Annotated in this window: 98 protein-coding genes and 4 tRNA genes (2 of these 102 only partly in view); 27 read left to right on the plus strand and 75 right to left on the minus strand. The window is 41.7% G+C overall.

Going from position 1 to position 115,343, the window contains the following annotated elements:
- The 4 genes from ABD772_RS07085 to ABD772_RS07100 all read right to left on the minus strand — a co-directional run.
- Positions 1-940, minus strand: the start of a protein-coding gene (locus ABD772_RS07085) for an error-prone DNA polymerase (RefSeq protein ID WP_345102220.1). 2,309 nt of this gene lie to the left of the window's left edge; 940 of the gene's 3,249 nt are visible here — the first part of the coding sequence; the start codon lies at positions 938-940; the stop codon falls past the left edge of the window.
- Between the two features lie 3 nt (positions 941-943).
- Positions 944-2,449 carry a Y-family DNA polymerase gene (locus ABD772_RS07090; protein WP_345102222.1) on the minus strand — a complete coding sequence of 502 codons (1,506 nt, stop codon included), beginning with the start codon at positions 2,447-2,449 and terminating at the stop codon, positions 944-946.
- A gap of 188 nt (positions 2,450-2,637) precedes the next feature.
- Positions 2,638-3,366 (minus strand): ImuA family protein, encoded by a 729-nt coding sequence (locus ABD772_RS07095; protein WP_345102224.1) that lies wholly within the window; start codon positions 3,364-3,366, stop codon positions 2,638-2,640.
- Positions 3,367-3,374: 8 nt separating this feature from the next.
- Positions 3,375-3,752 carry a hypothetical protein gene (locus ABD772_RS07100; protein WP_345102227.1) on the minus strand — a complete coding sequence of 126 codons (378 nt, stop codon included), beginning with the start codon at positions 3,750-3,752 and terminating at the stop codon, positions 3,375-3,377.
- Positions 3,753-4,213: 461 nt separating this feature from the next.
- On the opposite strand from ABD772_RS07100, the gene ABD772_RS07105 reads away from it, so the two are divergent.
- Positions 4,214-6,754 (plus strand): phosphocholine-specific phospholipase C, encoded by a 2,541-nt coding sequence (locus ABD772_RS07105; protein WP_345102229.1) that lies wholly within the window; start codon positions 4,214-4,216, stop codon positions 6,752-6,754.
- A gap of 198 nt (positions 6,755-6,952) precedes the next feature.
- Here ABD772_RS07105 and ABD772_RS07110 read toward each other — a convergent pair whose 3' ends face one another.
- The 25 genes from ABD772_RS07110 to ABD772_RS07230 form a co-directional block, all read right to left on the minus strand.
- A complete protein-coding gene (locus ABD772_RS07110) occupies positions 6,953-8,773 on the minus strand; it encodes a glycoside hydrolase family 2 protein (RefSeq protein WP_345102231.1) in 1,821 nt (606 codons plus the stop codon).
- A gap of 391 nt (positions 8,774-9,164) precedes the next feature.
- A complete protein-coding gene (locus tag ABD772_RS07115) occupies positions 9,165-10,070 on the minus strand; it encodes an NAD-dependent epimerase/dehydratase family protein (protein WP_345102234.1) in 906 nt (301 codons plus the stop codon).
- Between the two features lie 7 nt (positions 10,071-10,077).
- On the minus strand, positions 10,078-10,818 hold the full coding sequence (locus tag ABD772_RS07120) for a WecB/TagA/CpsF family glycosyltransferase (RefSeq protein WP_345102236.1): 741 nt from the start codon (positions 10,816-10,818) through the stop codon (positions 10,078-10,080).
- A 32-nt stretch (positions 10,819-10,850) separates the two neighbouring features.
- Positions 10,851-11,855, minus strand: a complete 1,005-nt coding sequence (locus tag ABD772_RS07125; protein WP_345102238.1) for an NAD-dependent epimerase/dehydratase family protein — start codon at positions 11,853-11,855, stop codon at positions 10,851-10,853.
- Positions 11,852-12,961, minus strand: coding sequence for a glycosyltransferase family 4 protein (locus ABD772_RS07130; RefSeq protein ID WP_345102240.1), 1,110 nt, complete (start codon positions 12,959-12,961; stop codon positions 11,852-11,854). Before ABD772_RS07130 ends, ABD772_RS07125 begins: the two co-directional genes overlap by 4 nt.
- Positions 12,958-14,061 (minus strand): hypothetical protein, encoded by a 1,104-nt coding sequence (locus ABD772_RS07135; RefSeq protein WP_345102242.1) that lies wholly within the window; start codon positions 14,059-14,061, stop codon positions 12,958-12,960. Before ABD772_RS07135 ends, ABD772_RS07130 begins: the two co-directional genes overlap by 4 nt.
- Before the next feature lie 13 nt (positions 14,062-14,074).
- On the minus strand, positions 14,075-14,656 hold the full coding sequence (locus ABD772_RS07140) for an acyltransferase (protein WP_345102244.1): 582 nt from the start codon (positions 14,654-14,656) through the stop codon (positions 14,075-14,077).
- Positions 14,657-14,681: 25 nt separating this feature from the next.
- Positions 14,682-15,896, minus strand: a complete 1,215-nt coding sequence (locus ABD772_RS07145) for a glycosyltransferase (RefSeq protein WP_345102246.1) — start codon at positions 15,894-15,896, stop codon at positions 14,682-14,684.
- A gap of 8 nt (positions 15,897-15,904) precedes the next feature.
- Entirely contained in the window at positions 15,905-17,023 is a 1,119-nt protein-coding gene (locus tag ABD772_RS07150) for an N-acetyl sugar amidotransferase (RefSeq protein ID WP_345102248.1), read from the minus strand.
- 1 nt (position 17,024) lies between these two features.
- Positions 17,025-17,786: an AglZ/HisF2 family acetamidino modification protein gene (locus tag ABD772_RS07155; RefSeq protein ID WP_345102250.1), complete on the minus strand. Its 762-nt coding sequence runs from the start codon at positions 17,784-17,786 to the stop codon at positions 17,025-17,027.
- Positions 17,787-18,410 (minus strand): imidazole glycerol phosphate synthase subunit HisH, encoded by a 624-nt coding sequence (hisH, locus tag ABD772_RS07160; RefSeq protein WP_345102252.1) that lies wholly within the window; start codon positions 18,408-18,410, stop codon positions 17,787-17,789.
- Positions 18,411-18,430: 20 nt separating this feature from the next.
- The gene (gene wecB, locus ABD772_RS07165) at positions 18,431-19,498 is read right to left on the minus strand and encodes a non-hydrolyzing UDP-N-acetylglucosamine 2-epimerase (RefSeq protein ID WP_345102254.1); all 1,068 of its coding nucleotides are present in this window, start codon (positions 19,496-19,498) and stop codon (positions 18,431-18,433) included.
- Positions 19,499-19,531: 33 nt separating this feature from the next.
- Complete coding sequence (locus tag ABD772_RS07170; protein WP_345102256.1) at positions 19,532-20,692, minus strand: glycosyltransferase family protein; 1,161 nt, start codon at positions 20,690-20,692, stop codon at positions 19,532-19,534.
- Complete coding sequence (locus ABD772_RS07175; RefSeq protein WP_345102258.1) at positions 20,689-22,110, minus strand: lipopolysaccharide biosynthesis protein; 1,422 nt, start codon at positions 22,108-22,110, stop codon at positions 20,689-20,691. Before ABD772_RS07175 ends, ABD772_RS07170 begins: the two co-directional genes overlap by 4 nt.
- A 6-nt stretch (positions 22,111-22,116) precedes the next feature.
- Positions 22,117-23,187: a nucleotidyltransferase family protein gene (locus ABD772_RS07180; protein WP_345102260.1), complete on the minus strand. Its 1,071-nt coding sequence runs from the start codon at positions 23,185-23,187 to the stop codon at positions 22,117-22,119.
- A gap of 15 nt (positions 23,188-23,202) precedes the next feature.
- Complete coding sequence (locus ABD772_RS07185) at positions 23,203-23,841, minus strand: formyltransferase family protein (RefSeq protein WP_345102262.1); 639 nt, start codon at positions 23,839-23,841, stop codon at positions 23,203-23,205.
- Positions 23,832-24,965 carry a DegT/DnrJ/EryC1/StrS family aminotransferase gene (locus tag ABD772_RS07190; RefSeq protein ID WP_345102264.1) on the minus strand — a complete coding sequence of 378 codons (1,134 nt, stop codon included), beginning with the start codon at positions 24,963-24,965 and terminating at the stop codon, positions 23,832-23,834. Before ABD772_RS07190 ends, ABD772_RS07185 begins: the two co-directional genes overlap by 10 nt.
- An 11-nt stretch (positions 24,966-24,976) precedes the next feature.
- The gene (locus ABD772_RS07195; RefSeq protein ID WP_345102266.1) at positions 24,977-25,975 is read right to left on the minus strand and encodes an NAD-dependent 4,6-dehydratase LegB; all 999 of its coding nucleotides are present in this window, start codon (positions 25,973-25,975) and stop codon (positions 24,977-24,979) included.
- Positions 25,959-26,987: a Gfo/Idh/MocA family protein gene (locus tag ABD772_RS07200; protein WP_345102268.1), complete on the minus strand. Its 1,029-nt coding sequence runs from the start codon at positions 26,985-26,987 to the stop codon at positions 25,959-25,961. Before ABD772_RS07200 ends, ABD772_RS07195 begins: the two co-directional genes overlap by 17 nt.
- 1 nt (position 26,988) lies before the next feature.
- A complete protein-coding gene (locus tag ABD772_RS07205; protein ID WP_345102270.1) occupies positions 26,989-27,567 on the minus strand; it encodes an acyltransferase in 579 nt (192 codons plus the stop codon).
- On the minus strand, positions 27,567-28,694 hold the full coding sequence (locus ABD772_RS07210; protein WP_345102272.1) for a DegT/DnrJ/EryC1/StrS family aminotransferase: 1,128 nt from the start codon (positions 28,692-28,694) through the stop codon (positions 27,567-27,569). Before ABD772_RS07210 ends, ABD772_RS07205 begins: the two co-directional genes overlap by 1 nt.
- Positions 28,694-29,977, minus strand: a complete 1,284-nt coding sequence (locus tag ABD772_RS07215; protein ID WP_345102274.1) for a nucleotide sugar dehydrogenase — start codon at positions 29,975-29,977, stop codon at positions 28,694-28,696. Before ABD772_RS07215 ends, ABD772_RS07210 begins: the two co-directional genes overlap by 1 nt.
- The gene (locus tag ABD772_RS07220) at positions 29,970-31,061 is read right to left on the minus strand and encodes a Wzz/FepE/Etk N-terminal domain-containing protein (protein ID WP_345102277.1); all 1,092 of its coding nucleotides are present in this window, start codon (positions 31,059-31,061) and stop codon (positions 29,970-29,972) included. The genes ABD772_RS07215 and ABD772_RS07220 overlap by 8 nt, the downstream gene beginning before the upstream one ends.
- A gap of 954 nt (positions 31,062-32,015) precedes the next feature.
- Positions 32,016-33,254 (minus strand): hypothetical protein, encoded by a 1,239-nt coding sequence (locus ABD772_RS07225; RefSeq protein WP_345102279.1) that lies wholly within the window; start codon positions 33,252-33,254, stop codon positions 32,016-32,018.
- A 771-nt stretch (positions 33,255-34,025) separates the two neighbouring features.
- On the minus strand, positions 34,026-39,794 hold the full coding sequence (locus ABD772_RS07230; protein WP_345102281.1) for an anti-phage protein ProA: 5,769 nt from the start codon (positions 39,792-39,794) through the stop codon (positions 34,026-34,028).
- Positions 39,795-40,098: 304 nt separating this feature from the next.
- Here ABD772_RS07230 and ABD772_RS07235 point away from each other — a divergent pair, with 304 nt between their 5' ends.
- The gene (locus ABD772_RS07235; protein WP_345102283.1) at positions 40,099-41,376 is read left to right on the plus strand and encodes a metallophosphoesterase family protein; all 1,278 of its coding nucleotides are present in this window, start codon (positions 40,099-40,101) and stop codon (positions 41,374-41,376) included.
- Between the two features lie 5 nt (positions 41,377-41,381).
- Positions 41,382-44,843, plus strand: a complete 3,462-nt coding sequence (locus tag ABD772_RS07240; RefSeq protein ID WP_345102285.1) for an ATP-binding protein — start codon at positions 41,382-41,384, stop codon at positions 44,841-44,843.
- A 162-nt stretch (positions 44,844-45,005) separates the two neighbouring features.
- Here the strand turns inward: ABD772_RS07240 and ABD772_RS07245 are convergent, their stop codons facing one another.
- The 8 genes from ABD772_RS07245 to ABD772_RS07275 form a co-directional block, all read right to left on the minus strand.
- Positions 45,006-49,865: a RecQ family ATP-dependent DNA helicase gene (locus ABD772_RS07245; protein ID WP_345102287.1), complete on the minus strand. Its 4,860-nt coding sequence runs from the start codon at positions 49,863-49,865 to the stop codon at positions 45,006-45,008.
- Between the two features lie 222 nt (positions 49,866-50,087).
- The gene (locus ABD772_RS07250) at positions 50,088-50,888 is read right to left on the minus strand and encodes a Shedu anti-phage system protein SduA domain-containing protein (protein ID WP_345102289.1); all 801 of its coding nucleotides are present in this window, start codon (positions 50,886-50,888) and stop codon (positions 50,088-50,090) included.
- A gap of 32 nt (positions 50,889-50,920) precedes the next feature.
- Positions 50,921-53,281: an AAA family ATPase gene (locus tag ABD772_RS07255; RefSeq protein WP_345102291.1), complete on the minus strand. Its 2,361-nt coding sequence runs from the start codon at positions 53,279-53,281 to the stop codon at positions 50,921-50,923.
- A gap of 93 nt (positions 53,282-53,374) precedes the next feature.
- Positions 53,375-53,566, minus strand: coding sequence for a DUF7829 domain-containing protein (locus tag ABD772_RS17555; RefSeq protein WP_425562823.1), 192 nt, complete (start codon positions 53,564-53,566; stop codon positions 53,375-53,377).
- A complete protein-coding gene (locus ABD772_RS17560) occupies positions 53,485-53,781 on the minus strand; it encodes a hypothetical protein (RefSeq protein WP_425562821.1) in 297 nt (98 codons plus the stop codon). Before ABD772_RS17560 ends, ABD772_RS17555 begins: the two co-directional genes overlap by 82 nt.
- Positions 53,782-54,291: 510 nt before the next feature.
- Positions 54,292-55,617, minus strand: a complete 1,326-nt coding sequence (locus ABD772_RS07265; RefSeq protein ID WP_345102293.1) for a site-specific integrase — start codon at positions 55,615-55,617, stop codon at positions 54,292-54,294.
- A gap of 715 nt (positions 55,618-56,332) precedes the next feature.
- Positions 56,333-56,405 (minus strand) — tRNA-Lys (locus ABD772_RS07270).
- A 109-nt stretch (positions 56,406-56,514) separates the two neighbouring features.
- Entirely contained in the window at positions 56,515-57,516 is a 1,002-nt protein-coding gene (locus ABD772_RS07275; RefSeq protein ID WP_345102295.1) for a YCF48-related protein, read from the minus strand.
- A gap of 119 nt (positions 57,517-57,635) precedes the next feature.
- Between ABD772_RS07275 and ABD772_RS07280 the strand changes: the two genes are divergently transcribed.
- From ABD772_RS07280 to ABD772_RS07290, 3 genes are all read left to right on the plus strand, one after another.
- Positions 57,636-57,719: transfer RNA gene (locus tag ABD772_RS07280), tRNA-Leu, on the plus strand.
- A 221-nt stretch (positions 57,720-57,940) separates the two neighbouring features.
- Entirely contained in the window at positions 57,941-58,705 is a 765-nt protein-coding gene (locus tag ABD772_RS07285) for an Ig-like domain-containing protein (RefSeq protein ID WP_345102297.1), read from the plus strand.
- 113 nt (positions 58,706-58,818) lie between these two features.
- Positions 58,819-58,902: transfer RNA gene (locus ABD772_RS07290), tRNA-Leu, on the plus strand.
- A gap of 6 nt (positions 58,903-58,908) precedes the next feature.
- Here the strand turns inward: ABD772_RS07290 and ABD772_RS07295 are convergent.
- The 3 genes from ABD772_RS07295 to ABD772_RS07305 form a co-directional block, all read right to left on the minus strand.
- Entirely contained in the window at positions 58,909-59,394 is a 486-nt protein-coding gene (locus tag ABD772_RS07295) for a hypothetical protein (RefSeq protein ID WP_345102299.1), read from the minus strand.
- 83 nt (positions 59,395-59,477) lie between these two features.
- A complete protein-coding gene (locus tag ABD772_RS07300; RefSeq protein WP_345102301.1) occupies positions 59,478-60,023 on the minus strand; it encodes a C40 family peptidase in 546 nt (181 codons plus the stop codon).
- A 267-nt stretch (positions 60,024-60,290) separates the two neighbouring features.
- Positions 60,291-60,671: a hypothetical protein gene (locus ABD772_RS07305; protein ID WP_345102303.1), complete on the minus strand. Its 381-nt coding sequence runs from the start codon at positions 60,669-60,671 to the stop codon at positions 60,291-60,293.
- A gap of 222 nt (positions 60,672-60,893) precedes the next feature.
- Here ABD772_RS07305 and ABD772_RS07310 point away from each other — a divergent pair, with 222 nt between their 5' ends.
- Positions 60,894-61,991 (plus strand): acyltransferase family protein, encoded by a 1,098-nt coding sequence (locus ABD772_RS07310; protein WP_345102305.1) that lies wholly within the window; start codon positions 60,894-60,896, stop codon positions 61,989-61,991.
- Here ABD772_RS07310 and ABD772_RS07315 read toward each other — a convergent pair.
- The 12 genes from ABD772_RS07315 to ABD772_RS07370 form a co-directional block, all read right to left on the minus strand.
- Positions 61,958-62,344: a hypothetical protein gene (locus tag ABD772_RS07315; protein ID WP_345102307.1), complete on the minus strand. Its 387-nt coding sequence runs from the start codon at positions 62,342-62,344 to the stop codon at positions 61,958-61,960. The two genes, ABD772_RS07310 and ABD772_RS07315, sit on opposite strands and share 34 nt — an antisense overlap.
- A complete protein-coding gene (locus ABD772_RS07320; RefSeq protein WP_345102309.1) occupies positions 62,344-63,063 on the minus strand; it encodes a hypothetical protein in 720 nt (239 codons plus the stop codon). The genes ABD772_RS07315 and ABD772_RS07320 overlap by 1 nt, the downstream gene beginning before the upstream one ends.
- Positions 63,064-63,299: 236 nt before the next feature.
- Entirely contained in the window at positions 63,300-64,115 is an 816-nt protein-coding gene (locus ABD772_RS07325; RefSeq protein ID WP_345102311.1) for a hypothetical protein, read from the minus strand.
- A 1-nt stretch (position 64,116) separates the two neighbouring features.
- Positions 64,117-65,535 carry a hypothetical protein gene (locus ABD772_RS07330; RefSeq protein WP_345102313.1) on the minus strand — a complete coding sequence of 473 codons (1,419 nt, stop codon included), beginning with the start codon at positions 65,533-65,535 and terminating at the stop codon, positions 64,117-64,119.
- A complete protein-coding gene (locus ABD772_RS07335) occupies positions 65,535-66,152 on the minus strand; it encodes a DUF6712 family protein (protein WP_345102315.1) in 618 nt (205 codons plus the stop codon). The genes ABD772_RS07330 and ABD772_RS07335 overlap by 1 nt, the downstream gene beginning before the upstream one ends.
- Positions 66,153-66,158: 6 nt before the next feature.
- Complete coding sequence (locus tag ABD772_RS07340) at positions 66,159-67,457, minus strand: hypothetical protein (RefSeq protein WP_345102318.1); 1,299 nt, start codon at positions 67,455-67,457, stop codon at positions 66,159-66,161.
- The gene (locus ABD772_RS07345) at positions 67,454-67,651 is read right to left on the minus strand and encodes a hypothetical protein (protein WP_345102320.1); all 198 of its coding nucleotides are present in this window, start codon (positions 67,649-67,651) and stop codon (positions 67,454-67,456) included. The genes ABD772_RS07340 and ABD772_RS07345 overlap by 4 nt, the downstream gene beginning before the upstream one ends.
- Before the next feature lie 93 nt (positions 67,652-67,744).
- Positions 67,745-68,329: a hypothetical protein gene (locus ABD772_RS07350; protein ID WP_345102322.1), complete on the minus strand. Its 585-nt coding sequence runs from the start codon at positions 68,327-68,329 to the stop codon at positions 67,745-67,747.
- Positions 68,330-68,367: 38 nt separating this feature from the next.
- Positions 68,368-69,576 carry a hypothetical protein gene (locus ABD772_RS07355; RefSeq protein ID WP_345102324.1) on the minus strand — a complete coding sequence of 403 codons (1,209 nt, stop codon included), beginning with the start codon at positions 69,574-69,576 and terminating at the stop codon, positions 68,368-68,370.
- Positions 69,577-69,696: 120 nt separating this feature from the next.
- Positions 69,697-70,866: a head maturation protease, ClpP-related gene (locus ABD772_RS07360; RefSeq protein ID WP_345102326.1), complete on the minus strand. Its 1,170-nt coding sequence runs from the start codon at positions 70,864-70,866 to the stop codon at positions 69,697-69,699.
- A gap of 445 nt (positions 70,867-71,311) precedes the next feature.
- A complete protein-coding gene (locus tag ABD772_RS07365) occupies positions 71,312-71,608 on the minus strand; it encodes a hypothetical protein (protein ID WP_345102328.1) in 297 nt (98 codons plus the stop codon).
- A 114-nt stretch (positions 71,609-71,722) separates the two neighbouring features.
- Positions 71,723-74,068, minus strand: coding sequence for a hypothetical protein (locus ABD772_RS07370; protein WP_345102330.1), 2,346 nt, complete (start codon positions 74,066-74,068; stop codon positions 71,723-71,725).
- 43 nt (positions 74,069-74,111) lie between these two features.
- Between ABD772_RS07370 and ABD772_RS07375 the strand changes: the two genes are divergently transcribed.
- Positions 74,112-74,303, plus strand: coding sequence for a hypothetical protein (locus ABD772_RS07375; RefSeq protein ID WP_345102332.1), 192 nt, complete (start codon positions 74,112-74,114; stop codon positions 74,301-74,303).
- 15 nt (positions 74,304-74,318) lie between these two features.
- Here ABD772_RS07375 and ABD772_RS07380 read toward each other — a convergent pair whose 3' ends face one another.
- The 11 genes from ABD772_RS07380 to ABD772_RS07430 all read right to left on the minus strand — a co-directional run bounded on the left by ABD772_RS07380 (position 74,319) and on the right by ABD772_RS07430 (position 85,403).
- The gene (locus ABD772_RS07380; RefSeq protein ID WP_345102334.1) at positions 74,319-76,322 is read right to left on the minus strand and encodes a hypothetical protein; all 2,004 of its coding nucleotides are present in this window, start codon (positions 76,320-76,322) and stop codon (positions 74,319-74,321) included.
- Between the two features lie 82 nt (positions 76,323-76,404).
- The gene (locus ABD772_RS07385) at positions 76,405-77,013 is read right to left on the minus strand and encodes a hypothetical protein (protein WP_345102336.1); all 609 of its coding nucleotides are present in this window, start codon (positions 77,011-77,013) and stop codon (positions 76,405-76,407) included.
- A gap of 87 nt (positions 77,014-77,100) precedes the next feature.
- Positions 77,101-77,991, minus strand: coding sequence for a hypothetical protein (locus tag ABD772_RS07390; RefSeq protein WP_345102339.1), 891 nt, complete (start codon positions 77,989-77,991; stop codon positions 77,101-77,103).
- Positions 77,975-78,154 (minus strand): hypothetical protein, encoded by a 180-nt coding sequence (locus tag ABD772_RS07395; protein ID WP_345102341.1) that lies wholly within the window; start codon positions 78,152-78,154, stop codon positions 77,975-77,977. Before ABD772_RS07395 ends, ABD772_RS07390 begins: the two co-directional genes overlap by 17 nt.
- Before the next feature lie 73 nt (positions 78,155-78,227).
- Positions 78,228-80,282, minus strand: a complete 2,055-nt coding sequence (locus tag ABD772_RS07400; protein ID WP_345102343.1) for a hypothetical protein — start codon at positions 80,280-80,282, stop codon at positions 78,228-78,230.
- A 5-nt stretch (positions 80,283-80,287) separates the two neighbouring features.
- Positions 80,288-82,393, minus strand: coding sequence for a hypothetical protein (locus ABD772_RS07405; protein ID WP_345102345.1), 2,106 nt, complete (start codon positions 82,391-82,393; stop codon positions 80,288-80,290).
- 37 nt (positions 82,394-82,430) lie between these two features.
- Positions 82,431-82,880, minus strand: a complete 450-nt coding sequence (locus ABD772_RS07410) for a hypothetical protein (RefSeq protein WP_345102347.1) — start codon at positions 82,878-82,880, stop codon at positions 82,431-82,433.
- 27 nt (positions 82,881-82,907) lie between these two features.
- Positions 82,908-83,108, minus strand: a complete 201-nt coding sequence (locus tag ABD772_RS07415; RefSeq protein WP_345102349.1) for a hypothetical protein — start codon at positions 83,106-83,108, stop codon at positions 82,908-82,910.
- Positions 83,051-83,752: a hypothetical protein gene (locus ABD772_RS07420; RefSeq protein ID WP_345102352.1), complete on the minus strand. Its 702-nt coding sequence runs from the start codon at positions 83,750-83,752 to the stop codon at positions 83,051-83,053. The genes ABD772_RS07415 and ABD772_RS07420 overlap by 58 nt, the downstream gene beginning before the upstream one ends.
- On the minus strand, positions 83,749-84,975 hold the full coding sequence (locus ABD772_RS07425) for a PBSX family phage terminase large subunit (RefSeq protein WP_345102353.1): 1,227 nt from the start codon (positions 84,973-84,975) through the stop codon (positions 83,749-83,751). The genes ABD772_RS07420 and ABD772_RS07425 overlap by 4 nt, the downstream gene beginning before the upstream one ends.
- 23 nt (positions 84,976-84,998) lie before the next feature.
- Entirely contained in the window at positions 84,999-85,403 is a 405-nt protein-coding gene (locus tag ABD772_RS07430) for a terminase small subunit (RefSeq protein WP_345102355.1), read from the minus strand.
- A 176-nt stretch (positions 85,404-85,579) separates the two neighbouring features.
- Between ABD772_RS07430 and ABD772_RS07435 the strand changes: the two genes are divergently transcribed.
- The gene (locus ABD772_RS07435; RefSeq protein WP_345102356.1) at positions 85,580-86,137 is read left to right on the plus strand and encodes a hypothetical protein; all 558 of its coding nucleotides are present in this window, start codon (positions 85,580-85,582) and stop codon (positions 86,135-86,137) included.
- An 84-nt stretch (positions 86,138-86,221) separates the two neighbouring features.
- Here ABD772_RS07435 and ABD772_RS07440 read toward each other — a convergent pair whose 3' ends face one another.
- Positions 86,222-86,638: a hypothetical protein gene (locus ABD772_RS07440; RefSeq protein ID WP_345102358.1), complete on the minus strand. Its 417-nt coding sequence runs from the start codon at positions 86,636-86,638 to the stop codon at positions 86,222-86,224.
- 65 nt (positions 86,639-86,703) lie between these two features.
- Positions 86,704-86,889: a hypothetical protein gene (locus tag ABD772_RS07445; protein WP_345102359.1), complete on the minus strand. Its 186-nt coding sequence runs from the start codon at positions 86,887-86,889 to the stop codon at positions 86,704-86,706.
- A gap of 235 nt (positions 86,890-87,124) precedes the next feature.
- Here ABD772_RS07445 and ABD772_RS07450 point away from each other — a divergent pair, with 235 nt between their 5' ends.
- The 3 genes from ABD772_RS07450 (at position 87,125) to ABD772_RS07460 (ending at position 88,750) form a co-directional block, all read left to right on the plus strand.
- On the plus strand, positions 87,125-87,817 hold the full coding sequence (locus ABD772_RS07450) for a S24 family peptidase (RefSeq protein ID WP_345102360.1): 693 nt from the start codon (positions 87,125-87,127) through the stop codon (positions 87,815-87,817).
- Between the two features lie 160 nt (positions 87,818-87,977).
- Entirely contained in the window at positions 87,978-88,334 is a 357-nt protein-coding gene (locus ABD772_RS07455; RefSeq protein ID WP_345102361.1) for a hypothetical protein, read from the plus strand.
- A 59-nt stretch (positions 88,335-88,393) separates the two neighbouring features.
- Positions 88,394-88,750, plus strand: coding sequence for a helix-turn-helix transcriptional regulator (locus ABD772_RS07460; protein ID WP_345102363.1), 357 nt, complete (start codon positions 88,394-88,396; stop codon positions 88,748-88,750).
- A gap of 67 nt (positions 88,751-88,817) precedes the next feature.
- Here the strand turns inward: ABD772_RS07460 and ABD772_RS07465 are convergent, their stop codons facing one another.
- Entirely contained in the window at positions 88,818-92,069 is a 3,252-nt protein-coding gene (locus tag ABD772_RS07465) for a TonB-dependent receptor (RefSeq protein WP_345102365.1), read from the minus strand.
- 213 nt (positions 92,070-92,282) lie between these two features.
- On the opposite strand from ABD772_RS07465, the gene ABD772_RS07470 reads away from it, so the two are divergent.
- A complete protein-coding gene (locus tag ABD772_RS07470) occupies positions 92,283-92,801 on the plus strand; it encodes a DinB family protein (RefSeq protein ID WP_345102367.1) in 519 nt (172 codons plus the stop codon).
- A 290-nt stretch (positions 92,802-93,091) separates the two neighbouring features.
- Here the strand turns inward: ABD772_RS07470 and ABD772_RS07475 are convergent, their stop codons facing one another.
- The 3 genes from ABD772_RS07475 to ABD772_RS07485 form a co-directional block, all read right to left on the minus strand.
- The gene (locus tag ABD772_RS07475; RefSeq protein ID WP_345102369.1) at positions 93,092-93,511 is read right to left on the minus strand and encodes an OsmC family protein; all 420 of its coding nucleotides are present in this window, start codon (positions 93,509-93,511) and stop codon (positions 93,092-93,094) included.
- 128 nt (positions 93,512-93,639) lie between these two features.
- Positions 93,640-94,710, minus strand: coding sequence for an NADPH dehydrogenase NamA (namA, locus tag ABD772_RS07480; RefSeq protein WP_345102371.1), 1,071 nt, complete (start codon positions 94,708-94,710; stop codon positions 93,640-93,642).
- Between the two features lie 91 nt (positions 94,711-94,801).
- Positions 94,802-95,167 carry a hypothetical protein gene (locus tag ABD772_RS07485; RefSeq protein ID WP_345102373.1) on the minus strand — a complete coding sequence of 122 codons (366 nt, stop codon included), beginning with the start codon at positions 95,165-95,167 and terminating at the stop codon, positions 94,802-94,804.
- Positions 95,168-95,319: 152 nt separating this feature from the next.
- On the opposite strand from ABD772_RS07485, the gene ABD772_RS07490 reads away from it, so the two are divergent.
- The 3 genes from ABD772_RS07490 to ABD772_RS07500 all read left to right on the plus strand — a co-directional run bounded on the left by ABD772_RS07490 (position 95,320) and on the right by ABD772_RS07500 (position 96,187).
- Complete coding sequence (locus tag ABD772_RS07490) at positions 95,320-95,658, plus strand: single-stranded DNA-binding protein (protein ID WP_345102375.1); 339 nt, start codon at positions 95,320-95,322, stop codon at positions 95,656-95,658.
- A gap of 81 nt (positions 95,659-95,739) precedes the next feature.
- The gene (locus ABD772_RS07495) at positions 95,740-96,015 is read left to right on the plus strand and encodes a hypothetical protein (protein ID WP_345102377.1); all 276 of its coding nucleotides are present in this window, start codon (positions 95,740-95,742) and stop codon (positions 96,013-96,015) included.
- Between the two features lie 46 nt (positions 96,016-96,061).
- Positions 96,062-96,187 (plus strand): hypothetical protein, encoded by a 126-nt coding sequence (locus ABD772_RS07500; RefSeq protein WP_345102379.1) that lies wholly within the window; start codon positions 96,062-96,064, stop codon positions 96,185-96,187.
- 127 nt (positions 96,188-96,314) lie between these two features.
- On the opposite strand, the gene ABD772_RS07505 is transcribed toward ABD772_RS07500, so the two are convergent.
- Both ABD772_RS07505 and ABD772_RS07510 read right to left on the minus strand, forming a co-directional pair.
- Positions 96,315-97,019 (minus strand): SDR family NAD(P)-dependent oxidoreductase, encoded by a 705-nt coding sequence (locus ABD772_RS07505; protein WP_345102381.1) that lies wholly within the window; start codon positions 97,017-97,019, stop codon positions 96,315-96,317.
- A 5-nt stretch (positions 97,020-97,024) separates the two neighbouring features.
- Positions 97,025-97,966, minus strand: coding sequence for a lysylphosphatidylglycerol synthase transmembrane domain-containing protein (locus ABD772_RS07510; RefSeq protein WP_345102383.1), 942 nt, complete (start codon positions 97,964-97,966; stop codon positions 97,025-97,027).
- A 212-nt stretch (positions 97,967-98,178) separates the two neighbouring features.
- Between ABD772_RS07510 and ABD772_RS07515 the strand changes: the two genes are divergently transcribed.
- The 5 genes from ABD772_RS07515 to ABD772_RS07535 all read left to right on the plus strand — a co-directional run bounded on the left by ABD772_RS07515 (position 98,179) and on the right by ABD772_RS07535 (position 103,152).
- Positions 98,179-99,048, plus strand: a complete 870-nt coding sequence (locus tag ABD772_RS07515) for a carbon-nitrogen hydrolase (RefSeq protein WP_345102385.1) — start codon at positions 98,179-98,181, stop codon at positions 99,046-99,048.
- Positions 99,049-99,174: 126 nt separating this feature from the next.
- Positions 99,175-100,212 carry an agmatine deiminase family protein gene (locus ABD772_RS07520; protein ID WP_345102387.1) on the plus strand — a complete coding sequence of 346 codons (1,038 nt, stop codon included), beginning with the start codon at positions 99,175-99,177 and terminating at the stop codon, positions 100,210-100,212.
- Between the two features lie 251 nt (positions 100,213-100,463).
- Positions 100,464-101,345 carry a LiaF transmembrane domain-containing protein gene (locus tag ABD772_RS07525; protein ID WP_345102389.1) on the plus strand — a complete coding sequence of 294 codons (882 nt, stop codon included), beginning with the start codon at positions 100,464-100,466 and terminating at the stop codon, positions 101,343-101,345.
- 31 nt (positions 101,346-101,376) lie between these two features.
- Positions 101,377-102,411, plus strand: a complete 1,035-nt coding sequence (locus ABD772_RS07530; RefSeq protein ID WP_345102391.1) for a sensor histidine kinase — start codon at positions 101,377-101,379, stop codon at positions 102,409-102,411.
- Positions 102,412-103,152 (plus strand): LytR/AlgR family response regulator transcription factor, encoded by a 741-nt coding sequence (locus ABD772_RS07535; RefSeq protein ID WP_345102393.1) that lies wholly within the window; start codon positions 102,412-102,414, stop codon positions 103,150-103,152.
- On the opposite strand, the gene ABD772_RS07540 is transcribed toward ABD772_RS07535, so the two are convergent.
- The 3 genes from ABD772_RS07540 to ABD772_RS07550 all read right to left on the minus strand — a co-directional run bounded on the left by ABD772_RS07540 (position 103,149) and on the right by ABD772_RS07550 (position 107,760).
- The gene (locus ABD772_RS07540; RefSeq protein ID WP_345102395.1) at positions 103,149-105,260 is read right to left on the minus strand and encodes a tetratricopeptide repeat-containing sensor histidine kinase; all 2,112 of its coding nucleotides are present in this window, start codon (positions 105,258-105,260) and stop codon (positions 103,149-103,151) included. The genes ABD772_RS07535 and ABD772_RS07540 overlap by 4 nt on opposite strands.
- A gap of 222 nt (positions 105,261-105,482) precedes the next feature.
- Positions 105,483-106,964, minus strand: a complete 1,482-nt coding sequence (locus ABD772_RS07545; protein ID WP_345102397.1) for a glycine--tRNA ligase — start codon at positions 106,962-106,964, stop codon at positions 105,483-105,485.
- Positions 106,965-107,079: 115 nt separating this feature from the next.
- Positions 107,080-107,760 (minus strand): DNA alkylation repair protein, encoded by a 681-nt coding sequence (locus ABD772_RS07550; RefSeq protein WP_345102399.1) that lies wholly within the window; start codon positions 107,758-107,760, stop codon positions 107,080-107,082.
- A 73-nt stretch (positions 107,761-107,833) separates the two neighbouring features.
- Between ABD772_RS07550 and ABD772_RS07555 the strand changes: the two genes are divergently transcribed.
- Positions 107,834-108,334, plus strand: coding sequence for a hypothetical protein (locus ABD772_RS07555; protein WP_345102401.1), 501 nt, complete (start codon positions 107,834-107,836; stop codon positions 108,332-108,334).
- Between the two features lie 136 nt (positions 108,335-108,470).
- The gene (locus ABD772_RS07560) at positions 108,471-109,436 is read left to right on the plus strand and encodes an acetyl-CoA carboxylase carboxyltransferase subunit alpha (protein WP_345102403.1); all 966 of its coding nucleotides are present in this window, start codon (positions 108,471-108,473) and stop codon (positions 109,434-109,436) included.
- A 74-nt stretch (positions 109,437-109,510) separates the two neighbouring features.
- Here the strand turns inward: ABD772_RS07560 and ABD772_RS07565 are convergent, their stop codons facing one another.
- Entirely contained in the window at positions 109,511-112,660 is a 3,150-nt protein-coding gene (locus ABD772_RS07565) for a glycosyltransferase family 117 protein (protein WP_345102405.1), read from the minus strand.
- A gap of 268 nt (positions 112,661-112,928) precedes the next feature.
- Between ABD772_RS07565 and ABD772_RS07570 the strand changes: the two genes are divergently transcribed.
- The 4 genes from ABD772_RS07570 to pth all read left to right on the plus strand — a co-directional run.
- A tRNA-Gln gene (locus tag ABD772_RS07570) sits at positions 112,929-112,999 on the plus strand.
- Between the two features lie 92 nt (positions 113,000-113,091).
- On the plus strand, positions 113,092-114,036 hold the full coding sequence (locus ABD772_RS07575; RefSeq protein ID WP_345102407.1) for a ribose-phosphate pyrophosphokinase: 945 nt from the start codon (positions 113,092-113,094) through the stop codon (positions 114,034-114,036).
- Positions 114,037-114,151: 115 nt separating this feature from the next.
- Positions 114,152-114,730: a 50S ribosomal protein L25/general stress protein Ctc gene (locus ABD772_RS07580; RefSeq protein WP_345102409.1), complete on the plus strand. Its 579-nt coding sequence runs from the start codon at positions 114,152-114,154 to the stop codon at positions 114,728-114,730.
- A 200-nt stretch (positions 114,731-114,930) separates the two neighbouring features.
- Positions 114,931-115,343 carry the 5' portion of an aminoacyl-tRNA hydrolase gene (pth, locus tag ABD772_RS07585; RefSeq protein WP_345102504.1) on the plus strand. It continues 148 nt past the right edge of the window, so 413 of the gene's 561 nt are visible here — the first part of the coding sequence; it begins with the start codon at positions 114,931-114,933; its stop codon lies off the right edge, out of view.

The raw sequence follows: 115,343 nt of genomic DNA on the forward strand, positions 1-115,343 counted from the left end.
GTTGAGCGCAAAGCTTAGCTGATATACCTCGCGGAAAAAAGAATTTTACACCCTGCCAGGTATGTTCTGATAAATGCTCATCGGCAGTGCGGCCATCAGGGCTTTTCCATTCGGGTTCCAGGTATTTCAGTGTATCTAAAGAGAAAGTACAGGCCTCAGCAATTTCTATAGTACGCTCAATAGCTTCAGGATACTGGCGAAACAGGCGTTCCAACTCATCCAATGGTTTTAAATACCGTTCGGCGTTTGCATGTAATTTATAGCCTGCTGTGGTAATTGTGCATTTTTCGCGTACACAGGTTTGCACATCCTGCAATTCGCGGCGTTCGGGCGAGTGGTAATGCACATCGTTGGTAGCTACCATGGGCACACCTAATTTTGACAGGCGGTAAAAACGTTTATCGTCGCTACCTAAATAGGAACGGGTGGCGCTAACATATAACTGATCACCAAATTGAGCCTGATACTCGTGCAGGCAATCTTTAAAATCATCGTCAAAATCAAAACGGTCATTGAGCGAATTTGGCGCTATTGCAATGAAGATAATGCCCGCTTTGTGCTCATAAACATCTTGCTTGTACAGTTGGCATTTGCCTTTTTCTGTCCGAAGGTTTCCTTTGGTGAGTAAGGCACACATGCGCCCCCAGGCTTCAATATTGGTGGGGTAGGCCAGCAGGCCGGTGCCGTCAATCAACTCCAACCGGCAAGCAGGTATGATGTTGAATGCCTTGTACTTTTCAATTTTTATGGGATCGATTTCCCCAGCTATTAATTTTTTCAAGCCTCTGAGGGCGCGCACTACGCCTGCTACACTGTTGCAATCTGTTATAGCGATTTTAGTATACTCTAACTCGATAGCGCGCCCGACAAGCTCTGCCGGGTGCGAGCCGCCACGCATAAAAGTATAATTGCTAGTAACCTGTAGCTCTGCGTATTCCATAACTTAAGCAAAAAAACCATGTATGTACCATTCCGGCCTGTCCTTACCCTCAAAATGTCCCGAGCGAAACAGCCAATAACGCCGCCCTTTTTCATCCTCCACCACATAATAATCGCGGTGTGGACCCTCATTAAGCCACCACTCGGATTCAATACGCTCGGCATCATCGGCTTTTTTAATGGTGTGGCGCTCTCCCTTATAAATGAACCACATGGGCGGGTTGTCGGGTGTTAAATAGGCAGCCTCAATACGTTCAGGGCGAGGTAGCAATAACGATGGCCGCGGCCTGTCCATGCGCCAGGTGGTGCCGGGTTTATCTTTAAGCGACATAGCCAGTTTGATAGAATGCTCGGGCCAGTAACGCTCCTGTGGCAGGTAGCGGCGTATATTCTTTGCGCCGATCTTATTTGCCAGCCGGTCAAGCAGATCGGCCAGGCTGCCGTCCTCCAATCCGCAGCTATCGGCGGTCCAAAGTATTTCCTGTTCGGTGTCTGTATCTTCAACTTTAGGTGCTTCAAGGGTAAACAGTTCGATACCGAGTTTAGGCTCTATAGTTGCTATTTTCAGCTCAAATAATTTGAATAAATGATCGATGTGGTTTGATGGGCGATTGGTGCCGATGCCGGTTTGGATGACCTCTCCGTCAACCCGGTAACATTTAAGTATGGCTGTACGCAGGCCCTTACCTTCGCTGTCCAGACGCTTACAGAGCTTTTCAAGTAGCGTTTTTATGGCGATCTCAATCCCGGCAGCTGTACGGATGGGTTCCAGGCAGGGTAGTCGTTCTGAATAAGGTTCGATGGATTGCAGTAGTTTCAGCGGTTCGTCTTCATTGCCCAAAGCCTGATCCAGTCGCATTAAAAACTCCTGTCCAAAACGTCGCCTCAAAACAGACCGGCCCAAACCAATAAAACTTTTTATCTGGTAAAAGCCCAGTTTTTGCAGGCGGTCTTGTATCACCGCATCTAAACGCAAAGCAGCAGGTGGCAGGGTCAATAAGGCATTGGCCTGCCCACCCGGCTCAATAATAGGTTTAGCTTTGGCAAACCGTGCCACGCCCCAGGCGGTGCCGGCGGTATCGGCCATGGCCCCGCGCACATCATAGCCTTTGCTGCGTAGTCTGGTAACTATCTCTTTCAGGTATCCGCGCTCACCGCCCCATAAATGAGTACAGCCGGTAACATCCAGCAGCAGGCCCTCAGGCATATCAACGGCAACCATCGGCGTATAGCGAATGCACCATTCGCCCAGGGCTTTCAGGAGCTTGTAATCCTGACCGGGAATGTCGTCAATAACTTCCAGATCGGGGATGATGGCTTTGGCATCGGCGGCAGCCATGCCTATGGTGATGCCCTGCTGCTCGGCTGGCTGGTTTGCGCCGGTGATGGTGTTTCGCCCGCGCGTAGGCGTCACCAAAACAAAAGGTATGTCTTTCAACTCCTTGTTTCTAAGGACAAACCAATCAGATTTCAAGTGGCGAAACCATAAAGAAACAAAGCGTTTGTTCATTTTATCCTCTTAATTGGGTTGTTATGCTGAGGCTCTCTAAGCATGACAGCCCTTTATTAATTATTGTCATTTCGAACAAAGTGAGAAATCTATACACAGGCAAGCGAGGTGTGTATGTCCATATATGGATTTTTTCGCTTCGCTCAAGAGAGAAGTTCTCGCTACGCTCGAAATAACAACTTAGTTTATTATGCTATCTGAATATATATCCGTTGTTCTTCCTCTTGCTCAACAATCGGCACAAATCTGCCCGCACACCACTCCAGTTGCCAGCTGCCGGGATTGCCATTGCGCACCCTTAAAAGGTCCACTTGCCAGCGCGGAAAGCTTACACCAGGCAGTCCCGGCTCGGCCCCACTTGGCAGCGGACTAACCTGCCAGCGCGCAACACAAACGGTGCTACTCAATTTTTTCAGATCGTTACGCAGCAAAAATCCGGTAACCTTGCTGTCCTCAACGGCCAGTTGTAAACGTCTTGACTGCGCAAAGCTGATTTCGCGCACCTCGGCAACTACCGCAGCCAGGCCCCCGCATTTTAGTGCTTCTTCCATGACCCAGAGCACATCGCGGTCGCGCTGCACATCAATAAAAATGATACTGTCGGGCGCGGCACCGAAAGCCTTGAGTGCCGGAGGGAAAAGCTTGCGCGAGGTGCTGATCCAGATGCAGGCGCCGCCATGTTTCATCAGCGTTGAAAGCAATCCGCCAATTAAGCCACCCGTAGCTGCGGTTTGCTCAGGCGTAGGGCATAGCATTTCATGGATAGATCCGGTAGGAAAGACACCATTGGGGAAAGCCCCCTCCAACGGACCAAGGCCGATACCTTTAACTTGCCCGGCTGGAGGCGGGGCAAAGCCCTGCCACAGCAAAATGTCCTTTTGCAGCTTGCTGATGATATCTTTTTTAGCGGCATCCATCTGGCACATTAATTAATCTCCGGACAAGGAAACGTCGGCACAAACAAACCCATGTAAGCCTGCAGATGCACGATCATGTGTCGCGCAATGGCGCTGCCAATACTGTTGATCTCGTCCAGATCAAGCGGACTTTGATAGTACGGGTCCCAGTTATCCGGCCGACTGTCAAAGTAGCGCAGGTAGGTGTCATCATTAAAGCGGGTATTATTGTCATGCCATTTGCCTTGTTCCAAACGCAGGGTCAGCGTGACAAACTCATGGCCGTTATGATATTCGACGATAAACTGTGGCATAAAAGGAAGGTCCCACTGCTCAGGTGGTACCTCGTCAACCTGCAGCCTAACCATGCCCCGGTTCAATTTTACATCTATATAAAACTCTTCCATAACAAATATCTCTACAAAGATAATGCTAAAAATATTAGTATTTTAAAGGATTTTGTAAAAAATTACGCTACTTATCGTTTCTTTGGAGAAGGAACCATTAACGTGTTAGGCGATGTTGCATAGAGAGATGGAGACACAATACCTTATGTCTCCACGTTTCCGTTTTAATTTGCTGATCCAAAAAAGTACGTATAAGTCAGGAAAAGTGATCCAAAGTGATCCATTAATTCGCGACTAACTTCATAACTAATTGATTTTTAAGTATTTGAAATTTTGAAGTGATCCAACTGATCCAAATTGATACACATTCACATTTGGATCACTCACCGATCTTCATTCATTTCTCCCTCGCCTTTGGATAGGGTTGGGGAGAGGTGTTAACCTAATCATAACCTAAAATTCCCCGACTATTTACCTGCAATCTTATTCTTGTTAGGCAGAAAAATATTAGCTTAGTTGCAATGGATAACAGACGAGATTTTATCAAAAAGGCCGCGCTTTTAACCGGCACAGCGGGCCTTGCTACAGGATTACCCTCCTCAATTGCCAGAGCTATGAACATTAATGCACCCGAGGGCAGTAATTACCTGGATGCTGAGCATGTGGTGATCCTGATGCAGGAGAACCGGTCGTTCGACCATGTATTTGGTACGCTGCGCGGGGTGCGGGGGTATAATGATCCGCGGGCTATACAACTGGCCGATAAGAATCCGGTATGGCTGCAAACCAATGCCGAAGGACAGACCTATGCTCCGTTTCACCTGGATATTAAAAACACCAAAGCCACGTGGATGCATTCGCTGCCGCATACGTGGTCAAACCAGGTGAATGCCCGTAATGACGGACGCCATGATAAATGGCTGGACGAGAAACATTCAAGCGACAAGGCCTACCGTAATATGCCGCTTACATTGGGCTACCACAATCGTAATGATGTGCCTTTTTATTATGCTTTGGCAGATGCCTTTACCGTTTGCGATCAAAATTTCTGCTCATCCCTTACCGGTACTAATCCTAACCGGCTTTATTTCTGGACGGGGACCATCCGCGACCATAAGGACGAGAACTCGCGCCCTTTGGTCTGGAATGAGGATATGGATTATGGCACCTTAAACTGGACCACCTTCCCTGAGCGATTGGAGGATCTGGGCATCGACTGGCGATGCTATCAGAATGAAATAAGTATTGACACTGGTTTGGAGGGCGAAGAGGATGCGTGGCTATCTAATTTTCAGGATAATGATCTGGAGTTTTTCGGCCAGTATAATATTCAGCTGCATCCGAGGCATGTGGCCCAGATGAATAAGCGATTGGCAGCTTTAAATAACGAAATAGCTTCATTACAAAAACAAGCTGAGACCGATAAGAGCCTTGCGCTGAAAAAGAAATTGGAACAACGTCAAAGCGCGCAAAAGAAAGTAAAGGCCCAACTGGATGTTATTAACAGCCGCAAATTTGATGACCTGACCGCCCGCGAGCAAAGTATTCATAAAAAAGCTTTTACCGTTAATTATGGCGACCCTGATTTTGGTAAGCTGGTTGAACTTACCTATGACGATAATGGCACAACCCGTACTATGCAAGTACCAAAAGGCGATGTGTTATACCAGTTCCGCAAGGATGTAAAGACCGGCAAGCTGCCTACGGTTTCATGGCTTACTGCACCGGAGAATTTCTCAGACCATCCCTCTGCGCCGTGGTATGGAGCCTGGTATGTGTCAGAGGTACTAGATATCCTGACGCAAAACCCGGAGGTCTGGAAAAAAACCATCTTTATTTTAACTTATGATGAAAACGATGGCTACTTTGACCACGTACCGCCATTTACCGCACCGCACTCACATAAACCGGGTACAGGCAAGGTATCGGCCGGAATAGATACCCGGCCTGATTATGTTACGCTGGAGCAGGAGCAAGCCCGGGAGGGTTTCCCAACCCAATATGACCGCGAATGTTCGATAGGTTTAGGTTTCCGTGTACCCATGGTTATTGCCTCGCCGTGGAGCAAGGGGGGCTGGGTGAATTCCGAGGTTTTTGATCATACATCAACCTTGCAGTTTTTAGAAAAGTTCCTGTCTCACAAAACAGGCAAGAAAGTTTTTGAGCCTAATATATCTGACTGGCGCCGCACCGTTTGCGGCGATCTGTCATCGGTTTTCAGGCCTTATGAAGCCAAGCAATCGGCCCTGCCAGCGTTTGTGGCACGCAATAGTTTTTTAGAGGGGATACATAAAGCTAAATTCAAGGATGTGCCGGCAAATTTTAAAGTGCTCACCGCACCGGATGTGGAGCAAATAAAATCAAATCGGCATAATTCGGCATTATTGCCGCAGCAGGAGCGGGGCATCAAGCACGCCAACGCACTGCCATACCAGTTGTATGCCGATGGTAAATTAAATGCTGATAAAACTGCTTTTGAAGTTAATCTCCATACTGCTACTGAAGTATGGGGCAATAAAACCATTGGGGCGCCCTTTATCATCTACGCACCTGATAAATATAAATCTCTAAAGGGCGATGGTTATGAACTGTTGCGCAACTGGAACTACGCCGTAAAACCCGGCGACACGTTGGCTGATACCTGGCCGGTAAACGAATTTGAAAACAGCGATTATCATCTTCGGTTATATGGACCAAACGGATTTTATCGCGAATTTAAAGGTAGCCATGCCGATCCGGAGATTGAGACGCAACTGGAGTATCAGCGCAATCGCCTTAATAAAAAAGTGCTGACGGGTAATGTTGAGCTGTATGTGAAGAATTTAAGCAAAGGCCAGCATATTGTTACTATAACTGATAACGCTTATAAAACAGGCACTCAAAAGAAAACTGTATTGCCTCAATCGCAATCATCGTTTATAGTCTACCTGACCAAGAGCATGGGTTGGTATGATTTTACGCTGAAAGTAAGCGGCGCCAATGGTTTTGAAAAACGATTTGCAGGTAGAGTAGAAACCGGTAAAGCCGGCTACACTGATCCGTTTATGGGTAGGGTGGTTTAAATTTTAGATCAACCGGGTTCCATAGGATATTTTTGTTGGGGACCTGTACAAAACGTGTGCATGGAAGGCCATCGTCTACATCAACAGAAATAAAAACTACGCTTAATAATCGGGATTTTGTTTAACCCACTGATATTTAAAACAAAAAGCCTTTAGCAGTAAGTCTAAAGGCTTTTTGTGCAGATTTAATGATGTGTTCTAATTATGCTTTTGATTATTCATCTGGTAGCTATCGTTTATCACTGCTTCATTAATTTTTTTAACGCGGTCTGTCTGCATTTTTTCGACGGCCCGGTCATAAGTTAATAAGCCATTTACTTCATGCTCAACGTCGGTAGTCTGTGTGTATATAGCCACACTTAGCCCGTGATATTTCATTAATTGATCTACCTGCTGTAATAAAAGTGTATAGCGGTCAGTTAGTTGTTCTGTGGTTGGCATCATGCCATAGGCATTGTTTTCAACCGGCCACATGTGTCCCATCACAAATAAACCCACGCCACCAAACTCGCCTAATGAGGCTGCCCGGGTACTGTCGGGCCTGGATGCGCCGTTCGGACCAATATAGATATGGGTATCCACATAGTCTCCGTTTTTGGGGTCGCCGTAAGCTTTTTGATAGCCCGGATTATTGTTGAAGCCCGAGTTGCCGTTCACCAATCTCGAAGGATCATATTTCTTCACCCAGTCTGTAATGTTCTTTACATCAAACGCGCCCCAGTTTTCATTAAACGGCACCCAGGTGATGATAGATGGCGAATTATAATGATCGTCAATTATTGCCTTTAACTCTTTACGATAAACACTGCGGTTGCGAGTGGTGTCCTCGTTTTGATACCAGATGGCCGGCATATCCTGCCAAACCATTAAGCCAAGTTTATCGCACCAGTAGTAAAACCGCTGCGGCTCGGTTTTCATGTGTTTTCTGATCAGGTTAAAACCGGCCTTTTTGGTAAACTGTATATCAAACTTTAAAGCCTCTTCCGTAGGTTCGGTTAAAACACCATCAGGCCAGTAGCCCTGATCCAGCAGGCCAAGCTGCATTACAAACTTGCCATTCAGGAATGGCCTTACAACGCCATTTAGCTTACTAAGCTTTATATCTCTCATGCCAAAGTAGCTTTTTACCTCATCGGCAATACTGCCGTTGGTATTGTAAAGGGTAAGTTTAAGGTCATATAGAAATGGGTTGTCAGGCGACCATAGTTCCGGCTTTTTAATCGGCACATAAAAAGACGAACCTGAGGCTGACTGTGCCTCAGCGACAACTGTTTTGCCGTTTAGCGCTACTGCGGTTACTTTGCCTGTACCGGAGCTGTTTATAAATACTATTAACCGCTTCCCATCTACATCCGGAAGTAAACGAATGTTTTTGATATAGTTTTCGCTAACCGGCTCTATCCATACGGTTTGCCATATGCCTGAGGAAAAAGTATAATCGCCACGGGGGCCGTTTTTACCGGATGGTGTTTTGCCATCATTGGGGTCGTTGGCTGCTACAATTAATGTATTTGGTCCTTTTGATAAAGCACGGGTAATATCGAAACTAAAAGAATCATAGCCGCCAGCATGTGTTCCTATTTTTTTGCCGTTTACAAACACGGTGGCATCATGATCTACCGCGCCAAAATTCAGGATAATGTGTTTGCCTTTCCAGGTATCCGGTATCTCGAAAGTGCGGCGGTACCACATATTAATTTCCTGCTTGCGCTGAATGCCTGACAAAAATGATTCGGGGCAGTAGGGTACCAATATTTTTTCTTTTACGCCATTAAAAGATGCTGCAGTTTGCGGATTAAGCGCGTCAGGAGCATCTTTGCCTCCGCGATAATCCCATTTACCGTTAAGGCATAACCAATTTTCGCGTGCAAGCTGCGGGCGAGGATAGTCTGACAACGGGACTGCGGCTTGTCTGGCCGCTTCGGTCCAGGGTGTTGGTAGCTGAGCAACCTGTGCGTAGCTTATAAAATAGGTAAAAAAGAAAAATGAAGTGGATAATACTTTCTTCGTAAGGTTCATAACTATGTATTGGTTTGCCAAATATAATGTGAATAAGGGCATTGCAATACAATGACTTCTGTAAAAATGTCGTGCGACTGGTTTGAAAACGCTTAAACAAATAAAGCCGCTCGTTTGAAGGCTTTGTGACGATACCGAGGGAACTGTGTCGTTAAGTCAAAAAATAACAAAAAAAGCAAGTCAGAAATACCTGCTTTTTGCTTTCGTGATCCCGCTGGACCATTTTGGCTTTTAATTAATAGACTATTAGTCGGCCAATTAAACCTTAAAATTTGTGCCCTTTGTGGACAACCTGCTTTTTCTTAGATGGACAGAACTAAATAAGATAGGGGAAAGTGGTAAATAAGGCATTTTCCAATTGGTAATTTCTATAAAGCATATTCTAACAACCCTATTTGGTAGCAAATGAGGCAGCCGTAATTTCAAGTCCTTTTCTTACAGTCAAAGGTAAATCCTTACCAATGGCATGCTTAATTTTCTGATTGCTGACTACGTAACTTTCGGTTAATTTATCTAAGCGTTCTGTAGTTAACGGGAAGTGCAGAACATCGCCCAACTTTGCTACAGCTCTGATTAAACTGGGAGATATTTTCCAGAGCTTTGGCTTTTTATTAATAGATGCTGATAAAATACTCACTACTTCATCGGTTGATAGGGGCTCGTCGTCAGCAACGTGATACACTCCCGAAACAATATCATCTCTTTCAATTAGCTCCTTAATAATGAAGCACAAGTTTTCGACACTTAAAAATGATCTTTTATTATCAAAGCCTGCTAAGGGATATGGAATACCTTTTTTTACGAATTGATAAAGCAAATTCAGATTGCCCTTATTACCCGGCCCGTGAATCATACACGGCCTTAAAATGTAATAGGACTTCCCTTCTGGCAACGGCTGACTCTGAATATAATGCTCGGCCATCAGTTTAGATTTGCCATAATCAGTTTGGGGATGGGGAGTTGCATCTTCAGTAAGAATTCCATTAACGCTGTCGGCTGCTGCTTTAACTGAACTAATGAAAATGAACTTTTTAGCGTCCGACTGTAAAAAGGCATCATACAGCTTTTTTGTTAATTCGAAATTAACCTGATAGTATTCATTAGGATCAGAAACCTTTTTGAGATCGTGAGCTTTGCCGGCAAGATGGATGATAACGTTACTTTCATTTTGCAGCGGTTGCTCGACAATACTAGAAAGGCCCTGTCTTGAAATAAATTGAAGATTATGAAAATTCTGGATATAAGTGATCAAATTTTGCCCCACAAAGCCTGAAACACCGGTAATCGAAACTTTCAATATTTGCTTAATTTTGGTTATTTAAACGCACCCATTTTTTTTCTTGGAGATATAAAGACGGAAGGATTTTAATATATGGTATAATGCGTGAGATTTGCTTAGACGGTTCGCTTAACACTCTGCTGATCCAGATAAATTTCAACGGCCCTATCCTGAACTTGGGTAATGCGATTTTTCCGATATAGAAATCAAATGCCGCCCCAATACCTATCATTACACTGCTATCTATATAAGGTAATAATTTGGACATGAAAATCTCTTGTTTGGGAGCACCTAACGATACCCAAATGATCTGAGGTTTTAGCTCATTAGTTATAGCAGCAATCCCCGCATAATCAAAGCCCTCAACATCGTTAAAAGGCAGTGGTAGAATGTGAAGATTGGTATCGTCAAACCCTTTAGACCTTAATTTTTCTTTAATTTTATTAGAGGTTTCTTCATTGCTACCCAATAATAATTGCGAGTAATTTTTTTCAATAAAGTAATTGAAAATCTGAGGGCCATTTAACGCGCTCAAATGTTTTTTATGTATAATACCGGCAAGCGTTGCAATAGAGCTTCCATCACAAGTATTTACCAGCGAATGATTTAATATTGATAAAAAATGTTCATTTTTTTGCGCAACGGTCAAAACATTAGCATCAACCACACAAACATAGCCCTTTTGCTTATTCCTTATGGCTTCCTCAATACTATTCTTCAGTAATTTATGATCGAACTCCAGTAATATTTTGAAATATTTCTGCATTGTGCGTTATTGTATCTTTTTAATATTTGTGATTACTTGTTTCTCCAATAGGTAAAGTGTTCTCTGCCATCGTTTTTTATCCAATTGATGGTTTCCTTGACATTATTATCATGATCAGGATGAGACAAGCCAAATTTGTCAACTGTTTTTTGCATCGGTGTTAAATAATCATCGATCATGTTGTTGAATCGCACACTATGAAGTGGGAATGGTATATTCATTTTCCGTATCACATCACCCGCGTAAGACGCCATTTTCATTAAACCAAAAGGAATTTTCCTAACGGTCCTGCCGGTTAATTCTACTGAAAAGCTGTTTACCCATTCTGCAGAGCTCATAGGTAAGTCTCCTACATAATAAACCTGTTTATCTACAATTTCTGCGGGCGCCTTTAATATACCAAATATCTGATGCGCCACATTTTTTACGTACCCATACGATTTTACCGGCTGCGTGTTGCCAGGGTGCATAAATAAGCCTTTATCCACAATTTTTAAAAACTCGTTAGGATACCTCATATTCCATGGCCCCCAAACATTTGTTGGTCGTATAATCGTCCATATACAGTTCATTTTTGAATTGCGCGTCAATTCTTCGGTGATCTTTTTGCTTATGCCATAAGCCGTATGTGGTATATACTGTTCGTCAGAGTGCGGTAAAGGCTGTTCTTTTGATTTATATACGTATTGAGTAGAAGTTATAACAACGCGTTTAACAGAGGGTGTATTCTCAATAGCATTTATTACATTTCTGGTACCTTCAGTATTTTCAAAGTAATCGTCCAAATTTTGGCTGGCAGTGTCCGTACGAGCAGCGAGGTGCAATACATGAGTTGGCTCAAATTGTTTAAAAACCTTTGATAAACGCTCTTCGTCCATTATATCGCATTCTATCCAGAATTTATTATGCTGCGCGTTTAATGGTTTTTCCTTATCAACGTTGAAAATACCGCTAATGTTGTTATCAAGCAGCAGTTCAACTAAATTGGTTCCTATAAAGCCGGACCCTCCGGTAATCAATAACTTCATTTCACTCATACTTCGGCAAAAACTTTATCCATATTTTTCAAAAAGGTTTCTATGGAGTATTTTTCTAAAAATTTTTTTCTTCCGTTCTCTCCTAATTGTTGACGTAGATGATGGTCATTTATCAAAAGCTCCATTTTTTCAACTGTGTCCTGTGTGTTTTGAGGTTCAGTCAACAACGCATTTTCATTCTCATCAACGACAAATGGAATACCATTCCATCGGCTTGCAATAACAGGCATCCTGAATTGCATAGCTTCTACTAACACTATCCCGAAGGTTTCTGACGGTACATAGGTGGGGAAGCAAAACACATCGGCATTACAGTATTCTTTCCACTTTGCTTCATTTATTCTTGTACCGAGGAAAGAAACCTCGTTCTCGAGTTTGTACTCTTTTACAAAATTAGTCAATTGTGCTTTATATTCCGCAGAAATAAAAATACCAACCAGATTAATTCTGAAATTGTAGCCTTTTTGCTTAAGTATTCGCGCTGCTTCTATTAATATTCCGGTGCCGCGTTCTTCATACATTGCGCCAACATAAAGAAAGGTAGTAAGGCCGTCCGCGCTAGGTGCACAGTGTTTTTCGTAAAGCGGGTATTCGTCTTTAATGCCGTTAGGAACCACAAATAATTTTTCGGGCTGCAACACAATATCATCGCCATGGCTATAATCGGTTAAGGTTATCAGCACAGAAGGTTTAAAAAATGCGGCCCTGTAAAAGAACTTTAATAGGGGAGAGAGGCCATCGTATAACCGGCTTGATCCTCCTGCATGAGTATGAATAATAGTTTTCTTAAACAAGAAGCGTGTTGGAGCCAGTAATATGACATCTCTTAGCATGGCCATCTTGTTTGGCCCTGCCGGCCCGTAGTAAAAAATATCGATGTTGTAACGAAACCTGTATGTCCAAGTAAGAAGTATGGCCTTTATTAAAGCCCACAACTTGTATAACTTGAAGCTACCCATATCATTAAAATCTTTAGAAAAGTCTAAACGGACATGGAAAAGTTCAGCATGCTCATATTGACCTTCCAGCAAAGTTTGCAACATGAGCGCCTGGCCACCGTATGGCGGCGGTGTTTGTCCTAAAACTAAGATCTTTTTTTTTTTCATGAACTAATTTGAGCGTCTGGTGTATGGCTTACCACCGACGGTTTTTTATTTAAAAAATTGCTTATTTCATCGCTGTAAGAATAAATAGCGATGAAAAATAAAAACATTAGATAATAGCTGAAAACCACATCTGCATAAAAACCGTATCCAAGAAAAATAGAGAAAAAGTAAAAGTTTTTTCTATTGATTTTTTGCTTTAAAAAGAAAAATAAAAAATAAATGCACCCAAAAATACCGAAATGTGCAATGAGCATAAAGTAGAGGTTGTCGAATGTGTCGGCTCCGCTAATCTTTTTGATATTTAAGCCTGTAAATAATGAAGAAAACGATGCCTGGTCAAGTATCTTAGTTAGTAATTCTATACGGCCATTAAATGTTCCATAGGCCAGCATTCGCGATGTTGTATCGACAGAGCCGAATAATATCGGGAATACAAAAACCAACGCAAAGAAAATCAGCAATGATATAAAAAACGACAGGAAGAGATACTTGCCATTGTATTTTTTGACAACGAACGTGAAAAAATACGCGACCAGCGTTGAAACGAATACCCCGCGAGAGCCTGCTATATATAGCATAAAAAGTGCAAACAGAAGTAAAATACGTTTTCCTTCTGTTTTATAATAATAAACAAAAATGGCTATGAATAAGGTAAATTCGGGCATGCTGGCAAATGTAGAAAAAGGCCGTAGATCATCTGTCAGAAATTCTCTTTCGTCGGCAAAACTAAGCCCGGATTGTATCCATCTTTTTTCTATTGCCGAGTAACCGAAAAGCTTTTGCGAAAGGCCATAAAGACAAACAATAATAAAAAACCAGAATGACCTGGAAAGCAACTGCTCAAAGTTTACCTTTTTAAACATGGGTACGGCTAATAGCAGCAGGAAATACATAATAAAGTTTCCGTACGAGGATATGTTGCCGGTAATGAGCAGAATAAAGGAAAAAATAATAACAAAAGTTAACGACCTTTTTGAGATAACCGGACTAAGTACAGTGAATAGCGGTATAAAAACAATAGCATTATAAAGCGTTGCATTAAAGGCGAAAAAGCGCTTTATAAAAGAAAATACATTAACTAAAATAAACCGGAAAAACATCTCTGAGCTCCTTTTAGATTGTTTTAATCAGCTTTGCAGGGTTGCCGCCATATACGGCGCGGCTTTCTGCTGGTCGTATCAAAATGCTACCTGCTGCAATTACACATCTTGAGCCTACATCTGCTGCTATTAAAGCGTTACTGCCAATCCACACGTCCGATCCGATATGGATAGTGGTTCTTCCTGTAGCTTTTTGAGTGCTGATGGGCTGGCTATGGTCTTCAAAAGAATGTTGCCTGGTGCCGCTTACAAAATTAACAAACCCACCAACTATTACATCGTCACCAATTGACACTTCTCCGATAGCATTGTAGTAGCCAAATAGCACTCTGTTGCCTATTACCGCAGTGGGGTATTGACAAAATGTTCCATACTTAAATTTAACATTGCTGCCCAGACTCTTTAGCGTAAACTTGTAATAAATATACCGTACGGTAACGCCATAGCCTAATGGGATTTTTGACGCGATAATAGATATCTCTGAGTAAGCGCGGCAAAGAATAGCAAGTTTACCGGCAATGATAAGCAATAAAGCGACAGGCATCGCTAAAATTGACATCAGCAGGTTGTATACTATCTTTACAGCTTTTAACATGATCCTTAAATATTGAGATAAGGTTTTATTGTTGCTTCTGAAGAACCGAATCAAATACTTTTGTCAATTCTCCTGTAAGGCTTGATCTTAAAAATTTATCAATGTTTGTTCTTTCAACCGGTTGTTTACTCCGCTTGTTGTAAATTTTTTCGATAGCATCTGCAATATGTAGCGGGTCCTTATTTTCTATTAATGTGGTTTCTTCAATTCCGTTAACAACGTCGGCAATTCCTCCCTTTTGTCCTGCCAGTGCTAAAATTGGCCTTTTGCAGCCCAGGTAATCAAAAATTTTGCCGGTCTGTTCGGTTTCCTGTCCGCTTCCTATCAACAAAAGTACATCAGATCCTTTCATGTTTGAAATGGTGTCATGATAACTAAGGTAACCGGTTGATTGAAACTGATCACTCACACCGGTCTGTGCTACAATATTATTCACTTCCGGATTAACCGGGCCTACATATCTGAAGATAACTTTTATTCCTCTGTCACGCAATATTTTCATTGCTTGCAAAAAAGGTGTCGGATCGCGAAATGATTTTCCGGACAAAAATTTGCCCGCGTAGGTAAACGTAAAATCGTCAAATGATGCCGGACTTATGGCGTCATAATCGTCGGGGTCATAACCATTAGGAATGACTATAAAATCGTCCGGGTTACGTTGGGGATATGCTTCGCGATAATCCTGTGCCATTTTCTCTGATACCACAATAATTTTAGATGCCTTTTTTAGCACCCTGGGTTCAAGAAAATTATTAAGAGGTTGAAATATTTTACCTTTTATACCTTTGATGGGGTTATCCATTACCGCCAGCTTCCAGGGGTCGCGCAAATCAATGACATAATTAATTCCATAGCGACGCTTGGCAAAAGGGGCAACCAGTAAAGGAAAGAAAGGGTCGCCGGTAGCAAACAGTAGAGCGGGTTTTTCCTTCTTAATAACCTCGCCAATGATAGCAAAAAGAGGCTTAAGCCAGCGCGTTGGCAATCCTTTGCGCAGGCTTTTTAAAAAAACAGGTTCTTTCGCTAATCCGGTCCTGTAGATAATCAGATTATCAGCAACATCTTTAAGTAATGTTCCATCTATTAAGAATTCGCATTCGCGGTACGACTCTTCATTGACTGTAAGCACAACCGGCTGCCAGTTAAATTGAGGCAGAAATTTAACAAATTTTGTAATTCGAAATGTACTGATACCACCTGCCGGAGGGAAGTATGTCGCCAACATTATAACTTTTTTCATGCGTTATCTTATTTTTTTAAGGTCCGATACATTTTTCTCAAGGCCTTAAATAAACCGGTTCTATAGATACGACCGTATGGCTTGTAATCCCAGTAAGATTTTTTTGGGGCATGTAGTATAGCATCCAGCTTCTCCTTTGTCAGATCAAATTTTTTCAAAACATAAGCTGTATCCTCTTTTTGCAATTCTGGCGGATAGGTGGCTTCTTTCAGCTCTTCAAGCGCCTCATCTCTGGTTATTTCTCCTGCACATACCAAGCTTGATAAGTGGGAGCGGCGTTTGTCATAACCAAATTTAGTTGGTAACCAGTAGCCCTGAAACCAACGGGTATAAATAGACTCATAATGTTTACCGCCATAGTAACGCCAGCCAATTTCTTTTTCCAGTATTGGCATTGCGTCTTTTTTTGAATACTCTATATAGTTAAGAATATTGATGAATTTTTTACCGTAAGGTGGAAATAGGAAATTGAACAGGGTGAGGTGCGGGAATGTTTTAAGTTTAACGGTGCCAAATTGTTTTTGTACGTTTTTAATATAACCCCAGTCAAAGTGGCCTTGCGACCACTCTGCCGGCAGGTGTGTTTCTGTCCTGACGTTATAGCCGGTAAGAATATGATTAACACCTATCATTTTAGCGGTCTCTAGCATAGAGACGACAATGGCATGATCGCTGGGGATTTCTGAATCGGGAGTGGAAGCTTTAAGAAAAGCAAGTTGCAGGTCGCGAAACTCATTCCAATCCAGCACGATAGTATGAAGATCGATATCCAGCTTGCGGCAAATGTTTTCTACGTTTTTAATCGCGAGTTCAGAGTCCCATCCATTATCAAGGTGTACTGCTAAAGGCCTAAGACCGAGCTGCTTTACTTTGTAGGCAACATATGTGCTGTCAACTCCGCCACTAACACCGATAACGCAATCGTATTTATTATTTTTGTTTTGCTCCTTAATTTTACTTACAATTTCGTCAAGTTTTTTTTCACCAGCGGCTCCTTGAACCACCTTTTTCCTCATCTCTTCATCATGAGTGTGGCAATGATTGCAAACCCCATTCTCGTCAAATACAATGGTCGGATCTGTTGTATCCATTACACAACGGGTGCAAATTTGGTATGAAGTTGCCATATTAATATTTTAATAGTTTTTCTAACTCTTTGTATTCGGGATAAGTAATCAGCACAGCTCTGTGGGGCCCATGAAACACAAAGAACGCGCCTGCTGCTACCGCACTGGCACCAGAATCAATCGCATCTTTAATATCCTTTAAACTACCTATTCCGCCAAGTGCAATCAATGGAGCTGATATTTCGGCACTGGCCTGGGCAATCAGGCTTAAATCGGGGCCTTGCAATGTGCCATCACGGTCAACCGCGTTTAATAAAATTTCTCCGGCACCGGCATCTACTGCCTCTTTAATATATGTTAACCAATTTGTAGACAGTGTTTGCCCGGCACTTGCCTTATAGAGCTTTGGGCGCTGCAGCCAATCTTTTTTTACATCGACAGAAGCAACCACGCTCTGACTTCCAAACCTTTCTGCAAGGTCTTTAATCAGTTTTGTATTATCTAGTATTGCCGTTTGCAGGCACACTTTTTCCACACCTAGTTTAAATATTTTGGATGCCTGCTCAACTGTTTTGATACCGCCGCCATAGCATAGTGGCATAAAACACTCACCAGCAAACTGCTCTATCAATGCGTAGTTGGGCTCTTTCTGCGACCTGCTGGCATCGATATCAATCACCATCAGTTCATCAACCTGTTTGGTGTTGAAAATCCGGATAGCATTGATCGGATCGCCTACGTACTTGGGTTTGTCGAACTTTAAAGTTTTATAAAGTCCGCCGTTCTTTAAAAGTAACGAAGGAATTACTCTGTGTTTCAGCATTTAAACAGATAAAAAGTTTTTTAATAACGCCATCCCGAAACTATGGCTCTTTTCCGGATGAAATTGTACACCGTATATATTATTGCGCTGCACTGCTGCGGTAACATCATATCCGTGATGAGCAGTAGCTACCAGATCATTGATGTCACCACATATGGCGTGATAAGAATGTACGAAATAATATCTTAATTCCTCTTCATTCATTACGGGGATGATACTATCGGGCTGGTGCACATGAATCGCATTCCAACCCATGTGAGGTATCTTTATCGGATTTTCTTCAGTACTTACAAAACGTTTTAATCTTCCCGGTATCCATCCTAAACCAGGTAGAACTCCTTCTTCGCTGTCTTCAAAAAAGAATTGCATGCCGAGACAGATACCGAGTATGGGGACGTTTTGTTCGAGTACAAGCTTATTAAGTACATCTATCCATCCAAGATCTTTAAGTTCACGCATGCCCACATCAAACGCTCCTACGCCCGGCAAGATTATCTTTTTTGCAGAAGACAATTCGTCGGGTGTTGCAGCAATAATCACTTCACCGCCCAGGCGGTTAATCATGTTAACAACTGACAGGGTGTTACCGAGCGATAAGTTAGGTATATGAACTATAGTTTCCATTTCGCGTTATTAAGCCAATATCACTTCGTTTTAATTATCTCCACTATTTTTTTTCCTGCATTGCCATCACCGTAAAGATTCAATAAGGGGTCAATTTTTAGATTGGTCATTCCGGCAACAACGTCGGGTATATTTGTTTTACCTGGGGCGGCTAATTTATTTACGCCCGACTGAACCAATTCTATCCACTCGGTTTCATCGCGCAATGTTACACATGCTTTACCGTGAAAAAAAGCTTCTTTTTGTACGCCGCCGCTATCGGTTATCACCATTGCGCTATTTTGCAGCAGCCAATGCATTTCCAAAAATCCAACAGGTTCTATTACTATCACATTATCACTTAGTTGTACATTGCTCATTTTACTGATAATGCCAGACGTTCTTGGATGAATAGGTAATACTATCTGTATGGTTTCAGCAATAATGTTTAATGCATTTATAATTTCGCGCAACCTTTGCTGATCGTTGGTATTTTCTGCACGATGTATGGTACAAAGCATAAAGCTATCCTTATTATTATCCGGAAGCACCGGACGGCGAGTCTTTTTACCATAATATAACGTAGCATCAAACATTACGTCGCCAACCTGTCTGATCTTTTCGGCTGCAATTCCTTCATTGATTAAGTTCTTGACAGCAGTATTTGTAGGCGCAAATAACAGCGTGGATACATGGTCAGTTAGTACCCGGTTTATTTCTTCAGGCATTTTACGATTAAAAGACCGCAGGCCTGCCTCAATATGAGCTATTGGTATATGTAGTTTTGCCGCTGCTAAAGCGCCGGCCAGGGTAGAATCCGTATCGCCATAAACAAGCAAATAATCCGGCTTTTCGTCCAGTAGCACTTTCTCAATGCCCTCAATCATTCGGCCAGTGTTCTGCCCATGAGTGCCCCCGCCGATTTTTAAGTTATAATGAGGCTTTGGTATATCTAGTTCCTCAAAAAAAACATCTGACATATTAGTATCAAAATGCTGTCCTGTATGAATCAATATCTCTGAAATTCCATTCGTTTCCAACATAGCTCTCGATACTACCGCCGCTTTAACAAATTGCGGCCGTGCACCTACTACAGTACATATTTTCATTTTCTATTAATCTTATTTAAACTTTTGAAAAACCTAATGACCGGGATTAAGCATTGGCTTTTCATTGAAAACATTTATCCACTGATCTATTCTTGCTTCCCAGCTTGAGAGAAGGTAAATCGCTTCACTATTATGCTCAACCTGCTTTTGATATGATTGGAAATTCTGCAAAGTTACTAAAACTTTTTCTGCTAAAGTATTCTCGTTAAATGTCCAAAATTTTACTTTATTATCAGTGAAATACTCATAAGGGAGCCACTCGCCCGCTAACAGAATATTTTCTGAAAACATATGTTCTTGTATTGAAGCCGACGAAGCGTCAGAAATTTGCGCGTTGATAGCGATATCAGTACATATTCTTATCCTGGCCACGTCGTCGTCAGACATGAAATGGTTGAATACTTTATAATCTACCTCAAGCTGCTTTAGTTCTTCCTTGATCTCATTTAGGTAAACCTGATCACCTCCATATCCAAAAGGAATTAACAAAAAGAGTTGTTCTCTGAATGTTTTAGGAATATGAAGTAATGATTGCAGAATCAATAAATGTTGCTGAGCTTTAATACCGTTATATCCAATAGTCAGGATTAATTTATCGTCGGGCAAGCCAAGATGTGTTTTTAGTTGAGCCCTGGTGAACTCGGATTTAAGACTGCGAATTTTGTCCAGTTTACCAATGCCAAAGCCGACAAGCCTGAGCTTATCCCTGATTTTATGGTGATAAAATGAAGAAAAATCATCAGCCATCGTCGTATTACCGATAATTATACTATCGCATCTTTCATAAAATGAGCGGAAAGATTCTTTTTCCTTATCACTAATCCTGTAAAAATCAGATCCCCATACGCATAGGCTTACGCTATCAGCTGTTTTCTTAAAATTATTTATAAAATAGCGATAAAAGGGGAATGCATAATGAATAGAGATGTGATCATATCGGTGCTTAAATCTTAAAAAGTAATACTTGTAATAAAAAAACTTTAAAATTATTCCTACAATTCTCAGATTAAACAGGCGCCGAAAGGTCGCACTTTTTATATGATATTTTACTGTTCGGATGCTATTAAACGACATTGTGAACATATCGAACATGTCCAATAAATCGACATGGTGGCCTTTCTTAATTAATTCCTCTGAAAGCTCATCGGCAAAAGGCAACGCTCCTTTATAATAAGTTATAATTAAAATTTTCATGCCAGGCCTTTTTTTATATAGCTACTATACACTGAGCTTAATTCTCTGAAATATAACAGCACAATGGCCACCAAAGCAGTTAGGTTGATAAAAAAGACAGTGGTTTTATTACAAATTATGTTTACGAAGGCCACCGCAAATAATAAGACAATGGAGATTGTTGTCCTTTTCAATCTGAAATTTAACGGGAAGTAGTAGTTTGATATAAATGTACGAGTATAAAAAAATACAATGTATCCGATAGCAGTAGATATTGCAGCACCCTTAGCGCCGTATTTTGGAACCAGAATAACAACGCAAATAAAATTTACCAACGTAGACAATGCTGAAATGGCCAGGTGCCACTGCGTTTTTTTAACAAAATTAATACCTGAAACAGTTATTTCTGAAAGCGAATACATTACCGGCATAAATATTAAAAAAGGCACCACATTTATGGCCTCTGAATAGTTCTTGTTAAAAAGACAAATAATTAGATCTTTTGCTAACATGATTAACAGAGAGACAATAAAAAATAAAACACTTAGCTTAGAATAAACCGACTCAAAAAGTTTCCTGCTTTCAGCTGAATTATTTTCAAACGCTTCATATGCTATAGGTATCCAAAAATTTGAGAACGTCGTTTGCAGGATCATAAGAACTGCTACAATTTTTGATGCGGCGGTGTATATTCCTATTTCAGAAAAGTTAGAATAGTATTTAAGGGCCATCTTATCAATCCCTTCAAATATCCAGGCTATGACAAATACTGGCACAAAAGGCAATCCATATTTTAATGCTTTAATAATCGTTTGTTTATCGGCTTTAAACCATTGCAACCAGATTCTTCTTTTGGCATATATGCCCACTAACGATATAAAAAGAAGTGACAGTATGTTGCCATAAATAATGGCGAAAAATGACCTTTCGACAAAATGAGCAAATAAAACAATTACCGCAAAATTGGTGATTACCTGTATTATTTTAAGATTGGAAAAGAGAACCGCGTCCTGCATCATTCGGATTAGTAAGGTTGAAAACCTTTCAACCACCCCGATTAATAAGGTAAACGCCAATAATAAAGCAAAAGTAAAGTTGGGAGTATCAACAAGAGCGATACTAATAGGTCTCCAAAATAACAATAACCCTACCATTGCTAACAAAGCAAATACTACGGGAGCCGTAATTGTGCTTGCCAGTAAAGCGCCACTGTTGCTTTTGAATTTATCCTGGTAAAAGTACCTGACGAAACTTTGATCTACACCAAGTAGTATTATCTGAAGCAGAAGGTTAAATGCCAGTATAAACATCGACGCTTTTCCGAATTCTGCCGGCATGATAAGTGCTGTGATGACTGGGGTACTGAAAAAAGATATGACGGCTGAAACCAGACCACCGAAAGAGAATTTCAGGAAAAGATTCACAAACTTACTAGCCATTAATAATCATATTATAAAGCCGTTGTTCATCAAAACTTTTTTATATTCGGGCCAGTCACCAATATCATTCCAGGCCCCGTCACTAATAGGGAATACACCAACTTTGCCGTTACGAGCTGTAACATTTTGAATTAGTTCTGTAATATGAAAAAAGCTCTCTTCCGGAATTTCATTTAATAGATTGGCTTCGAGAATATACATGCCACTATTTATTTTGAAAGTGAGTTCAGGCTTTTCTTTCATATTTAACAATTGTCCGTTCTCTCCGGTTTCAATAATACCGTAGGCAATTGGAAAATGTTTAAGCACAGCCACTACAGTTATCTCGTTATTATTTTCCCGATGATATTCTAATATCTCAGAATAGTCCTGATCTATTAAAATGTCGCAATTACTTACTATAAATGTTGTTTTTATTGTATCCTTTAAAAGAGTTAAACTGCCAGCTGTCCCGAGCGGTATATCTTCCTCAAAAAAATCAACCTGGTAAGGCAATCCTAAATTATGTATGTATGATTTTATAAACTCTGCCTTATAATTAACCGAGATATAGAATTCATTACAGCCATGTTTACCAAACTGTTCAAAAATTTCTTCTATAATGGTTTTGGTACCTATAGGTATTAAGGGTTTAGGCAAAACATTTGTGATAGGTTTTAACCTAGTTCCTAATCCGCCGGCCATGATAACTACCGGAAGGTTGAATTGCTTTACTGGTAATAACGTTTCTGTTTCAAATAAATCCTTCCAGAAATACACGGCTTTAATTTCACCTTCTTCTGTAACTACAGGCATAAATTCAGCTCTGATTACCAGCATGCTGTTTTTAATTTGCTCAACTGTAGATTCAGGTGTAGCAGTTATATAGTCGCCCCGTAAAATTTCAATAATTGGTGTTTCAAGATTAATGCCTTTGATAATTGCTCTTTGTATATCGCCTATAGACAACAGCCCGGCATATCTATTATCGAATACTAATAGTAATTTCCTTCTGATAGTATCCATCCTTTTCAACGAAGCAAGAATGGTACTTTGAGGAGAAATTATTATTTCCTGAAAGTTGTCAGCTTTAAACATAGATAATAAGTGCTACTAAATAGCCGGATAGATCTTTAAAAAATATTTATGCCCGTTCATATAAAAATATACCGGAGAATTTTCATTATCAGCAATCCGAAACTGATTAAACAATTCTGCTATTGTTTTATTAGCATCGAGTTCATCATTTTTTTCTGTTCGCCTTTTGTAAAATGTTTCAATGCCATTTTGTTGAACAGGCAGTAGGGAAGTTCTTTGTTCGACGAATTGAAGGCACATCTCTATTATTTTTTGTGCTAATTTTTCTCTTAACTTACCGTGCAATTCACTACCGTCAAATACCACAGTATCTTTAAGATAATAAGGCCCCGCATCTACGTCTTTTACTACTTCAAATAATGTTAGCGGTATTTGATTTTTGCCCTCAAGTATTTGCCATTGTAATGGAGAAAAGCCTTTGCCCTGTGGCAGGTCTGATGCATGTACAACTATATTGTTATCACTCAAAGCCAATGTGGTTTCATTTACCAGTTTGGTACAGCTTAAAATAAAACACACATCGCTTTTTTGTATGTCTTTAGCATTATAAACATATTCGGCTACGTGGCCCGAAGCTTTTAAGCGCTCAAGCAACTCATTTCCGTATGGTACAAACCAACTTTTGGGATTGTCCGTTAAAATAGTTATGCGCATAACACCTGCTTTATGGATGCAACAATATAATCAATAGATTCTTCAGTCATCTTCGAATACATTGGCAGTGTAATTAAATTATCGGCAACATAATCAGTTAATGGCAGTTCAGTAAAGTTCTTTTCATAAATTGAAAATCTATGTGCCGGAGGATAGTGTATACTTGTTTGAATTCCCTTTTCTGCCAACGCTTCCCTGACCTTATTTCTTTTATCGCTCTCCGAGTCTTTTAAAACAATGGTCATAATATAATTGGAAGAAAATGCTGTATAATCTTTAAAAGGAATAACTATACTGCTGATATCACTCAGTTTGTTAATATAATTCTTCCTATGGATGGCCCGTTTAGCCAGATCTTCCTCAATTTTATCAAGTTGTACAATACCGATGGCCGCATGTATATCATCCATCCGATAGTTATAGCCCAATTCAATTACATCGTATTCTGTAGAGTGACCTTTGGCTCTCTCAAATGACATAGATGTCATTCCGTGCGAACGAAGCAATTTTGCCTTGGCATAGTACTCAGAACTATTGGTTATTAGCATGCCGCCTTCGCCTGTGCTAATGTTTTTGTTAGAAAAAAAGCTAAAGCAACCAACATCGCCTATTGTTCCTAATTTACGTCCTTTATACTCAGAAAGAGGCCCATGGCAGGCATCTTCAACTACCTTTAAGTTATACTTTTTAGCAATCGCCATTATTTGATCCATATCGCAGGCAAAACCGCCGTAATGCATTACTATGATAGCTTTGGTTTTCGCAGTAATTTTTGCTTCTATATCCTGGGGTGATATGGTAAGATCTGACATACTGGTTACGTCGGCAAAAACTGGAGTTGCTTCCATATACCTTATAGCATTAACTGTTGCAACAAAAGTCAAAGAAGGGCAAATTACCTCATCTCCGCTTTCAACACCCACCAGCTTTAAGGCCAGATGCAGGGCCACTGTACAATTAGCCAATGCTACCGCATACCCAGCGCCTAACATATTGGCAAATTTTACTTCAAATTCAGCAGTTTTAGGTCCGGTAGATATCCACTTTGAGCGTATAACATCTACAACAGCTCTTTCTTCATTTTCATCAAAATTCAGATCAAATAATGGGATCTTATAACTCATCACGATATATGCTAAATGTTATAAATATTGGCTTTATATTTACTTAAATTGGTCGTATCCTTAAACCATTCTATAGTTTCGGCTAAGCCAGCTGATAATGTATATGAAGGCCTCCAGGCTGTATTTTTTATAATTTTTTGATTTGAACCATATAACCTGAAGACCTCTGATTTTTGTGGCCTCAGGCGTTGATTGTCTGATACAATACGAGCTAATGGATTAATTTGGCTGATAAGTTCATTGGCTAAATCTCCAACGGATATTTCTGATTGAGTGGCTATATTACAATCCTGACCAATTAGGTGGTCGCTCTTAGCAATCTCTATAAAGCCCTTTACAGTATCTTTTACAAATAACAAATCGCGCGTTGGAGTGATGTCGCCTAAATGAATTTCCTGGCTGCCATTTAATAATTGTGTTATAATAGTGGGTATAACCGCTCTTGCCGATTGACGGGGGCCATAAGTATTAAATGGGCGCACTATGGTTAAAGGTAAATCAAAGCTTCTAAAAAACGAATCTGCAATACTATCAGCCCCTATCTTTGAGGCCGAATAGGGCGATTGCGATTGCCGTGGATGTTCTTCATCGATAGGTACGTACTTAGCAGTTCCATACACTTCTGAGGTTGAAGTGACAAGTACCCGCTCAATACTAAAATCTTTAGCTGATTGCACTATGTTGAGTGTGCCTTTAACATTGGTGTCAATATAAGAATCAGGAGAATGATAGCTAAAGGGTATAGCTATTAAAGCAGCAAGATGAAATACAATATCTACGTCCTTCATTGCTTTCCTTACGCCATTAGGATCGCGTATATCTCCTGCAAATATTTCTATCTGGTTTAGTTTGTCTTGAGGTAAAGTGTCCAACCAACCCCAACTATTAAAAGAATTATAATATACAAATGCTTTAACGTTGCAGCCTTCGTCCAGCAGGTGCTCTACTAAATGGCTGCCAATGAACCCATCGGCGCCTGTAACTAAAACTCTTTTATTTTTTAATCCCATTGCTTGCGTAAATTCTTTCAATTATATCAACTACTTTAAGCCCTTCAAGTGCGTTTGTTGTAATGGGCGCTTTGCCCCGTAATACGTCTACAATATTCTCAATTACGTAATGGTGGTTTGCAGCCGAGCCCTTATAAGCACCATAATCGTTGCCAGGATTAGTAGGTGCTAATTCCGGCATCACGTAGTCCTTTACCTGGCAAACTTCAACCTCGTTCATATACTGGCCACCAATTTTTACGCTACCATTCTCTGCTATGATGGTCATTGAGCTTTCGAGGTTCTGATTCCATATAGAGGTAGAATAGTTAAGGCAGCCCATACCGCCATTCACAAAATCAAAATTTACAAAACCACTGTCTTCGAAATCGGTGAGGTTGGCATGATTAAAATCATTGAATTTTGCCTGGATATTTACTATATCTCCAAAAAGCCAATACATAATATCAATAAAATGTGAAAACTGGGTGAACAGTGTTCCACCATCGAGATCTTTTTTACCGTGCCAGCTTTCAGGTTTATAATATCGGTTGTCGCGGTTCCAGTAACAGTTAAGCTGTATCATGAAAATTTTTCCCAGTTTTCCCGATTCAACCAAATCTTTAATCCAAATCGATGGTGGAGAATAACGGTTTTGCATTACTGCAAATAGGTGTTTGTGCACATGTAAGGCCTTAAATATCACTTTTTCAGCATCGTTTTTAGTCAATGCCATTGGTTTTTCAACTACAATATGTTTCTTTGCTTCAAGGCATTTCAAAGCCTGCTCTGCGTGAAACCCATTGGGTGAAGCAATATTCACTACATCAACTTCTATTCCTGAGTTTAAAAATTCATCGATATTTTTAAAAAACGGGACCTCGTATTTCTCCAGACCTAACTGAGACTTCTCTTTTACGTCAACCAGTGCAACAAGTTCGCAATCAATGTTACGGGTTATCATTTCTGCGTGACGTTTACCAATATGGCCACAGCCAATTACAGCGAATTTTATTTTCCTTTCAGTTACCATTTTATTTAATTCGGTTTACAGAATCATTTTCAAGGCTATACTCTTGCTGGCTTTCAGGGCAAACAGCTAAACCTTCGGCATTAAAGTTTAACCGATGTCCATATTCTCCAACCCAACCAATTTGCCTCGCTGGATTACCTACTACCAGGGCATACGGTGGAATTGTTTTAGTAACTACCGCACCTGCGCCTATAAAGGCATAGTTACCAATATCGTGTCCGCAAACAATAGTTGCATTGGCACCTATAGAAGCACCTTTACCTACATGTGTTTTCAGATATTGCCCTCTTCTGTTAATTGCACTCCTGGGATTAATAACGTTGGTAAATACCATCGACGGACCCAAGAAAACATCATCATCACAGGTTACTCCCTCATATACCGAAACATTGTTTTGAATCTTAACATTTTTGCCAAGTTCTACACCAGGAGAAATAACAACATTTTGTCCGATATTACATTTCTCCCCAATCTTACAATTCGCCATAACGTGAGAAAAGTGCCATATTTTAACACCTTCTCCTATTTCAGCCCCATCGTCTACAATGGCAGTTTCATGTACGAAATAACTTTTTTCCATTAGTTAAAAAAACTGATAATACTTTCTATAATGTGATCCTGCATCTCTGCTTTCATTTCAGTGTGTATAGGAAATGAAATAACTTCTTTACAAAGGCTCTCTGCTACTGGAAAATCACCCTCTTTGTAACCATAATTCTGGTATGCCTTCTGCAAATGCACAGGCACAGGATAATAAATCATAGTTGGAATACCTTTATCCTGCAAATAAGTTTTTAGACTGTCACGGTTATCATTTATTACACGGCAGGTATATTGATTGTAAACATGTGTTGAATAACTAGCCTTAACAGGTAAGATCAGTTCTTCAATTTCCGCTAAACCTTCATCATATTTTTGCGCTACCTCCTGGCGTGCGGCACTGTATTCATTCAGATATTTGATCTTTACATTTAATATCGCGGCTTGCACGGTATCTAATCTTGAGTTTACGCCAATACTTTCATGATGGTACTTTTTACGTTGGCCATGATTAGCTATCATATGTGCTTTTTCGCCCAATTCAATATCTTGTGTCAATAAGGCCCCCCCATCACCAAAGCATCCTAAATTTTTTGAAGGGAAAAAAGATGTAGTGCCTATATTACCAATAGTACCTGCAAATGCCTTTGCCCCATTTCTAAAAATGTATTCGGCTCCCATTGCTTGGGCGGTATCTTCTATTACGGCGAGTTTATACTTTTGCGCAATTGCTATAATTGCATCCATATTTGAGCATTGCCCAAATAAATGCACAGTAACAATACCTACTGTTTTATCAGTTATGGTTTTTTCTAACTGAGCGTGGTCTAACTCAAAAGTATCAGCTCTTACATCAATAAATAGGGGTATAAGACCTAATAATGCGATAACTTCAACCGTAGCGATATAGGTAAAAGCAGGGACTATCACTTCATCTCCTGGCTTAAAACCCAAAGCCATCATAGCAATTTGTAATGCATCTGTGCCATTAGCACAAGTAACTGCAGATTGAACTTTATTAAATTGTTTTAAATTTTCTGCAAACTGCTTTACTTCAGGACCATTAATAAAGGCGGCACCTTCTACTGCTTTAAGTAATGCACTATCTATTTCATTTTTTATTTTTTGATATTGCCCCTTAAGGTCAACCATTTGTATATTGTTCATTATAAACGAGCGTCAACTAAAGTACGGTCAAGACAAGATTTAGTATCAAATATTACAGCATTGTGCCCATTCTTAAGTCCCTTCAAATTTAAGGACAAAAACTCCTGATGAGCTACGGCTAATACAATAGCATCATAATGCTGATCGATGTTATTAACCATTTCAATATCATATTCGTTTAACACTTCTTCATGGCCTGCATGCGGATCATACACATCTACAGTAAGTCCAAATTGCTTCAACTCATTATAGATATCTACAACTCTCGAATTCCTGATATCCGGGCAGTCCTCTTTAAATGTAACCCCTAAGATCAATGCCTTACAGCCTTGAATTTTATGTCCTTTATGGATCATTAACTTGATTACTTTATTAGCGACAAACATGCCCATATTGTCATTAACTCTTCGGCCTGAAAGTATGACTTGAGGATGATAACCCAAAGATTCGGCTTTGTGAGCCAGGTAATAAGGGTCGACACCGATACAATGTCCCCCAACTAATCCTGGTTTGTATTTCAAAAAGTTCCATTTGGTACCTGCTGCTTCAATTACGTCGGTGGTATCTATTCCAACACGGTCAAAAATTAAAGCCAGTTCATTAACAAATGAAATATTAATATCTCGCTGTGCGTTTTCAATAGCTTTGGAGGCCTCGGCAACTTTTAAATTTGGGGCCTTATGAGTGCCGGCGGTAATAACACTTGCATAAAGTTGATCAACCACCTCAGCAATTTCGGGGGTAGAACCTGAGGTTACTTTTTTGATTTTGGTTAAAGTGTTAACCTTATCACCGGGGTTTATACGTTCTGGAGAATACCCACAGTAAAAGTCATGATTGAATTTTAAACCGGATATTTTTTCTAAAACTGGTACGCATTCTTCTTCTGTACATCCCGGATATACTGTTGATTCATAAATGACAATATCCCTGTTTTTCAGTACCTTACCTACAGTTTCGGAAGCTGCTTTCAGGGGTTTTAAATCCGGAGCCTTAAACTGATCTATAGGCGTTGGTACGGTTATTATATAAACATTGCTTTGGCTAATGTCATTTATTTTTGAAGAAAAACTCAAGCCTTCGTTGCCTCCTGAATTTAAAGAGATTACATTATTTAATTCATCTAAATCCGCTTCTTTTGTTCTGTCAAAACCTGAAGATAATTCGGCAATCCTCTCTTCATCGATATCAAATCCGGTAACTTTATACTTTTTAGCGAATTCTATAGCCAAAGGGAGTCCTACGTACCCTAAGCCTACTATGGTGATGTTAAGATTATTCATTTAATTTTTTTTTAAATATGAACGTGAAAGCAAGAAAAAATATGGCGATTCCTGCTCCTGCCACAAATCCGAATACAATACCCCTAAGTTTTGAAAGCTTATCTTTAAGTAGTGGATATACAGGTTTATCAATGATTTGTATCAAAGGCGTCTCTTGCCTCAAATTCATTTTCGATAACTCTAAATTTTTAACTAATTCGCTCAATATTGCCTTGTTGGCCTCTATATTGAGTTGATAATGTTGTGCCGGAGCACGTAAAATTTGCCTTACCGGATTTAAGTTGGGTGTTGCATCATTAATGTTTGCTACATTATTTATAGCTCCGTTCAAAATGTTTCTGACGGAATCTGTTTGATGTTGCAAAATAGCAACGGATTGTAAAGATTTTTTTGTTTTGGTTTGAACATAGAAGTCATTAACATTTTTTACTAGCTGGTCGTTAAAGTCTTTTGAAAATAACTCGTCGGGAGATTTAACGTCAACTTTAATTATACTTAGTTTTTTATCGAGTTTGTTTGCGGTTAAATAATTTTTATCAATATCATTAACGATAACAGAAACCAAGCTATCTCGTAAGCGCAAAAGATGCGGGTCAGCTACATCAGCATTAATAACATTTTTTAAATCGATTTTTTTTAGTTCTGGATTTTCAACCCACTTTTTTCTCCAGTCGTTGAAACTTAAATATCTATCTATTAATAACTGGGTCGAATCTTCAAGGAGATGACTATACAAAGTCTTTTCCAACATCTTCCTTGATTTGTATAATTCAATGATATTATCTTCCTGAAAAAGTCCTCCACTGCTTCCTCCAACATCAATACCTGCCATTGAAGCCAATCCAGCATATTGTCCTAACCCAGCTCTGCTACCGTCAACAGCTTCTAGTACAAAGGTTGTAGTAGCAGTATAAGTCGGGCGTTTAAAACGCGCATAAGCAAATCCTACTACTGCCCCTAAGATGCCGATCATTAAAAATGATCGCCACTTAAAAAAAATATATTTACCTATTTCCCAGATTTGATGGATAAGCTCTTTCAATGTCATCTCATCTGAATCTTTTAGATATCCTTTTCGATTCATTCTGTTCTTTGTAAAGTCATAAGGCCGTTACAGCATCCGATTACACTTGCATGTTTATGATTGTACTAACCTAATAAATAAAATTTATGAAAATATATAAGGAAGGCAATTAGCAATTATGCCCGGTGAGACAAACATTGTTCCCACATTTATAGTTATTCCATCATTACCTTACGTATTTTCTCCACCTTAATATACACTTAGCAAACAACTTATTTACTAATTATTGTATAGTTCCACTATCTATTATTAATAGGTCTAGAAGTGTCGCGAAAATAAAAAAAAGTTTCATCATTCAATAAATATTTGAGGTAAATGGTGATAATAAAACTCAGTACACTTTCTTCTTTTAATTTTATGAATGTTTTTAAAGAAATAAGATGGACCACATCGTATAGATATCGAATCGCTTTTGTTTTATTGAAGGCCTAAATAGTTAACTTTTAGCAAGCCGATAAAAACAAAAAAAGTAGACGATCAAATTGGCGTTGTTTCACATTTCAAAAAACAACAAAAATACGTGGAAGTTACGGATGTTGTAATATATTTTTGAAAGATCCGGCCGTCTCTGTTGTTAATGTCCTGGCGCTAGTTTGCCCCGACTATCGCTTATAATATTGAGGAGAACTAACTAGATTCCCAAAACGGAATGCCGTAGTATCGGGATATGAGCCATCCCATGTCGTGTAAACGGCATTAGAAGAATTATTACGAAAGGTAATTTAAAAGTGGGACGTTCATTTCTTTCGGAGGGGCGGCTGAAAATACAAAAGTTAAATTTATTTGCTCGATAAATATCCTGTAAAACACCAATGATAAACTGCCCAAGTACAACATTTGAATAGTATCCAAATTACCAAAAGATAATATTTCATCTAATAAATTTGCGTTGCATCTATAATTAATATTTGGAACCGGATTCTTATCGTAATTCCAATTCACATAAGGTAAGGTCTAATTTTTAGGTAAAGACTTTGCAATATTTTTCAATTGTTCTTTAAGCTCATTAATTTGTTTTTGTTGCGCTTTTATGTTTTGCTGTTGATTTGAGAGCTGTTTATCTTTCTCTATAAGATACAAGGTGAGTTCTTCTACTTTTTGCAATAGTTTGGTATTCATTTCGCCTACACTCAAACCATTCTTCTCCATCTCTTTAGCAGATGGTATTTGTGGCAGGTGATGATTCTCATCGATGTAAGTCTTGACCTCTGATAGCGTAGTTAGTTTGTATTTTTTTTCAAATACAAAGTCTGCGCCTGTTGAATTTACGACGACCTCATTAACTCTGGCACTGCCATTGACATCAAGTTTATATGCAGGGTTAGCCTGCGTAGTTTGCCCGATCAAAACGTTGCCACCTGTCGGTTGTATTGTCAGGTTATTACTTGCACCTACCTGAATTGCGGACACGCCATTAGATTGTCCCAAAAGCAGAGAACTGCTTGTGCCTGAGTTGGCTTGCGGATCAATTAATTCAATCCATTGCGTATCCGTTGAGATGCCACTACCCGCGATATGAAGTTTCATCGCAGGAGTTGGAGTGCCGATACCTACATTGCCCGAACTTGAGTTAATTATGGTATTGTTACCCAGGTTATTAATTTGCAATGGCTTGCTTGACCAACTTTGAAGATAAACATAGGAAGCATCATAACCAACAGTAGCTTGCTCGGAACTACCGTTGTATACTCTTAGCCCGTAAGTTGAGCCGACACCAGGGGTAATGTTACCACTTTGTACTATTGATATATTATTTCCAAAATAACTTTTGCCGTTAACTGCAAATAAGTTTCCACTTGTTGGGTCGGTTGTGTAGCCTATACCCAAAAATCCTCCCTGTGTTATAGATAATACATTTTTATTAGTACCTGTATTATAACTGTCTAATGACAATGTATGGGAAGTACTTTGCCGCCAACCAAAATAATTTCCAGGTGACATCAGAAAGTAATTCGCATAAATCTCAGATAAAAAAGAAAGTGCGACTGCGTTCGATTCTGTAGTTCTTGGCAAAAGCACCCCATTAATTTTTAAATTCCCATTGACTTCTAATTTCTCTGATGGGGCTGCCGTTCCAATGCCGACGTTATCAGTTATCGTTGTGGGATAAATCGTACCTGTGCCGCTTGACCATTGTGCATACGAACAAAAGCTCGACAGAACTATCGCAAAGGATAGAATAATTTTTTTCATGATGATAAGATTTAGATTTCGGTCTCTAAGGTATAAGTTCTTTAGTAAATTAACAGATGTAATCGAAAAATTCGAAATCCGATTAATTGTGGACTCACTATATCATCTACGTTAGTCGGTGGACTGATTTAACTTTTCTACTAAGCGCATATCATCATACTAAACTGGTATTTGAAGCAGAAGCTGTAATTCGTAGTACAATGGGTATATAATTTGGTGTATTTCAATAAAGGATAATCGGCCGTTAGTTTTATTTGCGATTTCTGATTTAATTTATCTAGACGCACACGATCTTTTCGGTAAGCAGTCCAACAATTTCATTATTCTTGTTTTCAATACCCATTAATCATCTTGTAAGATTATTAATAAATTAAGATTCTCTGAATTCTATTGTGTAGTAGGGAGAATGACATAGAATTAATACGAAATTTAATATTCCGCACAATAAAAAGCAGAAAAGCCCCTCTAATTGCTTAGAGAGGCTTTTTCAGTGATCCCGCTGGGGTCCTTTTGGACCCCGACAGACTCATTTTAATATGCCATTAGGTGCTTTAAACGCACTTTTTATCATTTTTTCATCAAACAGGGCATCATTTTGGGCATCGGTTATATTGACACGATTTGATGCAAATTAAGAACTTTCGGTTATCCCAGTTCAAATATAATTCTATAGTTGGACAATCACAAATGTTGTATTATCAAAATAAAATACTATTAAGATGTGCTTGATTTTCAAACATCTTTTACTCTCACAATGATAAATTTATTTAACTATTCATTCAACACAATCCGCTGACCTTCAGTTTTTGCAATGCCTTTGGCCAATGCTACACGTATACCGAGTTGCATGGCAATGTCCACGTTCGTCCCGAGGCGAGCGTAACCAAATAATTTGGCGGTTTCTCGGACCAGATCCTCCTTGGTAAGACTGATCTGGTTTTGCAAAACCGCTTTAATGCCGTTCGCAATCTCATGTGAGGGTAGGTCATCGGCGTCTCGCTTCAGCACTTCGTTGGGGGGCAGGCGGTAAAGCTGATAAGTTTCCGGCTGTTGATCGGCCTGCCAGAAGATGATATTACCATTATCGCTGGTTTGCTGTAGGCCAAGTTCCTTGAAGATGATTTCGAAATGCACCGAGATTCGGGAACCCATTCTGGCAATGCCCCAGCCTAAAAGGACGCGTTTGCACAGAAGATTTTTACTGACCGGCGCTTCTACGGCTAATACCTCATGAATCTGTGACTTAATGGTATTTCGGTAGCCATATTGAAAAAAATCTTCAGAATTGATACTGCGGATCACCTCAACATTAGCAGCTTCGTAATAAGATGTATGTATTGCCGTGGCTTTCGTCGCCCGAAAATTGTAGGGGATCGTTTCCTCTGAGACCTGCTCGGGTATAGCTTCCGGTTCTATCCTGATGCCTTGCTGAGCATGGTGAATCGCGGATAATATTTCCTGTAATACTTTGTCCGGTTTTTCCCACCATTCTGCCGACCAAACCTTTATCATATTCCAGCCCAGGCTTTTCAGTACACCCGGCTGAACGATCTCGCGATCACCTGGTGTCTTGGCCGCCTGATACGTGCGCCCGTCGCAAAGGATGGCCAAGATATATTGATTAGCATGATCAGGATGCACTATGCCAATATCGATCTTATAGGCAGAACAACCGATCCCGGTATTGACCTGATAGCCATGCTTTCGGATTTCTGTGGCTATAATTTCTTCCAGCCCCGGATCATGCTTGTTAGCACTCATCAGATTAGTCGGCAGGCCTTGCTTGCCCTTTTCGGCATAAGCTAAGAAAGCTTTTAAACCCGCCACCCCTTCAGAATTAGTACGGTTCAAGTCTATATGATCGGATCTTAAGGTGGAAAAAACTTGCATTTCATAACGTGCCCGCGAAACAGCCACATTTAAGCGCCGCCAACCACCTTCGCGGTTAATCGGCCCAAAATTAAGGCCTACCTTACCGGTCTCATCAGGCCCGTAACCTATTGAAAATAAAATTATGTCGCGCTCATCACCCTGGACATTCTCGAGATTTTTGACAAACAAGGGCTCTTCTGCTTCGTAGGCCAGGCGTTCCAGGTCCGGTCGCAACAAAAAGGTTTCGGTTAGTAAATCTTCGATCAGCGACTGCTGGACTGAACTGAAAGTCACTACTCCCATAGACCGCTTGATGATCGCCGGCGTTGATAAGCGGTAAATAATATAGTCAACAATTGCTTTAGCTTCCGCCCGGTTCTGCTTAGTTTTTCCGCGATCATAAAATCCTTTAACTTTTATCAGTTTAACTTTTGTTGCCAGATCATCGGTCGAAGGAAACGTCAGTAAGTTGTTATCATAGTACATCGCATTACTGAAAGCGATCAAGCTTTCATGCTTGCTGCGATAATGCCATAAAAGATGATAAGATGGCATGGATAGTGCGAGACAATCATCAAGAATGCTTTCCAGATCTTCTTGTTCGACATTATCCTCATCAAAAGTATTCGTCGAAAAGAAACTGGTTGGCGGCATCTGTTTAGGGTCACCTACCACAATTACGCTGTTACCGCGAGCGATAGCGCCTACTGCTTCGCAGGTTGGCATTTGGGAAGCCTCGTCGAAAACAACCAAGTCGAATTTGGCGCTGCTGGCATCAAAATACTGGGCGACCGAGATTGGGCTCATGAGCATGCAAGGCGTAAGCCGTGGCAATACATTTGGAATCAAATCGAATAGTTTTCTTAGTGGCATAGCACGCCCATTATTGCGCAATGTTCGTTGCAGAAGCCCAATTTCTGAGCTTTGAGCAGCTTCCTGAGTAAATGAAGGCGTCCTGGCCGCCAACCGTGCGTAGAGTTCTTCACGGGTAAGTTTTTCGAATTGGTCGCTCAGTTCGCGGAACTTGCGGATCTTCCCTTCGAACAACTGTCCGTGAAAACCAGAAAGTGCCGGGTTGTTTTCGATCAATTGATCGGCAATGCTTTTATAAAGCCCTTTTTTATAGCTATTTAATAGCTGATCAGACGGTATAGCTTGATCTTCAAACGCATCTACTAAGGCAATTAAACCGCCGGCAATTAGCCGGCTTTTAGTGGTCGTGTAAGTAAACCAGTCTTTTAAGCCATCGAGATTGCGAAGCCACTGTTCTGCTTGAACCTGAAGATTAGTAATCGGCGAACCTGTTAATAACAGTTGGATTTTTTCACGAGAGGTCTTTAAACGTCCGCCCAACGCTATAAAATTCCGAAATTCCGCTTCATGTATACGCAGGTAGGCGCCACTTCCTTCGTTGAGTTTGGCTGCAAAACGCTCGCGCCAGCTTTTCAAACCATCCAGGCCGATGCCTTTAGAGGCCGCCCGGTTTAGCGCGATATAGGCCTGACTCACCTGGATGATAACCGCCCAATCGGGGTTGCCATTGTTCCACAAAAAACCTGTTAAGCCCGGTAAATAAACAGCACCGGAAACTAGGGACTGTTCAGCTTGATAGGCGATGATCTTATTTAGAAGTCCAGGGATCTCCTCATTGACAAAATTGCCGGAAGGCGATTTAGATTTAAGCGATTTAATAATGGCTCTCTGCTTCAGCCACTTGGGTAAGAACCACTTTTGAGCGGCGATTTCCCAATTTGCCAATACTTGTTCGGCAGGAAATTCCAAAATGCTTTTGTTGAAAATTTGAAGCAAGTCGGTGCGTAAGGCATCGCGTTGCTGACCATGACCAGCGATACCAATGACTTGGGCCAGCGTCTGTTCCAGCGATTCATTTGTTAAAAATGATGCAGGTGAATCCGGCAATTTCAGTAAAATCCCAATCATTTCGCCTAGCACTTCGGTCTGATCAGCCGAATGGCCGCCAAAGCCCAAAGCTTCGGTAACACTTGCGCGAGTCAGATCCAGTTGGGCAGCAAACTCCAATATTTCTTCCAGTGTCTGCTGGATATCTGTTTTTAATTGCTGACTATAGTTTGATAGCTGTAACTCTCTTAAGGGATGTTGAGCAGGTGCGGAAACAATGGCAGCCACGGTTTCCAACTCAGCAGCCAGATCATCCCAAGTTGTTAAGTCCGCCGCTGATAACCGGATAACCTCGCTGCCCTGAAAAAATACTGTAAAAGGAGTTTGGGCCAACTCTGCATACTTACAGAAGAGTTCAAAAAGTGTATAACCGCCCGGGCGTTTGCGGTGCAAGGCATGCACGTAAACATTGAGTTCATTCCGCACGCTTAAAAGCCGTTCAGCGGTGTTTAGGAAATTTTCTGGACTGTCTTTTTTGATAACCTCAGTCGCCTTTTTCAATTGCGCCAACACATCGGACTTTTTGGATTTATTGGAATGTAGTTCCAGACAGAAATCGCCAATGCCGATCGTTTCGAGTCTTTTCTGAACAACTTCCAGTGCCGCTTTTTTTGCCGAAACGAACAATACCTTTTTGCCGTTGTAGAGTGCGTTAGCGATGATATTCGTGATCGTTTGGGATTTACCTGTACCAGGGGGGCCATGCAAAACAAAGCTTTCGCCCTTACCCGAACTGATAACAGCCTGTAATTGCGAAGAATCGGTACTGATCGGTAAAGCAAGTTCACCAGGGTGAATATCCAGATCAGTAACAACGGGTAAACTATTTAACTGTAACTTACCCGAGATCAGGCTCGCCACCACTTTGTTTTTTGCTAACTGTGCTGAATTATTATGGATGTCATTCCACAGAATGAACTTGTTAAAAGAAAAAATTCCCAGTAAAGCCTGATCTTCCACATCCCAGCGAGACTGGGACATGATCGCCTGCCGTACTGTATTCAGAATGCCGCGAACATCCACACCGCTTTCATCCTTGGGTAAAGTTTCGAGGCCACCGATGCCAATACCGAAATCCTGGCGCATCATTTCCAGCAAAGTAATATTCAGGATCGTTTCTTCTTCCCGAGAGCGGATCACAAAACCCTTTTGAGCGGATTTGCGGATGATCTCCACAGGGATCAATAAAATAGGTGCGAATCGGGGGCGTTCACTTGCCGGCGTTTCGTACCATTTGAGCAGGCCAATGCCAACGAACAAAGTATTCGCACCATTCTCCTCCAACGATAACCGCGACGAACGGAATAGATGAGTTAAATTTAGGTTCAACTCGGTTTCAGTCAGGTACGTCCGCAATCGCTGATGGGAAAGTTCGTGGTTAACCAGATCCGAGATTGGGTCAGAAGTATTGACAGCTTGATAAATGCCTGCATCCCTTGGAGAATTGCTCCAGTCAGAAGGCTTAGCCAGTATTTGGAATTCTTTACCAGCCGCTAGCGCATCTTCCAGTTTACCAGAGTTAATGCTAATGAACTGGATTACGCTCTTGGTCATCCGGGTATTCAATAAAGTATTTCGCAGTGTAAGATCCAGTAGTTTGCGCTCCCAGATCTGTTGCTTGGAAATACCTATTTTATCAACCTGCAAAGGTTTGTGATCCAGTAACACCTCTTCCGGCGTATAACCCGAAGTCAGTGGTTTTTCATCATACTGGATATCCCAGCCCTGATTATCGGGTATTCGGAGTGGCAGTGGGCGAATGCCACCAAAACGCACCCGTTTGATATCCACGAATAGCTGGAAGTTGTGCGTCTCAAGCATCCTGGCATCCGCTGAACGCACCGCCTCATCAAAAGGCGGATGATTACCTGCGTTCATACATGTTGATTCGACCACTACGATATCATTGATGCCAGCCGCAGTTCGTTTGGTGATGAGCGATGGATCGTCATTGACTGCGTCCGGGAAAGATTCGTCCACCAACCAAGCGCCCGCAAAAGCATGTCCCTTGATCATCACAATCAACGCATTGATACTCACAGCCTCCAAGCAGGCTGCATATAAAAGTGAAAGGTCTAAACAATTTGCCAGTCGCTGAGAAAGAATGGAATCGCTCAGTCTTACCCGCTGCCCGGTTTCTTCAAAGCTGGCTGGAACGGCGCAATAGATCAAATTCAAACCGGCGATGGCCTCATAGATTGCCGCCATCTGTTTTTTTACCCGATCTGGATTTTGGGTCTGATAAGCATTAAACGACGGATCACCCGTCCATTGCTGTAATAGAACCGAGGCGTTACGAATAATCGCCGGGATCTCAGGGTGATTTGGCGTAACAAAAGCAGCGAGTAACTCTGGTACTGAACCAGCGCCGTTCCACTGGTCATAGGCCAGTAAGTCGATATCATAAATGGCTGAACTGATGACCTGTTCAGCAGCCATGATCTTTAAATTCAAACGACCGCTGAGCCGCTCGGTTAAACCTGCCAAATAAGCCGCAGAGATGCGTAGCGGTACCGCCCCAAAAGTATAACTTTCACCCACTTTCAAACGATCAAGGCTCGCTTTCCAAACAATTGAAAATTCGGGCTCCGAACGGATTTCCACTGTTAGGTCCTCATAATCTAATTCACCAGCATTGGTCAAGATCAGCTGTTTTACCACCGGAACATGATTTTGCTGCATAGCAAAATTGATCACGGGTGCCAATGTTAAGTCTATTTGGATTGTGGGTAAGGTTTCAGTAGTCATAATTAAAGTGAAATTAACGATATTTTACCGCAAATCCGCCATCCTTAATTATGAAGTACTTTCCCACAGTGCGGGCAGCATTTAGCAGCAGCCTCTTTCTTTTTGGATCTCACGGAAAAACCCGAGGCCAGAATACAGACAGGTAGGACAAACACACTAATGCCCATATCGAGAGTAGTTTTGTGTTTAAAAAGATGAAGTCATTCGGGGGGCTGGAGTTGCGATTAAATAATATTAGATGCCCTGAAAGATTTAACTATTGATGTGATTAAACTGTACTTTAGAGGAACTAAATCTTTGGCTTATGTCTATCAAAATACTCGCGACTGCGGATCTACATTTAGGTAAATCCTCGGCAGATGTTTCCGGATCACATGCTTCCACCAAGTATACCTGGCAAAAGATCATCAACTACTGTATTCAAAATAATGTGGATGTTTTAGCGCTCTGCGGCGACATCGTGGATTGGGATAACCGTTACTTTGAAGCAGTCGGTCCCCTGCAAAGGGGCTTTGAAGAACTGCACCGCCATGGTATAGCCGTATATATGGTTTCCGGCAATCATGATTTTGACGTATTAGCCGGGATCGCCGGAAATATAAAGTTGCCGAATGTCCATTTGATCGGTGCTAAAGGCCAGTGGGAAGTACAAAAATTTGAGAAAGATGGACAGCTTGTCCAATTTGCTGGCTGGTCATTTCCTACAAAGTCGGTCAGGGAAAGCGCATTTTTAGATTGGGGACTGCCTGGCTATGATGCGAAATATCCCTGCATTGGGCTGCTGCACGGAGACATTGATAAGCCAGGAAGCGAATATCATCCCTTCAAACTGGATGAGTTAGTCAAAAGCGAGGTGAATCTCTGGCTGCTGGGCCATATCCATAAACCGGAGCGATTGAGGCAAAACCCGGAAGTTTGGTACGTAGGCTCCCCGCAGGCCATGAGCGCAAAAGAACCCGATGGCCATGGGGCACTCCTGGCGGAGGTGAGTCGGTCCGGTATGATCGGCATCAGTCAGGTGTTGTTGTCAACTGTTTTATACCGTACCGTGGAAATACCAGTTTCCGCCATTGACGAGGAAACAGAACTGAGAGACCGGATCATCAATGCCCTAGTGAAAGACGGCATGGACGCGGAAAATGAAATGCCGGAATTGCAGTCCATAGTTTACCAGGTCAAACTGACCGGAGAACATATCACAATCAACGAGGTGGAACGCTGGACCCGCGACATTATCCAGTATAGCCAGGTACTCAACAGGACTACTATCAGCGTCCGGAAGATCTATAGCCGCCTCCGGCCGGCATTACAAAAACTCGAGGAACTTGCATTGTCCAATTCGCCCGCCGGTGTCCTTGCACATACAATCCTCGAACATAGGAAAGGTGTCGTCACGCCCTTCCTGGGTCGGTTGATCGCGGACTGGAAAGTTAAAGCCAGCCATGCCTATCAGTCCGGAACGTACACCCCCTTATTGATCGGACGGCGGATCGGCCCGCCCGGGGACCAGGAAGGCATGAATTTCATCCTTAACGAGTGTAACCGCCTATTGGCAGAACTTAACGGACAACTTAATTCTTAAAAGTCATGGAAAAACAATCTTTACATTTTACCTCGCTGCATGTCCGCAAAATGCCGGGTTTACCCGATGGTTTGAAACCAATTGCTGGCTTGTCCAGACATGTTAATATTATTGCTGGCCCTAATTCTTCCGGGAAGACCAGTACGGCAACAGCTATTCACCAGCTTTTATGGCCACCAACATCCGGCAGGATGAATTTGGAGGGTGCGATTGAAACGGGGAATAACAATTGGGATGTCAGGCTGGATTACGGACAGTTCCGCGCCCAGCGGAATGGCATAACAGGTGAATTACCCGGCATTCCGGCAAGCGATGAATCGGTACGGTATAATTTTGCCTTACAGGAACTGGTGCATATCAATGATAAGGATCTTGCCGGGAAGATCTACCAGGAAGCAATGGGCGGTTACAATTTAGGCAACGCGGCTGCCGCCTTAAAATACAGCAGTGATATCAAGAAGAAAAACAGCGGCGCCTACACAGGTGTTACAGCCGCCTATGCCCAGGTAGCAGAGATCAATGGGAAGCAGCAAGACTTAAAAGACAAAGAAAATTCCCTGTCTGTCTGGATAGCGGCACGCGACAAAGCTGCGGAGGCCAGTAAATTAAAAGAATTTTACCAGGCGATGGTCAATTGTTTGGAAGCCAGGGAGCTCAAAGAGAGCCATGGACTTAAATTGTCGGCTTATCCACAGCAACTTAGGGCCATGTTCGGTAACGAATATGAGGAAATCATTGCACTAGAGGACCGGATGGAAGCCCTGCGGATAGGACTGGAAACGAACCGGGAAGCTATTCAAAAACATAAAGATGCGATCAGTGAATTGGGCCTGTCAGAAAAGGGGATAAGTCCCCCGGTGCTGAAGGAACTGGAGGACCGCGTTGAGGCACTTATCGAAGCGGAACGCACGATTTCAGAGCTGGGTATAGCGATTGCAGACCTGACTGGGACCATGGAGGCCTTGAAATTACAGATACATCCGGACTACGAGCCGGGTGAGGAAATTAAGATGGACCTAAGTAAGATAGCGAAGTTGGATGAATTTATAGACGGCGCGCATCGTTTGTTGAGTCAAATGAAATTTATACAGATCCAGATTGACAGTTTAAGCAAAAAATCGGCTCCCGTAAATCAAAACGCGGGTCAAATAAAAGAGGGGATAAAATCACTGACCAACTGGCTTGGCGAACAAAAGGGAACCGACGGGACAAAGATATACTGGTTGTGGTTGCTTGTGGCGGGCGCTTGTGCTGTTGCCCTGGCTGTTGCTTTATGGGGTTGGTGGGGAATGGCCGGGGTTATTATCCTGATTGCCTTCGCGTTATTGGGGCAAGGTAAAAAGGCGCATGGGAAAGCTGATGTCCGCCGTGAAGACTTCAGAAAAACGGGGCTAAAGGAGCCGACTGACTGGCAACCGGAGAATGTCCGTACCGTATTTGAAGAATTATGCCTTCAACTACAGGCGGCAGAACTTTATGCTCTGGAAAAACAGGAAGTGAACCGGCTGACAGTGGAATTAGAATCCCTGCAGCCCGAGCTGCAAAAGACCGAAGCTCAGCGCGACGACTGGATCAGGTTCTTGGGGCATGCGCCAGCGCTGCCTTCCGATGACCTTAAAAATTACAGCGCTTTTTTTTGGTATATCAGTCAGTTGAGTAAGTATGCAGAATTTGCCGCAGAACTGAAAGGGAAACGCGGCAGGGAAAAAGCTGCAGCGAACCAACGGGATGCTGAATTGAAAAAGATCAACGGCTTACTGAACGACTTCGGCCTTGCGGTAGAAGATGGTATAGTGGCAAAGGCTACTGTTAAACATTTATTAGAAAAAGAAAACGCCCGGAAAAATACCGTAACGACCATAGATGGCCTTATTGAATTAGGTGATGAAAAGGGAAAACAGCTTAAAGAGGCCGGTCTGAAACTTGAGGGGATCTATAAACGGCTGGGCCTGGAAACACCAGATAAGCACGAGGTGTACCAACTGGTGTACCAACTGGATGATTACAAAAAAGCCGAAGCCGGCTGCCAGGAAAAGAAGATTTTGTACGCGGAGATGGAGCGCTTGCAGCAAAATCATGAGGCATATGCGTCCTATAAGGATAAACTGCCGGATATGGACCTGGCGACAGCGCAACGCTTTGTTAGCGATTTTGCTTCCGTGGCCGCTGAATTCGATGGACTCAACGATAAAATCATCAGTACGAATGCGCTGATACAACGGGAAAAAAGCGGGCACGACCTGGAAGATGCCTTGGCTAAAAAAGAAGCCGCACTTGATAACCTGCAGCAAGTCTACGACGATAATTTATCCGCCCTGACGGGCAACCTGTTGATCAGCCACCTGGAGAAGGAAGGCGGGGAGCGTAATTCATCCAATGTGTTGAAACGCGGGAACCAGTTGTTTAACAAGATCACGAATGGGCGGTATGAACTTAGGATCAACGATATGGCGCAGCTGGATTTTCTGGCTTACGATCATATTCTTCATGAGGGGCAAAGTCTGAACCAGTTATCCACTGGGACACGTATCCAATTATTACTTTGTATCCGTTTGGCCTATATCGAAAGTCAGGAGAAGGAATTTCAGATCCCCATTATTGCCGATGAGTTGTTAGCGAACAGTGATGATCAGCGCGCCAGTCAGATCATTGAAGCGCTGGCGGAGATAGCCCTGCAAGGTCGGCAGGTCTTTTATTTTACAGCGCAAAAGGAAGAAATTGCCAAATGGAAATCATACGCTGATGAGCATGTCGGTTTTGAAATTAAGATATATGTGCTGGAAAGTGATGCAAACGAAAAAAGTGATTATCTTGCGGCTAACGACGAGCCTTTTTCGCTGAACCTGTTTGAAAAGATTCCAGCCATTGCCGGGCAGACCCATGACAGCTACCGGAAATTGATTGCTGTCCCCGGATTTCAATTGATGGCCCAGGATCCGGCTCAGCTCCACTTGTGGTATTTACTGGATGATTTGTCGGATCTGGCGACCTGCCTGGAAAACCGGATAATTACTTATGGGCAGTTGACCAGTTACATCAAAAATGGCGGGATTATACCTGGTTTCGATCAGGACAGGCTTCAACAGTTAGAAAAGAAAATCAGGCTGCTTGAAGCATTCCAGGAACTTTATCAAAAGGGAAGGCCAAAGGCCATCGATTTGAATGTTTTGAAAGGTTCTAATGCGGTGACGGAACGCTATCTCCAGGAAGTTTATGAGGTGTTAAAAGCGGCGGTTATTTATAACCCGGAAGAACTTATCCTTGAACTTGGCCAAAACGCCGTCTCAGGTTTTAGATCGGGTAACAGGGAAAGGCTGGAGACTTATCTGTTGGATGAGGGCTATATCAGCGGGGAGCCAATGTTAACCGGGGACGAACTTGCTCAACTCATTCAAATTAAAGTTAGAAAATTAGGTTTGGATCCGGCTGACGGGCAAAGATTTTTGGAATTGGTCACTAATAATTGAAAAAACAAGAACGCCTGATCAAACCATGGAAGGATTACTATACGCGATGTATCTTATTACTGTTACATTGTCTCCTTTAGATTGGACGAAGTATTTTGTCTTTAAATTTCCTTAATTTAAAAATAACTTTGATGGTTTAGGAGATGGGGACCTATCTGTACATTAGACTTCTTTTCCAAAAGTGAGTTTAGGCAAAATGATCATAATCCGGTGTTGAGTGCCTTCTTTTCGCCACCAAACCACAAAATTAACCTTTGCTTCTTTTAGTTTGAAATTTTTGGCTCTTAGTGCTGCTACCCTTTCCATAAATTGCCTTGAGAGTTTGATCACCGGATAACCGTTGCTCTCCAAATATTCGTCGCCGCGATATTGTAAGTTATCACCTGCTAATAAATTGGCAAGATGTGGTTGCACATTATAAAAGTGATTTAGTTGAACATCTTTATGTGTCAGGTGCATGGATAATTGATCGGCAGGTGGGTTTTGTCCTGTTATCTCCGTTCGATGCATGTTCGTGGTTTGGATATGATCGAAATGCCCGCTATTCAGATGTATCGTCAAGTTTTGTTTAGCCCTTGTGATCGCTACATAAAGTTCTCGTTTTTGCTGTTCGCTGATCGTGTTCTCTAACCCATCCAGCATCAGGAATAAGTTGTCAAATTCCCGCCCCTTGGCTTTGTGGATGGTTGATACAAAAATGGTTTCGGTATCGCGCTGATAAAAGTCTTCTAAATGCGACTCGCGTATAAAAACATCCAGATCCGACCGGTATTTCTTTTGGGGATTTACGGTCTCAAAGTCTGTTATCAATTGTTCCAATATCGGCCAATTTTCACTCTTGACGAACTTTGTTTTTACCGACCTTTTTGCCGCCTCCCAGGCTTTGTCTGTTATGACATGGATATCATCAGGGGTATTCAGCTGATCAAGGAAGTGTTTTATCTCTGCCAGATTGTAAAGCGCAAACCCATCGTTAGAGCGAATAAGTTTAGCTTTCAAACCGTGTTTTAAAAGCAAACCCGTTATTTCCTCAGCTTCGTTATTAGTGTGGGTAAGTATGCACGTGCTGCCGGCTAAAGGTGTGTTGACGATCTCGGTAACCGTTGGTACGATCAAACTACCATTTGTATACCTGGATATTTTTATAACGCCCTCGTCGGCTTGGTGCGCCGTTATCGGAGCGTTTTTTAAACGGCCTTGTAAATATTTTCCGAATTGGTTGGCAAACTCCACAATGTTGTTCTTGCTCCGGTAATTTTCGGTCAACTCATAAAGTTTCCCTCCATCCAATGCTGCCAGGGTTTTAAGATATTTGGAGTCCGCGCCACGAAATTGGTAGATGTTCTGGTCGTCGTCCCCAACGGCTATTACCCGTATCTCCTCATTTTCGGCCATCAATGCGCTTACCAAATTGAAATTGTCCTCGTCCATATCCTGGGCCTCATCTATCACCAGTACGGTCTTGGTTATCCTGTTCGGTTCAACCTCCCTGCTTTTTATCTTTTCAATGGTTCGCTTGATTATCGTATCAGCTCCATCAATACTTCCAACTTTTCCCAGCAGGTCAAAACAATAGGAATGGAAGGTTTTTATCTCGATAAAGTTGGCCGCATTACCCACCAATTTCAATAAACGCTTTTTAAACTCGGTCGCAGCCGCACGCGAGAAGGTGAGCATCAACAATTGCTCATGCTTAATATCTTCCAGCATCATTAGCGATGCCAGTTTGTGCACCAACACTTTCGTCTTTCCGCTGCCCGGTCCCGCCGCTACTACGATGTACTTGGAGGTTTTATCGCTGATGATAGCTGATTGAGTTAGTGAAAGCTCGCCGATCAGTTCACGATATTTTGCCGGGGTGAGATTCAGGCTTATTTCTTGTTGTCTGCTGCCTTTAAAATATTTGTTCAGGAACGATGGGTAGTTGAGCCGGAAATAGTCATCAACAAATTGCAGCGCGCCCACGTAGTCGTCTATCATCTTTTGCGCGTATTCGCCAACAATGTGTATCTGCTGGGTGCGGTTTTGATAAAATTGCTCAAGCTTTTGGTAATCGTCTAATTTATATTGGATGAGTGTATTCTGTTCGATCCGTTCTACGGTCAGCCGATTGTAAACGACTAAAAATCCACCCTCTATTTTCAGGGCTTCTATGCGGGACAGATAGAACAGGGCATCTTCAACATCGTCAATTGTGACCGGTGCGCCAAATAGTTGCAAGTCTTTTTGATATTCCTTTTGCAATTCCTGAATGGAAAACTCGATCAGTATCTCCTCTTTTTCCGGTCCGTCGGTTTTTATCGTGTTTAGCTTTTTGTACAGAAATTCGATAATAAAAACGGATAGTGCATGCCGGTTTTCAAATCGTTCCTTCGTAAGGTCTGCGGATTGTTTGGTCTTTGCTTTAAAATGGTCTTTTGAGCGGTTCGAATGGGTGCGGTCTATCCAGTTTTTGATCGCCCAAAAGTTAATGATGGTTTTGATCTTATTTGGCGATACATCGCTGCAGCCGTCAGCTTCTAAGCTTTCGTTCAGATCTTTCAGGTTGAATACCTTATCATGTTCATCGATAAATTTCAACAGGCAACGCTCTATGGCACCGAATGAATTGACTGTCTTTAATGAACTGGTTTTGGCTTCGCCACGTTTTATAAAGGCTGTCAGATCAAACTCATCGGCCAATATTTGTTCTTCGCGCAGCAGATTGACTATCCGGATCACATCATCCCGTACAATGCCCAAATGATCACTGATATAGTCCACTCGCGATTCGGCTGTCTCATCGCTCGATAGCCGTTTGCTCTTGCTGGAGAAGAGTTTTTTGATGATCCTGACTGCCATTCCCTTTTGTTTCTCAGAGAAGCGTTCAGACCGCATGATCTTATCGATAGCTTCCTGCGCATTTTTAGACCGGATGCTATTTGCAAAAACACGTGGCTGGTTCTGTCCGCGTTTAAGGTAGCCTGCATCTTCAAGTGCAGCAATGGCGGTAGTTACCCTTGTTTCAATGTTGTCCACACTATCATCCCAGCCAGCCTTTCGCGCTATTTCTAAAGCCGAATTTGATATTTTATCCCGGTAACGAGTAAGGTACTTGATGGTCCTCCATATCTGTTGTATCTCTTTGATAGATATTTTGGTTTGATTAAGCATAATAAAATGCTTGCTCAGATCCTCTTCGTTAAAAAGTACGTAGCAATCAGCCTCGATATTTTCATCACGTCCGGCACGTCCTGCTTCTTGTACATAGTTTTCGAGCGAGTCCGAAATATCATGATGGATCACGATACCAACATCCTTTTTATCTACGCCCATCCCAAAAGCAGATGTAGCTACGATAATGTCTACTCGTCCCGAAAGAAATGCGTCCTGATTGGCTACTTTTTCGGCAGCATCCAATTTGCTGTGGAAGGGCCTTGCGTTTAGACCATCAGTTGTAAGCCGTTCTGCCAGTTTTTCGGCCCGTCTTGTACGCGAAACGTAAACAATGGCAGGCCTGTCCTGTTCCTCTATCAATTCGCGCGTAGCCTGATATTTTTCTTCGTCGCTACCTTTGGCTAATACTTTGTAGTGCAGGTTGGTACGTGATGCCGAAGACGTGAATCTATCTAAAGCTAAACCCAGTTTATCTTCAAAGTATTTACAAATGTCGTCAATAACCTGAGGTTTGGCCGTAGCCGTAAAGCAGGATATCGGTATGGGATAAGGGAGCTGCTTATGCTCGCGGATCAGTTTGATCATTTCGCCGATGTAAAGGTAATCCACCCTGAAATCCTGTCCCCATGATGAAAAACAGTGGGCCTCGTCTATCACGAACCGCGCTATCTTGCGACTTAATAGCAAACGATATATAGTAGGTGACCTTAACGATTCAGGAGATATGTAAAGCATACAGGCGGAACCATCTGCAACGCGTTCGATAGCTTTGCTGCGCTCGATCGGGTCGAGCAGGCCGTTGATGGTCACTGCGGTGGTAATGCCGTTCTTTTCCAGGTTATCTACCTGGTCTTTCATTAGCGATTGCAGTGGTGATATCACTACAGTAAGCGCACGTGCGTTTTCGCCAGCGAGCAAGGCCGGCACCTGAAAGGTAATAGACTTGCCACCACCGGTAGGGAATACTGCTATGAACGATCTTGAGTTGATAGCAGCATCGACAGCGTTCAGTTGCAAAGGCTGACCTCCATACTCACGAAAGGAACTATAACCAAAATAACGGTCGAGGGCTCGATGAGCATCTAAAGCCTGGTCGCAATAATGGCAACCTGTAATGCATGGTTTTTGCCGCAATAAAAACATCAAACGCTCCACTTCCCTAAAATGAGCCAATACCCAACCTGGCGTGATAGAAGCGGGTTCGCTTGCGCTGATCAATGACAAGCAATAAGCCAACTCTATGGGCGTTCGTTGTATAAATAGGTCAAGGTCGACATTTTGGCAGATACGGTCGGCGAATAACAGTCGGATGAGCGTTGCTGTATCACCCTCTGCCTGGTAGTTTATATATTTAAAAAATCCGCTGAAGCGACGGTCGTGTCCCACAAGGACGTACAATAGCCGTTTCATATCCTCATCTAACTCATCAAATGTGGCTATCTCATCGTAAAATAGATCTTGGGCCTTTATGGCATCATTTAGTGGATTATTAAGTTCGTCGGTTTGTAACTTATCATCTTTAAGCAATGCATGATAGGGTTTAGACGGGAATAACAACGGCGACCAATACAAGGTATCGATGATGTTCCCAGTACTTATACCGGCTCTTTCTATCCAATTGCCGATGTATTTTATATCATGCTGGGTAATAAAATGCGCGCAAACGAACTGTATGCCTTTCAGAAAGTCAGTCAACTCAGCACCGGAATTTTTATGGAATTTTGCCCCGTCATATCTGATTGCACCAATGTCTTTAACCTGCTTGGTTTTAGGTGCAACTTCGGTGTCTATAAAGGCAATGGTATTCAAGTTTGGTCGGTTCTTGGCATCGTTTATGCCTGTCTGTATAGCTTTTTTATTATGCAAGATAATGTTTTTTGATAAAACGCTTCAAGTAGATCGCATGGACGATAAAACAGCGCCTGCTGGAGGCGCACGCTATTTAAATACAAATCAACACTTTCATATTGGTCTTCGTACTCTTGTCCCAGCTCCGTACGAACAAATTTCGAGATCAATTGCTGTGTGTGGCGCGGTTGCATTTTGGGATTAGAAGCGATGGAAGGGATATATTGATAAATAGGCGGCTTAATAATTTCCCGATTGTTTAAATAATTGTACTGTATCGATCAAGTTATCATAATGAAGTAAAGTAATGTTGCGCTCCCGTTTCATTTTTCTTTGTAGCCGGTAGGTTTTCTCTTTGAAATCTTTTCTTCTACCTGCTACTATTGTATAATGTATCCTCGTTTTATCAAGCGTAATAAATTCATCCGGCAAAGATTTTTCCGTACCTAAGTATTTTTGAAATATTAATCTTAAATGAGAAAAATTGCCGTCGACCCAATGATCCCAATCTTCTATTTGCTTTAAACCGTTACGTATAGCTATGCCAAATGTGCCATCTGCGTTGATGATAGGGCCTGTTGGACTTTCAAGTTCCACAAACACAAATTGATACCCGCCAGAGCTTTTGCCGACAAGTAAATAATCAGCGATAAAATTAGGCGGCAATTCAAATTCCTTAAAAGCATATGCGGCATGATGTCCGAAAAAATAGCTTGACTTTAAAATAGCACCTATTAAGAAATAGTGACGATTTTGATTGATGAAATTCAATATTACTCGTTCAATTGGAGAATTATCCAGTAATAGTTGAAATTCCCGGCTTACGTCATCTAAATAAGCATGATTTTCCAATGTTATTAACGGAAGGAAGTTATTCGGGAATAGCGATTCATAGTGATATCCGGCAGCAGGCATCAGTTTGTGATAGCGTGACAACTGCACTAATGTAAATTCTTTACGCTTAGTAGCATAATCTCGGGCTTTTTGCAACTGGATTTCTTCTTCCTTAGTTAATATACGGTAATCTCTATCGTACAGCATGGTTTTATTGAGAGGGAATATATACTTGTTATTTAAGCAACCTGATTTACACTGTCCATTAATGCTTCGAACTGGTCGGGGTCGGCAGTCCGGATCTTTTCAATAACAGCGCTGGAAACTCTTGTTATTTCGTCCATGTCAATCGGTTGCATCCCTCTGTCAAATTGGTCTTCCATGTGCGAGTATTCGTTAATTACGCGGCTTACAAGTGTATAAGTCACCCCATCATTTTCAAAATACTTTAATAGTCGCTGCTCAAAACTCATATTGTGGGTCGGGTATCTGTAAAAGGTGTAAGATTCCAGGAACTTACGCATGTTATTGCCAAAGCTATACTGATAGTTATTACTGATGAGTTCCCTGTCACCAACTGAACATTGATAGATTTGATCAAACAGATAATTAAATTCTGTGATATAATTTTTCATGTAGGATGGTGCCAACATCAATATGCTATTGCTTTGGCTTCGCCTTTCGATCATAAAGTGCCCCACATTCTTGCTGTTCTTCATGCCAGTAAGTTTCTTAACATATTTTAGAAACTCCATATTGTGCGTGGAAATAAACAGCTGACCATACTTTTTAGGTTTGGCAATCACATTTTCGATCAAACTAAACATGAAAAAAATATGGTTACTATCGAGACTGGAGATCGGGTCATCAATATAAATAACGAGTTTATCGCTTTCCGTTTCGTCTTTCAATTCGTCTTCGATCTTAGCCATGAAATAACAAAACGATATTAAGCTGCATTCTCCCTCACTTAGATTATTTGCCGGAGCACCATCCCTATGTATGCTAAATTTAATATTAGGCTGCTCACCCACTGCAACAAGCTTTAATTCATTGTGGCCGAAGTAATGCGTTAAGTGCTGGTTTACAAGTTCTGCACCTTTGCTTTCATCCTTGGCCTGTGCTTCCAATTTTCTTTTTTCGTCCTGCAACCGCGTAATTTCTTCCCTTTTACTTTTGACTGCCCCACCCATCAGGTTAAGTTTATTGTCTTCCGTTTCAACGGCAGCCATCACATTCTTATAATCAATGTCGATGATAAATTGCGCGATATGCGCCAGTCGTAATTTCTTCCGTGCTATTTCCTGATCTTTAGAAAGTGTACTTGTTTTTCGGTTGTGATCGGTAAGAGCATCGTTAAACGCTTTGATCGCGTTGACCAGACTTTCCGAAGCATCAGTCAGTTCGGGTAGACTGCGTTCCTTAAAAATATCCTTTTCGCGAGCTTTTAATTCTGTAATAAGGCGCTCGATATTTTCCATATAGACGCTGCTCGCAGCTTCCCATTGTTTAGATGCGCTATCAAAATCGCCATGCAAAGTCCCATAGAATAACTCTCTCTTTAGCGTCAAAAAATTGTTCAATTCTTTTTTTGCAATTTCCAGCTCATCTATTTTGCGTTTGATCTTATTCCGCAGTTCTTCTGATTCTTTACTGAAATGTTGGTCAAGCCTATCCCAAAGATCACTACCGAGATTATTGCCGCAAAAACCGCAGGTCGTTCGTTTATCGCGGTGCTTATCAATACCCTGCCGCACCCATTCTTGCAATAAACTATCATTGATCAATTCTGTAATAGGTTTACTTGGTGTTATCTTTTGCCGCAGTATCTTTTCACAGTCCGAAGTGTATTCCGCGAATTTTGGTTTGTTTGTCGGCAAGGGATTTATATCATCCATCGCCGCTTCCTTAAGCAACTTTAGCAAAATATCTGTACCCTCTGTATCAAGTAAATGTGTATCTGGAATATCACCAATAGCTGCTATTTCTGCCTTTATATCGGTAATAGTATAGGTCTTTTTAGTTGCGGTTACAATAAATAATGTGTCTGTGATCTTTATATGGTCGGCAGCACGTTTTTTAAGCTTATCCTCCATATCATTGGCTTTGCCATTGTTTTTCTTACGGAAATCTGCCAGGGTAGCTTCTTCTTCGGCGACCTCATGTATCAAACCTTTATTATATTCAACTGCCCCCAGTTTTTCTACAATTTCGTCTAATTGCTTTTCCATTTCAATATTTGCCGCGCCCAATATCGTAAAGGGTTTAATCGTGCCATCCTCGCGGTGCAACCACCCTAAATTTTCTCGCACGAAATCTGTATTGTAAACACGAATCTTATGGTGCTGCGCAAAGTCTTGTAAACTAGAATGGGTGACGATCTGGCCACCCGTAAGCGTAACCTTAAATTGACAAGCCAGGTAATCTTTGTGCATGATCGCGTCTTCGATGCACTTAAACATCCTAGAGAGTGTAGTTTTTCCGGAATAGTTTCGCCCGTAAATGATATTTATTTTTTTGAATGTCTCATTTGAAATGACGGTATCCCACGCATAATTTTTAAATAATCCGAAGTGTGGAACATCAATTTTTGCGATCATAACTTTACTATAAGGAGTTTACGATAAGGTTTATCAAACTTAATAAATAAACCCTATCAGTTATGCTCAAAAGTTGTCCAGGATCGCGGGGATTTAAAAAATGTAATGAACGGTTTTTTTCGGTAACGGGACTTCAGGAAAAAGTTCGGAAATGATTAATTCCAAGCTGGTATACTGCTCGGGCAATTCGTCGCGATAATTGATCAGTTTTGCATTGAAAGAACCTTTACGGTCTTCTTGAATGACCTTTTCCCACACGCCATAAGTACGAAAAGCCGCTTCGATATATTGCCAGAATTCTTTATAGGCTGAAATGGCATTGTTGGCAAACCGATCCAGTTCTGAAAGTTATAGCCAACAATACGCTGCGCGGCAACCTTGATGTCCTGCATTGCTTTCCGCAACCTTGTACTTGCTGCTGCGTTGCCTTTGTTGTAGAATTTTTCAGCATCTGCTTCGGCAGATGTGATCAGGTCTTTCAATTTTTGAAATTGGTCCATATTTTAGATTTTTTAAAAGATTATTAAAACTAATTAATTATCAAATTAATAGGTGTAAGACACTTGCACAGCTTGCAATAGAATTTTTTAATGACGATACTACTCACTTAGGGTTTGCGCCTTCATGTAGATTAATTTACATAGGAGATCGCAGTTCTGAATTGCTAACCAACTGTCCGTGCTTCTAGGGTTCCTAAACTGGGCTCGAGTCAAAGAATTAAAGGCCGAATGTTCAATTATTAAACATTTCATATTCCGCCACCAATAAAAGATAACTGAACATTATAAATGAAAAGTGTTTCAAATTAAAGATGCTTAAAAATTCGAATTCTCTGATTTCGCCGTTTAATGGCGAAAATGTTTTCGTTACCCAAGCCAAGTAATCTTTAAGATAACCATGGATTGAGTTATGTAAAGGATCACAGTAGGCTTTACAATTAACTATATCTAAAGGTTGCGGGCCATACGAATTTGAACAAAGCTTTGCTGTATTTAGATCTATTCATCAATCTATCGCATAGATAAGCCTATTCGTCTAAGTTGCCCATCTGTTGTAAACAAGTTTTTTTTCTGATTAGCATAAGTCTTACTGATCAATTGTTTTCGGACACGTGCATAGCGTTGGGTTGTCCGGATTGTTTTATGACCAAGCATTCTGCTTACTTCAGCCAAAGAAAATTCCAAAATGTTTAACATGATATCGGCGAAAGTGTGTCTTGCAAGGTGTGTGTTGAAATCCCTGTTTATGCCACAAATCGTTGCAAGTTCTTTTAAATAGCAGTTGTAACGATAATTACTATTTACAGGTATTAGCCGCCCATGCTCGGTTCTGCAAAGATGATTTTCATAACGCAGAAGTATTTCTTCGACAATCGGCATAATTGGAACCATCTCGATAATACCGGTCTTTCCCCTGTCTTTGATCAACCAACGTTCCTTGGCTATACCTACCAAAGTAATATTTTCTGGAGTTAATGCATATACGTCCTGAAAAGCGAATCCAGTAAAACACTGAAAGATAAACGCATCCCTTACTTCAGCCAAGCGACGTATCGAGATTTTCTTTCTCCATATCTTTTCCACCTCTATAATCTCCAATGGTTCAATTTCTTTTTCCTCTGTGCCGCATTTAAACTGCAGGAGTGGGTTTTTATTTATCCAGTTATTTCGCTCCGCAAAGTTCAATACACCTTTTGTTTTTTTGATGTGATTTTTGGCTGCGGAGTCCTTAATTACTTTTTTCTGTTCGGTGGTTAAATACATGTAAAAATCAAGGGCAAAGGAATATTTGATTTTGTCAAGATTCATGTCAAAGACGCCATACCTAAATTGCAGAAACTCCTTCAATTTAGTTCTCGTTGAGTTCCATTGCTTCAGCGTTTCCGCGGAGCGCAGTCCCTTTTCAACCATCTTTTCAAAATTTGCAATATGTATATCTACCGTTTGCAAAAAGGTGGGGCTTGACGATTTCTTTTCTATAAGCTTTTCACTTTTGTTAACTACTTTCTGCTGTTTCGCTGGTTTACCCAAGTAAACATTCTTAAGCATTAATGCTGTGATTTTCTCGTACCGACCTTGTAGTAATATAAAATGCCGATTTAAATCAACCGTCAATTCGCTGATTTTAAGATTTATTTCCTTGGTTTCCTTGTCTTTGCCTTTGGCTTTCTTGTTTTCTAAATCCCATTCATCAAGATGTGCTTTTTTACCGAGCGAAATCTCCGCTTTAGGTCCGCCTTTGATACTGATTCGACATATAATTGGAGCATAGTCATTCTTATCCTGTTTTGATTTTCTATGCCAAAAAAGCAAAGATATATTTTGATTATTTTTCATGTTCAGCCGAAACATAATCAACAAATTCAATGAATAAGATAGGTTAGTGAATAGAAAGGAAGTCTGCTGGGAGAAATCGCGGTTTATGCAGTCAGCTTTACGCTAATGTGTATCTTGTGGCTGAGTCATTGCCTCATAATGATTTATAGCACCCTCATAGATAACTGAAGCTTTGCGTGGTTTTTCTAAAGAAAACGTTAGTTATATTTTAGCCTGGGTTTATTCTGTTACAGAATCATTGGGAATTTGCCCTTATTCTGTTACAAAAAATTATTTACCGATAGTCTTTCACATTGGCTTTAATGTTTGACTGGTGCCCAAATGTGATCATATTTGTACCTAACAACTGGGTAACAAATTAAATTGATTCGATTTGACTAGTAGAAAAATCTATTTTAAACAGAAAAGGGCCGAAAACGCATCTTTTTATTTTTCATTTTTTCTAAAAGGACATGATCCCACCGGGATCACACGGGGACCACAAATAAATGGTTAGAATACTCTATTAAGTATTTGATTTTTACATGTTTAAGTATTCATTGAATTGTGATTTAAAACAACGTAAAAAATGGCCGGGATCACGCTTTTTTTGTTAAAAAAAGTGACTATTTGAAGGTGAAAATGGATTTATTGAGCAATAAGAAGGGCGTGTATTCGTGATTGATTTTAAACGAAAACACCCTGTAAATGCTTGATTTACAGGGTGTTGTATCCGTGATCCCGCTGGGACTCGAACCCAGGACCCCAACATTAAAAGTGTTATGCTCTACCAGCTGAGCTACGGAATCATTAACCGTTTCCGATTAAAGTGGTGCAAATATAGAGCTATTTGGCTATCCATGCAAGGCTTATACCAATTTATTTTTAAGTTTTTTTAAGCGCTTCATTTACAGGATGCTAATTTTTTAGTACGCCGATTTTTCCACCGTCGCCAGCCAATAATATCAATTTTCCATGCTTTGCTTTATGGCAAACATTAAAGCTTTGTCCATCAATTTGTGTCCATTTTTTCCCACCGTCGGTGCTTATATTAGTGCCGGCGGTGCCGGTAGAGATGAGGATATTGTCTTTAATGACGTCTACACAAGATTGATAACCAGATGGAAAGCTGTAGGCTAAATGCCAATTCAATCCACCGTCTACGGAATAACATGCGGTCGAATCGCGTCTTTTATCATTTTTATAATCGCCCCCTACCGCAATCAGGCTTTTTTTATTAGTTACAACAGAAAAAACGCCCTGGTGATTTTGCCCATGCAACAGTGGCAATGGTCGATGCACCCAACCGGAGTAGTTTTTGATAATTATTTCGGCAGAGCTGCCGCCGGTAATGATTGTTGGTAAGCCGGTAACAGTCAAGCACGTTCCGCTTGCGGCAAATGCCGCCTGATCTTTAAGGGCATCAGGGCCATTAATCGGCTTCCAGCTGTCACCACCGTCTTTGGTCTCCATTAATAAAAACTTATTGTTAATAGGATCGCCCATCACCAAGCCATGTTTAGGACTATCAAAATCCATTGCGTCCAAAAAGTACAGACTGTCGTCTTTACGATAGTTTACTTTCCAGGTAATGCCACCGTCGACAGTTTTTAAAATCACCGCCGGTGTGCCCGAACTCATTATTATAGCTTCTTTGGCAGAGAATGCTTCAATATCTCTGAAATCAGATTTTTCGAAACCTATTATTTGCTGCCAATACCATGACTTACCGCCATTGGTGGTAACCGCAAAATAACCTTTAGCGCTACTTACCCAACCTACCTTGTCATCAACAACAGACAACCCACGAATGCTAACGGGTTTATTTTGCTGTAATAATTCGACATGTTGGGCAAACGACCTAAAGGGGAGTACCAAAAAAATCAGTTTGATAATATGATATAGCTTATTTCTGATCATAATGGTTTGCCGATAGTGAATAATGTACTAAGGTATATTTATGATAATTTTTTTGCAACCGTCTTACACTTTAATGTTTATTTTATACAGAGAAAAACTATATTTGCACCCTCTTACAAGCCCGGGTGGCGAAATTGGTAAACGTTGCGGTCTCAGAAGCCGTTGAGAATTGTCTCTTGAGAGTTCGAGTCTCTCCTCGGGCACGCCCCTAAATAAAAAAGCCTCAATTTGAGGCTTTTTTATTTAGCAAAAATGTTACGCTTAGCGTATTAATAAAAGTTACTTCATTAATTAGTACATTAAACAATTGTATAAGGATTAAGATATTTCGCTGCATTGTTCATATAGCCTTTTGCAGGGGAATTTATTGTGTTATCTTTCCGTGTAAATAAAATCTAAAACTTGTTGTTGATCTAAACTAATCATGAAAAAAACAATTCTAAAAATTACCCTTGCATTTCTATCTGTTATTTTACTCACATCTTGCAGCAAAAAAGACAATAAAGATCCATCAGTACAAACCTCTGTGACGCTCGATTCAAAGTCGGTTTCTTTGCATTATGATGAAAGTCATCAGTTCTCGTTACTTGGCAGCGGTAATATCACGACATCATCTTATAATTGGATTTCCAGCGATGTAGCGGTTGGTATTATTGACGCGACAGGGAAATTTACCGCCAAAAAAATCGGCACAGCAACTATTAAAGCAGTTAAGGGTAATGATAGCTTTGAGGCCCAGGTGACTGTTTTACCTTACAGTACGATTTGTAAGGAGCCTTTTTGGAACTTCAATGATGATATAGCTGCGACCAAGGCTAAGGAGAGCAGAACGTTAGTTGGCCAGTCGTCGACTGTTCTTATGTATTCAGGTGAAAATGGAAAAATAAGAAATATAGAATACATGTATGGCGATAATAGCAAAATGAGTAGTGCCGCTATATTGTTTGACGGTTCAACTGCAGTTATTGAAGAAGCGGCCAAGTTTTTTAAAGAACGATATGCTTATGTCGGAGAGGAGTCAGACGTTTATTTTTATAGTGACAACAAAAATGTGGCTATCGGTATTACCATCGATAAGACCTTGGGATTTATTGCTATATATATTCCTTACACTTCAAACGGAAATACCAATTCACTAAATTTAAAAACTATATCCGGCATATTAAAAACTGCCAAAAAAATTCAATAGTAATGACGACTAGTGATGTAGCTCATCGTACGCTTTGATAATAGAAAAGTATTACCTTAGCGGCTAATTAAAAGAGCGGACTATTAGTAATCTGATATCGGCTCTCTTTGTAAGCCCGGGTGGCGAAATTGGTAGACGCACCATCTTGAGGGGGTGGCATTCGTAAGGATGTACGAGTTCGAATCTCGTTCCGGGCACAGTTATTACCTAAATAAGTTTCTCTTAATTACAAAAAAGCCAATTGCCACAATAGCTAATAATATAATAACCCAGATAATGGCGGATTTTATACTATTTGTAGCAAGGCTAGGATCTTGGTGATCCGCTATATGGGTATAAGCAGAATCTTGCTGTAATTTCGTTTTCTTTTGGACGCTTAATTGCGAATCTTCGGTTTTTACAATATTATTTTGCCTTGTTGTTTTTTGATGATAATGTACAATAATTGTTCTGGGTTTCGGCGATGCTTTAAAAGCCAGGTTTAAACCAGATTTATCCACCGTAAAATCGATGCTTAAGTCGTCATTTTCGAAATGCTTAGCCGAATCGTTTAAATTAACATTGCCTGATAATGGCTTCCCAATTACTGTAATTGAGGTATCCAGTTTGGCCTCTGTCATAATAATTGATTTATCTTGGTACAATAAATTTTGCTTACCAATACTATCGATTGTTTTTTCCAGATTCAATCGGGCTTCGCTTTTAGTTAAAATGTGCGATTTTTTCGAACAGGAAATGAACAGCACACAAAGTATAATTATCAAAAAGTTTTTCATTTAATAAATCTTGCTACGGCATAAATCTGCCTGGTTAATCTTATTTTATGGTATACACCATCACCTTCCCGGCTGCCGGCTTGATTAGTATTTCCCTCAACAGTTTGCACTTGAGTTGTTGTCCATCTGTCTACAAAACCTGTGTGAGCGATTCTGTTTTTTTCTAAAAAATAAATCCCGAAAAGGTCGCCTTGAGTTGGTTGCGTATTCACATACGCATTGCGCGTCCATATTACGTATTGATGTTTAAATAAGTCTGGACAATAGCCACTCCTGGGGTTCAGGATGTTGTTTTGTCCATACACCCAGCACACAAATGCGGCACACCATGGTGCTCCTTTAGACAAACTACAGTAACGGAGGTAAGCCTCCACAGCTTTGCCGTCATTATTGCCGGTTAATTCCCGGACGCCAATTTGCGAAGTATAAGTTAAAGCTACTTTATTGCGGAGGATTGCACTGCCGGTATGGCCTGATTGAGCATCACTAACACCAGCACAACAAAACAATAGATAAATAAAGAGGTAGATATTTTTTGCCATGGGGTTAAAGTTTTAAAAGTTTTTCCAAATTCGTTTTCGAAGAAGTCGCGTAAATCAGGCCATATTACTTTAAGCATCAGCCAGGATACTGAACAAAAAATACATAGGCTTATGATCGACGTAATGTTTACCTGCAAAACGCCAATGTCAAATGTGCCTGCGGTAGGGTCATACCACCTTAAGATGTAGGGTGATAACAGGAAAAGTAAAATTGCAGCTAGCATTAAAACATACTCGCCATGCTTTAGTAGTAGTCTAGACAGATCTTTATATCTGTTTATTATCCAATTTTTCAGCCTGTTCATAAACGATTAATTTGTTTTTTAATAGGGTGATTTCTACACCCATTTGGTTAATTCTTTTAGTTAATTCGCGCTCTCTGGAATTTTGCGCGCGGATGATCTTCAGATATTCAGTTTCTTTTTGCTGCAGCATTAATATCTGTTGACCTTGTATTTCTGATTGATTTTTAAGGTCGTTAAGTATTTTGCTGTACATTTCAACTTCAGTAAACTTGGCTTGCGTTTCGGCAAGTAAGGTTTCGGCGGTTGTCTTTTTTCGCGAGGCTATTATCGTAATGCCCATTCCAAAGCCAACAGAACTTAAAATTGATAGGATAGACGGTAGATCTAAGGTGGTGAATGTCATAGGGAGACGGAAACAGGTAAAAGCGAAATAAATAATTTAGATACTTATAGATAATACGACTAAAGTTGTCCGACATACATATTAGTGAGAAATGGTGAAAGCAGGATCAATCATCTAATTGTCGGTATTTCGCAATGGTCAACAGCAACTACATTATATGGACTCACATTATAAATTAGTGGCAGATATTTTAAAGTATTTAAATGTATATTTAGCACTTTGATGACTGCTCATAAAATAAAATCATTACAGGCGTTACGTGCTTTCGCGGTAATTTTTGTTATATTTATACATAGCTTTTCCAATAATTCGGGATTATTATATAATTTTTATTATTTGCGGCAGTGGGGGGCAATAGGTGTAGATCTATTCTTTGTGATTAGCGGCTTTATAATGACTGTAAACTTGTCAACTAAAGAAAAACACACTAATCCTCATATTTTTATGTTAAAAAGAGCAATCAGAATTTTGCCAATGTACTGGATTGTTTCTTTTTTTATCATATTGGTCTCCTTAAAAAACAAAACCCTTATCACTCCCGTTTTTATTAAATCAATCCTGTTATTTCCTTTCTTTGATCGGAAGGAAATAATATTTGCTGTTATCCCACAGGCTTGGACTCTTTCTTATGAACTGTTTTTTTATATATTGATATATTTTACCTTATTGCTCAATATTAAAAGGCCATTACTTATTGTTTTTGTAGGATTAACAGTAGCTTCAATAGTTGGAGGTTTTATTACTTCAGAACTATCAATATTCCGGCTTTTTACATCGGCTCTATTATTGGAATTCGCGTTTGGCATAATTGCCGCAACCATTTATCTGAAATGTAAAAAGGAAGATAAAATAAGCGTTTTAAAGCCGACTTCGGTTTGTTTACTTTTTATCGGTATCTTAACAATCCTTTATACAGTGTTTGTAAATTGTGGAGACATTTACTTGGCTGAAAATGTAACTTCAAATAATATAATCGCACTTAAACGGGTGATAATTTGGGGAATTCCTTGCGCCATATTTGTACTTGGAGTAGTTTTATCTGAGTATGAATTTAAATATAAAACGCCTGGTTTTCTTATAGAAATAGGCGATGCCTCTTATTCCTGTTATCTAGTTCATTATTTTATAGTACAACGAATTAACACACATTTTAGAGTTTACATCTCTTATGCGCCAGACTTGAGTTTGATAATGATTATCTTAATTATATTATTTTTAAGCTTATTTGTATATAAATACATCGAAAAAAGGATTACCGATATTTTGCGTTTAAAGCTTCAAAATAGCTATAATCTCAGCTCGGTAATCGCAAATGAATAAAAAGGATAATCAATCAACTCAACAGCAAATCCAAGTATTTTTGTTGTTTCTGGTATAATCTTTTCAGCTTCTGTAAGTACGAATTCAATATTAAAGCCCCAAATTTCTGTCAATTTCTCGGATATTGATACGGCAGTTGAATTCGCTTCATATTCAACGCCGGCACCTAAAAACTCTAACACTTCATTGACATCATTTATACCCGCTCCGGTGTAAGAAAACGTATTAACACCAGTTATTCCTCTAAAATATTGACCAATTGTGTAAGTTGCAGAATTGTAAATCACCGATGCGTCTACAACATAATAAAGCTTGTCCGATTCTATCTCGCCGGATACAATTGCATAATTCATTATGGTTTTAAATTATTTACTCTTAGGATGTATCTGATTTGAATAAATTTAGCATTGATTGGAAACTCTTTTATTCCCAATCCGCCACGATCATAGGTGGGATCGCCGTTGCCGCATACGATTGGACCTGTGCGACTATTTCCAACGTTGTTACTTGTTGGTTTAATGCCGGGTTCATAGTGCTGAAATTCTTCTGTTGAAAAGGCTAACATCGCATTCCCTATACCTGAAATAGTGTTATTGTCAATTGCTTTAAATATTGCCCCTTCGCTATAAGTGATGTCGTCATATTCTATTGTCCCTGACATTACGTAATAGTAATAACCTGTTGTGAGTGTATCGCCATTGTTCATAACAGTTCCGCCATCGGTAAACCTTGCCATTATAGTATGACGCTGCGGAGCTTCTACAATCTCTCTAATAATGCCATTTGTGACTGTAGTAAATGTAGTTGCAGCCGCTACTATAGTGCCTCTTTCACCAGGCTGATACACCGAGCCATTATAGGTGATGGCCCCGGCTTCTACAATAAAGGGTATACCTGCTGGCACGGTGTCGCCAGCCGTGTATGTAGTAGTTGAGAGGTCGGCGATGCTGTCTATATACTGACCGTTTCGGTCAGCATTAAATCCGAACGATGGCAAATTCGCTATTTCACGTCCAAGCAAATTGACTATAGGCTTAGTATCGACCTGCGCGTCTAGTGTTGGATTGGTCAAAGTTAAACTGTCATCGCCAAACGAACAATTTACTGCACTCGAGAATTCAAAACCCCCAGAAGCTTCAAGAGCCCTAACTTTTATAGATTGACCTACTGAATGAGCCCCAATATAGGTGCCGAAATACGATAAATTTTTTGCTGGACTATTAAACGCCAAAGAAAAGTCGCCAATTGTTACGTTATTAAATAAAGGATCTCCTATAGTACAATTCAACAACGGAGCCGCATTAATAACTATACTTGCAGAAGCCGAGCATCAATTAGAGCAGTCCTGAGAACTGCGATGTCAGAATAGTAAATATAACCAGCTGGAACAGATGGATAGACTGCGCCTGGCGTGCCGATACCATTGGATACTTTAAAGTTACATTGGTAAAACATACAATATTGAAAATTTGCTAATGCAGCTAAATTATCGACTGTTATATTGCATCTATGAAAAATGCATGACCTGACAAATCCGTTAGTAATATTGGAAACTGCGATCTGATTGCAATTATAAAAAGTGTTATTATTTTGACCGTTAGTTATACTGGCTGTAAAATTTATACTTAATGTAGAATTTCTAAATATATTTCTAATTGAGCCATTAACCATTCCTCCAATATTTATTCCAGGTGCCGCTCCATCAGTTGTACAATCTACATAAAGAGCTTCAGCAATTTTATTAGAACCACTTCCCTTAAATTTTATATTATAGAAAGCTATATTCACCCCATTGCTCTGGTTTGTCCAATTGGGCTGGTAGGAAAAGTCAAAAGTGACGTCACCGTCGGCCACAAAATTTATTTGATTTACATTGGCTGTTAAAAACTCTCTATAAGTGCCGGAACCAATAACAATATAACCATTACCATTAAACATAACTGAACGTGCCTTGTCAATAGTTCGCCATGGATATTTACGACTTCCGTTACCAGTTATATCATTTCCAAAAAGTGCTACATATGCAGCATTATTTGGTTTGACATCGTCAGCACTATTTGCAATATTAATATTATAAATATTACTTACTCCGGGCCTATATGCCCAATTAAAAGTTGCACTCATATTAGTTGTCTTTACAGGTCAGAATTATATTACAGCTTGCGTTAGTTAAGTCTGAATAGTTATAAGTTATAAATACCCTGTCACCAGCAGAATAGGCAAAAGGAAAGGTTTGGGTGCCGGTCGGGTAAATTCCTGCTGCTCCGACTTTGAGTTTGGCATTTGTTGCGCCAGAAATTGTAATAGCAGTTACGTTACCTGGATTGCGCATCAAAATAGAAACCTCATTTAAGGAAACGGGCGCTATCTGGTAAAAAACATTTTTCTTTTCATCCAGAATAAGACCAATTGTCTTTAATGCTGTCATTGCCCGTTGATCGTCGGTTCGGGCTAAGGCTTCAGCAATAGTGGCTAACTCGACTAAGCCAGGCGTAATTTCAGTAGCGTCCGGCGTTATATCGCCCGAGCTTAATATCCAGGCGTTATCGTCGGTGTCCCATATATACATTTTGGAATTAGTACCGATACCTGTATCAACAAAAGCATAGTCGCCCGGATTAGCCGATGCGTTGGCTGTTGTCAATGCTGATGCAGAAGTATATTTGCCTTTAAAGTGCTCAGACAAATTAGCCAACTTATTTTTTTCCGAGCTACTGTAATTTTCCTGGCTTAGCCCATATCCTGTAAGTTTATCAACTTTCCCATCCAAAGCCACACTCAGCCCACTATTGTCGCCTGGTTCGCCCGAAAGACCAGCAAATGAAATATCTATTGTACCCCATTCACTGTCGTAATCTGCGTTGCTTGCTTTAAATAGTGCCTGGCCAGCAGTACCGCCAGCTGCGATCCCCGGGGGTATCAAAGAGACACCTTCACCCCAATCATCAACAGTTTTCGGGCCGAACAGTGTATAGTTACTGGTGTTTATGTAAAAATCTCCGTTGACCCCATTGATCGAGTTTGATGGATTGCTATTACCATTCAAAACACTGAAGCCGTTTGTTCCGTTTGTGCCATTAATACCGGCTGTGCCTTGAGGACCTTGCGGGCCGCTTTGCATTGAAAATACCTGGTTCCAGGCTCCGGCTGTTTTTTTATAAAAAATACCGGTGCCCGTATTAATATATGTGTCGTTATTGTTGCCTATTGATGCTCCCGGCACTCCCAGGCCATACAAAACAGTGCTATCGGTTTGTGTATTATTAGAAGGTAGCGTATAAACTACTGACCATATACTCGATGTTTTTTGGGCAAAAGAACCGGTTGTTGTGTTGATAAACAGGTCGCCGTTTTTGCCCGACGTATTCTGTGGTAGCACAATGCCGAATGAAATATTTGCCCCCACGGTCAGGTTGCTGCCTAAAAATTGCAGCAGGGTTGAAAAAGCAAATTTATAATCGGTGCCCCCACTTATTAGTACCGAAACATCGGCTTGATTAATGGTTGTTGCTTCGGTTAGTTCGCTTATTTTTTTGTCTGACATTATAGTTCTGTTAGAGGTAAATAAGTAGTTTGATTATAACTGCCGCCGGGATAGTTAAAGTTTGTTTTGTCAACACCCCGGATGCGCGGACCCGGCTGACGGGCATTTTTATTCTTGCTGCTAAATCGCCACAACGGAAAATCTGCCCGATGATCCCAAAGAAACTTTTCAACCTCGTTAGCATGAGCGTTGGCCACGCTGCGTTGTTGTTGTACCAGTTTGGCAATGTATTGAGGCATCGATGATTGGCTATTATCGAGAGTTTTAATAACCGGACCGCTTGATGTATATCTGATAGCGTCTGCCTCAATAAATCGTGAAAAAGCAAAATAGAGCAGGGTAGGGATCAGGCCTTCATAAAGCACAATGTGCCCATGTTTGTCCAGATATTCGCTGCCGTTCAGCAAATCTTTATAGGCCTGTGGTGCATCGTCTTTGATTGTTCCGTCATCATTAAAGTGTTTAATAAAGTCGTAGTACAAAGCATATCCTAAAAAGGGTTTTAAATCAAGATCCTGTGCTTTGTTGACGAAAACTTTAAGACGTTCAGGTTTAATGTTTACAGAAATATCTTCGTATCGCTGAAATGTAGTTTGATCAATTAAAATTGGATTCATGTTGAGTTAGTTTGAAATTTCAGCCGATACCATTTCTTCGGCCTCCGGCTTTTTAAAGCCATAGGCATAAGTAAGTATAGCTATCTTGTTGGTCGCTGGTAGATCAGACAATAGTAATTGATTAATGCTTGCGCCCGCCCGTACGCCGGCATTATCATCCGCAACAGTAGTTGGGACAGGCACAATATTCCAGTTGCCCGAAGAATTTATATCGACATGAAATCTGTCAAAAATCTCAGCAAAAACTTCAGCAAGTTCCGAGCGATCGGCGGCAGTGTTATCGTTAAACTCACGTATTGCTTCTTTCTTCTCGCTGCCATTGCTCAACCCCGAGGTTTTTTCGGTATTAATCAACTCTTTTGGCACCGAAAAGCCTTTAATGATACGCGCTTCTACAGATCGCTCTGTAGTTTCAAAAAGCTTGTCGTTGTTTTGAATGGTATAGGGCTTAAACTCTGGTTTCTGGCTTTCGTCCTCATATTCTATGACGATAATTTTTTGTGCGCTTTTAGCACCTTGAAATTCGCCCAGGTCTTTTTCTAATTGCGATGGTTGGTTAGTAAAAGTTTGTTCGGCCTCATCTGGTCGGCTGTTGTCTGCTTCCTCGCGGCGCGATTGCATAAACAACATTGTTGAAGGTAGGAAACCGGTGGTAACTTCGCGGTTATTGAAAACCTTGATGCCAGCTTCAGTCTCAAAATCTTCCCAAACACTATCGGCTTCTATTAGCGGGTAATCATCAATTTCAGGATTAAAATAATAAAGCTGACCCTTGTAGTTTTCCCATCCGCCTGCGGCATCTACTTGTTGTTGAACGGCTTCCGGATCGGGATTGTATTTATCAAGGAAGATAATCTTGCTGCGCATGATATTCTTCCAGGTCTTGCGCCCCCAATCGTTATACAGCGCAAATTTTCCGATTGTATCCGGGCTGTCTGTGTCACCCATCCTGATGTCTTCAAACTTTACATAGTTTACCGACGATATCTTGTAATTGGCATTATAATTTACGTGAATGCCGAAGCCGGTAAATAACGCTTTGTCGGTAGCAGCGGCTTTTAGCAGCTTGGCAATTGTCAGACCTTTAGAGTTGACGAGCTGTTTGCCCAGATCTTTTTCTTCGAATCCGTTCCCGGCAATAAATTTGGCGCGTTTGTTCCAACAATCTTTTGCAGTCGGCGAGCCAGCTACCAGTTCCAGCATACGCTGCGGATAGGCGTTATCCAGGTCATAGTTAAGTATGCCAAAAGTTTGATTAGGGCGTACCAGTATCCTGCGTTCAATTTGTGGTAAGTAGGTTTTCATTTGCCCTCCCCGGTTTTGTTTTGTTTGGTGCTTGATCGGTTCGGCAATTGTACAAACAACGATTTTATATGTGGATACCGCTTAATGTACCAGGCTGCTTCCTTATCCGTCAGGCTATCATTGTCGTGTACCGCGGCCGACCCCGGTGCAAACTGATGTTTACCCGGTTTAAGTATATATTTCTTTTTATTCATTAAGATCATGGTTAATGGTTCATGTAAGGTTCACGGTTGTGGCCCATTGGTCAACTAGCCATTAAATCAATGAACCATCAACCATGAATAGATTTAGACGGCCAACGCCTCGATAGCTGCAAGCGTGCTTGCGTACGTAGCTGTGCCGGATTCAGGCCCAATTGACACCGCCCTTGGTGGGTAAGGTTCTTTTAATTTATCCGGATTGGTTAGTTTCAATTTGTAGCCACCTTCAACGGTCTCGTCAGCTGCGTTGCGTTCGGCATCGGTTAAAATCAGACCATTAATGGCGCCAAATAACTCGACTGCCGAATCGCTCGACTTATAATTATTAATAACTATAGCGCGAACACGACCATATCCCATGGCCATTAGTTGGGTTTTAACATCGACAGATAACCCGGCAATGTTAAAATCGATCTCTTCGGTATAACGTGGGCCAACTTGTGTTTTAGCCAGTTTTGACGTCGCATTAAAACTGTTGTTAGTGCCTTCAAATTTGTAAACCTTGGCGGATGTAACGGCAGTAAGTCCGGTTACAATTAAAGGGTTGGTAATATCATAAGTTAACGTGATATCATCTTCATTGAAAATGTAAATCACATCTTCAATACCCGATGTAACCGGCGCACCGGTGCTTAGGCTGAAGCCCGCATTTATTTTATTGTAAATTGACATAATAAATAATTAGTGAATTATTGAATGGGTGAATGAATTTAGGCTGACAGGTAAAATAGCTCGTTGGCAAATTTGAAGTTAACCGCTGCTTTCATACGTGCTTTCATGCGTACCACATCATCGTTAGTATATGGTTTCATATACACGGTTGACAATTCTGAGGCATCGCCCAGTAAATCAACTCCGAGGAACAGATTTGATGAACGGGCGCCCAGAATGGTATTAGCCTGCCAGTGATTCATTAATTGTAACGGAACTCCCAGGTAGTCCATTTTTTTATTGTCGGTAAACGCATTGAGTACATTAACAGCTTTGTTAGCCTGTGCTTGTGCATAAGCATAGCCAACATGTAATGGTATCTGCAAATTAAAGTCATCCTGGCTTCTGTCAGCCGGGTCAAGCTGGGCATATACGCCGGTCAGTACATCTAATACGTTGCTGGCATTGATGTAGCTTGCTGTTGCTGCCGATGCTGAGTCTGAGAAAGTTGCCGGTTTCCGGGTATTGATCTCGTTATAATTGCGCACCAATTTAAAGGTAGTAGCGCTGGTAACCTGGATAAAGTAAGATTGGCCCTGAACGTCGATACCGCTGCCACCATTGGTAGTGTCTTTAATCGTTCCGGTCACCCCGGTAATGGATACTACATCGCCGTCTGATAAGGTTGCGGTACTTGAAACGGTTACTACGCCGCTGGCATTGATAGCCGAAGCCGGCATTGACGTGGCGGGTTTGCTTAAGCCGACTTTGTAAACACCGCTCGCTGCCGCAATAGAGGGTAATAAACCATTAAAGCCAGCGGTAAAAGAAGCTTCTTTAGTGGCCGATTTTCCCAACCAGTAAAGGCGTTCATTAGCGATCTGAATTTTGGTAAGGTAACGTTGAACCATAAAGTCTGACAGGTCAACCACGCCTTCATAATCCATAAAGGCACCGGGTTTCAAGCTTTGAGCCTCCCAGGCTTGGGCTAGTTTGTCCCATTGCTCCTGTTTCATGAATTCGTAAACTACCGGGTCAAGATAGCTTTCGGTTTGTTGCGCAGTGGTGCCCTGGTCGTTGAACATACCTGACGGGTCTTGCAATACCACATCGTCATCAACATCAAGGATGATCTTGCGCGACTTTACGTCATTTATGACCGTTAGCAGTCCACGCTTTACCGAGTCGGCTTCAAGCAGCGTGCTGGCCATAAATCCTGCCAGCGCTTCGCCGGCATAAGTGTTGTTTGTGAATGTAAATTGAGCCATTTGTTTTTATTTGTCTGTTTTGGGGAAGTTAGTTTAGGTTGATTGAGTTGATTAAGTGAGTAATTGATTTGGTTAATTGCATCGAGTAGTTAACCCCCAATCAATTATCCATTTAATCAACTATTTAGCTACCGCACGCTTTACAGCATTTTGAGCCAGCGTGCTTTGAGGAGCAAAGAAAGGCGTAGTTTCAGTTTTAGCTTTGTTGCTGCGTTTTGATCCTTCGGGAGCGAAGGTTGATTTAATTTCATTCCGTACCTGCTCATTAGTTTTTTGCAGACGCTCATTTGCGGTAACTAATGCTTCACGAGCTTCGCTTAATAGTTGATTTTGCGCATGCAGCTTAGCTTTGATTTCCTTGATACGATTTTGACTATCGCCTGCTTTCAGCTTATCTTCCGGTAGGTCAACATCTTCTTCGTCATCGGTCGGTGGTGTTACCGTTTCTGCACAGCCGCTTTTAACCACAATTTGTTTGCCTTCGGCAGTAGTGTAAGTGTCAGCAGGGGCGGGGATAGTCATGTCTTCATCCTGGTAAACTTCGGTGCCTTCGCTTAGTTCGCCCGCATGATGCAGGGTGCCCTTGTCCGTAATGGTTTGTTTGTTAACGGCCTTCTTAAAGAAGTTCATGATCTTATCCAGCACCGACGTGGTTTTTTCGATAAGGTCTCTGTTTTCGTTGTTCATGTTACTGTTTTTGTTTAAGATTTTATTGATATAGCGTTGATAAAATACAGGTGCGGTATTGGTGTAATTTTTAATGATGGCGCTGTTGACGATATCTGCAGCATAATCCTCTATCTCATCAATAAAACCCAGGTCGAGCGCCTGATCGGCAGATAACCAGGTGACGGCATTAATCAAACTATTAACCGTAACACCGTCTAACCCGGTCTTATCCATGTAGATCTGCGCCAGGCGCGATTGCACTACATTCAGCATCTGCACGTCCTTCAGCAGCTCGTCGGCATTGCCGCCGCTGCCCACCATTGGTTTATGGATCATGAGCAGGGCGTATTTACTCATGATAACTTTTTTGCCGCCCATGGCCACTACAGAGGCAGCGCTGGCAGCCAGCGCATCGACGTACGTGGTTACATTGCCGGTGTACTTTTTCAGTAAGTCATAGATGGCTATGGCGTCAAAAGCGCTGCCACCTACCGAGCTAATGTGAACGTCTACATCCTGGCCGGCCGCCGCTTCAAGCTGCTGATGCAGGTAGGTTGATGATAAGGTGCCCGACCCAATACAGTCGGTTTCGGTGTCGTATAAATAGATCTTGTAACTCATTTTTAGATGTGAGATTTGAGATATGAGAATTGAGATGGTTTTCGCCGGTCAGGTTTTCCGGCTTGAGGATATACAAATATCCGGGTTATTTCTGGTTACGGTGGTGACAGTGATTTGTCACCATCTAAATTTGTCATTGCGAGGAACGAAGCAATCGCGAGGTTGCTATGATCGAAAAGTTCGCTATTTCTGAGCTATTCCTGTAATGACATGTTCGAGTAATCGAACTATACAAATATCGGGACTCTTTCTTTTGCTGATGGTGACAGTAGGTTGTCAGTACTCATATTTATTATCACTTCCCGGCCATTTTACTCCCCGACACGTCATTGCGAGCCTAGCGTGGCAATCTCTACACGATAGTTACATTACGCTATTTGATTTGCGAGTAGAGATTGCTTCGTCGTACCTCCTCGCAATGACGGACTATTTCAGTTAATGTAATCTATGCTGATTGGCATATATCAAAGGTCGAAAAATTATCTGACACCGGTGCTGACACTACATTGTCAGCATCATCAAAACTATTGAGCGCCCGCCAGATGGTACGCTCGTCTTTATCAAATTTTACCTCGGCTTCCAGCACCGCCTGACGCTTGGTGACGCCGCGCGTTTTCATTTGCGCCTGTACCCACAAATAGATCTCACGGTATACAAATACCTTAGCCGTGATAAAGCCGGCTTTATACAATTCAGAAAATATGCCTTCGTCAAACAAGGCGTTTACGGTTTTAATGTTCATAGGTGGATGAGTGAGTAGGTGAATGGTGAGTAGGAGAGTGGTGAGTAGGTCGTTAGTCAGTATATACATACATACATACTTACCCATTAACAATTCACCACTCCTGTTCATCACTCACAAATTAACCCTGTTAATAGTCTGCGCCAATATACTTTGCTGGGTGTTAATATCCTTCACATCCACATACACGGGCGGGAAGTTGTTGATCATCTGGTAAGCTATGGTATTGGCCAGGTCTTTCTGGTCGTTCATCGGTTGGTTGTAGTAGCGGTTAGAGTTGCCGCCATCGGTAAAGATCCCGCCAATGGCATAGCCGCGCTGCGGATTAGCCATCGAGAAGTCCCGACCGCCATAAGCCACATTAATGGCGCTTACCAGGTTACGCGCCCAGGGGTCGCGCATAGCTTCTGAAACCACCACTGCCTCGCCCGAACGCAGGTAGGCGTTCATATTATCAGTACGACTATAACCCGGCAGCAAGGCACCCCGCCCGTCCGATTGGTAATGGACACCACCCTTAGCGTATTGCGGCGCTTTCTGCGCGGTAATGGTAGCCACCTGTATGGCTGTCTCGGCAATAATACCGGGGATAACAAAGGGAGCCAGTATACCGCTTTGCGAAGTAACTTTGGTAATAGCCAATGCCCCGTTAATCACCGCCTGTAACAGCGATGCCCGCTGCTCAGCTTTAAAAGCTTTGGTTTTTTCCCCGGCTTCTTTTTTGGTGTACTTATCCTCAATGGCCTTTTTCTGCGCACCGGTCAGGCTGCTGTTATTCAGCTCAGAGGCCTTTTGCGTTTCCAGCTGTTTGAGCTTAGCCTCGCTTTGCGATTTGATGCTGTTTTGCAGGATAGAGAAAGCCGCATTGGAAACTTCCTGGGTGGTTTGGAGTTCGAAGTCTTTACGCTCCTGCGCAAATTTCTTGTCGGCTTCGGCAATTTCCTGCGCATAGCGCATTCTGATCACTGCGGTGTCTTTGCCCGCCTCGTTAGCTTTTTGTATTTCGAAGTTATATTTATCTTCAATCAGTTGCTTTTCGGCGGCCAGTTTTTGAGCAGGCAATATGGCTTTATTCTCGGCGTCCTGGTCTTCGCCTATTTTTTGCGCCTCTACCAATTCTTTTTGGTACTGTAGGATCTCGGCACTGCTATCGTGATTAAAGGCACCAATGTTTTTCCGCATATCGGCCATAAACTTTTCCTGAACCTGCTTGCTTAGCTCATTATGATCTTCCTGCGAAATTAGTTGCGCATCCAGCTGTTTATCAAAGTTTGCCTGTTCAATTTCATATTGCTTTTTGGTGGTTTCAATCCGCTGCGCAAAATGTTCGGCTTGTGCTTGTATGGCTTTTTGGGGTTTGGAGGTTGATGAACCTTCATCAGAACTAATGTGATAGGTAGTTGGATTACTTATACCCAAAGTTTTCGCACCATACTTTTTTGTGTTATCATTGATAGTTTTTGCCAAAGCTTGGTTTTGGCGATTAAGTAAAGATGTATCAGTATATAAATCATCAATTAATTTTTGTGTAGCGTCCCGCTGCTTCTCAAGATTAGATCGCTGACCTACAAGAGCTTGAGTATCTGTATCAACGTTGTAAATACCAGGCACACCGGTAAAACCATGAACAAGCGAATGTTCAGCTTTTTTAGCCGCCGTTAATTGTTTGTTATATTCAGCTAATTGGGCCTTAAGTTTAGTTATGTTGTTATCATTGCCTAACGACCGCTCCTGGTTTTTAACCATAACGTTTTCTGCGGCTCGTGCTCTTGAGTTTGCAAGAATGGATTCGGTAAGATTATTATAACTATAGGCGGCCTCATTATTCAACATTTTTTCCGTGGTCATTTTATCAAAATAACCAGGATATTGAGCTTGTAGTTGGCTAAGTATTTTTTGGCGTTCATTATCGCTGATATTCTTGTCTTTGGTGGCGTTATATAGTAGCTTTAAATGCACCAGCTCCTGTTGCGCATTTTGTGTGCCTTTTAATCGGGCATCGTTTACAGCGTCGACAACAATTTTGGTGTCTTTTAATGTTTTGTTTAAAGCTGAAAGAGAGGTTTCTCCTTTTGATAATTCGCCTATCCATTTTATAATTTCTGGTAAAAACGCTATAATTACTGAAAGCCCTCCTGTCAGAGCTGCTTCAAACGATAATGTTCCGGCTTTTGCTAGTTCGAAACCTTTTTTTAATCCATCGATAATATACGTGAGAGCAGAATATGTTTCTTTGACTTTAATTATTGAATCTGCTGTAGAATTGTTTTGTGTCTGTAATTCTTTTACAGTGTCATTAAGCTTGTTAATATCGCCATCAAGTTTACTGATTGGATTCGACAAGTTACTAATCGAATCTCTTAAACCATCGAAAGCTGTACTATATTTATCTAGCTGCTGCTGACCAGCAGCATTGATTTCTACTTCTATAGAAACGTTATTTTTAGTGGGATTTGCCATTTTATTTTTAATATTGAGTAGTTGCAATTATTTAATTAAAATCATGAAAACTTTAAAATCGAAGACTTTTTTGGATGATACTTTATTGACCGCTTTTGTATCAAAAAACAACATAGATAGAGAAGATATATTAAATATCACCAGTGTAGGAACTGCCGGTTGGATAAATCACACCCTTTTTTATTATACAGAGGTTAATCCTGACGAAGAAAAGAAAAAAGGCTTTTGGGGATAATGCTGTTGGTCTAAGTTACGCTGCCGCTAAACGCGCCCAGGGGTCGCGCATAGCTTCTGAAACCACCACTGCCTCACCCGAGCGCAGGTAGGCGTTCATATTATCAGTACGGCTATAGCCCGGCAGCAAGGCACCCCGACCGTCCGACTGGTAATGGACACCGCCCTTAGCATATTGCGGTGCCTTCTGCGCGGCAATGGTGGCTACCTGTATGGCTGTCTCGGCAATAATACCGGGGATAACAAAGGGCGCCAGTATACCGCTTTGCGAAGTAGCTTTAGTAATAGCCAATGCCCCGTTAATCACCGCCTGTAACAGCGATGCCCGCTGCTCGGCTTTAAAGGCTTTGGTTTTTTCCCCGGCTTCTTTTTTGGTGTACTTATCCTCAATGGCCTTTTTTTGAGTAGCGGTGAGGCTGCTGTTATTCAGTTCCGAAGCTTTTTGCGCCTCCAACTGTTTGATCTTAGCCTCGCTTTGCGATTTGATGCTGTTTTGCAGGATAGAGAAAGCTGCATTGGAAACTTCCTGGGTGGTTTGGAGTTCGAAGTCTTTAAGTTCTTGATTATGCTTTTTTCGATCTTCTTCTAATTTAGTTAAGGTTTTACGCTCTTGATTTACTACCTGCCCCTGGAGTTGTATAATACCGGCTAACTCTGTTTCGTGATAGTTGAGGATGGTACCGCCAATACCTTTGCGATATTTTTCTTTCAGTTGCTGGCTTTTGACATTGAATTCTGTTTCCGCAATCAGCTTTTTGTCTAATTGGTCTTTTAGTGCATCGTATTCAATATCGTATTGCTGTTGTTGCTGCTCAAAGTTTTTTGCAAAATCAGTTGACTTTATTTCAAGTTGTTGTATAGGCTCGAATTTAGTTTTTGCTTGTTTATTATCTTTATGAGTTTTAGGTATATTGATATCAACATTATAATTCGATAATATTTTATTAATCTTTGAAATACTCCTTTTAATTGAACTGGCTTTTTGGTCAAAATTTTTAGCGGTAGCATCTAACTTGGCTAATTGAACTTCTTTTTTTGCTAATTCGGTTTCCCAATATTGCTTGTCATGAGCTTGATTTAATATTTGTTTGGGTTTGTATTTTTGAAGTTGATCGGCAAGTTCAGCGTCCAATATTTGTAATTGCTTTAATATGGATTTGTCTTTGTTTGCTAATTCTGTAAAGCGATTTTCGGCTGCTACCTTTTCGTCAACCCCACCACTTATGGGTATGCCGTTTTCGGTATAAGGCATTCCCTTACCGGTTCTAATTTTAGTGCCATTGTAATAATCATCCCTGTCTTTTCTTGCTTTGTCATAATCAGGCTTTAATTCCAAACGCTGTTTAATGTATTCAGCCCTTTTTGATTGTATAGCTTCTTCCATAGCTTTTCTATTTAATGAAGCTATGTAATCGTCGAGAAGTTCTTTTCCTTCCTTAGTTTTTGAATTTTCAAGTGTCAGATTTTTTAAATATTCGGGCGATAAACTGTTAAGTTTTTTGATCGCTTCTATTCTGTTTTCTTTGGATAGCTTTTCATCATTAGCAACATTTACCAACATTTGAACTTTTGCTAACTCGACAGATATATTATCAATATAGGATTCCATGACTGCTTTGTAGTCTTTAAGCGCTTGAGCAGCTTCTTTAGCTTTATCAGACTGAAACATTTGACCCAAAAAGTCTAAAATTTGAGGGCCATATGTTGTAATTAGTGTGAATGTACCGGCTAAAATGCCTTCCCAACCGCCCAACCCTTCTGCGGCTAATTTGATAATTTTTCCAAACTTCTCAAACGTATCGTAAAGATTTATTAACCCTGCTTTAATCTTAGTGCCCCAGGTCACTGTTTTCTGATTTTGCTCGTTATATGACGCTTGGATTTTGTTTAAACTACTTACTGAATTGTTTAATCCATCAATTGAGCTACGTAAGTCGTCGAAAGCGGTGTTGACTTGAGAAATTTTCCGCAAGCCATCGGCATTGACATTCACGTCAATGTTAAAATTTTGATTTGACATATTGATATTTTTTGTATGCTAAATGGCATAATTGTTGGTATGTTTTATCTTGAAATGTTTATTAGGCAACATAAAATCTTGTCTACATTTTTATGTCCTTATTAGACACGTCGAATGGTATAATATATAATGTACTATCTGCCCAAGTATAATTAATTGGTAAGGTATAGTTATTTATTTCATAATTAGCCAAAACAAGCGGGTTAGGCTTTATTGCAAAAAAAATGGTATTTACGGTGGTGTTTTTATGATTACCATCTATCGCAGCAATGGCTAAATAATTTGCCTTTATATAAGTACCCAAATAAGTTGAGTGCTGTATTTTCATTTTTTCTTTTAAAAGATACTTATCACAGCGTACAAGTATTGGTTTGCCATTTGAATTAATATGTCTTTTATCGATGTGTAAATTGGGCTCTGTAAACTGATCCATGAGCTTTAATTCATCAAGTGTCAGCGGTCGCATAAGTCGGAACAATGCTAAAGCGCCGAACTGTGTCTGATTCATACAATTTACAGAGGCATAGACCCTGTCGCCAGAACTAAAGTGATCGAATTTGAACAGCCAATAATAACCAGTATAAGCCAGGTTTTTAACAGAGTGGTTAAATGAAGCTATGTAACCTATGCAACAGATGCTTGCTATAACAATTATACTAACTTTAAACTTTTTTGATATAGGCTTATTCATGACGTTTAGATTTACTAATTATTTTAGTAAAAATACAAAAGTTAAGTTGAAAATACAAATATATTTTGTACCAGTAAATACTTGTAGCTATGCTGCGAGCAAAAGTGCCCAGGGATCGCGCATAGCTTCTGAAACCACCACCGCCTCGCCCGAGCGCAGGTAGGCGTTCATATTATCAGTGCGACTATAACCCGGCAGCAAGGCGCCCCGCCCGTCCGACTGGTAATGGACACCACCCTTAGCATATTGCGGCGCTTTCTGCGCGGCAATGGTGGCTACCTGTATGGCCGTCTCGGCAATAATACCGGGGATAACAAAGGGAGCCAGTATCCCGCTTTGCGAAGTAACTTTGGTAATAGCCAAGGCCCCGTTAATCACCGCCTGCAACAGCGAGGCCCGCTGCTCAGCTTTAAAGGCTTTGGTTTTTTCCCCGGCTTCTTTTTTGGTGTACTTATCCTCAATGGCCTTTTTTTGAGTAGCGGTGAGGCTGCTGTTATTCAGTTCTGATGCCTTCTGCGTTTCCAGCTGTTTGAGCTTAGCCTCGCTTTGCGATTTGATGCTGTTTTGCAGGATAGAGAATGCTGCATTGGAAACTTCCTGGGTGGTTTGGAGTTCGAAGTCTTTGCGCTCCTGGGCAAACCTTTTGTCGGCATCGGCCATTTCTTTTTGGTAACGCTCCCTGATCTCGGTAGTGTCTTTTCCGGCCTCGGCAGCTTTTTGAATTTCGAAGGTGTATTTGTCGTCGATCAGTTTTTTTTCGGCAGCCAGTTTTTGGGCGGGTAGTATAGCTTTATCGACATCGTGCTGATCTTTATTTAGCGTATCATTTTGTTTTTGCGCATCTACCAGATCTTTTTGATGTTGCAGGGTGTCGGCAAGGTCTTTATCCCTGAACAGTTTTGCCTGCTCTGCTATGCCTGAATGATATTTTTGCTGGAGTGCTTCCCAGCTTTTAAAATATTCATCCTGACTCATCATTTTTTTGCATCATTGTACTTTCAAATGCGTTATCAAACAACTTAACCAATGCTAATTCATCTTTTGTCCGGTTATCTGTTTGGCTGATAGATGTTGATTGATCACAACTTTGAAATAATGCAATAAGCAATAGAATATAAATAAAAGAAAAAGAATTTTTCATCGCGATAAGGTTTGCTAATTTATTTAGTAAAAGTAATTTCTAAATTTGGAAAATCTAAATTTATTTTAATAAATCATCCCAACTTCACCAACTCCACTTTCACCGGCTGCCCCTTACGCCAGCTGTCAATTTTATTAATGTAATAATAGGCGCTGTCCTGCTCCAGGTAAACGGGTACCAGCAGGTCAAGCTCCAGTATATCGCGCGGGGTGAGTAAAAAGTAACGCAGCGCCTTTTTGGTTTGCTGTAATATTTTTTCGAGTTCGGGATAGTATTTGCTACGCAGCCCGGTTAGTGTTGCGTTGTGTCCGGCCGCAGGCATATCGCCAAAGCAAAGGCTGTAGGGCCCGTCTGGCTTATAAAAATAAGGCGTGCTGATCACGTCGTTTACCACTACCTGCTTGCTTCCGTCAGTAAAGGTTACTTTTTTGCCAAGGCTGTTAATGCTGAGTTTCTGGTCAACTAAAATACGCGGCGATACGCCAATGCTAAAGTCGTCGCCGTTGTCGGCATCTATCATTTTTATCTGGGCAATAGTGCCGCCAACATAAGGGCGGTTAAGGGTGGGGGCAAACTGGCTTTCAAGCAGGTCGGCATTGGCTGGCAGGGTGGCGTCTTTTACCTTGATCACATCATCGGCAAAACCTGTCGGCAGCACGGCATCGTCAGTTTTATATTTCATATTGTTGGCTTGGGCGTATCCACCTAATTGAAAGCCGATGCCTTTACCCTGATCAAGGCATTTGGCCGTCCAGTTTTTAGCTTTGGGGATATTATTGATGATGTCCTTAAACGAGTTGAACGATATGGTTTTGGTAGCATTATCCGTCTGACAAATAATCCCGAACCGCTGAAAAACGTCCTTCAATAAATCCTTTTGCGAAATATCCGGGAATATGCGCTCGCACTGTACCTGCTGGGTATACTTAACCACATTGTTTTGTGCCTTTACGGTAAAGGTGGCGCCTGCCGGAACAGAAAAATAAGAAGGATTATCGCCCTTCCACGTATAATTAACTTCCACACTTTGGCCTTCGGCCAGTTCCAATTCGCACGACAGCGTTTGTTTGGCAATGTTGACGTAGCCGGTAATGCTGCCGCCGCTGGTGCCATTATCGCGCACCCATTGGCCCATGTCCCAGTTAAAATCTAATGCGGCGGCCTCAACGGTAGGCTGGCCGGTTGTGTATACGTTGATAGCCACATGCAGGTAAGTAGGATGGTTGCCCGTAATGCGCCCGCGTAATACAACTTTTGGGAAATAAGCGGTTACCTGGTAGTCGCCGCGCTGTGCTGCTGTGAAAATGCCGTTAGCTAACTGATTGGAAGGATCAGAAACAGGGCTAAAAACAAATAATCCGGAAGGGTTATTATTATTAGGGTGATTGAGGGCGATCTCGCTGCCATTTGTAGCCGTACAGCTCAAAATATCCGGCTGATTCTGGTAATCGCTGCCATGCTCAAAATTGCCATTGCTAAACTGGGCAATCAGTTTCGGATACAGTGGATCGCTCAGTAACGACCCCGTAGCCTTATAACCCGCGCTCTTTACCAAAATATCCACTGCCGATTTAATAAAGAATCCCGGACGCAGCGTGGTAACATTGATAGCCTGGTTAATATCTTCGGTAAAGTTACCGTAGTCAACCACCGGGTATATCCAGCCATCAGTATATTTTTGCGAGGCTGCAACGTTGTCTATGGTCCAGGCATGGTCATAATCCTTCCAAAGCGCGCTATACCATACACTTGTGTTATCGCCCATCTCATAAAGCTGGCCGTCAATAGCGTCAAAAAAATCGACATTGCCCGATAGTATGGTCACGTTAGCCGTATTTTGGTCGATGCTGTTTAATTCGCATATGCCATAGGGGATAATTTCCAACCCGTCTTGCACCAATTTAGCCTGGTACTTTTGGTAGGGCTTATCTGTGCAAAAGGCAATGTCATCCGGAAAACCCAATATGCGGCGGTTATTCTGCGTAAGCGGTAGCTTAAACTGGTTTGACGTATTGCCCTGCTGATTTTGTACCTCGGCCAGGTTGTTGATCTGGAAGGTCAGTGCAATGGGGCTGTCGTCGGTCAGATCTACCAGCTGGTCGTCTACGTACAATTGTAAATCATTCATGAGCTTTATTGGGTTTGTATGTTGATGCCAGGTAAATTGAAAGTCACGCTGAAGGGTGCTTGTCCGTTCAAGGTTTCATACTCGCTGAAAGTAGCGGTGTTAAGCACAACGGTTTGCCATTTAACCGGATTCTTGCTAACCAGCATCTGCACCTTAGGCGAATATTTGATGGATTGCAAACCTTTGATATCTGCCACCGACAGATCCTCGGCCATAACCTTCATTTTTTGCCCTGCTGATTTACTGATCACCTCTTCAATACCTTGCTGATTCTCCCAGTCGGTTACGTAACTTTTAATGATCGTAGCATTCTGCACATCCAGCGTAAGTTCCTGATTATAAACAAAGCGATAATAGTTCCACGATCCCGAAAGGCCTATCCAACGCAGGTAAACAGATTGCTCATCAACCGCATCGTCAATGCGTATAGTCTGGGTTTGAGTAACAGTATGAATGGCCGAGCCATCACTATATTTCAGGGTGACGTTAAAGTATCGGGCCTCGGCGGGGAAGTCATTGTCTACTAATAACCGATTTAAACCCAATTTCTGTGGCAGAGCGGTATTCACGGGGTTTTGCCTGGATATCAATAAACTGCCGCCATCCTGATTAAGCAACCATGAACCGTCCTCATTTACCAAATAATTACTTTGCGAGCCACCGGGTAATGGGTTTCTGTTGATGTCCAGTTTGGTCAGCTCACAATAAATATTTTGGCCGATGATACTTTCGCTGTAAATAAAACCAATATCAAACGGATAGCCATTTGAATAAGCAGGCTCGGCAAAATCAGTGATCCATTTTGCTGCAGGTTGCCCGTTGGCAAACGGTACATAAGCCGCCAGGTTACCGCCGTAACGCTCGCCTAATTGTTTGGCGGCATAAACTACATAGTAGGTGTCGGCGATATTGACCCAGTTAGAAGTATGCATGCCGTTTACATCGTTATTTGTTATAGGCGCGCTTGTACTTATATCCCATTGTTCGGCATAAGCAATCTGGTAACTGGCACTCAGGTTGGTGTCCCTGAAATTGTCCTGAGTGTAGTCGCTGTCGTCCCTTATAATCAATAACGATTGCAGGAAATTAGACAGGTCGGCCTTAATAAGTCCTGTGTTATCAGGCCGGTTGGTTGAAGTGATGGTTTTTGTAGCCCCGGTTTTAACATCCTGATAGGTTATTTTAGTTAGCAACCTGTAATATGGCCGTAGCTGGTTTATATTGGCAAAGCCAGTTGATGCCGTAGTTGTAAATGTTGTGGAAATAATAAATGAATTTCCGGTGGCAGTGAGCTTATTAAAATAGAAAGTTCCTTCATAAGGTCCGGCGTTGACGTAAATTTGATCGCCATCTTTCAAATTGCTTAAATTGGTGCTCACAGTGACACGGGGACAGTTGGAAGTCGAATCAAGCGTGACGCCGGCTACCTCAAAATCTCTGCGCTGGTAGGTAAACACTATTGGGTTAAAGGCAGCATTCCAACGGCTGACATTTCCATTTATAGTTACAGACGGATCTTTGGTCAGCAACCTGCCCAGCGCCGGTACTGTGACCGACATGCTGGCCACGCAACCAAACGAATTAGCGTCTTTAACCGTAACATTTTTTAAGCCGCTACTTAAGCCGGTAAATATATTTGACGATTGAAAGTTAACACCATCCAGACTGTAACTCAATGGCAGGTAACTCGATGTCGCTTTCACGGTTATTTGCCCATCGGCGGCTCCTGTAACAGATTCCGGACGATCAATATTAATACTGTTAATAACAAGGTCGCAGTTGTTTACCGGCGGCGGCGGGGTTGCCAAAGGTGTAATGGTAGCAAAGCCAAACGTTTTACGATAATAAAGCGCAAAAAAGCCCTCGCCTGTAGCATGTGCGCGTTCAATAACGCCATCAAATAATAAAACATGCTGCCCCATGGCCACAGCCTGGCCTTGCGTGATAGTGCCATTGTCGTTAATGCTGTAAGTTATGGTTGCGCTGCCCCCATCGGCAGGCTGGCCAAAATCATCGACGATATTTGCGTAGACCTGGGCCGTAGCTATTCTGTCGCTGCCGCTCATGAAGTACTCTTTGTCCGAAATCGAGATATTGCAATTTAATCCCATATTGTTTTGAGTTAAATAGTTGAATGAGTTATTAAGGTTATTGAAAGCTGTCGAAATACATGGTGGCCAGTGTAATGGTTAGACTGACACCGGTGGTATTTACGTCAAACTTGTTGTACACCGGCGTACATTTAGCTTTATCGCCGGCTTTGATCTTGAAATACCGGCCATCGCCCTCGCGATAAGCCGAGGCTTTGGCTATAAACTGGTTAGCCATAAATAAAGCCTGGCTTACATAAGTTTCGTTATCGGCGGTGTACTGATCAAAATCAGTTTTAAATAAAAAGTCAAGCGTAATGGCAAAAGTGTTGTCCACCGATCCGTTGATCTGCGGCGACAGGTTAATAGTTTGTGGCGGGTACAAGAATACACATGGGAAGCTGGCATCGTCAGCCAGTAAGTTAAGCTCATTGGCGGTGCCGTAGATAAATGCCGGGCTACCGGTCAGGCTTTGTACCACAGCTTCTATTTGATTGCGTATAGGCATGTTTTAATGATTATGGTTGGTTGATTGTCAGTGTTGAGCCTGCAACAGCTCTGAATATTTGCGCTGGTATTCAGCTTCGGTTTTATTAAGCAAGAGCTTGGTGAGCACCCTGTCGTAAGGCATGTTCAGTATCTCGCTCCACCTGGTAATATCGCCGCCGGCTAATGAGTTTATGGTGTTGATATATTTAAACTTTTCGAAAGCCTGTATGCCTGCTTTCTTTTCCATGGCTGTAGCAGGCGCTGCCAAAAGCCGGTTCTCGGCCTCGATGAGTGCAGATAGCTCATAAAAAAATGGCGCGCAATGGGCAGTGCCTCCGTTACCCCAAGTGTTTTAATGGTTTCGGCAAATGCTTCAGCTTTATATTCATCGTAGGTGTTACCCGTTGCCCGGCAATAAAAATATTGAGCTAATACCTGGCAACAGGCCCTTAGCGAGGGATTGAAGGTTTCCTGCCAGTCGTCTTCCCCATGCTTTTTGATATGATTGCTGATTTCTTCGGCAATAACATCACGCGAGGCCATATAGGCCCCTGCCGGTTCCATAGATAGGTTGCGTATAACCCCGACACTTACTTTTTTACCGTCGATATTGAAATGTATCCTATCGGGGATAGCTTCGCTGTTATAGAGGTATTTGATTTGGTTAGATAACGACAATATCGCTTCACCAAAAACATCAAACTCGCTGATGTCGACTACATTTTTTAATTCGGCAAGGGTTATGCCTGATAATATGCTGATGGCATCCAGGTCGCTTAAATGTTCAATGGCCTGCATCTGCATAAGTTGCCCCAGCTTTAACTCGGCTAAAGCCGACGGGATTTTGATGCTAAGTTTACCCGTCAGTGTTTTTACTTTTCTTTCTATCATGTCGTGAATAAATCTGTAAGGTTAGTAGGTGTGTATGTTTGCTTATATGGCATGCGCGATTTTGGTGCCGATGTCGTCTTTGTTTTTAGTTTGTTAAGCGCCACGTACCGCAGTGGATCAATCAAGTGGTTCCAGGTATCTACCGGTTCATTAAGCGGTTTGCCAGACCGGTCTATTTTCCATTTATAACGCCCCAGTTCTTTGTGCAGATTTACACTGCGGCGGGTAATGTTAATTTGATAGCGTTTTAAAATATCTATTGAATTGTTGACGCTGTCGGCCCCTTTTTTAGCAGGTGATATGAACCAGCCCATGCGTTTTAATTCTTCTATAGATTTAGGTTCGGCGCTGTCGGCAACAATCTCTGTATTTTTGCTTACGCCGTTGGCGGATAGCTTTACCGAAATATCTTTATTGGTTAGTTCTGTCTCATAAAACAATTCGTCTACCCACAACTCGCCATTTTGTAAATAAACCTGCAGGCAACCGGTCTGGTCATTTGAAAAGCCGAAATCTAATCCGGCAGCAACCAGCTTAGCATCTGCCGGAATACCGTCAACCAGAAACCAATTGGTAAAAATCAGGCCGCTTACACGGCCGGTGAGGCCGCGTGCATAAACCTTCCATCGCTCAATATCAGTTTCTTTTATGTTTTCGATTTTGGCTCCCGTCGCAGAGTCTAAAAAAGGATTGTGTCTATAGTCGGATATGATTAATTCGACACCGGGTTTACCAATCAATTGGTCATGAACCCAAAACTCAGCATTCGGGTTGTAGTCAATAAATACCCGTTTCCGTGTACGGAGGACCAGTTCTGTATAAATATTCCAATCAATACCGTTAGCCTCGTTAACAAAAAGGTAATCCCTCTTGCCCGACTTCGCGTCCTGGGCATTGGCATAGCTCTTAAATTCGATAATAGAATCATTGTAAAACTCAAATATCCGATCGGTTTTATTAAAGTTCCTGATCTGTTGTCTAAGCTGCACAGATCTATCAAACATATTCAAAGCATCGCGCAGGGCGCCGGCTTTTAAATTGGGTATGTCTTGACCGACGACCGTAATAACCTGTTTTTCGTTTTCGGCGGCCAGGCAAAACAGCACCTGTTCTATAGCATAGGTTTTGCCCGAACTGGTACCGCCCTGGTTAACTACTACCTGGGCCTGCGAAAAATAATTACGCCTGAACAACACTGATGCTTTGTAATCATTTGCACTCATAGTTTTCGTTGTTATATAGTGGCTTAAAGCACCACCTCTTTTTCGGCGGAAGCTGGCCGGGGGCCGGATTCAATTAGTTTAACAGTTAGCAATTTAGCTTTTCCTCCCACTTTTGAAGCTTTGAACTTGTCTGCCCAGCCCATGCTTTTTAAGGCAAACATGGCCCCGGTAGGGGCAGGATAGTGCAAGCGACTTTCATAATAGGCCATCACTCTGAACCGGGCACGCTGAATAAAGACTTTGTGATAGCCTATTTGCTCATATTCGTCAAATGCGTCTTTACTGGTAAACCCCAGATAAAGCGCTAAGCCGGTAACTGTAATGGGTTCAGCGGTATTATCTGTATCGTTTTTTGAACGTTCAAAATACTCGTCAATCAGTCTGTTTAATGACGCACGGTTGTTGAATTTATATTTTGTTCTTGCCATGATTTAAATCGGTTTAAGCGCGTATATTGTACTTTGTAACTTTTTTTTAATATTGTGGCTTTTAATTGCTGCTGGCACGGTTTTTAAAAGTTAAATTGTGTTAAATGCCTGGTAGCGCAACTATTTGTGCTTTATATTCGTATCCCGTTTGGTACTTCAAGCTTATTTAAGTGTGTATGAATGTTTTTAAAGCTGTTTTAATTGTTCTGTTTTTTTCGGCGGTAATCATATCCTGCCAAAAGGATGAACAATCTGTTGATGGCTCTTTAACCAGGTCGATCGTTAAAGCTGATACCAGTGATAATTCAGGAAATTTCTTTGCAGTAAAAGGAACACTAAGTATTACAGTGGACGATTCAACTTACACCTTCGATGCCGCTAAAGATTCTATAGCATTTATCAATGTCAATATAGATAGCAACAAATACTTCGGTTTAACAGCTATAAATAAAGCGCATACCATAAGCTTCGGGATCAGCTCCCCGGGTTTTGCCGGGCCTGAATTGGATAACACTATAGCTGGTGGTCAGTTGTTATTTAACGTCGACGGAAAACATATTAAACAGTTTGCAGTATCTACCAGTGTAGGCGATAATTTATCAAACGCTATTCATCTGGAGCGATACATGCAAGACAGCGTACTTACAAAGGGTACTTTTACTACACTGATGTCAAAAAAAGGCGACGATGCTACGCAAGTAGTAAGTGGCAGCTTTAACCTCCGACGTAAATAGGTAACAGTCTTTGTGTTCATTTAACTGCCGGACAATACAAAGATAAATAAAAAATATGATATATATGCTATTTGGCATAATATTTTACCAGATTTTTTCTTCTGCCACTTCATTCTCCACTAATTGAGTCAAAATAGTCTTAACTACGGCCTCACGTGCCCATCGCTGTTCGCTTAGCGACGCATCCTCCTGGTACCACCTGATGGGCTCGTTTATCTCAATACGGGTTCTGTAAATGAAATGCTTTTTTGGGTGCATCTTCGTGCCTTCGTAACTATTCAAATTTTCGGCCCTGATAATTTTAGCAAACTGTTTAATGTTAATATCAAGCTGCAGGCATTCGTCTAGCGTATTTTTAAAATCGTGCTTGTCTTCAAGCCAAAGGGTCAGGATATCGCCGTTCAATTCATGGTCGGCAACGGCAATGCGACTATAATCATAATCAACAGAAATGATCATCCACCATAGTTTGTCTTTTAGTTTTTGTGCAATCTTTATCATTTTTTTCACAATAAGAGGTTAGGCCATCATCGCTGATAGCTGAATTAATTTTAATTTTTAATTTTCTACAGGGCCGGCCGGGGTGGTATCCATCCGGGCAGGTGTTTTTGTATGGCAGTAATTTCTTTACTGTATTTATGACAGGCAGCGTAGTAAGCTTCAAGGCGAATGCTTAGTTGGTTGTTGTCTGTAACACTGCCTTGGACTGGTTGCGGTTTTTTATCTTGTAATGTGGTATAGGCTATGTGCATAGGTCGGTTGTGTAAGAGCTATTAATTATTCGTATCGGCAGGTATCCTTACTACGGATACGGTGGTTGTCTGTGTTTGAAAATATTTAACATTCTGTATTTATTTCTGTGTATTCTGTAGTATAATTTGGATTGTATATAAATATATGTTAGCTTAGTCGCCGATTGGTCTTACAAATATAAAGAAAAATCTGTATTATAAATCAAGAAAAAAGAAAAATAATTTTCAACAGACTATGGAATCGCCCGAAAAAACAAATAAAATTAAAACTGTACGTCCTGAAACTCTGGAGTTTATAATATTATATAATCAGCTAAGAGGCAGGGCCTTTACAGGTAATGCGCAGTTAGCTGAGGTATTAGGTTTTAATTCGGCAAGCTCTATTACAGAGATTATTAAGAGCCGTCAAAACATTGATCCTGAAAAATTCAGAATTTTTAAAGAACGGTATAAAGATTTTATTGGAGGTGGTACCTATGTGCCGGCCGCTCAGGTAACAAAGGTTGCCGAAGGTATCCCGATGTATGAGATTACGGCTACTGCATCGGGCGTTGAGGTTTATAATGATATTAACGATACACAGCCGGTGGGCCGGATGAATTTTCCGGGTATTGAGGATTGCGATTTTGCCCTGCCGGTTTGGGGGCATTCTATGTATCCCTATTTAGAGAACGGCTGCTGGGTAGCTTTAAAAGTTATTCATGATAAAAAAATACTGCCCGGTGAGGTGTATTATATCGAGTGGGGCGATTACCGCATGTATAAACGCTTATTGTTAAGCGATAACGAGGGCGAAGTGATAGCTCATTCTGACAATACTACCGAAATGGTTGGACACCAGTTAAAATATGCGCCATTCCCCATTAAAATAGCTGACATTAAAAAGTTATGCCTCGTTAAGGATATCCATAAAAAGCATAATCATTGACGTTATTGGCATAATTGAGTTGCATGACTGATATTTTTGAGATTTTTACTTGCGCTCTTAAAATAGCTCTAGGAATATAAGTAGTATTATACAACAAGTTAAATATTTCAACTATCGATGTTTTATTTATACTTTTAAGTTTGATTTAAACTGATATTCTATGGACGTTAACCTGTACTTGATCTTAGGCGCTATTGCTATTGTTGCAATTATTTTTATCAATCATCGCAATCAAAAACGCAAAGTAAAAACTATGCTTGAAGACGCAGGAGGCACGCAGCTTATCTTCCTGACCAAAGCGGTTGAAAAAAAGTACAAGGCCTTAGCCGAAATTTTGTACGAAGGTGGTATGGAACCTGTTGGCCCTAACACAGGTACTACACAAAGGGATATTTTAGTACAACAGCTTCAAAAGCTGGAGCATGCCTATGCTGCAAAAAAGATCTCTCTCAGAACTTATGACGATCACCTTTTTACCTTATTAGAAAAAGCAAATAAGCTCACGGTAGTTGCTTAAAATAGCCTTTATTAAAATAAGGCTTGCCATTTATTGGCGTTTGCTTATTATTGCATTGTATGGCAGACGACAGTATTGTTAAACGAATAAAAATTATAGTTAAAGATTATGGCGGCCAGTTGGCGCTTGCGGGCGCCATAGGGGTCGACCAGGGCTTTATCAGTAAGGTTATTAATCAGAAGCAAGAGGTAAGCTATTACCTCATCAGCAAGCTTTGCTTTCAACTTAAATACTCGCCAGAATGGCTGATACTGGGCACCGGCGATAAAAAGATCAATAAAGCAGGCTCGCCTAAGCTGATTACCGAGATACAAATGATGCGCACCGAACTGGATATATTGCATGCACGTATGCGCGCTTTCGAAATTGAAATTAAAGAACTAAAAGAACGAGGCAACATTCAACAAGCAGGATAAATTGGTTTGATTATAAAAAGAGAAAGCCCCGAAAAATCGGGGCTTTCTCTTTTTATAAATTTTATGTTTAGAAGGTATAACGAATACCAAATTGCATTTGCCATCTTGATTGGAACAAATCAACTGAGTATGGTACACCCGGGTTGGTGAATGTATACTTTGGATAAGTTGTTGCCGCATTTGCAAACGATGGGGTTTGGGCACTGACAGCGGTTAAACCAACACTTGATGTTGAGTTAAATGTATTAGCTGAGAAATAGTACTGACCCCATTTTTTGTTCAGCAGGTTGGTAAGGTTAACAATGTCATAAGTAAAAGTGATCATTTGTTTGTGCTTACCACTGCCAAATTTAAAGTCCTGGCTATAACGGAAATCTAAATCGTTATTCCAGGGGGTAAACGCTTTGTTACGCTCGGTGAAATTACCACGACGTGAGCTTAGATATTTGTTACCGTCGATAAATTGATCGAAAGCAGCAGCTTGTTGCGCAGCGGTAGCACCGCCGGCAATATCGCTGAAGAAGTTAATGGCCTCGCCTTTTTTAGGGATGTAAGCTAAACTAACTTGCTGACCGGTGCCATCGATAGAATTAGGCAAGAAACCATAAGTAAACGGGTTACCTGATTGTGCACTAAAGAACAATGTAAAGTTAGCAGTGGCGTTGCCATCTTTATCCCAGTCATGACGGAAGTTAACGTTTGATACGATACGGTGGCGGATATCAAAGTTTGAGTTAGCCAAAGTAGGGTTGTTTGGATTCAGCGCCTGGTTTAGCTGCCAGTTTGATTCCATGGAGTTACGGATGCCGTTGGTGATGTCTTTAGAGTGACCGTAGGTATAAGCAATGTTAGCAGTTAAGCCGAATGGGAATACTTTACCAATTTGACCGGTAATGCTATAACGGTAACCTTGATCGGTATTTGATAACTCATAAGCATTAGTATATAACGGGTTAATTTTAGTATTAACAAATATAGGCTGCTGATGCTGAGTATCGTAAGGATAATAAGTTACATTGTCAGTAGTGTTAACCTGTTGGAATTTTAAATCATGGATAACTTTAGTATAAATACCTTCTAAGGTAAATTTCCATTGGTTGTCAGTTGTACGATCAACAGCTAAGCTGCTTCTCCACACCTGAGGCATTTTGAAATTATTGTCAACCAGGTCGGCCTGGGTCGCGCCAGCGGCGTCATGAATGTTCACACCCCGGGCCGCCACATAAGCAGCACCACCTTCAGCAGGCGCTTGTATTACGCTTTGATTTGCAGGAGGCGTTTTGCTGTCATAAGCTCCGTAAGTTACACCGTTGTTGTAAAACGCATAACCTAACCATGCAAAAGGGATACGGCCTGTAAAGGTTCCCGTACCACCACGTACAATAACGCTTTGGTCACCCATTACATCATAGTTGAATGATACCCGGGGGTTGATCTCGATATTGTTTAAATATTTGTTGGTAATGTCTTTCGGTTTAGTGTAAGTAAAGGTTTTGCCGTAGTTAGGATCAACCGGAGCATTTGTTGTTTTTGAACTCAATGGTTGTTTATCTGGTAAGCCTGCATAATCTAAACGGATACCGCCGGTTAACTTAAAATTGTCAGACAGTTGGATGTCGTCCTGAGCGTAGAAGCTTAACAGGTTAACTTTAAATCTGGCTGATGGGTGCGCCAGGATGTAGTCTCTGGTGTTATTAGTATAGTTATAGTTAGCACGAACACGCGAAGGTGAATCATTCAGGAAGTCGGCAACGCTTTTAAATGCGTCACGGCCGTTCCATGCGTTAACGAAGTTATAGGTAATATCGTACAACTCGTTGTGCGTGCCAAAGGTAAATGTGTGCTTACCTGTGGTCCAGGTTAAGTTATCAGTAAACTCGGTAGTTTTTTGGTGCATGTCAAAAATAGCAGCTTCACGGTCAGTACCTAAGAAAATGGTAGTACCCGGAGCTCTGCCGGTGATCTCAATTTGCGGTAAAGCCGGGTTTGAGTTTGGCGAACGATAGTCATGTACGTTTGAGTAACCAAACACCAGGCTGTTGTTCACGGCATTGGAGAATCTGGATTTCCACTCAGCTACAGTTGAAGTTGAGTTGTTGTGTGATGTATAATCTATACCACCAAAACGAAAGTTTTGTTGATCGCGCTCCAGGTTAGTAGCTTGCGAAGAGATAGTATTGTTACGAATGGTTAACTGGTTTTTGTCGTTGATGTTCCAGTCTAAGCGATTAAAGAATTTATTTGAGTTTGAGAAGATTGAGGTATTCCCGTAAGCCCCGGCATCAAAACCTGCAGTCGCAAATTTGTTGGCAATAGCCTGGGCGTCAGCCAAAGTCAGGATATTTTTTGAACCTGCAGTCCCTGCGCCGGCGATAACCGGATCAACACGGCGGGCAAACTCCTCGCTGCTAAAGAAGAACAATTTATTTTTGATTAATGGGAAACCTACACGGAAACCGGTATTCAGATCGTGAAATGCTGATGGTAATTTAGAGCCGTCGCCACCTGAAGCAGTGGCAGCATTATTGGGGCCAACCATAAAAGCGCCACGGCCATAGCCGTAAACTGAACCGGTAAGGTCATTTGTACCGCTACGGGTTACCGCGTTTATACTACCGCCTAACACGTTGCCAATTTTAATATCATAAGGGGCAACGTAAACCTGGATGTCCTGGATAGCGTCAAGCGAAATAGGGCTTGTACGGGTACTGCTGCCAACCTGACCAGAAGCATTATTCTGGCCACCTAAAGATGGACTGAAACCAATTGCGTCATTATTAATAGCGCCGTCGAGCGTTACGTTGTTGTAACGGTAGTTGGTGCCTTGAAATGAGTTATTATTGCTTTGTGGGGTATTACGCGTTAAATCCTGCAAGCTGCGATTCAAGCTTGGCTGCGTACGTATTTGGTTTGCATTGATACGTGTGCTGGCGCCCGTTTTAGCTGGCCCACGGCTTTTTATTCTTACCTCATTTAGCGCAGTTGAGTTTTCGCCGAGTAAGAAGTTAAAGGTTGCATTACCTAATTGTAAAGTAACGTCGGTACGTTCGTCGGCTTTGTAGCCTACATAAGTTGCAGAAATAATGTAAGGGCCACCCGGGCTAATGTTTTGAATAATATAACGGCCGTCTGCATTGGTTTGCGACGCATACTTGGTACCTGTGCCGGTGTTCAGTACATTGATACTAACACCCGGCAAAGAAACGCCTTTCTGATCAGTAACCTTACCGGTTAAAACCGATGTCGTGATCTGGGCATTTGCAGAACCTGCAACTACCAGTAACATAAAGGATAATAGGATTGAATAAATCTTTTTCATGTGTGAAATTTTGATACACAAAGGTGGTGCGGGTCTGTTAATCGAATGTTAACTCAGAATTATGATTAGCTTATGATGTTAACAATAGCTACCATAGGCGTTAACCTTTTCTTAACATTAAAAAAAATTTGATTGTTGAATTTTCTGCTGACATAGGGCTGTCACTAAGCCGCGGTTTCTTTGTATCAGCAAACACTAAAACCAAGCAACGTTATGTCAATCATCAAAAAATTATTAAAGGAGATTGAGCAGGAAGCTCAAACCACCCGCAAGTTCTTAGGCATTATTCCGGCTGATAAATTTGACTGGCAACCACACTCTAAGAGTATGAGTATTATGCAACTCAGCAATCATATTGCTGAGCTCCCGGCTTGGGTAAGCATGGCCATAACTACCGATGGACTGGATTTCCACGCCAATCCTTACGAACCTTATGAAGCAAGAACTGCCGCCGACTTATTAGAAGTATTTGAAAACAGCTATGCTGATGGCCGGGCACACCTGGAAGCTGCTACAGAAGCTGAATTGGAAAAGCCATGGGTATTACGCAGCGGCGAAACGGTGCTAGCCAACATGACGAAATATGAAACCGTGCGGATAGCTATAGCACAAACTATCCACCATCGCGCACAGCTGGGTGTATATTTACGATTATTAAATATACCTATCCCCGGCAGCTATGGCCCCAGTGCCGACGAACTGGAAGCCAGACAGGCATCCACTGTTGCTTAACCTTGTTCTGTTTCACTTGAAAAGTGAAACAGAATGAAACAAGTGAAACAGACTTTTTCATTAACAACCTTATAAATAATACGTTATGAAAATAAGCTGGAACAAAATGAAACAAAGCATTCGTCAGGGTTTTCACAGGTAAATTTTATGCTATTAGCTGACAATCAGCATAATGCAAATTGGTGCGATTTTGTTGAGATGAAACAAGAGGAGTTAAACAAGATGCGGCGCCTTAAATAACAAAGGCCAGACATTTGCCCGGCCTTTGTTATTAATATATACGCATGCTATTATTGATAGCTTACATTCAGAGTAATAGGTACGCTTAACGCTTTTGAGATAATGCAATTTGCCTTGGCACCTTCGGCTATTTCTTTAAATTTTTCTTCAGGTACACCATCAATAACTGAGCCTTTAAGTTCCAGGTGGATGCCGGTAATGCTTAATGCCTGCATATCCAGATCAAGGATAGCATCAGTGGTCAGATCGCCGGGTGTAAAACCTGCTTGCGACAGTGCAGCGCCTACTGCCATAGTAAAACAGCCTGCATGAGCCGCAGCTATCAACTCTTCAGGATTGGTGCCTACGCCATCGGCAAAACGGGTTTTAAATGAATATTGGGTATTATTTAATGTGGTGCTTTGGGTTGAAATTTCGCCTTTGCCTTCTTGCAAAGTTCCGTTCCAGTGAGCGTTTGCGGTGCGTTTCATAGTTTTAGTTTTAATTGTTGTTATATGTAAATATAGGAGTTTTTAAACTTTAAACAGATCAGGCAACTATTAACAAATCTTTAAAACATCAATCCGCAAAATCGTTGGCTTTAACCTCAACTCTAATCTCACTTCTGCCACTTCGCCCGCTCATATTGTACCGGCCATTTAATTTCGTCAAAACCCAGCTCATGTGCGGCGCGCAGTGGGAAATGCGGATCGCGCAGCAACTCGCGGGCTATGATCACCATGTCGGCTTGTTCGTTTCTGATGATGTCGTCGGCTTGTTTTGATTCAGTTATTAAACCCACAGCACCTGTTAAAATTCCGGTTTTACGCAAGGCCTCGGCAAACTCAACCTGGTAACCGGGCTTTAATGGAATAGGGGCAAGCACATTACCGCCCGACGAGCAATCAACCAGATCAACACCTTTATCTTTCAAAATTTTTGCTAACTCGACGGACTCATCAGCGGTCCAGCCGCCCTCGGTCCAGTCGGTTGATGAGATACGTACAAACAGTGGTTTTGTAGCAGGCCACACTTGCCGGATACTGTCGATGATCTCCAATAACAAACGAATACGGTTTTCAAACGATCCGCCATATTCATCGGTACGTTTATTACTTAAAGGCGAATAAAATTCATGGATCAGATACCCATGTGCCGCGTGAATCTCGATCACATCAAAACCTGCTGCTAATGTACGGGCTGCTGCGGCTTTAAAATCGGCCTTAACTTTTTCTATGCCGACTTTATCTAATGCTATCGGAGCCTCCTCTGTTTCTTTAAAAGGTACAGCACTTGGCGCTACTGATTTCCAACCGTTGGATTGATCTGAGGGAATCTGTGCATTACCTTTCCACGGCAATTCGTGGCTGGCTTTACGGCCGGCATGAGCCAACTGCGTTCCCGCCAGTGCGCCCTGCTCATGTATAAAGTCGGTGATTTCTTTTAGTTTAACGATATGCTCGTCTTTATAAATACCCAGATCGCCATGACTGATGCGGCCCTCGGGCGATACGGCAATAGCCTCGGTAATCACCAATGCAGCGCCGCCTACAGCACGGCTGCCCAGGTGTACCAGGTGCCAGTTGTCTGCAAAACCCTCCTGGCTGCTGTATTGGCACATGGGCGATACCACAATACGATTTTTAAATTCAGTGTCTTTTATTTTTAAAGTAGAAAATAGATGTGCCATGTTGATATTTTTGCGGTAAATATGAACAGTAACATCGGCAATCATCTCATGGTTTTGTAAGATAAACCTATTATGATGCTTGTATGATAAACTATTCCACCTTCTCTTCGCGTTTTACCAGTAAAACTTCATCACCGTCTAAAGGCAAATAGCCGTACTCATAACAGAAATGGTAGGTCTTGCCGTTTTGGGTGTCATATTTATTGGTGAGGTATTTAAAGTCGAAACCCCTGGCGGCCATTTTTGCTTTGGTGGTTTTGGTTTTTCCGGCGGGGTTTAGTTCTTCTAAAATGCGCCGGTTACGCTTCAGGATGTTGTTAATATTACGCACTATATTATAACTGTTACTATTTAGTTTGTTGTTATAATTATTGCGGCACAGGTCGTTACAAAACTTTTTATCGGCACGCCCATGTATGGGGTTCCCGCAATCCAGGCATACTTTTTCCGTTTCCATAAAGCTAAGGTAGTCAATATAATATCCGCTTGCAACCGTTTGCAAACGGATATTGTCGTTTATAAGCAATTAATATCCGACTAATTTTTTCGTCGTGCTGCACCTTTGCTTCATCAAACAGAAATAAAGTATAAACCATAAAAATTAAAATCATGAACTCATTAAGAAACAGTGTACGCCTGGTTGGTAACCTGGGCCTGGATCCCGAAGTAAAAGTTTTCGACAGTAATAAAAAGCTGGCTAAATTATCATTAGCCACCAGCGAGACCTACAAAAACGAAAAAGGGGAGAAGATTACCGATACCCAATGGCATAACCTTGTGATATGGGGCGCACAGGCTCAAATAGCCGGCGACCTGCTTAAAAAAGGCGATGAGATTGCCATCGAGGGCCGCCTGAATAATCGCAGCTATGTAGACAAGGACGGTAATAAAAAATATACCTCAGAAATTGTAGTGAATGAATTTTTAAAGACAAGTAATCGCAATTAAATAATAAAATATCCGACCCTAAACCTTTATTATCAACAACCTAACCTTATCACATATCTAAACCTTATCACTATATTTGTTATGTACTTAGAAGCAAAAGAAACCGCCCGGTTGTATCAGTTGTTATCAGACAAATTGGGTAACGACACTACCGAGGCCATGTTTAAATACATCGATAACAAAACCGAACGAGCAGTGGAGAACAGTATTCAGACATTAGCAACCAGAGAAGATGTAGCTAACATCCGCAAGGAAATGGCTGAGATCAAGGCGGAAACTATTAAATGGATGTTCATTTTCTGGGTTGGCCAATTTGCTGGCATCATCGCTATTATAATGATGATGTTAAAAAAGTAGGAGGGTAAACGAATTAGGAAATATTACTGCAAAGCGTGATTTCGTAATGATGAAAGCCAATTTGTCAATCGTCAAGAATGATTTAGCAACTGCCAAATATGAACTTACCGAGAATATCGGTGAATTAAAAGCTGACCTGATCAAATGGATGTTTATTTTTTGGGTTGGCTAACCCGAAGCAAATAAAGCTAAAGAGAATAAGCTTTTTAATGCTATATAAAGATAAAGTCATAAGGTTTGGTTATCAATGTGCTCTATGAAGATACGAGTTATCTTTTCCCGTTGCAATAATTACCCCATTACGGCGTCACTGTAGCCACCGGCAATACCTTGCCATTAAAAAACTTATGACCGGTTAACGCAAAATCGGCTATATATTTACCCATTTCAAAAGCCATAACCGGCGACTGATAACCCGGGAAAGCTTTTTCCAGCATCTCGGTTTGTGCCGAGCCTAAGGCCAGGCAATTTACTTTGATCTCTTTTTCTGCGAACTCCTGGGCCAAACATTCAGTTAGCGTGTGCAATGCGGCCTTACTCGCTGAGTAAGCCGACAATCCCGGAAATTTTGCGCTGCCCTGAAAACCACCCATGCTGCCTATGTTTAATATATGCGATCCGGCCGGCATAAACTCTTGCATGCTTTGTATAATACGTACATGACCTATAAAGTTACTTTGCAGCATTTCTACAAAGTCACTTTCGCCAAGTTCCATAAAAGGTTTGTTAATTAATGCGCCGGCGTTGTTGATCAGCACATCCACCTTGCCATTAAAATGGCTGTTAATAAATTGCTGCAGGCCATCATAATGGTCATGCACAATATCAAATGCGATAGGATAAATGATGCCGTCCGGATTTAAGTCGAGCGCTATCTGGGCCAGGCGTTCCAGTTTATCCTGCGAGCGGGCCAGGGCTATTACTTTATGTTTTCCGGAAGATATCAGTTCGATTACCGCTTCAAATCCTACGCCGCTGCTGGCCCCAGTTACAATAATATTCATAGTTTTTATTCTTGCTGATCTTCATTAATGCCATGAAGGCCTTCTTCTAAACGTTTAGGGCGCAGCACATAATAAACACCAAACAGAGCGACAATGATAGAGATCAGGTAAAACCCAAAGCTCAGGTAAACGGCCATGTCCTCCGTTAAATTAAACTCGCGCGCCAGTGTTAAAAACAATGCATCCCTGATGCCACCACCGCCTAAACTGAACGGTATTACTGCCGCTAACGATGAAAATAAGAATGATAGCAGGTACGGCGCAAACTTACCGTTAAAATCTTGCGCCATCAGCAGGCACACGATACACAGCAACTGCATACTCTGTACGCCGATAGCCTTGGCATGCGCTGTAAAAAACTTGTGGGTATAATCTCTGAAAAACTTGCGGGCAACGATATAATAGATTACTGAGCCTATTAAAACTATTGTTAGCGGATAAGCCAAATGGTAAGGGAAATTGGGTATCAGAATAATCAATCCCACCACAATAGCGCCAATGGCCCAAAACCCACTCAGGCGGTCGAACAATATAGCCCAGAAAACCTTTTTGGTAGGCAGGTTATAACGTTTGTGAAGCAAGTAAATTTTATAGCCGTCGCCACCAATACCACCGGGCAATAACACATTGTAGCACAAGCCTAAAAAGTATAAACGCAGGTTAAAGCGCCAGTCGAGTTTTAAGCCTATCGATTTGAAAAAGCTCAACAACCGCCATGACGAAAACAACATCGAGCCGACGTAGCATGAAATAGCCGCTGCCAGCCAACGGCGGTCGGCATGTAACAGACGGTATTTTATTTTAACGAACGGTACCTTACTGAATACGTAATACAACAGCCCGCCGGTTACTGCAATGATTAATATGATCTTAACTACGCTCCAGAGCTTGCCCTTCCAGGTTTTATGCTCGGTGCCTTCGTCGACTACTTCTTCAATTTCTGTCATTGGCTGCAAAGGTAACTTTTTTAGAGATTAGTTGAATAGCGAATGGTGAACGGTGAATAGTGAGTTGAATGGGGTTTTATGTAATAAAACGCACAACTCACTATCCGCTTTAAGCATAATATTAGAAACCGGTGACCTTATAATGGCCAACTAATCTCTAATGTTTAATTAACTAATCTCTAAAAAAACTACTTTTGCAGAAAATATACAGGATGAGTAAAGTACAGGTAGGCATAGTGCAAATGAGCTGCACTGCCAACAAGCACGAAAATTTACAGAAAGCCATTGCACGCATAAAAGATGCCGCCGCCAAAGGGGCGCAGATAGTTTGTTTGCAGGAGCTTTTTACGTCGCTTTATTTTTGTGATGTTGAAGATCATGATAATTTTTTACTGGCCGAGGCTATCCCCGGTCCTTCAACTGATGAGCTGTCAAAAGTTGCCGCGGAACTTGGTGTAGTGATCATAGCATCTTTATTTGAGAAACGTGCACAAGGCCTTTATCATAACACTACAGCCGTTATTGATGCCGATGGTGCTTACCTGGGTAAATATCGTAAAATGCACATCCCTGACGATCCGGGTTTTTATGAAAAATTCTACTTCACCCCGGGCGACCTGGGCTACAAGGTTTTCAAAACCAAATTTGCAACCATCGGAGTATTGATCTGCTGGGATCAGTGGTATCCTGAAGCAGCCCGCATCACTGCATTAATGGGAGCCGAAATATTATTCTATCCAACCGCCATAGGCTGGGCCACAACGCAGGACGAAACTACCAACATTGAGCAATACAACGCCTGGCAAACCATCCAGCGCTCGCATGCGGTGGCTAATGGTGTGCACGTGGTTAGTGTTAATCGTGTAGGCGAAGAAGCGGGTGTTAAGTTTTGGGGCGGATCATTCTTTGCCAATCCGTTCGGGACCGTTATCCATCAAACTACGCATGATCAGGAGGAAGTCATTGTACAAGAGCTGGATCTGAACAAAACAGACTATTACCGTACGCACTGGCCATTTTTGCGCGACAGACGTATTGACTCGTATCAGCCAATTACTAAAAGATTGTTAGACGAGGAATAATTTAGTCATAAAATAATAAAGCCGTCATTGCGAGGAAAGTAGTAATCTCTGAACTATTAAGGCATCGTAGCCTATCGTGTAGAGATTACTACTTTCCTCGCAATGCCGCTTTTAAAGTATAGCATCATGGACTTTCCAAAACAAAAAGGATTTTCATTCCCCGCTGAGTGGACCAAACACAAAGCTACCTGGCTGAGCTGGCCTCATAAAGAAGAATCATGGCCTGGCAAGCTCCTGACCATTTACCCGCAATACTGCCAGTTCATTAAGGCTTTAACAGCCGGCGAACTGGTGCGCATTATAGTGAAAGATGAGCCTATGGCCGCTTTTGCCAAAGAGCAACTAGGACAGGTGGGTGCCGATCTGCATAAAATAGAATTCTTTGAGTTTGGTACTAACGATGCCTGGTGTCGCGACCATGGTCCGGCGTTTTTGATAAATGAGGCTACCAAAGAAAAAGCCATTGTCGATTGGGGCTATAACGCCTGGGGCGGGAAGTATCCGCCGTTTGATCTGGACGATGTCATCCCAACAAAAATTGCTAAACATTATGGATTGGAAGTTTATCATCCGGGCATTGTGATGGAAGGCGGGTCGGTTGATTTTAACGGGAAAGGCACTATACTCACCACTACCGCTTGTTTGCTGAACCCGAACCGCAACCCGCACCTGAATCAACAGCAAATAGAAGAATACCTATACAATTATTATGGTGCCGCGCAAATTTTATGGTTAGGCGACGGCATTGTAGGCGATGATACCGACGGCCATATAGATGACATCACCCGTTTTGTGAATGACGACACTGTAGTTACCGTAGTTGAAGAAAATAAAAACGACGATAATTATCATCTCCTGAAAGAAAACCTCGACACCCTGAAAACCATGCGTCTGCTAAATGGCAAACAACTCAATATAGTCGAGTTGCCGATGCCTGATGCGGTTGTATATGAAGATCAGCGGCTGCCGGCATCATACGCTAACTTTTATATCGGCAATGCGGCAGTTGTCGTTCCAACTTACCGTTGCGGTAACGACGATAAAGCTTTACAAATATTGCAAAGCTGTTTCCCCGACCGTAAGGTTATTGGTATCGATTCGACCGATATTATCTGGGGATTGGGCAGTTTCCACTGTCTGAGCCAGCAGGAACCTGAGGTATAAGTTCACCAGCTGAAATATTCCTATCACTTTGTAATCTCGAACTATAGGGAGAGATCTATACACCGCTTAGAGTACCTGTGTATAGATTTCTCCCTTTGCTCGAAATTATATTTTATTATAACTATCCCATCCCAACTTTTTAACCGACAAAATCGCCACATTCACCGAGTTCTTGACCACCAGTCGCCAGTTTTAGTTTTGGCTGACTATATTAGTGCTTTACTTTTGTAGTAAGATTAAAACTAAGAAAAATGAACAACGATATAAATGACATAAATCAGCCTGTCGCCCCAAATAACGGCAAGGCATTAGCCGGCATTATTTTGCTGGTAGTAGGCGCAATCCTGCTTTTTAAACAATTCGGCTTATTTGGTTTGCCCGGCTGGCTATTCAGCTTCCCGATGTTGTTGGTAGTAATAGGCTTATACATCGGCGCCAAAAATAATTTCAGCAATCTTTCATGGGTTATTGTGACGGTTATTGGTTTTGCTTTTTTGCTGGACGATATTTTTCCGCATTTTGATGTAAGCGATTTCTTTTGGCCGGCTGCCATGATCGGGTTCGGCGTATATTTAATATTACGCCGTAAAAACCACAATTACTGGGATAAAAACGAGTGGAAAAAAAAATGGAAGCAAGGTAAATACAACTACAATTATAATTACAACTATGGTAACTCCGGCCCGGCCGAGCCTGTGGTTGACTATACTGTAAAAGACGAAGCTGCTGATACTCAAACCCCTCCAAACACAGGTCCCACCTCAGGCAGCTCAACCGGAACTAACTATACCGGCGACGAGCATCTGGAATCAATATCTGTTTTCGGCAGCAATAAAAAGGTGATATTTTCCAAGAACTTTCAAGGCGGCGAGATCGTGAACGTGATGGGCGGTACCGAGCTGGATTTTACCCAGGCCGATATCAAAGGCAGGGTTTATATTGATGTTACCCAAATATTTGGTGGCACCAAGATCATTGTACCATCGCATTGGATGGTGGTATCAAATATGGCCGCCGTATTTGCCGGCGTCGACGATAAGCGCATCAGAACCAATGCCCCGTTAGATAGCGAGAAGGTGCTGGTACTAACCGGTGTATCTATATTTGCCGGCGTAGATGTCCGCAGTTATTAATTGTATCAACCTAACTTATAAACACAACGTTTTGGCTGTAACACAATCACTTACTTTTCAAAAACTGCGTTTAGCGTTTATAGCTTGCGGGCTTGCCTGGGCAGGTTTGCAGGCTTACATAATTCATAGCTTCGGTTTTGAGTGGTTTACAGCTTTAACCGATAGCTTGGTAAGCTCTGTTTTATTGGCCGCGGCTTGTTGGCTCATTAACAATAACCTGCGCTATTATCAGCCTGGCAAGGGTAGTTATGCCAACATCCTGATTTGGATAGTCGCTCTGGCTGCTGCTGCAACCGCCGGCTGCCGTTATATTTTACCCTTTATAAACGGTGGAGCGATATATGCTAACTTTATGTCACAGTCGCTGGTTATACGTTTTTTTACGGCGTTTTTGGCGATAGGCTGGATGGCCATGATCAGTATGATCTGGTATTCGCAAATTGACCAGAAGGAAAACGAAAGACGCAAAGCCGAGGCCGAACAACTGGCCCGCGAAGCCGAATTGTATAACCTGCGCCAGCAATTACAACCGCACTTTTTGTTTAACAGTTTAAACTCTATCAACGCGCTTATTGGCTTTAAGCCTGATCAGGCCCGTAAAATGATACACCAACTATCAGATTTTTTGCGGGGAACCTTAAAAAAAGATGATCAGTTGCAGGTTAGTTTAACTGAAGAGCTGCAACATCTGAACCTGTATCTGGAGATTGAAAAGGTTCGTTTCGGGCATCGCCTTAAAACAGAAATAAGCTGCGACGAACAATGTGGCGAGTGTGTTATGCCCGCCATGTTATTGCAGCCCTTAGTTGAAAACGCCATCAAATTTGGTTTGTACGATACCACAGAAGAGGTTGTGGTCAGCATTCGTGCCGAACTGGAAGGCAACTATCTGGAACTAATTGTTCAAAACCCATATGACCCCAAAACATCGCGCCCGCGCCAGGGAACCGGTTTTGGATTAAGCGGCGTGCAGCGTCGTCTGTATTTGCTGTATGCCCGTAACGATTTGATGGAAACTCACACAAATGATAATATATTTACAACCATTATTAAAATTCCGCAGTAAATGATAAGAGCTATACTTATTGACGATGAGCCGCTGGCCCGCATGGTTGTAAGAGAATATTTGTTGGAATATCCGCAAATAGAAGTTCTGCAAGAGTGCGGCGATGGTTTTGAAGGTCTGAAGGCCATTCAGCAGCATCAGCCTGATCTGATATTCCTGGACGTGCAAATGCCCAAAATAAATGGCTTTGAGATGCTGGAATTGGTTGATGAGCAACCTGCGGTAATATTTACTACGGCGTTTGATGAATATGCTATTAAAGCCTTCGAGGCCCACGCCACCGATTACCTGTTAAAGCCTTTCAGTAAAGAGCGTTTCAATAAAGCCGTCGAGAAATTTTTGGCACAAGCCCCTGTAACTGCTGCTATAAAAAAAGAGGAATTGTTAGAGACAGCCGCACTCTCGCCGGCGCAGCATGAGCGTATCGTAGTTAAAACCGGCACTAAGGTTAAGATCATCCCGGTTGCTGATGTGCAGTACCTGCAAGCCGACGACGACTATGTAAGCATTATCACCCCTGAAGGTGCGTTTCTAAAAAATAAAACCATGGGCTTTTTCGAGCAAACGCTTGACGCACGTCAGTTTGTACGCGTACACCGCAGCTATATTGTAAGCGTGCAGGAGATAACCCGTATTGACCCATACGAGAAAGATAGTCACCTGGCTATCTTAAAATCGGGCGCTAAAATACCGGTGAGTAAAACCGGTTACGTCAAACTAAAACAGGTGCTTGGAATTTAAATTGTCTTATTGCCTAAAGGTAAGGTAAAACATAGTTTGGTGCCTGTGCCCAACACACTCTCGGCCCAGATTTTGCCTTTTTGTTTTTCAATCAGATCTTTACAGAACAGCAGACCCATGCCGGTGCCTGACTCGTTCTCGGTGCCTGCCGAACTATTTACATGGCTCTTAAACAGGGTGTTCAGGTACTCGGCGCTCATGCCTATGCCGTGATCTTTGAGGCAGAAATTCAGTTCTTCATTTTCAACCCGGGCCGATACTTCGATTACGCCATCGCGTTTAGAGAACTTTATAGCATTGGTTAAAAAGTTATGAATTACAATGCGCACCGAGCTTGGGTCGGCCAGGGCTATGGCATCGGGTGATATGTTTTGCTGGATGCTCAAATTTTTTTGTTGCAGTTTATCTTCCAAATGCTTCAGTTCGCGGCTTACCAAATCGGCAAACGAAAAGCTGACAGTCTTGTTTTTGGTGCCATCAACCTGGCTGTTTATCCAGAACAAAAGGGTATCCAGAAAATCAGATGTGTTTTCCAGTTTGGTAAATACTTTAGGTGTCATTTTAACAAACTCGTCGCCCGTTAGGTTTTCGTCAGTCATTAGCCCAAACAGGCCACGCAGTGTACTTATGGGGGCACGCAGGTCATGCGCAAGCACGCCTATTAACCGATCTTTCAAGCTATTGAGCTCATTAAGTTTAGTAGCTTGAGTATTAAGGTCTTCCTGTTGCCGGATAATTTCGTTGTTCTTTTCGCCTAATAGCTGATTAATATGTTGCTGCTTACGCTTAGCATTATAATAAACCGATACAATTATTGCCAACACCACGATAATAATTGCAGATATCAAATTTTCCTTACTCTGATTGGCTATACGTTTTCTATAATCCTCTTCTTTTTTATGTTGACGATCTACTAACTCGCTTTGTTTCTTTGCAAAATCCACTTCAAGATTGTAAAACATGGCTTTATGTATGCTTTCGCTGTGTTGTAACTCACTTTTTAAGCGTGTGTAAACTTCATGTTCGTGGTAAGCCTCCTCAAATCGTTTCAGCCCGGCTAGCGCAGTGCTGATTTGCAGCGAAGCATCAGTCTCTACAATGAGGCTATTAAGCTCACTACCGATTGCTTTGGCCTGTATAGCATAATTGTAAGCCTGCTGATAATTTTTATCCCAACTGTATACCATTGCCAACCCCACGAAGGCATAAGCTTTAACATACCTGGTCTTGTTTTGCTCTGCCAACTTTAAAGACATTTCAAGGTACCGTACAGCGACATCCGGGTGTTTGATATAGTAATTGTACAAACCCAGGTCATAGTAGACAAACGACAACCCGTCGGTATCATTTAATCGCTTAAATATAGAGTAGGCGCGGTTGATATAGCTTATGGCATGTTTATAATCTTTTTGGCTTATATATAAATCGCCGATGTCCTGACAAACTGTACTGATCCCTTGCTGATCACCCAGTTTTTCCCAAATGGCCAGCGCACGATTGTAATAAGTCAGGGCTTTAGGATAAAGTTCCAATTCCTGCATAATAACGCCGATATTGCTGTACTTGGTAGCCGCTGCGTTTTGATCGTTATGTTTGATATCGATTAGCAGGGCTTTGAAATAGTAATCAAGCGCTTCCGAGAAATCGCCTTTATTATCATATGTGACACCAAGGCGGTTGTAACATTCCCCATCATCGGTCTCATCGGGTGTTTTTAGACAGTAAGCAAGCGCCTTTTTGTAAAGATCAATGGCGGCATCATAATTCCCCAGGAAATCTTGAATACGCCCCAGCCCCTTATAACTTTCGCCGATGCCTTTATTGTTATGAAGCTGCTGATATAATTTGAGCGCTGCATTATATCTGTTGGCTGATTCATCATAATTACCTCTGAAACTGTTCACCAAAGCTATTTGCGACGCGCCATCGGCAAGGCCTAACACATACCCCGTTTTTTTTGAAAGGCTGATTTCAAGCAGACCGTAATATAAGGTGCTGTCGGGATTTAAGTGATAATAATATGATGCAAGCTTATCGATTTGTTTGATGGTGAGTGTGTCCGCTTTGCCCGAACCTTTTCGGAGGGTAGATACAATCAGTTTTTTCAAGCTATCAATATGAAGATCTTGTTGCCTGGCAGATAACTTGAAGTTGTATAAGTTAAAGATGATAAGTAATAAGAAATATTTACGCAAGTTTATGGTATCAATAGTTAATAAAGTAAAAGTATAAATATTCTTAAAAAAATAGTAAACTCTTAGAGTAACAAAAAAAGCCTGATTAATTGCTTAATCAGGCTTCTTTGTACGTGTCAGTTAAAAAAGTGTTGCCTATTTTAATAAATTTTTCCAGCTTACCAGGTCGCCAATAATTCTGTCCAGATCATCGGCCGCAACGCGCTCTTGTTTCATGCTGTCGCGATGACGGATGGTAACGGTATTATCTTCTAAAGTCTGATGATCTACAGTAATACAAAATGGCGTACCAATAGCATCCTGACGGCGATAGCGTTTGCCAATGGCATCCTTTTCTTCGTACTGCAGGTTAAAGTCCAATTTCAATTTGTCCATGATCTCACGTGCTTTTTCGGGCAGGCCGTCTTTTTTTATTAACGGGAAAATGGCGGCCTTGACCGGCGCAAGGGCAGGGTGCAGGCGTAATACGGTACGGCTATCTTGCTTTTCTTCGGTGCTCAGGTCCTCCTGTTCGTAAGCGTTGATCAAAGTCAGCAGGAACATACGATCCAGGCCGATTGACGTCTCAATAACGTAAGGAATATAGTTGCCGTAAGGCTTTTCTGTAGCGGGGTCTATTTCCGGGTCAAAATATTGCATTTTCTTGCCCGAGAATTGCTGATGCTGGCTCAAATCAAAATCAGTACGGCTGTGGATACCTTCAACCTCTTTAAAGCCGAATGGAAATTTAAACTCAATATCATAAGCCGCGTCGGCATAATGTGCCAGTTTGGTGTGTTCGTGATAGCGGTATTTGGCAGGATTTGTACCTAAAGCCAGGTGCCATTTTAAGCGTGTTTCTTTCCATTTGTCAAACCAATCCTTCTGCGTACCGGGGCGGACAAAGAATTGCATCTCCATTTGTTCAAACTCGCGCATACGGATAATAAACTGGCGGGCAATAACCTCGTTCCGGAAAGCTTTACCAATCTGCGCTATACCAAAAGGAATCTTCATCCTGCCTGATTTTTGCACATTCAGGTAATTTACAAATATACCCTGTGCTGTTTCAGGACGTAAGTATACCACATCGGCCTCATCGGCTACAGCGCCCATTTGGGTGCTGAACATCAGGTTAAACTGACGTACTTCGGTCCAGTTGCGGGTACCGCTTACAGGGCAGGCAATTTCATGTTCTATAATCAATTCGCGCAGGCGCGGCAAGTCTTCAGCTTTCAGTGCGTTGTCCATAGCCAGTTGCAAGGCTTCGGCTTTATCAGTTTTTCCATCCTGATCGTAGCGGGCTATTTTATCTTCCAGTAGCTGGTCGGCGCGGTAGCGTTTTTTTGAATCTTTGTTGTCGATCATCGGGTCGCTAAAACCATCAACGTGGCCGCTGGCTTTCCAGATCTTTGGGTGCATGAAGATAGCCGAGTCGATACCGACGATGTTGTCATGCAACTGTACCATTGCTTTCCACCAATAAGTTTTGAGATTGTTTTTCAGTTCGGCACCATACTGGCCGTAATCATAAACGGCGCTTAATCCATCATAAATCTCGCTTGACGGGAAAACAAAGCCATACTCTTTGGCATGGGCTATAACGTTTTTAAACAGATCACCGGTAGTATTACTCATAATAGCGGCAAATATATATAAGCCCCTCTAAATCTCCCCGGGTTGGGGAGACTTTTTTTTCGGCACCTTATGAGCACCCTTTAAATCTGCCCTGGTAGGGCAGCCTTTTATATCATTATTTCCCTGCCGGGTAGGGTTTAGGAGGGGCTGATAACTCCCTCAAAGCGTCACCTGCAATCCATTTTGCCGCCTTACTGTCCTGCAATAAAATGCGCCCGGCACATTGGATAGCTAACGGGCGCAAAGTTGCATTACGTTTGCCAATTTGCCGCAGGGCCCAGTTTACTGCCTTCTTCACGAAATTGCGGTCGTCCCATGCTTCGCGCTCAATAATAGGGAAGAAGCTGATGAAAGTATCATCCGCAGCTTTTTTGCCATGGATGGAATATTCGGCCATCAGTACAAAGCCTGTGCGTTTAACGAATTCTTCTCCATGGGCGCTAAATTCAATGGCCTTGTCAACTACATGCGGCGTACGGTCAAACAGGTTGCCGCACACCTGGTCGCATACGTCCCAGGTGGTAAAATCTTTGGTCCAGTTGTCAATTTGTTGAGCGGTGACCAGCTTAGGGTCGTCTATCATGGAGGCCAGTATGCGGGCTTCATGAATATCCGTATCCCATAGCGCCTGGGCCAGGTCATGGTCTCTTTTAATAAGTTTTGCTATTTTTCTGACTTCGGGAATTTTTACGCCCAAAGCCTTTTCATTAGCAATGCCAAAGCGCTTCAAACCAGCGTGGTGTTTGGCATCTGCTTTTTCTTTAAGCAAGGATATAACTTCTTTAACGGCATCCATAACAATTGGAAATTATCAAAATAAATGAACTTTATGGTAAAAATGCTGTTTACCCTGATAAATCAGGTACCTTATGAGTAAAAAAATAGTTGCTTTTTTGCCGATACTACTGGCAACGACTACCTATGCCCAATCTGCAGCCGACACCGGCAAACGTTCGCCCGTCCGTACTTTAACTTACCAGCAATACCAGGCTTTATTAAAAGGCGAAGCCAATGAAGATATGGCCCGCGTGGCCGAGATGAACCATTATCCGCTACCGGAAAAGGTGTTGAAATATAAGTATGAGCTTGACCTGAGCCCTATTCAGGTTAAAAAACTGACGGAAGCTAAAGACTACCTGCATCGCCGCAGATTGCAAATTGGCGGCTCAATTATTGATACAGAACATATGCTGGATAGCATGTTCCGCTATAACAAGGTACAGGACGGCAATCTTATTTTTTATACCAACCGTTATGGCTTATACCAGGGTGAATTAAAAAATGCTTTTCTACAAGCCTGTTTATCAACACGTAACCTGTTATCGCAACAGCAAATGAAAAAGTACGAGAGCTTAGAAAAACGTAAATGACAAATTTGCCATTTGATTTATTTAATTTAGCGCCCTCATTATTTCAAGATATGAAATCGTCATGATCTCCAGCCGGCAAAGCGGCTGCAGATATTGATCATGATAGCTTCATGCCGTTAAAAAACAATTAATAGAGATGAAAATTACTTTCGATTTTGAAAAACCTCTTGCAGAGCTGATGACCCAGATAGAAAAGGTAAAGCAGGTTGAGGAAAAGAATAAATTAGATATGTCTGCAACCGTGGCCGAGCTTGAAAGCAAATTTGAAGCTACCAAAAAAGAAATATACAGCAACCTTACCGGCTGGCAAAAAGTACAGATATCGCGCCACCCTGAAAGGCCATATACCTTACAGTATTTAGAGCTGATGTGCGATGATTTTATTGAATTGCATGGCGACCGTACTGTTGGCGATGACAAAGCCATTGTAGGTGGTTTCGGAACTTTAAATGACGAAACAGTAATGTTTATTGGCCATCAGAAAGGCCGTAATACCAAGGAACGCCAGTACCGCAATTTTGGTATGGCCAACCCCGAAGGTTACCGCAAAGCTTTAAGGTTGATGAAACTGGCCGAAAAATTTGGCAAACCCGTTGTGACCTTAATTGACACCCCGGGAGCATATCCTGGTCTGGAAGCTGAGGAGCGCGGACAAGGCGAAGCCATTGCCCGTAATTTGCTCGAAATGGCTGTGCTGAAAGTACCGGTAATATGTGTAGTGATAGGCGAGGGTGCGAGCGGCGGCGCGTTGGGTATTGGTATTGGTGATAAAGTTATGATGCTGGATAATTCATGGTATTCGGTAATATCTCCCGAAAACTGCTCGACCATCCTGTTTAAAACCTGGGAGCAAAAAGAGCGCGCTGCAGAAATGTTGAAATTAACATCGACCGAGATGTATAAAAATAAACTAATTGATGGCGTTATTAAGGAACCGCTTGGCGGCGCACATCAGGATCCTGTGGCTATGGCCGCAATCTTAAAGAAACAATTACTTAAAGATCTGAAAGTACTTAAAGAACGCGACGTTAATGAACTGGTTGCAGAGCGTATAGACAAATTTTGCTCGATGGGCGTGGTGCTTGAAGGCGGCGAACAATAATTATACAGACATTAAAGAAAAGAAAAAGGGTGCTATATCAATATAGCACCCTTTTTTGTTGGTAACATGCAAGCTTAGTTTTGCATGTTTATATTAAATTTTTTGATATAATTATCCAGTTTTACTTTATAAGTATTGCTTAACGACTGGCGCCCGTTATCTTTGGTTATGCCCACCAATCCGTTAAGCAGCGAGATGCCAAACTGTACTTCGTTTTGATTGGTCAGGTTATTGTCCTTCATCAGTGTATAATTATAATCTAACGAGTTGGTCAGGTGGTCTTCCAATTGTTTTACAATTTTGTCGCCAAGGGCAGTCTGGCCTAATTTGTAGGCTGTCGTAGCCATATAGTATTTACGTGCTGCAATTTCCTGTACGGGGATACCATCCGGCATTACGTCATTATATTTATTCAGCAGGTTTTTAGCCAGGTCGGGGTGTCCCTCTTTTACCAGATTGTCAGTCAGGTTTAAGGTAACCCGGGCAATCAGCGGCATAAATTGCGTTAATGACTCATGATCCAGGTAACTGGCAGTTTTAAAATTGCCCCACTTAAACTTGTTCATGATGTTATTATACATCACTAAGCTGTTAGTGCTCTCTATTGTACCGGTTGCTGCCACATCGCGGTTCATGGTAGTGTCAGGCTTTAAAGGTAACAGGCGATAGGCAAAGCCCTCGTTATACATATACTTGGTTAAGCCCAGCATATTATCCGGCGGAGCTGTTACCGTGAAATAAATAGGGCGTTTCCAGTTATTATGGGCGATGATATCCATCATGGCCAGGTTGTCTTTAAATATCATATTACCTCCATATGTAAAGTCGAGTTCGGTGGCAATTTTATCTTTCTGATCGGCAGGCAGGGTGCCTGTCTGTATAACCTGGTCAGGGTTTACCGTTAATTTAAAGTTTTTTGTAGGAAGATAATTAGTCGACGACCCATCTTCTAACTGTACCATCGCATCCTTATTATCTGAAGTGATGAAATCAAACACGTCCTTTAACTCCAGTGATCCCGGAATTTTAGCATCGTTATAATAAACTACGTCGCGGGTGCCGAGCTTGTATTTACTGTAAGGCATGGAAAGCGGTAAGGGTGCTGACTCATTCATTTTTTGGGTCATTTGCTTGATATACCAATCAGTACCCAACAAACTAAGGTTCACAATGCGCACATCCGGACGCACGCCTTCAACTTCCTGGATATACCAAAGCGGATACGTATCATTATCACCGTAGGTAAACAGAATGGCATTCTTAGCACATGAGTTAAGGTAGTTATAAGCCATATCATGCGGGGTCATTTTGGTCGAACGGTCGTGGTCGTCCCATTCCTGGTTGGCCATTAATATCGGCCCGACACTTAAGCAAACCACGGTTGACAGGATAGCCGCGTTTATTGCTTTTTCTTTCTTGCTCAGCAAGTCGGCAATGCAGGCTACAGCCAGGCCTATCCAAATAGCAAAGGCGTAAAACGAACCTGCATAAGCATAGTCACGTTCGCGCGGCTGTATTGGGTCCTGGTTAAGATAGAGCAGGATAGCTATGCCGGTAAAGAAGAACAATACGGCAACTACACCTGCATCGCGCTGGTTCTTTTTAAAATGGAAGTAGACACCCAATAATCCTAAGATCAGTGGTAAAAAATATAAACGATTGTATGATTTACTTTTGGTTACCGAGTAAGGTAGTGGCTTTTTGAAGTTTACGCCACTTATCCAGTCGCCGTCAATGCCTTTTATCTGGCCATCCATTTCATTGGCGCGGCCCACAAAGTTCCACAAAAAATAGCGGGTATACATTTGGTTAACCTGCCATGACAGGAAGAACGACAGGTTATTGGCAAACGTAGGGCTTTCATTAGGGCCCAGGTGTTCCCATTCGCGGTAAAACTGATCATGGCCCGGCTTTTGGCTAAACATGCGCGGAAAAATGGTATTGTGGTCGTAAATAGTGTTTGTTTTCTTACCTGCAATCTCATACTTGGTTTCGCCCTTTCGGTAAATGTTGCTGCCCTCGGTTTGATCTACCGGTTTGGCGTCGAAAAAGTTGCCGTATAACAAAGGCGTCTCACCATACTGGTCGCGGTTAAGGTAGCCGTTTAGTGAGAATGCATCCTGCGGATTGCTGTTATTTAAGTTAGTGCCTGCTTTAGCGCGAATGACGATCATCACAAACGAGCTGTATCCAAACAGTATAAAAGCAGTACAAACCAGGAAGCTATTCAATGCAAAGCGTTTCTCGCGTATCTTAACGCCATACTCCAGCATAGCTGCTATAGCTACCGCAGCTATAAAACCAATAATGCCGGCGCTTAGGCCAAGCATCAGTACAAAACAAATAGACGCCGCTATGATGGTATTCTTTGCCGGTTTAAACGTATAAATAATACCAAAAATAATAGTTGCAAAAAGTAGCAGGAAGAACACTATGGCGCCGCTGCCAAAGCCCATACCCAGCGTATTTACAAAAAACAAATCAGAATAGGCGGCGCCTTTTACGGTGTATTGAATAATACCCCATAATACCGCGGCTACGGCAACCACACCTGCTAAAAATGCTTTAATGGTACCCCAGGTGCTAATGTTTTGTGCCTTACGGAAGTAAATAACCAAAGCAATGGCCGGTATAACCAATAAGTTTAAAAGGTGAATACCTATAGATAAACCCATGATATAAGCTATAAAAACTATCCAGCGGTTAGCATTTGGTTCGTCGGCATGGGCATCCCATTTCAATATCGCCCAAAATACAACTGCGGTACATAGCGATGATTGTGCGTAAACTTCCGATTCGACAGCCGAGAACCAGAAAGTATCAGAAAAGGCATAGGCCAGCGCCCCTACCAAACCTGAACCGACGATCAGGATGATGTTGGCAAGGTGCAGGTCTTCAGTTTTTTTAACCAGTATCTTTTTAGCCAGCGCAGTGATGGTCCAGAAAAGGAACATAATGGTAGCGCCGCTGGCCAGGGCCGAGGCCATGTTGGTCCAGTAAGCTACTTTGGTAACATTGCCCATGGATAAGAGCGAAAATGCTTTACCTATCATGGTGAACAGCGGCGCACCCGGTTGGTGAGCCACCTGAAGGCGGTAAATACAGGCAATGAACTCGCCGCAATCCCAAAAACTTGCAGACTGCTCAAGGGTTAAAATATAGGTTACTGACGCAATGATAAAGGCCAGCCAGCCAAACAGGTTGTTGATTTTGTTATATTTCATCTCAGAAGAATATAATCGCTTTGGTGTAAATAAGGTCCGAAAATAATAAAACTAAGCGATGTTGTTATGCGAACAAAGCGTTTTAGCATATTTTAACATCTGGGTTGATCGGAGCGGAGGTTAAATGGCTTTTTTCTCCCTGATTTTCAGATACTATGTTTGATGAAGGGTTAGAGAGTGGCTTTTTTTTGTTTTTCCATTTTGAAGTTGGAAATTTCGTCTTATATTTGCATTCCTTTTCGGGGCGCAGGTTTCGAAAGAGGCGGATTGCCTGATAGTATAATGGTAGTACGACGGTTTTTGGTACCGTTTGTCTAGGTTCGAATCCTGGTCGGGCAACAATTAGTGATTTCGGATTTCGGATTTTTATCCCGATAGCTATCGGGATCGGATTCAAATCCGAAATTGTTTTTTATAGCCAACAGCAAAAGATGCCATTACAATTTAACACGGTTAAATTATTTGCAGGTTCAGGATCAAAAGATCTGGCACAAAAAATTGCCGATGCTTATGGCCAGGAGTTGGGCGACTCGGGCTTGTCACGCTTTAGTGATGGCGAGTTTCAGCCTCATTTTAATGAGTCTGTTCGAGGCTGTGATGTTTTCCTGGTACAATCAACCCATCAACCTACTGATAATTTAATGGAGTTGTTAATGATGATAGATGCCGCACGCCGCGCATCGGCTCATCATGTAAATGCCGTTATACCATACTTTGGTTTGGCCAGGCAGGACAGAAAAGACAGACCGCGTGTTGCTATAGGCGCAAAGCTGGTTGCCAATTTATTGGTTGCTGCAGGTATTGACCGCATCATGACGATGGATTTGCACGCGGCACAGATACAAGGGTTTTTTGATATCCCGGTTGATCACCTGGATGGTTCGATCATCTTTGTACCTTATATTAAAAGCCTGGCGTTACCAAACCTCACCATTGCTTCGCCTGATATGGGCGGATCATACCGGGCCCGCGGTTTTGCCAAGTTCTTTAATGCCGAGGTTGTAATTTGCGACAAACGCCGCAAACGTGCCAACGAAATTGAATCAATGACCCTGATAGGTGACGTAACAGATCAGGACATTGTGTTGATAGATGATATTTGCGATACGGCCCGCACACTGGCTAAAGCAGCAGCCCTGATCATGGAGCGTGGTGCGCGTAGTGTCAGAGCAGTATGTACGCACCCGGTTTTATCGGGCGATGCTTATGAGACTATTGAAAACTCGGCACTGGCAGAATTGATAGTTACTGATACAATTCCGCTGAAACGCCAGAGCCCTAAAATAACCGTACTGTCAACAGGCGAGTTATTTGCCAAGGCTATCATCAACGTAAACGAGCATGGCTCAATAAGCCAGCTGTTTAAGGTGGAGTAAGCCCCAGTCAACCCTCCCCGGTAGGGAGGGCTTTAAGGCTGAAGGCCGGCGGCAGAAATGATTTAAAATATCCCGCGCGAAGCGGGCTTAACAACAAATAATAAATAAATTAAAAATGAAATCAATTGCTATTAGCGGTTCTCCAAGAGAGAACGTAGGGAAAAGAGACGCGAAAGAGCTGCGTTACCAGGCTTTGGTACCTGCAGTGCTTTACGGTGGTGCTACACAAACCCACTTTTCGGTGTCCGCAGCTGATTTGAAAGCCGTAGTATATACTCCGGTTGTTCACTTCATCGACCTTGACATTGCTGGTGTTAAATCACAAGCTATTATTAAAGACCTTCAGTTTCATCCATTAACTGAGCAGATCTTACACGTAGACTTCTTATTGTTAGATCAGGCTAAACCAGTTACTATCGAAATCCCTGTACGTTTAACAGGTACTTCGCCGGGTGTTAAAGTGGGTGGTAAATTGGTACAGAAGTTACGTAAACTGCGTATCAAAGCTTTACCTAAAGATCACTTAGACTTTATCGATGTAAGCATTGAAGCTTTAGAAGTTGGTAAATCAGTTAAAGTTGGCGAATTAAGCTTTCCTAACCTGACTATCCTGAATACTAAAGAAGATACTATCGTATCTGTAACTACTTCACGTGCATTACGTCAGGCAGAGCAAGAAGCCGGTAAAAAATAATAACACGATTTCACGATTTTAGTGATTTCAATAATTACAGCGATGGCATTTGTCATCGCTGTTTTTGTTTGAAGTGATTATATTCGCAAACAATATTAATAAGGAAAGACATGGCCATACGGCCCTATTTTAGTAAATTCTTTAAAAAGCCGGCGTCGGCTCCAAAGCCGGTTGTGCCGGTTAATGCGGTTAATAACAATATGAAATATCTGATAGTAGGTTTGGGTAACATTGGTCCGGAGTATGCCGACACACGGCATAATATTGGCTTCATGATTTTGGACGAATTGGCCAAACAAGAAGGCGCTAAGTTCAGCAATATGCGCCTGGCTTATTATACCGAAATATCACACAAAGGCCGTGCGCTGCATCTGATCAAACCTACTACTTACATGAACCTGAGCGGAAAGGCACTGAATCACTGGATGAAGGAGCTTAAAATACCTGTACAAAATGTCCTGGTTTTAGTGGACGATATCGCGCTGCCATTTGGGGTCCTGCGCTTAAAACCCAAAGGCAGTGCAGCCGGGCATAACGGATTAAAACATATTGAGGCCACATTAGGTAATAATGAATACGCACGCCTGCGTTTCGGGGTAAGCGATAATTACCC

Source organism: Mucilaginibacter panaciglaebae, assembly GCF_039539265.1.
In the GTDB taxonomy this organism is placed as follows: domain Bacteria; phylum Bacteroidota; class Bacteroidia; order Sphingobacteriales; family Sphingobacteriaceae; genus Mucilaginibacter; species Mucilaginibacter panaciglaebae.

Coding starts and splice junctions, on each gene's coding strand:
- ABD772_RS07580 (WP_345102409.1), top strand. CDS start 114,152: ATGAAATCAATTGCTATTAGCGGTTCTCCAAGAGAGAACGTAGGGAAA.
- ABD772_RS07105 (WP_345102229.1), top strand. CDS start 4,214: ATGGATAACAGACGAGATTTTATCAAAAAGGCCGCGCTTTTAACCGGC.
- ABD772_RS07140 (WP_345102244.1), bottom strand. CDS start 14,656: ATGTTAAAAGCTGTAAAGATAGTATACAACCTGCTGATGTCAATTTTA.
- ABD772_RS07200 (WP_345102268.1), bottom strand. CDS start 26,987: ATGGTAACTGAAAGGAAAATAAAATTCGCTGTAATTGGCTGTGGCCAT.
- ABD772_RS07525 (WP_345102389.1), top strand. CDS start 100,464: ATGAACAACGATATAAATGACATAAATCAGCCTGTCGCCCCAAATAAC.
- ABD772_RS07235 (WP_345102283.1), top strand. CDS start 40,099: ATGTCTATCAAAATACTCGCGACTGCGGATCTACATTTAGGTAAATCC.
- ABD772_RS07390 (WP_345102339.1), bottom strand. CDS start 77,991: ATGATGAGTCAGGATGAATATTTTAAAAGCTGGGAAGCACTCCAGCAA.
- ABD772_RS07195 (WP_345102266.1), bottom strand. CDS start 25,975: ATGGGATTAAAAAATAAAAGAGTTTTAGTTACAGGCGCCGATGGGTTC.
- ABD772_RS07350 (WP_345102322.1), bottom strand. CDS start 68,329: ATGTCAATTTACAATAAAATAAATGCGGGCTTCAGCCTAAGCACCGGT.
- ABD772_RS07450 (WP_345102360.1), top strand. CDS start 87,125: ATGGAATCGCCCGAAAAAACAAATAAAATTAAAACTGTACGTCCTGAA.
- wecB (WP_345102254.1), bottom strand. CDS start 19,498: ATGAAAATATGTACTGTAGTAGGTGCACGGCCGCAATTTGTTAAAGCG.
- ABD772_RS07565 (WP_345102405.1), bottom strand. CDS start 112,660: ATGAAATATAACAAAATCAACAACCTGTTTGGCTGGCTGGCCTTTATC.
- ABD772_RS07515 (WP_345102385.1), top strand. CDS start 98,179: ATGAGTAAAGTACAGGTAGGCATAGTGCAAATGAGCTGCACTGCCAAC.
- ABD772_RS07190 (WP_345102264.1), bottom strand. CDS start 24,965: ATGAGTTATAAGATCCCATTATTTGATCTGAATTTTGATGAAAATGAA.
- ABD772_RS07575 (WP_345102407.1), top strand. CDS start 113,092: ATGCCATTACAATTTAACACGGTTAAATTATTTGCAGGTTCAGGATCA.
- ABD772_RS07500 (WP_345102379.1), top strand. CDS start 96,062: ATGATGAAAGCCAATTTGTCAATCGTCAAGAATGATTTAGCAACTGCC.
- ABD772_RS07365 (WP_345102328.1), bottom strand. CDS start 71,608: ATGAACATTAAAACCGTAAACGCCTTGTTTGACGAAGGCATATTTTCT.
- ABD772_RS07420 (WP_345102352.1), bottom strand. CDS start 83,752: ATGATAGAAAGAAAAGTAAAAACACTGACGGGTAAACTTAGCATCAAA.
- ABD772_RS07285 (WP_345102297.1), top strand. CDS start 57,941: ATGAAAAAAACAATTCTAAAAATTACCCTTGCATTTCTATCTGTTATT.
- ABD772_RS07125 (WP_345102238.1), bottom strand. CDS start 11,855: ATGAGTGAAATGAAGTTATTGATTACCGGAGGGTCCGGCTTTATAGGA.
- ABD772_RS07485 (WP_345102373.1), bottom strand. CDS start 95,167: ATGGAAACGGAAAAAGTATGCCTGGATTGCGGGAACCCCATACATGGG.
- ABD772_RS07250 (WP_345102289.1), bottom strand. CDS start 50,888: ATGCTGTACGATAGAGATTACCGTATATTAACTAAGGAAGAAGAAATC.
- ABD772_RS07335 (WP_345102315.1), bottom strand. CDS start 66,152: ATGAATCCAATTTTAATTGATCAAACTACATTTCAGCGATACGAAGAT.
- ABD772_RS07110 (WP_345102231.1), bottom strand. CDS start 8,773: ATGAACCTTACGAAGAAAGTATTATCCACTTCATTTTTCTTTTTTACC.
- ABD772_RS07185 (WP_345102262.1), bottom strand. CDS start 23,841: ATGCGCATAACTATTTTAACGGACAATCCCAAAAGTTGGTTTGTACCA.
- ABD772_RS07370 (WP_345102330.1), bottom strand. CDS start 74,068: ATGGCAAATCCCACTAAAAATAACGTTTCTATAGAAGTAGAAATCAAT.
- ABD772_RS07315 (WP_345102307.1), bottom strand. CDS start 62,344: ATGAATTATGCAATTGTATCCGGCGAGATAGAATCGGACAAGCTTTAT.
- ABD772_RS07180 (WP_345102260.1), bottom strand. CDS start 23,187: ATGTTTAAAGCTGACAACTTTCAGGAAATAATAATTTCTCCTCAAAGT.
- ABD772_RS07325 (WP_345102311.1), bottom strand. CDS start 64,115: ATGAGTGCAACTTTTAATTGGGCATATAGGCCCGGAGTAAGTAATATT.
- ABD772_RS07255 (WP_345102291.1), bottom strand. CDS start 53,281: ATGATCGCAAAAATTGATGTTCCACACTTCGGATTATTTAAAAATTAT.
- ABD772_RS07225 (WP_345102279.1), bottom strand. CDS start 33,254: ATGAAAAAAATTATTCTATCCTTTGCGATAGTTCTGTCGAGCTTTTGT.
- ABD772_RS07155 (WP_345102250.1), bottom strand. CDS start 17,786: ATGCTGAAACACAGAGTAATTCCTTCGTTACTTTTAAAGAACGGCGGA.
- ABD772_RS07340 (WP_345102318.1), bottom strand. CDS start 67,457: ATGAAAACCTACTTACCACAAATTGAACGCAGGATACTGGTACGCCCT.
- ABD772_RS07555 (WP_345102401.1), top strand. CDS start 107,834: ATGAGTAAAAAAATAGTTGCTTTTTTGCCGATACTACTGGCAACGACT.
- ABD772_RS07425 (WP_345102353.1), bottom strand. CDS start 84,975: ATGAGTGCAAATGATTACAAAGCATCAGTGTTGTTCAGGCGTAATTAT.
- ABD772_RS07130 (WP_345102240.1), bottom strand. CDS start 12,961: ATGAAAAAAAAAAAGATCTTAGTTTTAGGACAAACACCGCCGCCATAC.
- ABD772_RS07490 (WP_345102375.1), top strand. CDS start 95,320: ATGAACTCATTAAGAAACAGTGTACGCCTGGTTGGTAACCTGGGCCTG.
- ABD772_RS07145 (WP_345102246.1), bottom strand. CDS start 15,896: ATGAAAAAAGTTATAATGTTGGCGACATACTTCCCTCCGGCAGGTGGT.
- ABD772_RS07205 (WP_345102270.1), bottom strand. CDS start 27,567: ATGGAAAAAAGTTATTTCGTACATGAAACTGCCATTGTAGACGATGGG.
- ABD772_RS07210 (WP_345102272.1), bottom strand. CDS start 28,694: ATGAACAATATACAAATGGTTGACCTTAAGGGGCAATATCAAAAAATA.
- ABD772_RS07415 (WP_345102349.1), bottom strand. CDS start 83,108: ATGGAAAAGAAAGCAGGCATACAGGCTTTCGAAAAGTTTAAATATATC.
- ABD772_RS07100 (WP_345102227.1), bottom strand. CDS start 3,752: ATGGAAGAGTTTTATATAGATGTAAAATTGAACCGGGGCATGGTTAGG.
- ABD772_RS07345 (WP_345102320.1), bottom strand. CDS start 67,651: ATGAATAAAAAGAAATATATACTTAAACCGGGTAAACATCAGTTTGCA.
- ABD772_RS07230 (WP_345102281.1), bottom strand. CDS start 39,794: ATGACTACTGAAACCTTACCCACAATCCAAATAGACTTAACATTGGCA.
- ABD772_RS07305 (WP_345102303.1), bottom strand. CDS start 60,671: ATGACATTCACCACCTTAGATCTACCGTCTATCCTATCAATTTTAAGT.
- ABD772_RS07240 (WP_345102285.1), top strand. CDS start 41,382: ATGGAAAAACAATCTTTACATTTTACCTCGCTGCATGTCCGCAAAATG.
- ABD772_RS07505 (WP_345102381.1), bottom strand. CDS start 97,019: ATGAATATTATTGTAACTGGGGCCAGCAGCGGCGTAGGATTTGAAGCG.
- ABD772_RS07275 (WP_345102295.1), bottom strand. CDS start 57,516: ATGATCAGAAATAAGCTATATCATATTATCAAACTGATTTTTTTGGTA.
- ABD772_RS07150 (WP_345102248.1), bottom strand. CDS start 17,023: ATGGCAACTTCATACCAAATTTGCACCCGTTGTGTAATGGATACAACA.
- ABD772_RS07410 (WP_345102347.1), bottom strand. CDS start 82,880: ATGCCTATACGCAATCAAATAGAAGCTGTGGTACAAAGCCTGACCGGT.
- ABD772_RS07220 (WP_345102277.1), bottom strand. CDS start 31,061: ATGAATCGAAAAGGATATCTAAAAGATTCAGATGAGATGACATTGAAA.
- ABD772_RS07360 (WP_345102326.1), bottom strand. CDS start 70,866: ATGAGTTACAAGATCTATTTATACGACACCGAAACCGACTGTATTGGG.
- ABD772_RS07380 (WP_345102334.1), bottom strand. CDS start 76,322: ATGTCAAATCAAAATTTTAACATTGACGTGAATGTCAATGCCGATGGC.
- ABD772_RS07550 (WP_345102399.1), bottom strand. CDS start 107,760: ATGGATGCCGTTAAAGAAGTTATATCCTTGCTTAAAGAAAAAGCAGAT.
- ABD772_RS07375 (WP_345102332.1), top strand. CDS start 74,112: ATGAAAACTTTAAAATCGAAGACTTTTTTGGATGATACTTTATTGACC.
- ABD772_RS07545 (WP_345102397.1), bottom strand. CDS start 106,964: ATGAGTAATACTACCGGTGATCTGTTTAAAAACGTTATAGCCCATGCC.
- ABD772_RS07510 (WP_345102383.1), bottom strand. CDS start 97,966: ATGACAGAAATTGAAGAAGTAGTCGACGAAGGCACCGAGCATAAAACC.
- ABD772_RS07460 (WP_345102363.1), top strand. CDS start 88,394: ATGGCAGACGACAGTATTGTTAAACGAATAAAAATTATAGTTAAAGAT.
- ABD772_RS07170 (WP_345102256.1), bottom strand. CDS start 20,692: ATGAAAATTTTAATTATAACTTATTATAAAGGAGCGTTGCCTTTTGCC.
- ABD772_RS07560 (WP_345102403.1), top strand. CDS start 108,471: ATGAAAATTACTTTCGATTTTGAAAAACCTCTTGCAGAGCTGATGACC.
- namA (WP_345102371.1), bottom strand. CDS start 94,710: ATGGCACATCTATTTTCTACTTTAAAAATAAAAGACACTGAATTTAAA.
- ABD772_RS07495 (WP_345102377.1), top strand. CDS start 95,740: ATGTACTTAGAAGCAAAAGAAACCGCCCGGTTGTATCAGTTGTTATCA.
- ABD772_RS07330 (WP_345102313.1), bottom strand. CDS start 65,535: ATGTCAGACAAAAAAATAAGCGAACTAACCGAAGCAACAACCATTAAT.
- ABD772_RS07310 (WP_345102305.1), top strand. CDS start 60,894: ATGACTGCTCATAAAATAAAATCATTACAGGCGTTACGTGCTTTCGCG.
- ABD772_RS07385 (WP_345102336.1), bottom strand. CDS start 77,013: ATGAATAAGCCTATATCAAAAAAGTTTAAAGTTAGTATAATTGTTATA.
- ABD772_RS07215 (WP_345102274.1), bottom strand. CDS start 29,977: ATGAATAATCTTAACATCACCATAGTAGGCTTAGGGTACGTAGGACTC.
- ABD772_RS07465 (WP_345102365.1), bottom strand. CDS start 92,069: ATGAAAAAGATTTATTCAATCCTATTATCCTTTATGTTACTGGTAGTT.
- ABD772_RS07355 (WP_345102324.1), bottom strand. CDS start 69,576: ATGGCTCAATTTACATTCACAAACAACACTTATGCCGGCGAAGCGCTG.
- ABD772_RS07405 (WP_345102345.1), bottom strand. CDS start 82,393: ATGGGATTAAATTGCAATATCTCGATTTCGGACAAAGAGTACTTCATG.
- ABD772_RS07400 (WP_345102343.1), bottom strand. CDS start 80,282: ATGAATGATTTACAATTGTACGTAGACGACCAGCTGGTAGATCTGACC.
- ABD772_RS07455 (WP_345102361.1), top strand. CDS start 87,978: ATGGACGTTAACCTGTACTTGATCTTAGGCGCTATTGCTATTGTTGCA.
- ABD772_RS07265 (WP_345102293.1), bottom strand. CDS start 55,617: ATGAAAAATAATCAAAATATATCTTTGCTTTTTTGGCATAGAAAATCA.
- ABD772_RS07440 (WP_345102358.1), bottom strand. CDS start 86,638: ATGATAAAGATTGCACAAAAACTAAAAGACAAACTATGGTGGATGATC.
- ABD772_RS17560 (WP_425562821.1), bottom strand. CDS start 53,781: ATGGACCAATTTCAAAAATTGAAAGACCTGATCACATCTGCCGAAGCA.
- ABD772_RS07175 (WP_345102258.1), bottom strand. CDS start 22,110: ATGGCTAGTAAGTTTGTGAATCTTTTCCTGAAATTCTCTTTCGGTGGT.
- ABD772_RS07090 (WP_345102222.1), bottom strand. CDS start 2,449: ATGAACAAACGCTTTGTTTCTTTATGGTTTCGCCACTTGAAATCTGAT.
- ABD772_RS07535 (WP_345102393.1), top strand. CDS start 102,412: ATGATAAGAGCTATACTTATTGACGATGAGCCGCTGGCCCGCATGGTT.
- ABD772_RS07120 (WP_345102236.1), bottom strand. CDS start 10,818: ATGCAGAAATATTTCAAAATATTACTGGAGTTCGATCATAAATTACTG.
- ABD772_RS07520 (WP_345102387.1), top strand. CDS start 99,175: ATGGACTTTCCAAAACAAAAAGGATTTTCATTCCCCGCTGAGTGGACC.
- ABD772_RS07395 (WP_345102341.1), bottom strand. CDS start 78,154: ATGAAAAATTCTTTTTCTTTTATTTATATTCTATTGCTTATTGCATTA.
- ABD772_RS07445 (WP_345102359.1), bottom strand. CDS start 86,889: ATGCACATAGCCTATACCACATTACAAGATAAAAAACCGCAACCAGTC.
- ABD772_RS07470 (WP_345102367.1), top strand. CDS start 92,283: ATGTCAATCATCAAAAAATTATTAAAGGAGATTGAGCAGGAAGCTCAA.
- ABD772_RS07300 (WP_345102301.1), bottom strand. CDS start 60,023: ATGGCAAAAAATATCTACCTCTTTATTTATCTATTGTTTTGTTGTGCT.
- ABD772_RS07135 (WP_345102242.1), bottom strand. CDS start 14,061: ATGTTTTTCCGGTTTATTTTAGTTAATGTATTTTCTTTTATAAAGCGC.
- ABD772_RS07435 (WP_345102356.1), top strand. CDS start 85,580: ATGAATGTTTTTAAAGCTGTTTTAATTGTTCTGTTTTTTTCGGCGGTA.
- ABD772_RS07430 (WP_345102355.1), bottom strand. CDS start 85,403: ATGGCAAGAACAAAATATAAATTCAACAACCGTGCGTCATTAAACAGA.
- ABD772_RS07095 (WP_345102224.1), bottom strand. CDS start 3,366: ATGGATGCCGCTAAAAAAGATATCATCAGCAAGCTGCAAAAGGACATT.
- hisH (WP_345102252.1), bottom strand. CDS start 18,410: ATGGAAACTATAGTTCATATACCTAACTTATCGCTCGGTAACACCCTG.
- ABD772_RS07475 (WP_345102369.1), bottom strand. CDS start 93,511: ATGAAACGCACCGCAAACGCTCACTGGAACGGAACTTTGCAAGAAGGC.